At 41.1% G+C, this 115,343-nt stretch carries 121 protein-coding genes and 6 tRNA genes (1 of these 127 running past the window's edge); 111 read left to right on the forward strand and 16 right to left on the reverse strand.

Annotated elements, in window-relative coordinates; translation table 11 throughout:
• Positions 1 to 122 precede the first annotated feature (122 nt).
• The 46 genes from DUK53_RS08525 (at position 123) to DUK53_RS08740 (ending at position 31,868) form a co-directional block, all read left to right on the forward strand.
• Positions 123 to 521: a DNA translocase FtsK gene (locus tag DUK53_RS08525; RefSeq protein WP_036089939.1), complete on the forward strand. Its 399-nt coding sequence runs from the start codon at positions 123 to 125 to the stop codon at positions 519 to 521.
• A 234-nt stretch (positions 522 to 755) separates the two neighbouring features.
• Positions 756 to 929, forward strand: a complete 174-nt coding sequence (locus DUK53_RS17475) for a hypothetical protein (RefSeq protein ID WP_161564230.1) — start codon at positions 756 to 758, stop codon at positions 927 to 929.
• Positions 916 to 1,335 (forward strand): YopX family protein, encoded by a 420-nt coding sequence (locus DUK53_RS08530; RefSeq protein ID WP_059140825.1) that lies wholly within the window; start codon positions 916 to 918, stop codon positions 1,333 to 1,335. The genes DUK53_RS17475 and DUK53_RS08530 overlap by 14 nt, the downstream gene beginning before the upstream one ends.
• Positions 1,332 to 1,520: a hypothetical protein gene (locus DUK53_RS08535; protein ID WP_036089930.1), complete on the forward strand. Its 189-nt coding sequence runs from the start codon at positions 1,332 to 1,334 to the stop codon at positions 1,518 to 1,520. Before DUK53_RS08530 ends, DUK53_RS08535 begins: the two co-directional genes overlap by 4 nt.
• Entirely contained in the window at positions 1,517 to 1,714 is a 198-nt protein-coding gene (locus DUK53_RS08540; RefSeq protein WP_124892685.1) for a hypothetical protein, read from the forward strand. Before DUK53_RS08535 ends, DUK53_RS08540 begins: the two co-directional genes overlap by 4 nt.
• The gene (locus DUK53_RS08545; RefSeq protein WP_036130313.1) at positions 1,711 to 1,908 is read left to right on the forward strand and encodes a hypothetical protein; all 198 of its coding nucleotides are present in this window, start codon (positions 1,711 to 1,713) and stop codon (positions 1,906 to 1,908) included. The genes DUK53_RS08540 and DUK53_RS08545 overlap by 4 nt, the downstream gene beginning before the upstream one ends.
• Complete coding sequence (locus DUK53_RS08550; protein ID WP_036130314.1) at positions 1,905 to 2,138, forward strand: hypothetical protein; 234 nt, start codon at positions 1,905 to 1,907, stop codon at positions 2,136 to 2,138. Before DUK53_RS08545 ends, DUK53_RS08550 begins: the two co-directional genes overlap by 4 nt.
• 19 nt (positions 2,139 to 2,157) lie before the next feature.
• Complete coding sequence (locus DUK53_RS08555; protein WP_036130317.1) at positions 2,158 to 2,439, forward strand: hypothetical protein; 282 nt, start codon at positions 2,158 to 2,160, stop codon at positions 2,437 to 2,439.
• Complete coding sequence (locus DUK53_RS17480) at positions 2,440 to 2,592, forward strand: hypothetical protein (RefSeq protein ID WP_161564231.1); 153 nt, start codon at positions 2,440 to 2,442, stop codon at positions 2,590 to 2,592.
• Positions 2,537 to 3,097, forward strand: coding sequence for a Holliday junction resolvase RecU (locus DUK53_RS08560; protein ID WP_036130320.1), 561 nt, complete (start codon positions 2,537 to 2,539; stop codon positions 3,095 to 3,097). Before DUK53_RS17480 ends, DUK53_RS08560 begins: the two co-directional genes overlap by 56 nt.
• Positions 3,094 to 3,324 carry a hypothetical protein gene (locus DUK53_RS08565; protein ID WP_036130323.1) on the forward strand — a complete coding sequence of 77 codons (231 nt, stop codon included), beginning with the start codon at positions 3,094 to 3,096 and terminating at the stop codon, positions 3,322 to 3,324. The genes DUK53_RS08560 and DUK53_RS08565 overlap by 4 nt, the downstream gene beginning before the upstream one ends.
• Positions 3,325 to 3,385: 61 nt before the next feature.
• Positions 3,386 to 3,820 (forward strand): ArpU family phage packaging/lysis transcriptional regulator, encoded by a 435-nt coding sequence (locus tag DUK53_RS08570; protein ID WP_036130325.1) that lies wholly within the window; start codon positions 3,386 to 3,388, stop codon positions 3,818 to 3,820.
• 162 nt (positions 3,821 to 3,982) lie between these two features.
• Positions 3,983 to 4,879, forward strand: a complete 897-nt coding sequence (locus DUK53_RS08575; protein ID WP_036130329.1) for a hypothetical protein — start codon at positions 3,983 to 3,985, stop codon at positions 4,877 to 4,879.
• A 51-nt stretch (positions 4,880 to 4,930) separates the two neighbouring features.
• Positions 4,931 to 5,167 (forward strand): hypothetical protein, encoded by a 237-nt coding sequence (locus tag DUK53_RS08580; protein ID WP_036130331.1) that lies wholly within the window; start codon positions 4,931 to 4,933, stop codon positions 5,165 to 5,167.
• A gap of 222 nt (positions 5,168 to 5,389) precedes the next feature.
• The gene (locus DUK53_RS08585; RefSeq protein ID WP_052164808.1) at positions 5,390 to 5,719 is read left to right on the forward strand and encodes a hypothetical protein; all 330 of its coding nucleotides are present in this window, start codon (positions 5,390 to 5,392) and stop codon (positions 5,717 to 5,719) included.
• Position 5,720: 1 nt separating this feature from the next.
• Complete coding sequence (locus DUK53_RS08590; protein ID WP_036130335.1) at positions 5,721 to 6,179, forward strand: terminase small subunit; 459 nt, start codon at positions 5,721 to 5,723, stop codon at positions 6,177 to 6,179.
• Complete coding sequence (locus DUK53_RS08595) at positions 6,163 to 7,449, forward strand: PBSX family phage terminase large subunit (protein WP_052164809.1); 1,287 nt, start codon at positions 6,163 to 6,165, stop codon at positions 7,447 to 7,449. The genes DUK53_RS08590 and DUK53_RS08595 overlap by 17 nt, the downstream gene beginning before the upstream one ends.
• 8 nt (positions 7,450 to 7,457) lie before the next feature.
• Positions 7,458 to 8,915, forward strand: a complete 1,458-nt coding sequence (locus DUK53_RS08600) for a phage portal protein (RefSeq protein WP_052164810.1) — start codon at positions 7,458 to 7,460, stop codon at positions 8,913 to 8,915.
• Entirely contained in the window at positions 8,893 to 9,336 is a 444-nt protein-coding gene (locus DUK53_RS08605; protein ID WP_124892687.1) for a hypothetical protein, read from the forward strand. Before DUK53_RS08600 ends, DUK53_RS08605 begins: the two co-directional genes overlap by 23 nt.
• A complete protein-coding gene (locus DUK53_RS08610) occupies positions 9,333 to 9,911 on the forward strand; it encodes a minor capsid protein (RefSeq protein ID WP_036130340.1) in 579 nt (192 codons plus the stop codon). The genes DUK53_RS08605 and DUK53_RS08610 overlap by 4 nt, the downstream gene beginning before the upstream one ends.
• Before the next feature lie 179 nt (positions 9,912 to 10,090).
• Entirely contained in the window at positions 10,091 to 10,744 is a 654-nt protein-coding gene (locus DUK53_RS08615) for a DUF4355 domain-containing protein (RefSeq protein WP_052164811.1), read from the forward strand.
• A 15-nt stretch (positions 10,745 to 10,759) separates the two neighbouring features.
• Positions 10,760 to 11,074: a hypothetical protein gene (locus tag DUK53_RS08620; RefSeq protein WP_036130343.1), complete on the forward strand. Its 315-nt coding sequence runs from the start codon at positions 10,760 to 10,762 to the stop codon at positions 11,072 to 11,074.
• A gap of 27 nt (positions 11,075 to 11,101) precedes the next feature.
• Entirely contained in the window at positions 11,102 to 12,124 is a 1,023-nt protein-coding gene (locus DUK53_RS08625; protein ID WP_036130345.1) for a major capsid protein, read from the forward strand.
• A 25-nt stretch (positions 12,125 to 12,149) separates the two neighbouring features.
• The gene (locus DUK53_RS08630) at positions 12,150 to 12,413 is read left to right on the forward strand and encodes a hypothetical protein (RefSeq protein WP_036130347.1); all 264 of its coding nucleotides are present in this window, start codon (positions 12,150 to 12,152) and stop codon (positions 12,411 to 12,413) included.
• A gap of 1 nt (position 12,414) precedes the next feature.
• A complete protein-coding gene (locus tag DUK53_RS08635) occupies positions 12,415 to 12,756 on the forward strand; it encodes a phage head-tail connector protein (protein ID WP_036130349.1) in 342 nt (113 codons plus the stop codon).
• A complete protein-coding gene (locus DUK53_RS08640) occupies positions 12,753 to 13,037 on the forward strand; it encodes a hypothetical protein (RefSeq protein ID WP_036130352.1) in 285 nt (94 codons plus the stop codon). Before DUK53_RS08635 ends, DUK53_RS08640 begins: the two co-directional genes overlap by 4 nt.
• The gene (locus tag DUK53_RS08645; RefSeq protein ID WP_036130355.1) at positions 13,034 to 13,390 is read left to right on the forward strand and encodes an HK97-gp10 family putative phage morphogenesis protein; all 357 of its coding nucleotides are present in this window, start codon (positions 13,034 to 13,036) and stop codon (positions 13,388 to 13,390) included. The genes DUK53_RS08640 and DUK53_RS08645 overlap by 4 nt, the downstream gene beginning before the upstream one ends.
• Before the next feature lie 3 nt (positions 13,391 to 13,393).
• Positions 13,394 to 13,795, forward strand: coding sequence for a hypothetical protein (locus DUK53_RS08650; RefSeq protein ID WP_036130358.1), 402 nt, complete (start codon positions 13,394 to 13,396; stop codon positions 13,793 to 13,795).
• Complete coding sequence (locus DUK53_RS17800) at positions 13,796 to 14,560, forward strand: phage major tail protein, TP901-1 family (RefSeq protein WP_255410887.1); 765 nt, start codon at positions 13,796 to 13,798, stop codon at positions 14,558 to 14,560. It abuts the gene before it with no gap.
• A gap of 81 nt (positions 14,561 to 14,641) precedes the next feature.
• On the forward strand, positions 14,642 to 15,115 hold the full coding sequence (locus DUK53_RS08660; protein ID WP_103035062.1) for a tail assembly chaperone: 474 nt from the start codon (positions 14,642 to 14,644) through the stop codon (positions 15,113 to 15,115).
• Positions 15,116 to 15,162: 47 nt separating this feature from the next.
• Positions 15,163 to 15,384 carry a hypothetical protein gene (locus DUK53_RS08665; protein ID WP_103035063.1) on the forward strand — a complete coding sequence of 74 codons (222 nt, stop codon included), beginning with the start codon at positions 15,163 to 15,165 and terminating at the stop codon, positions 15,382 to 15,384.
• Between the two features lie 37 nt (positions 15,385 to 15,421).
• Positions 15,422 to 20,278 (forward strand): phage tail tape measure protein, encoded by a 4,857-nt coding sequence (locus DUK53_RS08670; protein WP_124892689.1) that lies wholly within the window; start codon positions 15,422 to 15,424, stop codon positions 20,276 to 20,278.
• Positions 20,275 to 21,174, forward strand: coding sequence for a phage distal tail protein (locus DUK53_RS08675; protein ID WP_124892691.1), 900 nt, complete (start codon positions 20,275 to 20,277; stop codon positions 21,172 to 21,174). The genes DUK53_RS08670 and DUK53_RS08675 overlap by 4 nt, the downstream gene beginning before the upstream one ends.
• An 11-nt stretch (positions 21,175 to 21,185) precedes the next feature.
• Positions 21,186 to 22,178 (forward strand): hypothetical protein, encoded by a 993-nt coding sequence (locus tag DUK53_RS08680; protein WP_052164814.1) that lies wholly within the window; start codon positions 21,186 to 21,188, stop codon positions 22,176 to 22,178.
• 1 nt (position 22,179) lies between these two features.
• Positions 22,180 to 23,358 carry a siphovirus ReqiPepy6 Gp37-like family protein gene (locus DUK53_RS08685; RefSeq protein WP_036130364.1) on the forward strand — a complete coding sequence of 393 codons (1,179 nt, stop codon included), beginning with the start codon at positions 22,180 to 22,182 and terminating at the stop codon, positions 23,356 to 23,358.
• Positions 23,355 to 24,962 (forward strand): hypothetical protein, encoded by a 1,608-nt coding sequence (locus tag DUK53_RS08690; protein WP_052164815.1) that lies wholly within the window; start codon positions 23,355 to 23,357, stop codon positions 24,960 to 24,962. Before DUK53_RS08685 ends, DUK53_RS08690 begins: the two co-directional genes overlap by 4 nt.
• A complete protein-coding gene (locus DUK53_RS08695; RefSeq protein ID WP_052164816.1) occupies positions 24,959 to 25,489 on the forward strand; it encodes a hypothetical protein in 531 nt (176 codons plus the stop codon). Before DUK53_RS08690 ends, DUK53_RS08695 begins: the two co-directional genes overlap by 4 nt.
• Positions 25,490 to 25,648: an XkdX family protein gene (locus tag DUK53_RS08700; protein WP_077947512.1), complete on the forward strand. Its 159-nt coding sequence runs from the start codon at positions 25,490 to 25,492 to the stop codon at positions 25,646 to 25,648. It begins immediately after the preceding gene.
• A 34-nt stretch (positions 25,649 to 25,682) separates the two neighbouring features.
• The gene (locus tag DUK53_RS08705; protein WP_036130365.1) at positions 25,683 to 25,904 is read left to right on the forward strand and encodes a hypothetical protein; all 222 of its coding nucleotides are present in this window, start codon (positions 25,683 to 25,685) and stop codon (positions 25,902 to 25,904) included.
• 2 nt (positions 25,905 to 25,906) lie between these two features.
• Positions 25,907 to 26,317 carry a hypothetical protein gene (locus DUK53_RS08710; RefSeq protein ID WP_036130368.1) on the forward strand — a complete coding sequence of 137 codons (411 nt, stop codon included), beginning with the start codon at positions 25,907 to 25,909 and terminating at the stop codon, positions 26,315 to 26,317.
• Positions 26,318 to 26,337: 20 nt separating this feature from the next.
• The gene (locus tag DUK53_RS08715; protein WP_124892694.1) at positions 26,338 to 26,634 is read left to right on the forward strand and encodes a hypothetical protein; all 297 of its coding nucleotides are present in this window, start codon (positions 26,338 to 26,340) and stop codon (positions 26,632 to 26,634) included.
• Positions 26,631 to 27,521, forward strand: a complete 891-nt coding sequence (locus tag DUK53_RS17485) for a M15 family metallopeptidase (RefSeq protein WP_052164817.1) — start codon at positions 26,631 to 26,633, stop codon at positions 27,519 to 27,521. Before DUK53_RS08715 ends, DUK53_RS17485 begins: the two co-directional genes overlap by 4 nt.
• A gap of 25 nt (positions 27,522 to 27,546) precedes the next feature.
• Entirely contained in the window at positions 27,547 to 28,059 is a 513-nt protein-coding gene (locus DUK53_RS08725; RefSeq protein WP_036130372.1) for an SH3 domain-containing protein, read from the forward strand.
• 338 nt (positions 28,060 to 28,397) lie between these two features.
• A complete protein-coding gene (locus tag DUK53_RS08730; protein ID WP_255410890.1) occupies positions 28,398 to 29,099 on the forward strand; it encodes an SDR family NAD(P)-dependent oxidoreductase in 702 nt (233 codons plus the stop codon).
• Between the two features lie 280 nt (positions 29,100 to 29,379).
• Positions 29,380 to 29,664 (forward strand): hypothetical protein, encoded by a 285-nt coding sequence (locus tag DUK53_RS08735; protein ID WP_036130377.1) that lies wholly within the window; start codon positions 29,380 to 29,382, stop codon positions 29,662 to 29,664.
• A 56-nt stretch (positions 29,665 to 29,720) separates the two neighbouring features.
• On the forward strand, positions 29,721 to 31,868 hold the full coding sequence (locus tag DUK53_RS08740) for an LPXTG cell wall anchor domain-containing protein (protein ID WP_161564232.1): 2,148 nt from the start codon (positions 29,721 to 29,723) through the stop codon (positions 31,866 to 31,868).
• 153 nt (positions 31,869 to 32,021) lie between these two features.
• Here DUK53_RS08740 and DUK53_RS08745 read toward each other — a convergent pair whose 3' ends face one another.
• Positions 32,022 to 33,044 carry a sensor histidine kinase gene (locus DUK53_RS08745; RefSeq protein WP_159106219.1) on the reverse strand — a complete coding sequence of 341 codons (1,023 nt, stop codon included), beginning with the start codon at positions 33,042 to 33,044 and terminating at the stop codon, positions 32,022 to 32,024.
• A gap of 272 nt (positions 33,045 to 33,316) precedes the next feature.
• Complete coding sequence (locus tag DUK53_RS08750; protein ID WP_036130384.1) at positions 33,317 to 34,084, reverse strand: LytR/AlgR family response regulator transcription factor; 768 nt, start codon at positions 34,082 to 34,084, stop codon at positions 33,317 to 33,319.
• A 370-nt stretch (positions 34,085 to 34,454) separates the two neighbouring features.
• Between DUK53_RS08750 and DUK53_RS08755 the strand changes: the two genes are divergently transcribed.
• The 14 genes from DUK53_RS08755 to DUK53_RS08820 all read left to right on the forward strand — a co-directional run bounded on the left by DUK53_RS08755 (position 34,455) and on the right by DUK53_RS08820 (position 51,209).
• Positions 34,455 to 34,967, forward strand: a complete 513-nt coding sequence (locus DUK53_RS08755; RefSeq protein WP_036130387.1) for a hypothetical protein — start codon at positions 34,455 to 34,457, stop codon at positions 34,965 to 34,967.
• Between the two features lie 133 nt (positions 34,968 to 35,100).
• Positions 35,101 to 37,260 carry a toxin Cry1Ac domain D-VI-related protein gene (locus DUK53_RS08760; protein ID WP_124892698.1) on the forward strand — a complete coding sequence of 720 codons (2,160 nt, stop codon included), beginning with the start codon at positions 35,101 to 35,103 and terminating at the stop codon, positions 37,258 to 37,260.
• A gap of 88 nt (positions 37,261 to 37,348) precedes the next feature.
• Entirely contained in the window at positions 37,349 to 37,825 is a 477-nt protein-coding gene (locus DUK53_RS08765) for a DUF4352 domain-containing protein (RefSeq protein WP_036092810.1), read from the forward strand.
• A complete protein-coding gene (locus DUK53_RS08770; RefSeq protein WP_052164819.1) occupies positions 37,826 to 38,542 on the forward strand; it encodes a YveK family protein in 717 nt (238 codons plus the stop codon).
• Positions 38,511 to 39,179, forward strand: a complete 669-nt coding sequence (locus tag DUK53_RS08775) for a CpsD/CapB family tyrosine-protein kinase (protein WP_036130392.1) — start codon at positions 38,511 to 38,513, stop codon at positions 39,177 to 39,179. The genes DUK53_RS08770 and DUK53_RS08775 overlap by 32 nt, the downstream gene beginning before the upstream one ends.
• A 22-nt stretch (positions 39,180 to 39,201) precedes the next feature.
• Positions 39,202 to 40,293 carry a UDP-N-acetylglucosamine 4,6-dehydratase family protein gene (locus DUK53_RS08780; protein ID WP_052164820.1) on the forward strand — a complete coding sequence of 364 codons (1,092 nt, stop codon included), beginning with the start codon at positions 39,202 to 39,204 and terminating at the stop codon, positions 40,291 to 40,293.
• Between the two features lie 2 nt (positions 40,294 to 40,295).
• The gene (locus tag DUK53_RS08785; RefSeq protein ID WP_036130396.1) at positions 40,296 to 41,633 is read left to right on the forward strand and encodes a nucleotide sugar dehydrogenase; all 1,338 of its coding nucleotides are present in this window, start codon (positions 40,296 to 40,298) and stop codon (positions 41,631 to 41,633) included.
• 3 nt (positions 41,634 to 41,636) lie between these two features.
• On the forward strand, positions 41,637 to 42,920 hold the full coding sequence (locus DUK53_RS08790) for a lipopolysaccharide biosynthesis protein (protein ID WP_036130399.1): 1,284 nt from the start codon (positions 41,637 to 41,639) through the stop codon (positions 42,918 to 42,920).
• On the forward strand, positions 42,901 to 44,226 hold the full coding sequence (locus DUK53_RS08795) for a hypothetical protein (protein WP_036130402.1): 1,326 nt from the start codon (positions 42,901 to 42,903) through the stop codon (positions 44,224 to 44,226). The genes DUK53_RS08790 and DUK53_RS08795 overlap by 20 nt, the downstream gene beginning before the upstream one ends.
• On the forward strand, positions 44,183 to 45,313 hold the full coding sequence (locus DUK53_RS08800) for a glycosyltransferase family 4 protein (RefSeq protein ID WP_036130404.1): 1,131 nt from the start codon (positions 44,183 to 44,185) through the stop codon (positions 45,311 to 45,313). Before DUK53_RS08795 ends, DUK53_RS08800 begins: the two co-directional genes overlap by 44 nt.
• Before the next feature lies 1 nt (position 45,314).
• The gene (locus tag DUK53_RS08805; protein ID WP_161564233.1) at positions 45,315 to 46,508 is read left to right on the forward strand and encodes a glycosyltransferase family 4 protein; all 1,194 of its coding nucleotides are present in this window, start codon (positions 45,315 to 45,317) and stop codon (positions 46,506 to 46,508) included.
• Positions 46,483 to 47,172, forward strand: a complete 690-nt coding sequence (locus tag DUK53_RS08810) for a sugar transferase (protein ID WP_081964406.1) — start codon at positions 46,483 to 46,485, stop codon at positions 47,170 to 47,172. Before DUK53_RS08805 ends, DUK53_RS08810 begins: the two co-directional genes overlap by 26 nt.
• The gene (locus tag DUK53_RS08815) at positions 47,102 to 48,226 is read left to right on the forward strand and encodes an aminotransferase class I/II-fold pyridoxal phosphate-dependent enzyme (protein ID WP_036130407.1); all 1,125 of its coding nucleotides are present in this window, start codon (positions 47,102 to 47,104) and stop codon (positions 48,224 to 48,226) included. The genes DUK53_RS08810 and DUK53_RS08815 overlap by 71 nt, the downstream gene beginning before the upstream one ends.
• Before the next feature lie 118 nt (positions 48,227 to 48,344).
• Complete coding sequence (locus tag DUK53_RS08820; protein ID WP_124892702.1) at positions 48,345 to 51,209, forward strand: LPXTG cell wall anchor domain-containing protein; 2,865 nt, start codon at positions 48,345 to 48,347, stop codon at positions 51,207 to 51,209.
• A 310-nt stretch (positions 51,210 to 51,519) separates the two neighbouring features.
• Here the strand turns inward: DUK53_RS08820 and DUK53_RS08825 are convergent, their stop codons facing one another.
• Entirely contained in the window at positions 51,520 to 52,086 is a 567-nt protein-coding gene (locus DUK53_RS08825) for an SGNH/GDSL hydrolase family protein (protein ID WP_236637291.1), read from the reverse strand.
• 374 nt (positions 52,087 to 52,460) lie between these two features.
• Positions 52,461 to 53,171, reverse strand: a complete 711-nt coding sequence (locus DUK53_RS08830) for an SGNH/GDSL hydrolase family protein (RefSeq protein ID WP_036088753.1) — start codon at positions 53,169 to 53,171, stop codon at positions 52,461 to 52,463.
• A gap of 208 nt (positions 53,172 to 53,379) precedes the next feature.
• On the opposite strand from DUK53_RS08830, the gene DUK53_RS17490 reads away from it, so the two are divergent.
• From DUK53_RS17490 to DUK53_RS08875, 10 genes are all read left to right on the forward strand, one after another.
• On the forward strand, positions 53,380 to 53,532 hold the full coding sequence (locus DUK53_RS17490) for a hypothetical protein (RefSeq protein WP_156110577.1): 153 nt from the start codon (positions 53,380 to 53,382) through the stop codon (positions 53,530 to 53,532).
• A gap of 32 nt (positions 53,533 to 53,564) precedes the next feature.
• Entirely contained in the window at positions 53,565 to 54,215 is a 651-nt protein-coding gene (locus DUK53_RS08835; RefSeq protein WP_036130412.1) for a uracil-DNA glycosylase, read from the forward strand.
• A 110-nt stretch (positions 54,216 to 54,325) separates the two neighbouring features.
• Positions 54,326 to 54,835: a GyrI-like domain-containing protein gene (locus DUK53_RS08840; protein ID WP_036130415.1), complete on the forward strand. Its 510-nt coding sequence runs from the start codon at positions 54,326 to 54,328 to the stop codon at positions 54,833 to 54,835.
• Positions 54,836 to 55,046: 211 nt separating this feature from the next.
• Positions 55,047 to 55,862, forward strand: coding sequence for a formate/nitrite transporter family protein (locus tag DUK53_RS08845; protein WP_036088759.1), 816 nt, complete (start codon positions 55,047 to 55,049; stop codon positions 55,860 to 55,862).
• A gap of 295 nt (positions 55,863 to 56,157) precedes the next feature.
• On the forward strand, positions 56,158 to 57,723 hold the full coding sequence (abc-f, locus tag DUK53_RS08850; protein WP_036088761.1) for a ribosomal protection-like ABC-F family protein: 1,566 nt from the start codon (positions 56,158 to 56,160) through the stop codon (positions 57,721 to 57,723).
• 69 nt (positions 57,724 to 57,792) lie between these two features.
• On the forward strand, positions 57,793 to 59,007 hold the full coding sequence (locus DUK53_RS08855; RefSeq protein ID WP_036130418.1) for a GNAT family N-acetyltransferase: 1,215 nt from the start codon (positions 57,793 to 57,795) through the stop codon (positions 59,005 to 59,007).
• A 234-nt stretch (positions 59,008 to 59,241) separates the two neighbouring features.
• Complete coding sequence (locus DUK53_RS08860; RefSeq protein WP_036088765.1) at positions 59,242 to 59,943, forward strand: carbonic anhydrase; 702 nt, start codon at positions 59,242 to 59,244, stop codon at positions 59,941 to 59,943.
• Between the two features lie 88 nt (positions 59,944 to 60,031).
• On the forward strand, positions 60,032 to 60,574 hold the full coding sequence (locus DUK53_RS08865) for an HD domain-containing protein (RefSeq protein WP_036130421.1): 543 nt from the start codon (positions 60,032 to 60,034) through the stop codon (positions 60,572 to 60,574).
• A 136-nt stretch (positions 60,575 to 60,710) separates the two neighbouring features.
• A complete protein-coding gene (locus DUK53_RS08870; protein WP_036130425.1) occupies positions 60,711 to 61,583 on the forward strand; it encodes an ROK family protein in 873 nt (290 codons plus the stop codon).
• Positions 61,584 to 61,696: 113 nt separating this feature from the next.
• Positions 61,697 to 62,626 (forward strand): nitronate monooxygenase, encoded by a 930-nt coding sequence (locus tag DUK53_RS08875; protein WP_124892704.1) that lies wholly within the window; start codon positions 61,697 to 61,699, stop codon positions 62,624 to 62,626.
• A 229-nt stretch (positions 62,627 to 62,855) separates the two neighbouring features.
• On the opposite strand, the gene DUK53_RS08880 is transcribed toward DUK53_RS08875, so the two are convergent.
• The 3 genes from DUK53_RS08880 to DUK53_RS08890 all read right to left on the reverse strand — a co-directional run bounded on the left by DUK53_RS08880 (position 62,856) and on the right by DUK53_RS08890 (position 65,978).
• Positions 62,856 to 63,263, reverse strand: coding sequence for a VOC family protein (locus DUK53_RS08880; RefSeq protein ID WP_036088774.1), 408 nt, complete (start codon positions 63,261 to 63,263; stop codon positions 62,856 to 62,858).
• 126 nt (positions 63,264 to 63,389) lie between these two features.
• Positions 63,390 to 64,760: an argininosuccinate lyase gene (gene argH, locus DUK53_RS08885; protein ID WP_036088776.1), complete on the reverse strand. Its 1,371-nt coding sequence runs from the start codon at positions 64,758 to 64,760 to the stop codon at positions 63,390 to 63,392.
• A gap of 3 nt (positions 64,761 to 64,763) precedes the next feature.
• Positions 64,764 to 65,978 (reverse strand): argininosuccinate synthase, encoded by a 1,215-nt coding sequence (locus DUK53_RS08890; protein ID WP_036088777.1) that lies wholly within the window; start codon positions 65,976 to 65,978, stop codon positions 64,764 to 64,766.
• Positions 65,979 to 66,219: 241 nt separating this feature from the next.
• Here DUK53_RS08890 and DUK53_RS08895 point away from each other — a divergent pair, with 241 nt between their 5' ends.
• The 5 genes from DUK53_RS08895 (at position 66,220) to DUK53_RS08915 (ending at position 71,226) form a co-directional block, all read left to right on the forward strand.
• A complete protein-coding gene (locus tag DUK53_RS08895) occupies positions 66,220 to 67,266 on the forward strand; it encodes an alpha/beta hydrolase (RefSeq protein WP_036088780.1) in 1,047 nt (348 codons plus the stop codon).
• Positions 67,267 to 67,350: 84 nt separating this feature from the next.
• Positions 67,351 to 68,040 carry a response regulator transcription factor gene (locus DUK53_RS08900; RefSeq protein WP_036129842.1) on the forward strand — a complete coding sequence of 230 codons (690 nt, stop codon included), beginning with the start codon at positions 67,351 to 67,353 and terminating at the stop codon, positions 68,038 to 68,040.
• A gap of 550 nt (positions 68,041 to 68,590) precedes the next feature.
• Complete coding sequence (locus DUK53_RS08905; RefSeq protein ID WP_036088785.1) at positions 68,591 to 69,511, forward strand: ABC transporter ATP-binding protein; 921 nt, start codon at positions 68,591 to 68,593, stop codon at positions 69,509 to 69,511.
• Positions 69,508 to 70,305, forward strand: coding sequence for an ABC transporter permease (locus DUK53_RS08910; RefSeq protein ID WP_036129845.1), 798 nt, complete (start codon positions 69,508 to 69,510; stop codon positions 70,303 to 70,305). Before DUK53_RS08905 ends, DUK53_RS08910 begins: the two co-directional genes overlap by 4 nt.
• Positions 70,306 to 70,341: 36 nt before the next feature.
• The gene (locus DUK53_RS08915) at positions 70,342 to 71,226 is read left to right on the forward strand and encodes a sensor histidine kinase (RefSeq protein WP_052164780.1); all 885 of its coding nucleotides are present in this window, start codon (positions 70,342 to 70,344) and stop codon (positions 71,224 to 71,226) included.
• A gap of 61 nt (positions 71,227 to 71,287) precedes the next feature.
• On the opposite strand, the gene DUK53_RS08920 is transcribed toward DUK53_RS08915, so the two are convergent.
• The gene (locus DUK53_RS08920; protein ID WP_036088790.1) at positions 71,288 to 72,412 is read right to left on the reverse strand and encodes an AI-2E family transporter; all 1,125 of its coding nucleotides are present in this window, start codon (positions 72,410 to 72,412) and stop codon (positions 71,288 to 71,290) included.
• A gap of 181 nt (positions 72,413 to 72,593) precedes the next feature.
• On the opposite strand from DUK53_RS08920, the gene DUK53_RS08925 reads away from it, so the two are divergent.
• Complete coding sequence (locus DUK53_RS08925; protein WP_036088793.1) at positions 72,594 to 72,986, forward strand: GntR family transcriptional regulator; 393 nt, start codon at positions 72,594 to 72,596, stop codon at positions 72,984 to 72,986.
• The gene (locus DUK53_RS08930; protein ID WP_036129847.1) at positions 72,986 to 74,089 is read left to right on the forward strand and encodes a DUF1648 domain-containing protein; all 1,104 of its coding nucleotides are present in this window, start codon (positions 72,986 to 72,988) and stop codon (positions 74,087 to 74,089) included. The genes DUK53_RS08925 and DUK53_RS08930 overlap by 1 nt, the downstream gene beginning before the upstream one ends.
• Positions 74,090 to 74,139: 50 nt before the next feature.
• Here the strand turns inward: DUK53_RS08930 and DUK53_RS08935 are convergent.
• The 6 genes from DUK53_RS08935 to DUK53_RS08960 all read right to left on the reverse strand — a co-directional run bounded on the left by DUK53_RS08935 (position 74,140) and on the right by DUK53_RS08960 (position 74,746).
• Positions 74,140 to 74,212: transfer RNA gene (locus DUK53_RS08935), tRNA-Lys, on the reverse strand.
• Positions 74,213 to 74,218: 6 nt separating this feature from the next.
• Positions 74,219 to 74,293 (reverse strand) — tRNA-Gln (locus DUK53_RS08940).
• 6 nt (positions 74,294 to 74,299) lie between these two features.
• Positions 74,300 to 74,383, reverse strand: a tRNA-Tyr gene (locus DUK53_RS08945).
• Positions 74,384 to 74,391: 8 nt separating this feature from the next.
• Positions 74,392 to 74,465, reverse strand: a tRNA-Thr gene (locus DUK53_RS08950).
• Positions 74,466 to 74,526: 61 nt separating this feature from the next.
• Positions 74,527 to 74,602 (reverse strand) — tRNA-Val (locus tag DUK53_RS08955).
• A gap of 72 nt (positions 74,603 to 74,674) precedes the next feature.
• Positions 74,675 to 74,746: transfer RNA gene (locus tag DUK53_RS08960), tRNA-Glu, on the reverse strand.
• Positions 74,747 to 75,068: 322 nt separating this feature from the next.
• Here DUK53_RS08960 and DUK53_RS08965 point away from each other — a divergent pair.
• From DUK53_RS08965 to DUK53_RS09070, 22 genes are all read left to right on the forward strand, one after another.
• On the forward strand, positions 75,069 to 76,892 hold the full coding sequence (locus DUK53_RS08965) for an APC family permease (protein WP_036088798.1): 1,824 nt from the start codon (positions 75,069 to 75,071) through the stop codon (positions 76,890 to 76,892).
• Between the two features lie 360 nt (positions 76,893 to 77,252).
• Positions 77,253 to 78,152, forward strand: a complete 900-nt coding sequence (locus DUK53_RS08970; RefSeq protein ID WP_036088800.1) for an arginase family protein — start codon at positions 77,253 to 77,255, stop codon at positions 78,150 to 78,152.
• A 233-nt stretch (positions 78,153 to 78,385) separates the two neighbouring features.
• Positions 78,386 to 78,628, forward strand: a complete 243-nt coding sequence (locus DUK53_RS08975) for a hypothetical protein (protein WP_052164781.1) — start codon at positions 78,386 to 78,388, stop codon at positions 78,626 to 78,628.
• A 156-nt stretch (positions 78,629 to 78,784) separates the two neighbouring features.
• Positions 78,785 to 79,750 carry a LacI family DNA-binding transcriptional regulator gene (locus tag DUK53_RS08980; RefSeq protein WP_036129849.1) on the forward strand — a complete coding sequence of 322 codons (966 nt, stop codon included), beginning with the start codon at positions 78,785 to 78,787 and terminating at the stop codon, positions 79,748 to 79,750.
• Positions 79,751 to 79,884: 134 nt separating this feature from the next.
• A complete protein-coding gene (locus DUK53_RS08985; RefSeq protein ID WP_036129852.1) occupies positions 79,885 to 81,636 on the forward strand; it encodes a glycoside hydrolase family 13 protein in 1,752 nt (583 codons plus the stop codon).
• 262 nt (positions 81,637 to 81,898) lie between these two features.
• Positions 81,899 to 83,161 carry an extracellular solute-binding protein gene (locus tag DUK53_RS08990; RefSeq protein ID WP_036088808.1) on the forward strand — a complete coding sequence of 421 codons (1,263 nt, stop codon included), beginning with the start codon at positions 81,899 to 81,901 and terminating at the stop codon, positions 83,159 to 83,161.
• A gap of 105 nt (positions 83,162 to 83,266) precedes the next feature.
• Positions 83,267 to 84,571: a carbohydrate ABC transporter permease gene (locus tag DUK53_RS08995; RefSeq protein ID WP_036088809.1), complete on the forward strand. Its 1,305-nt coding sequence runs from the start codon at positions 83,267 to 83,269 to the stop codon at positions 84,569 to 84,571.
• A gap of 1 nt (position 84,572) precedes the next feature.
• Positions 84,573 to 85,424 (forward strand): sugar ABC transporter permease, encoded by an 852-nt coding sequence (locus DUK53_RS09000; protein WP_036088811.1) that lies wholly within the window; start codon positions 84,573 to 84,575, stop codon positions 85,422 to 85,424.
• 239 nt (positions 85,425 to 85,663) lie between these two features.
• Positions 85,664 to 86,449 carry a DUF1189 family protein gene (locus tag DUK53_RS09005; protein ID WP_390176041.1) on the forward strand — a complete coding sequence of 262 codons (786 nt, stop codon included), beginning with the start codon at positions 85,664 to 85,666 and terminating at the stop codon, positions 86,447 to 86,449.
• On the forward strand, positions 86,446 to 88,728 hold the full coding sequence (locus DUK53_RS09010) for a glycoside hydrolase family 65 protein (RefSeq protein WP_036129854.1): 2,283 nt from the start codon (positions 86,446 to 86,448) through the stop codon (positions 88,726 to 88,728). Before DUK53_RS09005 ends, DUK53_RS09010 begins: the two co-directional genes overlap by 4 nt.
• A 189-nt stretch (positions 88,729 to 88,917) precedes the next feature.
• Positions 88,918 to 90,927, forward strand: coding sequence for a BglG family transcription antiterminator (locus DUK53_RS09015; RefSeq protein WP_036129856.1), 2,010 nt, complete (start codon positions 88,918 to 88,920; stop codon positions 90,925 to 90,927).
• Positions 90,928 to 90,932: 5 nt separating this feature from the next.
• Positions 90,933 to 91,412, forward strand: coding sequence for a PTS sugar transporter subunit IIA (locus DUK53_RS09020; protein WP_036129859.1), 480 nt, complete (start codon positions 90,933 to 90,935; stop codon positions 91,410 to 91,412).
• Positions 91,409 to 91,684: a PTS sugar transporter subunit IIB gene (locus DUK53_RS09025; protein WP_036129861.1), complete on the forward strand. Its 276-nt coding sequence runs from the start codon at positions 91,409 to 91,411 to the stop codon at positions 91,682 to 91,684. Before DUK53_RS09020 ends, DUK53_RS09025 begins: the two co-directional genes overlap by 4 nt.
• Positions 91,685 to 91,711: 27 nt before the next feature.
• Positions 91,712 to 93,058: a PTS galactitol transporter subunit IIC gene (locus DUK53_RS09030; protein ID WP_036088822.1), complete on the forward strand. Its 1,347-nt coding sequence runs from the start codon at positions 91,712 to 91,714 to the stop codon at positions 93,056 to 93,058.
• A complete protein-coding gene (locus tag DUK53_RS09035; protein ID WP_036088824.1) occupies positions 93,055 to 93,987 on the forward strand; it encodes a 1-phosphofructokinase family hexose kinase in 933 nt (310 codons plus the stop codon). Before DUK53_RS09030 ends, DUK53_RS09035 begins: the two co-directional genes overlap by 4 nt.
• Before the next feature lie 7 nt (positions 93,988 to 93,994).
• Positions 93,995 to 94,645 (forward strand): class II aldolase/adducin family protein, encoded by a 651-nt coding sequence (locus tag DUK53_RS09040; protein ID WP_036129863.1) that lies wholly within the window; start codon positions 93,995 to 93,997, stop codon positions 94,643 to 94,645.
• Between the two features lie 6 nt (positions 94,646 to 94,651).
• The gene (locus tag DUK53_RS09045) at positions 94,652 to 94,852 is read left to right on the forward strand and encodes a hypothetical protein (protein ID WP_036088827.1); all 201 of its coding nucleotides are present in this window, start codon (positions 94,652 to 94,654) and stop codon (positions 94,850 to 94,852) included.
• A gap of 275 nt (positions 94,853 to 95,127) precedes the next feature.
• Positions 95,128 to 95,613 (forward strand): SGNH/GDSL hydrolase family protein, encoded by a 486-nt coding sequence (locus DUK53_RS09050; protein ID WP_036129864.1) that lies wholly within the window; start codon positions 95,128 to 95,130, stop codon positions 95,611 to 95,613.
• A 335-nt stretch (positions 95,614 to 95,948) separates the two neighbouring features.
• Complete coding sequence (gene cdaA / locus DUK53_RS09055) at positions 95,949 to 96,770, forward strand: diadenylate cyclase CdaA (protein ID WP_036129867.1); 822 nt, start codon at positions 95,949 to 95,951, stop codon at positions 96,768 to 96,770.
• Positions 96,767 to 98,182 (forward strand): CdaR family protein, encoded by a 1,416-nt coding sequence (locus DUK53_RS09060; protein WP_036129869.1) that lies wholly within the window; start codon positions 96,767 to 96,769, stop codon positions 98,180 to 98,182. Before cdaA ends, DUK53_RS09060 begins: the two co-directional genes overlap by 4 nt.
• A 206-nt stretch (positions 98,183 to 98,388) precedes the next feature.
• The gene (gene glmM / locus DUK53_RS09065; RefSeq protein WP_036129872.1) at positions 98,389 to 99,744 is read left to right on the forward strand and encodes a phosphoglucosamine mutase; all 1,356 of its coding nucleotides are present in this window, start codon (positions 98,389 to 98,391) and stop codon (positions 99,742 to 99,744) included.
• Between the two features lie 214 nt (positions 99,745 to 99,958).
• Entirely contained in the window at positions 99,959 to 100,417 is a 459-nt protein-coding gene (locus tag DUK53_RS09070) for a thioredoxin family protein (RefSeq protein WP_052171319.1), read from the forward strand.
• 59 nt (positions 100,418 to 100,476) lie between these two features.
• Here the strand turns inward: DUK53_RS09070 and DUK53_RS09075 are convergent, their stop codons facing one another.
• Positions 100,477 to 101,175 (reverse strand): Crp/Fnr family transcriptional regulator, encoded by a 699-nt coding sequence (locus DUK53_RS09075; protein ID WP_036088837.1) that lies wholly within the window; start codon positions 101,173 to 101,175, stop codon positions 100,477 to 100,479.
• Between the two features lie 170 nt (positions 101,176 to 101,345).
• Entirely contained in the window at positions 101,346 to 101,804 is a 459-nt protein-coding gene (locus DUK53_RS09080) for a GNAT family N-acetyltransferase (RefSeq protein ID WP_036088839.1), read from the reverse strand.
• A 353-nt stretch (positions 101,805 to 102,157) separates the two neighbouring features.
• On the opposite strand from DUK53_RS09080, the gene DUK53_RS09085 reads away from it, so the two are divergent.
• The 12 genes from DUK53_RS09085 to DUK53_RS09140 form a co-directional block, all read left to right on the forward strand.
• Complete coding sequence (locus DUK53_RS09085) at positions 102,158 to 102,454, forward strand: WXG100 family type VII secretion target (protein ID WP_036073328.1); 297 nt, start codon at positions 102,158 to 102,160, stop codon at positions 102,452 to 102,454.
• A 124-nt stretch (positions 102,455 to 102,578) separates the two neighbouring features.
• The gene (locus DUK53_RS09090) at positions 102,579 to 102,875 is read left to right on the forward strand and encodes a WXG100 family type VII secretion target (RefSeq protein WP_036073328.1); all 297 of its coding nucleotides are present in this window, start codon (positions 102,579 to 102,581) and stop codon (positions 102,873 to 102,875) included.
• 105 nt (positions 102,876 to 102,980) lie between these two features.
• A complete protein-coding gene (gene esaA, locus DUK53_RS09095) occupies positions 102,981 to 106,346 on the forward strand; it encodes a type VII secretion protein EsaA (protein ID WP_161564234.1) in 3,366 nt (1,121 codons plus the stop codon).
• Entirely contained in the window at positions 106,336 to 106,842 is a 507-nt protein-coding gene (gene essA / locus DUK53_RS09100) for a type VII secretion protein EssA (protein WP_052164784.1), read from the forward strand. The genes esaA and essA overlap by 11 nt, the downstream gene beginning before the upstream one ends.
• 16 nt (positions 106,843 to 106,858) lie before the next feature.
• The gene (locus DUK53_RS09105) at positions 106,859 to 107,110 is read left to right on the forward strand and encodes an EsaB/YukD family protein (protein WP_036058791.1); all 252 of its coding nucleotides are present in this window, start codon (positions 106,859 to 106,861) and stop codon (positions 107,108 to 107,110) included.
• Positions 107,111 to 107,128: 18 nt separating this feature from the next.
• Positions 107,129 to 108,358, forward strand: coding sequence for a type VII secretion protein EssB (gene essB / locus DUK53_RS09110; protein ID WP_036129876.1), 1,230 nt, complete (start codon positions 107,129 to 107,131; stop codon positions 108,356 to 108,358).
• A 1-nt stretch (position 108,359) separates the two neighbouring features.
• Positions 108,360 to 112,874 (forward strand): type VII secretion protein EssC, encoded by a 4,515-nt coding sequence (essC, locus tag DUK53_RS09115; RefSeq protein ID WP_036129878.1) that lies wholly within the window; start codon positions 108,360 to 108,362, stop codon positions 112,872 to 112,874.
• A gap of 12 nt (positions 112,875 to 112,886) precedes the next feature.
• On the forward strand, positions 112,887 to 113,240 hold the full coding sequence (locus tag DUK53_RS09120) for a hypothetical protein (RefSeq protein ID WP_077917779.1): 354 nt from the start codon (positions 112,887 to 112,889) through the stop codon (positions 113,238 to 113,240).
• A 3-nt stretch (positions 113,241 to 113,243) separates the two neighbouring features.
• Entirely contained in the window at positions 113,244 to 113,546 is a 303-nt protein-coding gene (locus tag DUK53_RS09125) for a WXG100 family type VII secretion target (RefSeq protein WP_036088849.1), read from the forward strand.
• Positions 113,543 to 114,250: a DUF5081 family protein gene (locus DUK53_RS09130; protein WP_036088852.1), complete on the forward strand. Its 708-nt coding sequence runs from the start codon at positions 113,543 to 113,545 to the stop codon at positions 114,248 to 114,250. The genes DUK53_RS09125 and DUK53_RS09130 overlap by 4 nt, the downstream gene beginning before the upstream one ends.
• On the forward strand, positions 114,243 to 114,587 hold the full coding sequence (locus DUK53_RS09135; protein ID WP_036088855.1) for a hypothetical protein: 345 nt from the start codon (positions 114,243 to 114,245) through the stop codon (positions 114,585 to 114,587). The genes DUK53_RS09130 and DUK53_RS09135 overlap by 8 nt, the downstream gene beginning before the upstream one ends.
• 16 nt (positions 114,588 to 114,603) lie before the next feature.
• Positions 114,604 to 115,343: the 5' end (the start) of a hypothetical protein gene (locus tag DUK53_RS09140; RefSeq protein WP_052164785.1), read on the forward strand. The gene runs 853 nt beyond the window's last position; only the first 740 of its 1,593 coding nucleotides appear in the window; its start codon is at positions 114,604 to 114,606; its stop codon lies off the right edge, out of view.

The raw sequence follows: 115,343 nt of genomic DNA on the forward strand, positions 1-115,343 counted from the left end.
CGCTTAGATTTATGCTCAACATGCGCAACTAAGGCGCTTGATAGAGTCGTAAAATCAAAATCACAAATGTTCACGGCAAATGTGTATTACTCATTTCAAGATATAGGAGAGGGTGAGGCGTGATGACAAATATTGATGAATTATATGAAGAAGCCGTGCAATTAGTAAGGAAGCATGGAGAAGTATCACAACATTTAATTCGAGTAAAATTCCGACTAGGCGAGAACAGTAGTCAAAAACTGTTAGATAAATTAGAAAGTGGCGAGGTAATTAAAAAAACGGGCGACGGAACTTGGGACGTAGTGAACGTTTTTAAAATCGAAGAACAAACGCAGCAAGTCGCAGTAAGAGACGGTGACGGGCATATCATCACAATTATTCCGCGATGGTCAGAGTATTCCGCGTTTATCTCATTTTTCACTAAAGCGTATGAAGGCGATCATTGGTCGATGATGAATACAGAAATCAATGAGCGTGTAAATAGCGGTGAGTGGGCGCTATTAGGAGAGGGTGAGGCGTGATGGAGTGCAAGTATTGCAAGAGTAATAAAGGCTATTTCGAAAAAGTGAAATTAGAGGAGCCTATTCGACATTACTATCACTTTGACGGGGAGGACATGACCGAAGACGAGGCGGAATATGTAGAACCTGATAACATCGTTCTTAAGCCAGCAAGCAAATTTATTTACTGTGCAGAATGTGAGCGGAAAATAGGCGAGATAAAGGATGCGCCACATAGAGGAGAGGAGCGCGAACATGAGCATACAGCTAACGGAATGGAACGGAGAAGTTCTCAAGACTTATAAAAATCGCGAGGAAGCACGCAAAGACGTCGTATACAAAGACCCAGCAGCATTCCTGTTATTAGTCGATAATCAAGTCGTAACTATTACGGACTTTTTAAAGGAGGTGTCGAATGAGACCGATTGAGTTTAGAGGGAAACGGCTGGATAACGGAGAATGGGCGTATGGATCATACGTTGAAGCGTACGGATACTGGATAGAGGAGTTTACAACTTGGGCGCCAAAAATGTACGGGAATGAGATTGTCGAAGATGCTGGCGAACATTGGGCGAAATATGAAATCGATCCTGAAACACGCGGACAGTACACAGGCTTAAAAGACAAAAACGGCAACAAGATTTTTGAGGGGGATATTGTTTTAGCGGATATATGCGGTATTGCTAAATTCATTATCAAGTTTGTTAAAGGTCGCTTTACGATGTTAGATGTCGATGATCCCACTAGTGAGCACCTTTGGATAATAGGCGTAGTCGAAGTAATAGGAAATATTCACGAAAATAAAGACTTGCTGGAAGGGTGTGCGAAGGAATGACGGATTTAGAAGTGATGAAGAATTTCTATACCGACGACTACAATTTCGAATCAGAGCATCGACCTAAAATAGCAAGTAAGGAGCGGTCAGCAAAAAATACGATAGATTTTTACTTATATACAATTGATTTGCACTTGATTATTGCGTTCACAAACTGGGCGCTTGAACAGGAGGTGGCGGAATGAATTTCGACAAAAAGCTAGAAAAGGCGATATTGGAAGATTTGGAAGCGCGCAAAGCACGAGCGAGGTTTTACGAAATAGAACACGATAAATATGTTGCGGAGCTGGAAAAGGAAATCGAGTTTTATGAGTATATTTCAAAAGGCGAGGTACCGCCAACTTGGATTGCTCGGTATTGCGAGGAGGATGGGGAATGACGCCGAAATTTAAAGTAGGAGATAGAGTTGTGTACAACCAATCTTCCTTATCGATTTATGCGGGCAAAAAAGGGTCAGTAAAAAAAGTGGCAAAATCAGGAAGAAGTGCAGTTGTCGATTTCGATGACGAACCTAAGGGCGCTTTAGTACTAACTTATAATTTAGAATTAGAACAGGAGGCGCAAGAACAATGACACTAAAATTTTACGAGTTCACAGGTGAGTATTACGCATTGATTAAGGCATTTAGTAAAGAAGAGGCTATTGCGTTCTACAAGGAAAACGTGTGTGATGTTGATTCAAGAGTAGTTCAGGTATCAACGCCGTACGCATGGGAGAAATTTCAACCCCATCTCGGCGAATTAACGATTGTAGATTTTTTAGAAAAAAAGGTCGATATATTATTACAGGATACAGATTTGTAGATGAAGGAGGCGCAAGACGATGACGCAGAATGAGAAGGATAGAGAATTTTTAGATGAAGTATTTTATCAAATGCGAGACGGCGGAACGCAAATTATTAATGAAATAGGCACGGCTCAACTCGCAAAGCTATTTGACCTTGCACACAGACTCCTCACAGAGCGGGAGAATGCGGAGGTTATTTATAGAGATTCACGTGCTCATTCAGAATTTTGGACAGAAGATGAAATACGAGGTTATAAGAATCATATGAAATTTACTAAAGGCATCTGGATTCCTGATGTAGATGGGGAGGCGGAGTAGATGGAACATTATGTTGATCGTGAATATATGATAGCAGCCCTAAGCGAGGTAACTAACATGTCACCTATAATTTATGAAAACATGGAGGATGAAGAAATTGAGACAAAGTATGAAGCGATCGTCATCAACGAAGCGACCAGCTACGCAAAATAGACAGTATGCCAATAAAGGCAAGGAATTAGAGGGATTACTTGAAAATGTTTGCTTCGTGTACAAGATGAAAGGTGTAGGGCTGATTCACAAAATCCCTAATGAGTGGACGGTTAAGCGAGCTGGCGGACGAATAGTTGAAGCTTTCCCTAGTAAAAAATCAACAGTGGATTTCGAGGGGATACTTCAAGGCGGTATTTCTATCGCATTTGAGGCTAAGGAAACGACCAATAAGACGAGTTTTCCGCTAGACAATATAAAAGAACACCAGCTAGAGTTTTTACGATCACACGACCGATTAGGCGGTTGTTCGTTCCTCATTTTACGGTTCGTGAACTTAAACAAGATATTCAAAATAGAATACAAAGAATTGGAAAAAATGATCCAGGAATGCAAAGAACAGGGCAGAAAGAGCATTCCGGTTGGACGTTTTTCAGAAATAGGGGACGGCTGCAACCTTGTAACAATGAGACAAGGCTTGCCGGACTTCATGGAGGCGATGGAATGACAAGGAGATATAGAAAGTATAGAGCGTTAGTGAGATGCGAGGCCCGGATTAACGGTAAATATTATCCGATTTCAGGGAAGTTCAAATTTAATAAGCAGATACTTGGTGAGCAAGATTTAACACTAGTGCAACAAAAAATAGTTGATATGTCTAAGGAAATAACCACTTTGAATATTAAAGCCTCAGATATTATCATTACAAGTATTTCAAGCTTAAAGATCAAATAAAAAAACGAGGCTCGCGCCCCGCCAATTAATCTCCAAATTAATTATATCACAGGAGGCGCTTATATTGAGTTTATTTAACCTACCACAAGCGAACGACATTGATTATATCAGTACCGTTCGCGCTTTGAAAAAGTTTTTCGAGGATTATAAAATATTACGTGTACAGGCCGGAGAACGTAAATTACCTAGTTTAACTACTACTTACACAATAACGCCTCCCGTATTTTCAAATCAGTTTAGTAGTAAAGTAGAAGATGCTGCTATACACAACATTGATAATGTTCAAGTTGCTCAGAAGACCGTTAAAATGTATGATGTGATGATTAATCAATTAGAGCATTTACACAGAAAAATATTGCTAGAATGCTTTTTACATGGACAAAGAGACATCGATATTATGATTGATATCCCTTATGAGGAACGACAGTACAAGAGAGAAAAGAGGAAGGCCGTTATTGCATTAGCAACAACGCTTGATATTCAGGTCTTAAAATGAAAATGGCACTTTCTTGGCACTTTTAGACCAAAAAAACGTTGTATAATTGTAATATGAGAGAAGTGAATGATTCTTTGCTTCTCTGATAAACCCTTTTTTCCACCTATTTCTTGTGAATAGGTGGTTTTATTTGGTATAGTTAGTCTAAAAGGGTGAACGCTGATGGAAGAAGTCTTGACTGATCAAAAAGAGATTACTTTTAGAATCGCTGGAAATGAATTAGTAAGTGAAGAAGGTTATAATCTTTTTTACATGATTGAATCATTGGATTGTTTTCAAACGTTAGTAGAGAAATCTTATTTGTTAGCAGGTCGTAAGAGTCATATGACGGCTGGAGATAGAGAGCAACTCAAGGTGAAAGCATTCAATATTCGAGAGGGTTCTTTTGTTGTTGATTTGGTTATTTGTTTGCGAGATGTAACTGTGTCTATCACGCCATTGGTAACTGCGATGGATCCGGATGCTCTATGGGAGCTGTTAGTTAAATCTTATGAGTACCTCAAAGTAGTTCTTAGGGCTAGAGAGAAAGGAGAGTCTATTCATATGGAGATTGTAGATTCTACAAATGCTTTTAATATTGTCAATACACAAGGGGATGTAATAATAAACAATATATCTGCTGATGCAATTGATTTAGCGAAAATGACAGCTCCTATCTATGGTAAAATGGCTAATTTAATTTCAGATGATGGTAAAGTGGATGAAATTAGTGTTATGGAAAAATTATCTGACCATGATGTGGGTATTAAAATAAATAAAGAAGATAAATCTTTATATAAAAAAAGAACATTCACTGATGAAGATTCATGCACTTTTGTAGGAAAAATTACTACAGCAAATAGCTATAATTCAACGGGGAAAATAGAAGTTTTAGAAGAAACCGAGGAATTACCAAAAGGTGTTTATCCGTATGAATTTATTGATAAAGAATCGGATGGGCTGTTAAGAGAATCATTTACTGTTAAAAAGAAATTTGTTGCACTTAGGAAGATAACCTTTAACCCTGCCACTTTAGAGGAATCAGTAGTTTCTTTAAGAATTGTAAGTGTTAAAGATTAAATAAGCTTGGTGGTATAATAGTTATACTAAACTACGAAAGAAGGTATAGATTTGATTACTATTAATTTAGACAGATTCGAAACTACAGGGCAAGTAAAAGAGATAGGATTTAGGTACGAATATTCAGTGACTCAAATACATGTTGGTGCCGCTGTAGGCAACAAATATCAAGCTGATATACTGCTAATTGAAGATGATAAAACTTTCTACCAAAAGACTATTGCCTTTACTGATGTTGGAGAAGAATATATTTTGGCGGATAAATACAAGATAGTATTGAAAGGATAATAATAAAGTTTTAGGGACCACTTCTGGTCCTTTTTATTTTGCTAAAAGGGGTGATGAAATGTTCAGAATCATGAGTAAGGGCAATAAATTTATTGAGGGCATATATAATTCTGTTGTTGTAATAGTTACGAAGATATGGGAGCTCTCACTGATGCTATTCATACTGTTTCTGAATCGAGTGTTTGCAGTTATCAAGTTTATGAAAAAGAGTAGGTGAATTGTATGGCTGAAACATTGGCAAACTGCGATGGTTGTAGGAAAGATTTCAAGATAAAATACATCAAAACTACCAGAAAACCAGATATTCAAATCATGTATTTCAAATGCAAATATTGCAAAAAGATATATATTAGCTCGGCCACTGATGCAGATATGCGCAAAGAACAAGTAGAAATTAAAATGATGATGCGTGAAGCAAACCAGTTAGCAGCCAATACAGCCATTCCTGATTGGCAAATAAAAAATAAATGGGATCATATCGAAAGCAAAAAGCAAAGATTGACATTTAGAATTAAAACGCTTGGAAATAGGTACAAGGAGGAGTTGAGATGACTTGAGTAAGCTAACGATACAACAACAAAAATTTGCAGACGAATTTATTAAGAATGGAAATCAAACAGAGGCTTACAAAACAGCGGGTTATAAGGTTCAAAGTGATAATGCAGCTGCAACCTCTGCTAGTAGATTGTTAAGAAATGATAAGGTTAAAGAATATATAGACGAAAGAATGGCAGAAATCAAATCGGAAAAGATTGCGGATCAGCAGGAAGTAATGGAGTATCTTACCGCGGTTATGCGAGGAGAGCATAAAGAACAGACGTTGAGAGGTATGGGTGAAGGCTATCAAGAGATAGACGATATAGACGTTAGTGCTAGTCAGCGTATCAAAGCGGCGGAATTAATCGGTAAGAGGTACGGCGCATGGACCGACAAACAACAAATAGAAGGCGACTTATCTCTGTCATTTAATTACGATTACGGCGGCGGTGATACCAATGCAAAAAACGATTAATATTCAATTTAATTCTCATTTTAAAGAGTTCAATAGCTGTAGAAAACGTTATAGAATCGGCAGAGGTTCAGCGGGCTCTGGCAAGTCGGTAAATACCGCGCAAGACTATATAGCTAAACTTTCAGATATGCGTTATAAGGGCGCTAACTTGCTTTGTGTGCGAAAGATAGATGTTAGTAATCGGAACTCGACATTTGCGGAGTTGAAGAAAGCCATTAACGAAACGTTCGGACCATATGCAAAGAAATTTTGGTATATAAACGAATCAAATATGTTGTTAAGAAGCCTAGTTACTGGTAACGAGGTTATTTTTCGTGGGGTTAGACATGATGGGGACCGTGAAAAACTTAAATCAATAACATTTTCACACGGAAAACTGACGTGGGTCTGGATTGAAGAGGCTACAGAGTTATTAGAAAGCGATGTAGATATAATAGATGACCGTTTGCGTGGGATATTAGACAACCCTAACCTTTATTACCAAATAACAATGACGTTTAACCCAGTTTCATCTACTCATTTCATTAAACGAAAATACTTTGATATTACAGATCCTGACGTTTTTACACATCACTCGACATATAAGCAGAACCGCTTCATTGATGCGGCGTATGATCGTCGAATGGAAAGACGCAAACGTGATGATCCAGAGGGATATAAGGTATATGGGCTAGGTGAATGGGGAGAGCTTGAAGGTCTTGTGTTTAAGAATTTTGTTCTAGAAGAGTTCGATTATGAAAATATGAATTTTGATACTATTGGTCAGGGTCAAGATTTTGGCTTTAATCACGCTAATGCTATTCTAAAAGGTGGTATGCGTGATGGTGATATATACATTTTTAAAGAATTGTATGTGCATGAAATGGATACTGACGAAATAATTAAGCAAGCCAATGCAGAAAATTGGGATAAAAGGACAGAGATGGCTTGTGACTCAGCGGAGCCGGATAGAATAAAACAATGGCGCAAAGCGGGATACAATGTGTATGGTGTCCAGAAAGCAAACGGAAGTGTAAAGGGGCAAATTGACTGGTTGAAGCAAAGGCGTGTTTTCATTCATCCGGATTGCATTAAGTTATATACAGAAATGTCGCAATGGAAATGGAAAAAGGATAAGACGACAAATAAGTATATTGATGATCCAGTACCATTTTTTGATGATGCTATTGCGGCGTTAAGATATTTAACGAACAGGTGGCGGTTACTTGATATAACGGCATCAGAGCGCAACAACGACACTATCGAAGTATTGAAAAAAATAGGATTGTAGGTGAAAAGATGACGAGGGAAAAGTTCAACGAGTTAGCCAATGTAGTTTATAAGATACCCAGCGAGACGTTTAATCCTGATGATGTAGAAGTTATAAGCAGCTTCATTTCTGATCACTTGAAAAACCAGGTGCCAAGATTACAAACTTTAAAAAAGTATTATTTGAATGATAACCAAATAAACCGTGAAGATAATCGTGTGAGTAAGAAAGAGAAGGCTGACAATAGATTAAATCATAATATGGGTAAATACGTCAGTATCATAATGCAAGGTTACCTCTTCGGCGTGCCTGTGACTTATCAAAATAAAGATGATGAGATAGATGCCAAGATAAAGGAGTTCAATAACCTTAATGATGAGGAGTTTGTTAATAGTGACCTAGGCCTAGACTGTAGCCGTTATGGGAGAGCTTACGAGCTAGTCTATATCGATTCAATCCCGTTAGAAAGGTTTGTCAAATTAGATCCCTTACAAACTTTTGTGGTTTATGATACGTCTGTTGAGGCTAATCCTTTGTTTTCCGTTCGATATTATACGATAAGTACAGGTGATGAAGAGACTGGGTATGTGGAGGTTTGTACGAAAGATACCATTTATTTTTATAAAACAGATGCAGAGTTTGCGGAATTTGAAGCGCCTGACAAAAAGAGTAATCTTTTTGGTGCTGTACCAGTAATTGAATACATGAATAACGGCGAACGCACTGGGGATTACGAAGGTATTTTAGATTTGATTGATGCATATGATGCGAGCCAATCGAATATCGCAAACTATATGGATGATTTTGCAGATGCCTATTTGGTTATTCAAGGTGCAATCGTTGGGAAACCAGAAGATATCAATAAAACACGTATCATCAATCTAACAAATAGCAATCCAGAAAGCACAGTTTTACCAAAAGCAGAGTATATCTATAAAGAATACGATGCACCTGGTGTTGATTCTCATAATAATAGGCTTGTGACTGACATGCATAAATTTAGCTTTACACCTGACATGTCGGATGTGAATTTTTCAGGTAATGCAACAGGAGAGGCGATGAAGTGGAAAATATTCGCATTGAATCAGATCATTGTTAACAAGCAGCGTCTCTTTAAGAAAGGGATCATTCGGCGGTTAACATTAGCCTCAAGCGTTTGGAAAATCAAAAATCAAGTTTCCACAGAATTCGGTAATGAAGATTCAAAACAAGAAATACAGACGTCCCTCAGCTCGATTGCTCAAACAGAAGTTAAATTCGGATTTAATATCCCTAAAAACGATACCGAAATGATTGACAATGCTATTAAGTTGATTGGATTCATGCCTGATGAGTACGTGTACATGATGCTAGGCGTAGAGGACAAAAACGAAATAATCAAGATGCTGGAGGAACAAAAGGCACGGCTCGCATCCGAAGAGGTTAACGAATATGATGATCACTTTAATAAAAATGAGGTGAGTGATGATGGTGAGGAAGCTAAATAAGAATGCGCCTGGTGACGTAGTTCAATTTACGGATAATCTAGATGCTGTAGCTGAAAAGCGTTTAGGAGAATTTCAAAAGGTCATGCAACGCAACATCGAGCGAATTACAAATGATTTTAGAGCAAGATATCCCGAAGCCACTTATCCTGACACACTTAAAAAGGCAGGAGCGGACGATAGAGAGGCGTTTTTAATTGATGTAAAAACGTTCATGAAAGAAAAGTCTATTACCAGACGAGCGCGCGTGGAGTTGTCAGCGTTAAAATCTAAGCCACCTTCTACTATTCTAGATTTAGTAAAGGATGAAATTTCATTCGAGCTTATCAAATATACAACGATTCGCGAATTGATGTTCACTAATCACTTGAAAGCAATAGCGCTAGGCACCAATTATATTCTCGGTGGCGGTGAGGTTAAATGAGCTTAACCGCTAAGGAAGTATCAGAAATACTAGACACGCCATGGTCTGGTCAAACCTATTCTGATCGCATTTGGAATAATTATGATGAAATGCGCAAGGCTTTACATGAATCATTAACACAAGGCTTAGTGAATGGTACTGGTAATGCTAAAATGACGCGTGAATTCAAGAAAATATATGATAACAAGAAAGCTAATATTAGCCGTCTTATTCGTACTGAATCAACATATGTCATGAACCGGTCAGCTGTAATAAGTTATATCAAGGATGGTTATAAGCGTTATGAGTTCATGGCATATGTAGATGGTCGCACTAGTCGTATTTGCATCGAGCATGACGGCAAGACGTATTTTTTATCTGAGGCATTAGCTGGTATTAATTTACCGCCATTACACCCTCACTGCCGCTCAACTATTGCAGTTGAGGAATATTTGGAAGAGTTTGGAGATGTTTTGGATAGAGCTGGTGATAGTGGAGTAATCGAATTGCCACAGACGAAAGGAATGAGCTTGTCTCTTATTTTGAAGGCCATTGGATTATTCAGTGTAATTTCAGAAGAAGATACAGAAGAATAAACTAACGGACCTGTCAAACGTCTTAAAACTGGACAATCAAAGCGTATGCGGGCGTTTTAATTTAAATATGATAGTAACACTAGAAAAGCGTTTATGGGCTGTAATCAGCGTGTAGGGGCTTCGAAGGTGTATTTTTTATGTCTGAATTTAATGCGTGCATGGGTTAGGAGGAAAAATAAATGTACAACAGATATGTTAGAAGTATTTTAGGTGGAGTTAAATTTGACGCAGACACAGGTGGCGGAAGCGGTGGAGAAGGTCAAGATGGCGGGGGCGCCGGTGATGAGGGCGGCGAAGGTAGCCAAGACGACGATATCCCTAAATTCGCTAGCAAGAGTGAGCTAGATTCATTTCTAGATAAACATGCTGAGAAGGCTGTGAAAACAAGAGAAAAGAATCTTAGATTAGAAATCGAAACAGAATTCAAACAACAGCTTGAAAAAGAAAAAAATCTAGCTGCTCTGTCTGCGGAAGATCGCAAAGAAGCTGAATACCAAGCAAAGCTTGATGAACTCACGCAGAAGGAACAATTGTTAATTCGAAAAGAGTTGAAAAATGATGCAGTTGCGATGCTCGCTAACATTCACGCGGATTCGCGGAATCTTATTGCTGAATCGCTTTTAGGTGAGGATGCAGTAAAGACAAACGACAATATTAAATCTTTCCTAAAGGCTTATAACAAAGCTGTTGAGCAAGGAGTTAATAACGCTTTGAAGGATAATGCTAATCCGCAAACCGGAAATACTTCGCCAAACGCAAAGAGTGTTGGCGCGACGTTGGCCGCGGAAGCGAATGCAAGTAGAAATGCAAAAGTTAATGATCTATGGAAATAAGAGAGGAGAATAATTATGCATGTTAGTAAAAAAGAAGTCGTGAACCAAATTAATTTTCTGGCTAGCGCTAAAGTACAGGCATTCACTTATCAAGCTGACACAAACATGGTAACTGATGCTGATGATAAGGGCCGAAAAGTTTTAGTTGCGGGTAGTGTGTATCCCTCTAATGATGATAAAGCGGTCGGAATCGTCTATGACGATGTTGATGTAACAGACGGTTCTCAGCCTGTCAGTGTAATCGTTGAGGGCTATATTTTAGAAAAACGCCTTCCGGTAGCACCAGTCGCAGCTGCTAAAACTGCGATGAAAGAAATCAAATTTAGATAAAAACTATTTGAAAAGGAGTTAAAGAATATGCCGAATATTTTAGAGTTGTTCAATCAAAATGAAATTCTGGATTACCAACAGAGCCGTGAACTTCCTCCAATGTTGGGAGAAACATTATTTCCCGAAAAAAAAGTAAATAGCCTTAAATTAGACCAAATTTCTGGAGGGAGTCGTTTACCAGTTGCAGCTTCCATACATGCCTTTGATACAGAGGCTGAAATTGGCAGCCGTGAAGCAACAAAAAGCGATTTAAGTTTGACCCTAATTAAGCGAAAAATGCCGTTGAAAGAAGAAGACATCATTGCTTTAGAAAATCCAAGAACGCCACAAGAACAAAAATATCTGATGGAAAATGTTTTTAATGACATGACAACGCTAGTGAATGGCGTCAGAGCACGAGTTGAACAAATGCGTATGGATGTTCTTGCGAATGGTGTTTTAAAAATGAATGAAAATGGAGTTAATTTAAACATTGATTACCATGTTCCGGTAGAACATAAAGAGGCGCTTTCAGGCGTTAACTTGTGGTCAGATGCAAACGCTAATCCTTTGGCCGATATTGATAGATGGACCGAAAAAATGGATACTACTCCTACGCGTGTTCTTACATCGAAAGCCATCTTAAACCAACTGTTGCGCCATCCGAAGGTATTAATCGGCATTTTCGGGAAAGACTCAGGTAAGCTGTTGACTCGTGCCGAGTTAGACGCCTTTATGATTGCTAATCAAATGCCGCTTATCAGAACTTACGATGAAAAGTACAGAAAACAAAAAGACGATGGAACATATGAAGCTTTACGTTACTTCCCAAATAATAAGTTTGTAATGTTCAGCGACAATTTGTTAGGCGAGACTTTGTATGGACCAACGGCAGAAGAAATTCGGCTTGCTAGAAATCCAGCTGTGGACTTGAAAAAGGTTGGTAACATTCTTACAACCATGTATGAAGAGAACACTGATCCTGTCGCGACCTATACAAAAGCAGTTGCAACTGCTGTTCCATCGTTCCCGGCAGCGGATGAAGTATTCCAGGCACAGCCGATTCTATAATACTAATGATGCAGGAGGCAAAGACATGATTAAATTCAAGGTTAAAGTGGTTGATTTACCAGTACGTTATGGAGACAAGACTTTCAAGAAAGACGAAGGACTCGTAATCAATAAAGACGAGTTTCACGAATCACTCTTTGAGAAACTAGAAGAATTTGAACAGCAGGTTGCGAACGAGTTTGATGAGTTTTCAGTTGAAGGACTTATTGAGTATGCAAAGGAACATGAAATCGATGTAGGTAAGGCAACGACTCGCGACGGAATCCTTAAAAAGATTTTAGGTGAATAACGTGGATAAAGAAGAGATGCTAAGTCAAGTGAAGACGAGGAATGGCATTAATGATGCATTGCAAGATGCAGTAATTACTGACATCATTTCCGATGTTGAAGCTCAAGTTTTAGATTATATTGAGCAAGATGAAGTGCCGAATAAAGCGGTTTGGATAGTTAAAAATGCTGTTTTGGCCGCTTTTGTGCGCACTGGTGCCGAAGGTGTGAAAAGTGACTCAGAGGAAGGCAAAGCACAGGCATGGGATAGCAATGATCTTATCAAAGATTTTAAAAGTTATCTTGATAAATACAAGCCTTCAACTGAAATAAAGTCAGGTGGGGTAGTTGAGTTCTTGCCATGAACTATAGCAAAAGGGTAGGTCTAGTTACAGTCAAGCAAGTTAAAAAGCCACTAGGCTATGATGAAGTCGAAACTGTCGAAATTGTACCATGTGCTGCGCAAAACATTTCTACAGAAACGAAGGTGGCGGTTTTTGGGAAAGTTGTAAAGCACGCTAGTAAAATTCACATACAAGGCATCGCAAATCCAAATCGAATAAAAATCGAAGGAAAACCCTTTGAAATTCATGGATTGAGTCATCCTAAAAATAATACTGTCTTTTATATAGAGGCAAGTTTATGAGTAGGAAAAATGGAGTTATTGGTGTTGAGAACGTTCTAAAGATGATTAACAAAGGGCTAACAGAAATAACTGTAGAACACAGGAAAATTGTAAAGAAGCACGGTGCGATCATCCAAAAAGCGGCTAAGAATGGCGCTGTTGTTGACACGGGATTCATGAGAAACCAAATAACTTTAAAGAATCATGGAAACAAATTTGTTAGTACTACAACGATAACCTCCGAAGCTGATTATGGGATCTATGTTGAAAAAGGAACAATAAGAATGCCGGCACAACCATATATGAAACCCGCATATGATTCTAATATTGCGGCTTTTTTAGATGACATGAACCGGCTAGTAGGGAGAGGTTAATAAATGTCTCCAACAACAGAATTATTATTATTTATTGAAAAGGAACTGTCCGTTTTAGGCATCCCATTTTATTTTTCCCGACCAAATGAAGCTGAACAGATGGTACCTCTAATCATAGTAGACGAGACGTTTTCTTATGATTCGAGTATAAAAGACAGAAACATGTCAAGAAACACCATACCAATTCATATCTTTGAAAAGGTTGGCAATAGGCAGTTGGTCGAGGATTCTTTATACGAAATAAAGCGTTTATTTCAACGTCGTTCTTTCGTTTTTGAGAGTGGCACGACGGTTAACATGGCGCGAGTCAACACAAGCACGATTACAGATGATTCAACCACTATCACGTTATCACACGGGATAGCAGAAGTTGAATTTAATATCACGGAAAGGGTGAAACAATAGATGAATCCAATTGAAGGTAAAAAGATTATTTATTTAGTGCAACCGACCAGCTTAGCGGTGGGAAAACCGCCTCTATTGCCTGGTAACCAGACGGAGGGATCTTGGGCGCAAGAGCATGACATGATTGACGAAGTGACAAAATCAGGCCGGGTAGTTGGCTATGGAAATAAAAGTGAAAATTTTGAGTTGGCGTTATATGCGGAAGTAGGAGATCCAGGACAAGTTGCGTTGCAAGATGCATATGACAACGAACGTCAAGTGAAAGTATGGCGTGTAGTGACAACTCCTAATGCCGAAGGTAAATTTGATGCTCGGTTCGGTTATACCATTATTGAGAACTTAGAATATGCGGATGGAGAAGGATTTGTTGAGATTTCAACAACATTCCCAGTCATTGGAAAAACTAAACCAGGTGTACTGGATTCACTTCCTGCTGAGGTTATCGACTTATTGGATTACTCTTTCGAAAAACCTGGTCAAACTACAGGAGATATCGGAAAAACTACATTATCAGATCCAACGGCTGTTGCTGTTGATAGCGCTACTAAATCGGTCACTATTGGCGGTCTAGTGGATATTATTGCAACAACGTTACCAGAAGCGGCAAACAAAGAACTTACATTCACATCAGACACACCGGCAAAAGCAACAGTTAATGCTTACGGCCGTGTTATTGGTGTAACTGCTGGAACTGCAAAAATTACTGTCGCAAGCAAATCTAAGCCAACAATCAAGAAAGAGGTAACGGTAACAGTTACTGCCTAATAAACTTAAGAGCGGCTGAATGTCGCTCTTTCTTTTCGCGAAGAGAATATTAAAACTAATTAATGAAATGAGGAATTTTAAATGGGATTTACAGTAAATATTGGTGAAAAAGCGTATGAAGTAAAGGCTAACTTTCGTATGGTTCAAGATGTAGAAAACAATCTATCAACAATTAAAGATGGAGTTAATAATCTCGATGGTGCGCAACTCCTCTATATGAGTATTCAAAACAACTCAATCAATGCTCTTGTTAATATTATTCAATATGGTATTAACCGGAACCTACGCCCTAGTTTAAATGAAATTGAGGATTTTTTAGATCAAAAAATGCAAAGTGAAGAAGATATTGAAACAATGTTCTCGTTGGCGCTAGGTTGCCTAGAGGAATCAGGTTTTTTCAAACAAGCCCGGAAGCAAATGATTCAACAACTGGAAGGGGACGAGAAAACGAAGGAAATGGCAGAGGAATTCAAGAAACGCGGGGCGAAAGGGTTAGAAACCATTTCGAGGTTCTCCAAACCTGCGGTAGATACTGCATCGATTTTGACTCAGTAATGGAATTAAATTTACACGAGTATAGGGCGCTGTTAAAAGGGTTCACGATGCACGATGTAGATAAGTATCAACTTATGGCCAAACAAGCGATGGCGATTGGCTATACAGTGATGAATAAAAAGGCGAAAGAAAACAAGATATTTGATGCTAAAAAAGCATTGAAAAAATTAGAACAAAACAGGCCTACTCAATCTCGTGTAGGTCTAAGTAAGTTAAGAAAAGCGAAAGCCGCACTCGAAAATTTTGAAATGAAATTTACCCCCGAATAAATGAAAACCCTCAAATATCAAGAAAGGGGGTGCGGATTTGATTGAAAAGATGCAAGTCGTTATAGGCGCTGATATATCCGAATTGAATGCAAAGATGTCAGCGGCGCAACAAACAGTGCAGAGTAAAACAGGTGCGATAAGTAGTACAGTCAGCAGTGTTGGAATGAATATTGCCAAAGGATTTGGAGCTGTATCATTAGGTATAACAGCGGGGCTTGCGGCATCAGTAAAAGCCGGTTTAACTTTTGAAAATCAAATGGCACGCGTGAATGCTATATCTGGTGCCTCAGCCTCTGAATTTAAGAAGCTAAGAGATCAAGCAATAGATTTAGGTGCAAAAACAACTAAATCAGCTACCGACATCGCAGAGGCGCAGGAAACGATGGCGGCGGCTGGCTTAAACACAAACCAAATTCTAGCTGCAACACCTGGTGTTATTTCTGCGGTTGAAGCATCGGGCGAAGACATGGTAATGGTAACAGAGGCCATAACCTCAGCGCTGAACGGTTTTGGTTTAGAGGCTAAAGATTCCGCCCACGTTGCTGATGTCATGGCACAAGCGGCTAATGATTCAAATGCTAGCGTTAGTGATTTAGCTTATGCGTTCAAATATGCGGCGCCAGTTGCGCAGTCTCTCGGAGTTTCATTGGAAGAGACTGCCGCGGCAACTGAAATTATGACAAATGCAGGTATGAAAGGGGAACAAGCTGGTACTACGCTTCGTAGTGCGCTTTCTTCTCTCGTAAACCCATCTGATAAAGCTGCGAAAACTCTCAATTCGTTAGGGGTTAGTATCGCTGATTCGCAAGGAAATATGCGTCCTTTAGGTGATATTATAGATGACATCAGCGGTAAAACAAAGAATATGGGCGAAGTTCAGCGTGGTGCAACTTTTGAAACTATTTTTGGTAAAGAGGCCATGACTGGTATGCTATCGATAGCCAAGGCTGGCCCAGGCAAGTTAGACGCATTGGCAGAATCACTTCGGAACAGTGGCGGCGCGGCAAAAGACATGGCGAGTAAATCAATGTCAGTTCTTGGTCGAGCAATAGAAAACATGCAGGGGGCTTTCGAGTCCGCTGCTATTTTGATTTCCGAAGTGCTGGCGCCAGCCATTGCGAAAGCAGCAACTTGGATTGGTAATATCGTTGAAGGAATCAACAAAATGAGCCCAACAGCCCGTAAAATGGTTGTTTGGGGGGCAGTGATAACTGCGGCTGTAACTGGTGTGATAGCCATATTAGGTTTAGCTTTAGCGATGTTCGGACCGCTCATTATCAGCATTACAGCAGCAGGAGGAATTGCGGCCGCCGCGACACCAGTTATTGCGGCTTTAGGTGTTGTTTTTGGTGCATTAGTGAGTCCGGTTACTATAGCGGTTGCGGCAATTACTGCAATCGGCGCGGGCCTAATTATTGCTTACAAAAAAGTCGCGTGGTTTAGAGAGGCAATTAATAGCGCTTTTGCACCAACAGGCAAGCTTATTTCTAGCACTGTAAAGGTAATAGCTGCACAATTTAAAATTATGGGCGCGACTGTAAAGTTGATTGCTATCAAAATACAAAATTCATTCTTCATGATGACAGGATTTATGAAAGGCGATTTTATCAGCGCTGTGACGTCTGCTATTTCAAAATTTGGCTCGATTTTATATGACTTGATTAGGATCGTTGGAGACGTCTTTATTGGAATTAACAAAGTTATCATCGGCGGTTTGAATTTAGTTCTTAAATTTTGGGACAAGTATGGGCAGTCCATCGCAAATTTCGTAACATCATCTTACAACAAAGTATATTTTCTTATTTCTGGTGTAATGTCTCAAATATCTGGATTTGTTGGGAAAAGCTTGGATAAAATAAAACAATTCTGGAACGAGAATGGCGCTCAGATTATGAAAATAGTCAATGTTGTCTGGAAGACGATAGCCGCTATAATAGCTGCCGTTGTAATCCCTATTGTGAATTACATCAAGGATCATTGGGGGACAATCAAAGCTATCTTCACTGAGACGTGGAATGTTATTGCAACTATCACAAAATCGGTTTGGAATATTATTATCGCTATTTTAGAAGGTGCATTAGACGTAACTTTAGGAATAGCGAAAGTTTTTATTGGTCTATTCACAGGCGATTTCAGTAAGATGTGGGAAGGTATTAAACAAATCTTTACTGGCGCAGGTTCGGCCGTAAGAAAAATCTTTGAAACTACATGGAATGCACTAGATCAAATCGGTAAATCAATTTGGAATGTCATTAAGCAATATTTCATTGATTCGTGGAATTCGATGAAAAACGAAGCAATCAAAATTTGGACTTCGATTGTTAGTGGATTAGCTAGCATATGGGAATCTATTAAGCAAACAGCGTTGAATATTTGGAACCCTATCGCTTCTTTCTTCTCTAATTTGTGGGGAGGAATCCAATCTGACAGTTCTAGTATTTGGAGTTCGATTAGTTCATTCTTTACTAATTTATGGACTGGTATCGCTACATTTTTCGTGAGTTTGTGGACCGGAATACAAGTCGTTGCACAAACGCTATGGTCTGGAATTGTAAATGGTATCATGGCAATTGTTACACCGTTTGTTATTGTGTTTACCGCGATTTGGCAGAGCATGAGAGACGGTCTAACGATGATGTGGACTGGTATATCAACAATCGCAGCAGGAATATGGAATATTATTAAAAACGTTATTCTCGGTGTCGTTTTATTAATTGTTGATCTAGTAACAGGTGATTTAGAGGCTCTTAAAAATGATATGTCTGCAATTTGGAGCAATATTAAAGATGCTGCTAGCCAAATTTGGAATGGATTGAAAGGTTATATTTCGGGGGTTGTGACCGCTCTTGTAGGTGTAGTTACGATGGCTTGGAACACACTGAAATCAACAACAATAGCGGCGTTTAACGCAGTGAAGAGCTTTGCAATCAACACTTGGAATGCTCTTAAGGCATCTGTTATTGCGACGGTAGCATCATTAGCCGCAGGAGTTGCGACGGCATGGGCGAACTTAAAAACAAGCGTATCTAATACAATTTCCGCACTAGTTGCGGGGGCAGTCGCATCTTGGACCAGATTAAAAACTTCCATAGTAAATTTAGCTGTTGGATTGATTACTGGTGTTATCTCTAAATTCGTACAGCTGAAAAATTCAGTCGTCAACACTGGGAATAGCATTAAATCTGCTGTTACGAGTACTTGGAGTAATATTAAAAGCTCGGTAATACAGTTTGTTGCCAGTATGATAGCTCAAGCAATTGCTAAATGGGAAGAACTGAAAAGTAATACCAAGGCGGCTTTCGAAGCTATTAAAAACTTTATTAAGGATCCGTTGGCATCTATTGATCTTACGGAAATCGGTAAGAATATTATCCAGGGGCTATTAAATGGAATTAGCGATATGGCCGGTAAAGTTGTTGAAAAAGTCGCGAGCATTGGTGATTCAATCAAGAGTAAGATTCGCGGCGTTCTTGATATACATTCTCCATCGAGAGTTATGTATGATATCGGCCAATTCGTTGGGCAAGGCCTGATGAATGGTATTAAAGGGACCCAAAGCCAAGTTGCAAAAACTTCTGCTACATTGGCCAAGAAAGTTTCAGATGCTATTCAAACTGGATTAACCGCAAAAACATCTAAGAACAAGCAGTTAGATGCAACGATGAAAACTCTACAGAATCAACAAACTCAAATGAGCGCGTTAGTTTCGAAGCGCGCCCAAACCGTTAGTAAAATCGCTAGCCTTAACAAAGCTATGAACAAAGCACCTAAGAAAGAAAAGTCGAGTATTTCTAAGCAGATAGCGGCTGCTAACAAACAAATGACCGGTTATAATAACCAAATTAAGATGTTGAATAATCGGATCGCAACGACTAAGAATAAAGTTTCATCATTGGCCGTAGATAAGAAATCAGCGATGCAGGCTATTGGATTACAGAAAATACAGTCCTATCTAAAACAACAAACGGCCAAGTTGGATGTTATTGCTAAGCAACGTGATACAGTCGTAGCTAAGTTAAAGACGGCTAATACACAGCTTAGCGATCTTGTTGCTGAAAGTAAGAAATACGCTACTGATATATCTAACAAGATGATGGATTTTGCTTCGATTACCTCTATAGATAGTTCTAAGAGGAAGTTCAGTGCCACTACCATCAAGGATCAGTTGCAGGCTCGGTTAAAAGCGATACAAGACTTTTCTACAAATATCGCTAATTTGCGCAAGAAAGGTGTGGACAAGGGGATTATTGAAGACATCTTAAACTCAGGTGTCGACCAAGGTTCCGCATACGCAAAAGCTCTTGCCAATTCCGATTCAGCTACAATAAGCGCTATTAACAGCACCCAAAAACAAATCGCATCGGCAAGTAATGCCATGGGTAAAGCGGCCGCAGATTCGATGTATAGCGCAGGCATTAACGCAGCTAAAGGGATTATTAAAGGGTTACAAAGTCAACAGGTTGCTTTGGATAAGGCGGCTACACAGATCGGTAATAATATTGCCAAAGCTGTTAAAAAGAGTTTGCAGATACATTCACCATCGCGCGTTATGTCGAGTTTAGGAGCCTTTGTTTCGATGGGGCTTGCGGCAGGCATTCAAAAGAAAGCGGCAGTTGCGTATAAATCTGCTCAAACACTTGTATCAGGTGTAATAGATCAAGTAACAAGTTTCGATTTGAAAGCAGAATTGGAGCTGGTGCCGGTACTAAATGATTTGCCTAGCATCAAGGATGTAGGTAGCGACGTTGATACAAGCAAGTTTGTTAATGAAGATGGTGGAGGAGAAGTTAATAATGTAGATGTGACACAAAACTTCTACACAACAACGACTCGACCTGCCGAAGTGAAGAGAAAGACTAAACAAGCATTGCAGGAGGCGGGATTAGCGCTATGAAAATAATTATTTACAATCCTGTTCTAAAAAAAGAAATTGTATTTTGCGATTATGTGGAGCACGTATATGAAACGGAAGGGCGTCCTGACGCTCCTTTTTACGTGCTCTCGTTTGATGGGCTTGGTGAGGTAGAAGCAACGCGAAACACTTCGAAAAGCCCGAATCAAGCGGGCACTAATTATTTATCAAGTCAGTTAGAGGAACGAGAGTTAAGCATAAGAGGGTTCATGAAAACGTCAGAAAATACAGAAGAAATCGGGGAACTACGAAAGTTATTAGCTCAAGTTATCAATCCGGTTCATGGCAACTTGGAAGTTATTTATGAAGAGCAAGAGGTTAGGCATAAAATTCTAGCTTCTGCGGACCATGTACCAACTTATCAAGCATCGGATGCAAAAGAATATCATGGACAACTAACAAATATAACATTAATTGCTAATGATCCGTATTGGACTGACGAACAGGCCAAGGAAGTTATTCTAAAAGCTTTTGATGAGTCCTTTTCATTTTCTTTTGAGTTCCCGGTTGTCTTCGGAGAGCAAGGCGCACAAGAAACTATTGTTAATATGGGACATGCCGCAACGCCGATAACGGCGGAACTCCGAGGGCCGTCTACTGTGCCACGGATTGAGAACGCCACAACAGGGCAATATATGCAGTTAAATCATGTTTTGTTAGAAAGCGAGACATGGATTATATTCACAGAGCGTGGTCATAAACGTTCAATAATACAATCTGACGATGGAACAAGGCGCGATGTAATGTCCTGGCTCGATTTAGGTAGTGAGTTCTTTTCATTGCAACTGGGCGACAATATCATTAAATATAACGCAAGTAGTGGGACAGGCAAAGCCGTTGCGCTAGTTAAATGGAAACAAAAGTATATAGCGATTTGAGGGGTGATTTTATGGCTGAAAAATATTTTTTCTTTAATAGTCACGGTAACGATAAAAGAGAGTATCATGCAGAAGATTTCGCGGCTCTAATTCAAGAAGTGACTGGTTCAAATCTTGATGTTTTGAAAATTGGAACTGGAGTCGGCCGTTTTAGGGGCGGAGCTTTAACGGTAAGTGCAAATGGATCTAACATGATAACGACGGTCAGCGATGGCTCCGCGTTTATTGACGGCCGTCTTTACATTAATGATGCAGCTCTTCAACTGACACATGAGCCGGCACATCCAACCTTAGACCGAATAGATAGGGTTGTTATCAGATTGAATACGGACGTGGAAGAAAGGTCTATCAAAGCTTTTGTTAAACAAGGAACAGCGGCTACTGTTCCCGTAGCGCCAGCAATACAAGATGACACGAATATTCAAGAAATCAGTATTGCACAAGTGAAAATAGTTAAGGGTCGTAGTTATATCGCAGTTGCGGATGTCATCGATGAGCGGAGCAATCAGGAAGTTTGCGGTTATTTACCTATTCATAATATTTACCGCGGGATTAGCGTTACCGAAAACGGTATTTTCAGTGTAACGAACAGCCCTTATCTGGAATTTCGGAACACAACAGCATGGATATTAGATAAAACACGAGATAACTGGCAAGACGTGAAATTAGGAAGCCCAGTTATTAATCGAAACTCAATTTACAATAATGGCTATATAGAAGTACAGGAAGCCGGCCTATATCTTTTTAACTTCTATATCGTCTTAAAATACACAGACCTAGCACCTCCACACATAGTATATCTGAAAATCTATGTAAATGATGTGGCGCCTCCAGATACAGATTATAAAATTGGGATAGCTGATATTAATGTTAATCACATGCAAGGAAGTAACTTTATTATGCTGAACAAGGGTGATAGGGTGAAATTGAAGATGATGGGCTACGACTTCACTAAAAATGTGTCTGTTGACCAGACTAGACTAAAATTTACTAAGGTACAGTAACATGGATGTTAGAGCGGAAATAAAGCTTTATAGTCCGGATTTAACGTGGTTAGCCGAAATAGATGCCTACGAATCCCTTGAATTTGAAGATTGTTTTTCAGAAATAGGGAGATTTGAACTACACATAAAAATAGATTCTCCAGGAACTGAGTTTCTAATTGAAGATAATCTGATTATTATTGCTGGAGATAACAAAAAGTGCGGCGAAATAAACACTAGAATTGTTTCTCATGATGATGACGGTGTGGAAAAATGGGTAATATCTGGACGTACGTTGAATGGCCGAACAGATTCAAGGGTGACTTACCCACCGCTAACCGGCGAAGAGGATGAAGAAGGGCTGCTTTACGATGAAATAACAGATACAGCCTCTAATGTAATGCATCATCTTATCGATAAAAATATGATTAATGCTGATGATAAAAACAGAAACATTAATCAGTTTATTTTGCCGGATAAAAAAAGCTTAGGACCTGTCATCTTTAAGAAAACAAGATACAAAAAGCTAGATGAAGAGTTGCTTTCTATTGCGGAAACAAACGGAGTTGGGTGGCGCTGTTTTATTGATTTTAAATCAGGAAAGCGGCTATTTGATTTTTATGTAGGAACAGATAGATCGATTGCCCAAAATGCAAATAAACCAATTGTTTTTTCTGATGAACGTGATAATATAAGCAGTTTTGACTATACGTCAAGTAACGCTGAGTATAAAAACTATGCGATTGTTGCCGGTGAAGGTGAGGCCGAGGAAAGAGAGTTTATTTTCACATCAAATACAAGCGACATAACAGGGCTTTCTCGCCGCGAAATATTTATTGATGCACGAGATGTACAAACGGATGAGGATGCAGAAGAAGATGAAGAGGCGACAGGAGCGAATGGCGAAACACTCGAACAACGTGGACAACGTAAACTTTCCGAGAACTCAAAAATAAACAAGTTAGTCGCGGAAGTCTTTGATGTCGAAGGTTATCGTTATAATATCGATTATTTTTTAGGTGATATTGTAACAGTTCAGAAAAAAAGCTGGGGTGTGACAATGAACACTCCTATTACAAAAGTTACAGAGGTTTGGGACCATACCGGTTATACAGTGACTCCGCTTTTTGGCAAAGATCAAGCTACACTTACTGAAAAAATCAAAGCAAAATTCAATGAAAGAGATGAGGTGATTAGATGAAAATCGAAATAATTGATGGGCAATCAAATATTAAACAACAAGATACAGGGACGGTTATAGGCTTACGATTAATTGAATCAAACGGTAAAGCACTTGTTTGGAAAGGGCAAGACGTGACAATAATTTTTGGAAATAAAACGGGTAGATTAATAGACAAGTACAATAGTGAAATAGAAAAAGGAACTCGTGATGGCGAGCTATTCTTTTCAATCGACGCTAATGAAGTCGATTTGATTGGAGTTGGAACTATATATATTGAGGTCCATATCGTAGAGGAAGGGAATCTACGAATATTTCCGGATAGCGGGTATACACGAATCAAATTCAATCAGAATCTAAATGCTGTCGTGGGTGATGTCGTGAACACTGTCACTTTAGAATACTTTGAAGAAGTATTCGCTGGTCTTCAATCGGATGTAAATAAGGTGAAAAATGAGGCTGATACGCTCGTTAATAATGTAAATGAACTAATCAACAAACAGAACGGTATAAATGAGCAAGTGGCAGCCTCTACGGCATTAGCTAATGCTAATAAGGTTCTCATTGAATCTAATCTTGCATTGAAAAAGACTGGCGATACAGCGACTGGCACGCTTAATAATACGGCTGAATCGGCGTACACTATCTCATATGGGTATTTAAGGCATTACATCGGAGCGCAAGTAGCTGGTACGGTGGTGAGGATGTATATCGGGTATACGGGACATTGGGGGAGTTACGTTGATATTGTCGTAGGAGAAACCGCGATAGTAAGTAATGGCGATTTCTTTATGAATCCAATTACACCGAGTACAACATATGCGACTGGTGTTGCGCCATTGGATGTTAACCGCTCTAAATCTGTAATAAACGGAATAGAAAAAACAGCATCTAATACAACTAATTTGAAAAGTGCATTAGAATTTGGTAGAAGTGGGGAGAAAGCGTGGATTAAGGGTGATCCTGAAATTAATGGAACATTGTCTTTTGATATAGGAAAAATAAATCCAGCTATTTTTTATGATGCTAGCAATATTACTGATACACAGTCATGGGCAAGAGGAATCGGAGCGCGGTCTGGTGATAGATTATCTGAATTTGGGATTTCAGGTGTTGGTAAAACAGTTAATTCTATGTATATGGGATTTGGAGCTTCGCCTTGGTTAAAGGCAAACGGTCTTTTTATAGATAACAGATCAAAAATCATGTCACTATTCGGCAATGATATTGAAACCGTTTTAAGCTCGCAAGCGAAGATAGATGCATTTAAAGCTAGTTTTAATAGTCCGACTATACCGCTGACTTTGAAAAATGGCTTTACAGCGCAAAACGGTAGTGTAGTGGGCTATGTGGCTATAAAACTAGGTAATCGTTATCTGGTTTGGCTCAAAGGATGGGTAACCGCTGCTACTGGCGTTGTAGCGACCATGCCAACAACTTTCTTGCCAGATGAGGTCTATCAAACAGCCTTCCCAGGGGCGCAGCAATCTAGTGTGGCGGCGAATCAAAGTAATCTGTATGTAAATCCGGTTAACGGGAACATTGAGGCGGTTGCAATCGGAAGTACAACAGCGGCCGTATCACTCGCTAGCATAATTTATCTTACGAAAGAGGTGGCAGCATGAGCTTTAAGATTGCTTATGAATATGATGAAAAAAAGGTATTTGTTAGAGATAATATAGTGTTTCCAACTTTCATATACGTCACAGATGACGGCAAAGAGTTTGATGATAGTTTTAAAGCTAGCATTCATCAAAAAGAATTATTCCCGCTTCAAGAAGTTGAGATTGAACATGAGAATCTTTCTGAAAACCTCGATGAAGGTGTAGAAAAAGGCACTGTGAAAGAGATGGTTTTGATGGAACCGACTAATATACCCGATGTGCAAACAAAAGAGATTTTCACATTGCCATCAAGTTGTACATGGGAACCAGCTCCTAGCCCCTCTAACGAAGCGATTTGGGATAATAAAAAGAATAAATGGGTAAATGGCGAAACGCCTGAAATGGTTCCACCTACACCGAGTGAAACGGAGTTGTTATCGCAAGACAACGCAGATCAGCTGATGCATATCGCGGAACTAGATTTCAAATTTGAACAATCCATGCAGGATAATGCAGATATGCTTTTATTGATTGCGGAGGTGATGTAAATGGACTGGAAAGCGAAAGTACAGGGGTTCTTCTTAAACGGGAATTATAACGAAATAGACGTACAAAAATTTGTAACACTGAAAAAAATTACACAACAAGAAGCCGATGAAATTATTGCTTCCAAGCAATCGTTGGAATCAGAAGAAAGCGCCGAATAGGCGTATTTTTTATGGAAAGAAAGAAGGTGACGGGATGCCTAAAGACATGACAGAGCCAGTACCACGATGGGAACATGAAAGCTTAAAAAAAGAAGTAGAAGATTTGAAGCTTGAGTTGCAAAAATCAGAACAAAAAGTCGAGGATTTTGTCAAGGAGCGCGATAAAGACAGGAAAATGAGTTTAAACGTTATCATAGGCGCCCTAGCGTCTCTTGTAGTAGGAATCCTTACTTTCTTGATTACAAGGGGGTTTTGAAAATGCCATTTAAAAAGACAGTCGAATTTAAAGGAATTGCCGTAATCGAAAGTGGGGTTACGGTTTTTGGCGCTTATGAAACAGTCGCATTACTTTACAATCCGTATTTGTTTGACGATAAGGCATCGAGCGCATACGGAATATTAGCGGATTTCATACCTGAATACGCCTGGGCATTTATTTTTCTTATTATGACAGTGCTTGTTGGTGTAGGTACGCTTATTCAAGCCAAATGGCAAATTAGGCTTGGTCTGTTTATGCGGATGTTAGGACTACTAATGGCTGCCGTTATCTCAGCGTTTTTTGCGGCGATATTTCTGGTTGATTTCCCTAGCGTTTTACCCGGTATCATCATTGGATTTGCAACAATTGTCATCATGGGTTTGATACAAACGATTATTAAGAGATTCTAAGATTGAAAGGCGGTGATGAAATGAATAAATCGAAGCAATGGGCTGTACAGTTAACCGGTGTACTAATGGGGTTGTATAGCTTTTTCTTGACGCTGAATATTTCTTTTGATTGGCTTACGGTGGATAGTATTAGCGCTTTTGTTCCACTAGTTGTTGCTATCGTCGCATTTGGAGGTACCGTATATCCGACATTTAAAAATACCTTCCTATTTAAAAACGGGAAGAGGCAAGCGGAACTAATCGAAAAAGGCAAACTTTATGAGATTGAAAAGGAAGATGAGCAAGAAAATAAAATTGAAAAGGATGATGAAAAATGACATTAACATTAAACTGGCTTATCGAAAAAGCAAACTCACGTTTAAATGTATCGGGTGTTGAAAAAGATTTAGCGGAACGCACGAGGTACGTAATTCAAAAAGCGCATGAGGAGGGTATCTATATTTGCGTCGTTAATCCGTGTTTCCGCTCAAAAGCGGAGCAAGATGCACTTTATGCGCAAGGTAGAACTAAACCGGGTCAGATTGTTACAAATGCTAGAGGTGGCCAATCAAACCACAATTACGGTGTAGCGGTTGACCTCTGTTTGTACACGGCTGACGGTAAAAATGTTGTATGGGAAACTACTTCTAAGCGCTGGTTACGTGTCGTAGCAATTGCGAAAACAGTTGGGTTCAAATGGGGCGGTGATTGGACAAGTTTTAAGGATTATCCACATTTCGAGTTATACGATAAAGCAGGAGGGGCTAAAAAGCCGACTTTGCCAGCTATTCCAAATAGCTCCGCTGGTAAGAAAAAAGGCACAAAACGCGTGTGGGTGAAGGAGCCTAAAGGCTTGAATATCAGAACGGGCGGCGACTGGAATTCAAAAGTCGCTTTTAATTTGCCTTACACATATACCGCGGTTATCGATTACGACCAAACCAAAAATGGATTCGTTAAAATTATTTGGGGTGAAAAAGAAGGCTGGTTCTCTGCCGCGTTTGATGCGTATTGGTTTGATAAAGATCCGTGCTTTGAATACGTGTGTCAGACGGGGCTAAATTTTAGAGCCGGGCAAGATTGGAATACGAAAGTTGTGCAATCACGTAAAAAAGGTGATGTGGTTCGTGTTATTGGACAGGTGAACAAATGGTACAAAGTTGTGTTATCTGGCGGTGTGGTTGGCTATATTCCGGTTAACAATCTATATCTAAAGAAAAAATAAAATGGAGAAAAGGGAGTTTTATAAAATGAAAAAAATCATGTTAGTTCTATTAGCAAGTCTACTATTTTTCGCGGTTCCGGCAACAACGCAGGCAGCAATTATGAAAGAGGTTGTGATACAAAAACAGAATGTATATAGTAAGCATAATGCGCGCGGTACGATTGTAGGGTATATTTATAGAGGTTCGGTCGTTAAGTATGATACAGTAACACAACAAGTAGTATATCGGAATGTAAAAGGATATCTAAATACTACCTACTACCTTGCGCCAGCTAAAATAAATACATGGTGTGCCGCCGTAGTAACATCAGGGGCGCTAAACTTACGAGCTCAACCGAATACAAGCGGGAAAGTCATTACAACGCTAGCTAATAACGAAGTGATCCGCGTAAACACCGGTGCGATGAAAAACGGCTGGTACCCGATTGCTTATAACCGCGCAGGATATTGGAATTGGGAAGGCTATGTTAATTCCAAATACGTTATTCGAGTTGACGGTTTTGGTTACGATTCGCTTGCGCAGTTTTCAACGCTATAAACCAACTAGGCCTTCGATTAATTTCGAGGGCTTTTTTATTTTTTACATTTCTGATATAATACGTTTGTTCTCATCCCGAAGCATTTGCTGACAATGAGACAAAAACACCGGTCGTGTGCTGATCGGTGTTATACATAACATGCCCACATTTCGCCCACATTTGAAAAATAAATTAAAATAGGTACGAATAGACAATATTATAGAAAGAACTAGAAAATCAGGATATTTATTTTTGTGAAGTAGCTTGATATATAGCGGTGTAGAAGGTTGTTAAATGGGCGGCATGATGTAGTCGTTCGCGCAATATTAATAGTAGGAAGCTCTCGATTGGATTTTTTATCACAGGTGCAAACAAAGGAATTGGTAAAGAAATCGCGTATCAGATGGGGGAAAACGGCTGGACGATTTTGCTAGGTGCGCGTGACGCGAGCCGTGGACTTGCAGCGACTGATGAGCTCAAAACGAAAGGCATTGACGCAACATACGTAAACATTGATTTACAGAATCACGAAACGATTTCGGCGGCGGTAAACACGATTAAATCAGAACATCCAGACCTCGCGATGCTCATTAATAACGCCGCAATTCCCGGTGACATGAGAAAGCCAGGTTCCGAATTCACGGTAAACGAGCTAAGAGAAGTCATGGAAACCAATGTTTTCGGTACGTTCGACTTAACGCAACAACTCCTACCAACGCTTGAAGCAAACAACGGACGAATTTTAAACATCACGATACCGATTGGCATGTCCGACTTCTTCAACCCGTTCGCATACAAGACAAGTAAAGCGGCACTGAATGCCATGATGCAAAGCTTTGCACAGAATTTTATAACCGCAGAAAAATCACTCGAAATCTTTGGAATCATGCCCGGTGGAGTAACGACAGACCTGAACGGCAACATGACAGGCGATTTCATGAAGACAGTTCCGGAAGCTGGGAAACTAATTACCGATATCATTTTCGATGGTAAAAATCATAATAGCGAGATTATTAATTTCAATGGTAAAACTGCTGATTATAATGGTGGCTTGTTCTAAATTTAACTACAGTAAGAAAAATATTATATTAAGAACCTGTTTTTAATTGCCAAAGTGGGCATTATCAATGGGTTCTTTTTTGGTTGTACTGCTAAAACATTGGTAAGAATAACAGAAAAGCTACATATAGAAATGACATCAAAGGAACAATTAACACCAGGAAAGGACAAATTTGAAAGAAGGAATATACTATAATTATTTATGTAATAGCGATTCAGAAAACAGCTAAGGCAAATAACAAATCCTTATTTTAAAATAAATGAAGTAGGAGATGGTTTTTTTGATAAAAGATAGTTTAAAGAAATTTGGGAAGTTAACGGCAATCGCGGTAGTGACTTTGACAGCAATTATTACACCAGTACAAGTTTTTGCAAGCCCTAATATTGTGCAACCCGCTGAAAATCGAGCAGATGACAAGTTAGATTTAAATACTACATCCCCAGTTGGAGAACTAGTCAATATAATTATTTTGGATATCAATAGTAAATTATTGGTCAGCAAGTTAGAGGATAGCTTAGATCCTTATAAGTATCCACGTGATACAACTAATATAAATATAAAATGAGTGAACATATAGTCTAATTTTAAGCAATGTATGGAATACGAATGGAGGAATTTTATATGGGTGAAAAAAATTTAGTTAAGAAATTTCTGGTAGGTGCTACACTAGTAACTGGAATTGTCTCATCTTCTAATACAATAGTACAAACTCCTTTGAATTTTACAAATAAATTTGCGGAAGCAGCAGAAATCACAGATGAATTTAAAATATCAACTATTGTCCAAGGTGATAAAATTATTAAAGGGCAAGGGCCTGTTGGTAGTGAAGTAACCATCTTCTTGCTTGTATTAGGAAGTGAGTACAGACTTGCTAATAAACCTATTGTAAATGAACATGGTCTTTGGGAAAGTCAAGATATGGCGTCATGGCTGTCAGAGGCTGGAATCCCAATCAGGGTTGAAGTGAATGTCGATGGAACGTTGTATGAGGATAGAACGATTGTACTTGATAATGGTGAAGATGCAGTAGCGAGGCTGTTTGTAGACATAACAGACACAGAATTGAACGAAGGAATAGAGCAAGTAGATATCGATGAAGCAAGGGAATTAGTAGAGGCACTACCTGATAGAGAGATAAAAACAACATTATTGAATCGTATTGCAACAGCGCAGGATTTATTTGAAATAAAATTAGTAGAGCTACAAGCAGAAGCGAAAGAAGCAGTGGATAACCTGTTTAGCGATGAAACAGAAACAAGTTTGAAACCAGGCGTAAATCAGGTAGCAATTGAAGAAGCGAAGAGGCTAGTAGAAAAGTTACCGGAAGGTGAAGCAAAAATAGCGCTGGAAGAGCGAATTGAAAAAGCCCAAAATCTGCTAACAAGACAAACCGAAGATGAAACAAAGAAAGCAGAAGCGAAAGAAACGGTGGACAACCTGTTTAGCGATGAAACAGAAACAAGTTTGAAACCAGGCGTAAACCAGGCAGCAATTGAAGAAGCGAAAAAGCTAGTAGAAAAGTTACCAGAAGGTGAAGCAAAAATAGCGCTGGAAGAGCGAATTGAAAAAGCCCAAAACCTGTTAACAGCACAAACCGAAGATGAAACAAAGAAAGCAGAAGCGAAAGAAACGGTGGATAACCTATTTAGCGATGAAACAGAAACAAGTTTGAAACCAGGCGTAAACCAGGCAGCAATTGAAGAAGCGAAAGAACTAGTAGAAAAGTTACCAGAAGGTGAAGTCAAAACAGCACTCAAAGAGCGAATTGAAAAAGCTCAAAATCTGCTAACAAGACAAACCGAAGATGAAACAAAGAAAGCAGAAGCGAAAGAAACGGTGGACAACCTGTTTAGCGATGAAACAGAAACAAGTTTGAAACCAGGCGTAAACCAGGCAGCAATTGAAGAAGCGAAGAGGCTAGTAGAAAAGTTACCGGAAGGTGAAGCAAAAATAGCGCTTGAAGAGCGAATTGAAAAAGCCCAAAATCTGCTAACAAGACAAACCGAAGATGAAACAAAGAAAGCAGAAGCGAAAGAAACGGCGGACAACTTGTTTAGCGATGAAACAGAAACAAGTTTGAAAACAGGCATAAACCAGGCAGCAATTGAAGAAGCGAAAGAACTAGTAGAAAAGTTACCAGAAGGTGAAGTCAAAACAGCACTCAAAGAGCGAATTGAAAAAGCCCAAAACCTGTTAACAGCACAAACCGAAGATGAAACAAAGAAAGCAGAAGCGAAAGAAACGGTGGACAACCTGTTTAGCGATGAAACAGAAACAAGTTTGAAACCAGGCGTAAACCAGGCAGCAATTGAAGAAGCGAAGAAGCTAGTAGAAAAGTTACCAGAAGGTGAGGCAAAAACAGCGCTCAAAGAGCGAATTGAAAAAGCCCAAAACCTGCTAACAGCACAAACAGAAGATGAAACAAAGAAAGCAGAAGCGAAAGAAACGGTGGATAACCTATTTAGCGATGGAGCAGAAACAAGCTTGAAAACAGTCGTAAATCAAGCAGCAATTGATCCCTCAAAAAAAATAGTTAATAGCTATCCAGATGAAGTAAAAATAGATGGAAAACAGGGAGATATAAAGCCTGCTCTTAAACCCAATAGCCCCTCATCCAGTATGCAAAAAGAGACAATTGGGAAGGAAAAGTTGCCAGCTACAGGGGATTCAGCCTCAGTCATTACTAGTATCTTAGCCGGGATTATGACCGTGCTTTCCGCAATTTATATAAGAAGACATAAGCGCGTGGAGAAAGGTAGTTTAAAGTAAGCAAAGAATCTCTTGACGGAGTGTAAAATAAACTGTGTAGATAATGAATCCTAGGTTCATTATCTACACAGTTTTTCTTCTTTGATACAAGAACGAAAAAGTGTGATCCCGAAACCGTTGCTCCTGCGAAAGCCATTGTAGAAGAATACTAATTTATTTTGTATGAGTGATTAGTCTAGCCTGAAACCAACCATCATTAACGCTAATACTGTAATCTACATGTTTGTATTTTTGGGATAATTCACTAACGATATACAACCCGCGTCCTAAATGCTCTTTCTTTGTAGTAAAACCCTTTGTTAAAATTTGTGAAATGTTGATGCTAGACTGGCTAGCTATCGGATTTTCGATTATAATGATTAGCCCATTTTGTTCTTGTGTAAAAGATACGACCAGGTTTTTATCATCTATATTTGCTGCATACTCGATAGCATTATCTAAGTAGATACCAATAATTCGAACCATGTCTAACAGCTTCATATCAATTTTGAAAACCGGTTGATTGACAATTAATTGGGTACTAATATCATGGAGATGAGCAGATTTCAGTTTATTCAATAGTAACTCTCGGATAGGAAGTATTTTTATTTTCATTAACTCCTTTTCCTCAAAAGCGATGGTATTATGTTGGGTATACGTATAGATTTCTGCTATATAAGATAGGGCCTCCTCCGTTTTATCTTCTTTAAGAAAAGCGGTGATAGTGAATAGTAAATTCTTTATATCATGCTGTATATTCAAAGACTTCTCTACATTTTGGTCTGCTATATTGATGTAAGAAGCGTTTAACTCACGCTCCACAGCATAGCGATTTTTTTGCGACGTGCCGAGTGTTTGAAGTAACCATATAACTGAAATTAGCAGAAAGCAGAAGTAGGCAATAAAAAAAGGAAGTGAGAAAAGATCTAATACATAGTACTGAATATACATGTATGCAACAACTGAAAAAGTAATGCTGAAGTTTATAGAACGACTACTTTGTGGAAAATATGCAACGAGCGATTCTATGCTTTCTTTATATTTAGCATCTTTAAAGAACAAGTAAACAAAAATATAGATAATGTTCTCTATTATCAACACCGTTAGGATGAATAAAGTTGTGTTACTCAAAATAGCATAGCTACTTTTTTCAGCTTGAAAATACAAAAAGAAGCCTATAGGTATACGAATACTCATAATTAAAATATACTGTGTGAAAGAAACAAAGATAGCAAAAAAGTAATTTCGAAAATTATAGAAGATAAAGATTGCCAGTAAGCAGTTTATAGTAAATTGGCAGAAGAATAACATCCTATAATTAGTAAAATCATATAGCATGATGACACCTGATATAAGCAAACAAGTTAGTAATGTATAATACTGTTGAGAATTTACAATACGATATTGATAGATAAATTTTATCCAGTAGATCTTATTAGCTAAATAAAGTAATACGATAAAAAAGAAAATCATAACGTTTCTCCGTAATCCTGTATATATTTTTTTAGTTTCAATAAAGGTTTTCGCCCGATGTGCAATGTATGATCATTTATAAAAGTGATTTCATTGTCTGAGAGTGAGAGCTTTTTTATGTTCTTGATGTTGATAACAAAAGACTTAAAAATAGTGCAGAAATCTGTATTATCTGCAAAATGATCTTTGAATTTGCTTATACTACCAGTCAACAAATCCTGTCCTTCTATAGTCCAAAGCATAGTACTGTATCTGTTATTTGGAATGGTTTCAAAATAAAGAATACTAGAGAACATAAAGCTCCTAACTTCCGGGCCATTTTGGATAAAAAGCGTATCATCAAATTGAGCTTGGATTGTTGTATTTGCTTTCCTAATAATATCTCCGACTTGCATGTTTATGTTTTTGGCTTGAAATTCATCTTTCGTTATATAACCAAAAGGAATACAACCCCGATGTATCGCCTCTAGAGCTTTTTCTTTATGGCTAGTAATAAAAACAATGAAACACCTAGTATTGTACTCCCGAAGTTGAACTGCAATATCAATCCCTGAAAAATACGTATTTAAATCAATATCTAAAAAAAAGATGTCAGTATCTGTAATAGAGTCGGATGAAATATTTTGGAAAAAAGGGACTATGTTATCGATTTCTTCTATTTCAGTTGTCAGGCTAATGTCACCTAGCACTTGGATAACAGCTTTTTTAATCGAATCTCTATGAATAAAGTTATCATCAATAATAAATATTTTATTAATCGACATAGTAAACTCCCCCTTTTCTTTGATTATAGCACAAAAGGTATTTTATTAAACATCAAGGGCACGCACGATGTGAGAAAAAATCTTATAATAATAGTATATTATGAAAGAGCATCAGATGCAGATAGACGTTGGTTTTTCGCTAAAGATTAGATCGAAATATTACGAAAAAAAGAACGTAAAAAAACAGATTTGCATATATGTATCAGATTGACAACAATTAATGATATTTGTTCACTTTTTTATTGGATATAATTATTGTAGCGAGTGTAATAAGGCTAGATTGACGAGTATACAATATGTGACACCCCACGGAAAAATATCAAGAAAGGAGAGTGCATATTACAAGTCATACATTTAATATGCCACGTGAATGATGAATTTTTTCGAATTTCATGAAAATATATTAAGAGACGATTTCTTTGAAAAGTATTTAGATGATAAATTATCAAAAAAAAGTAAAAAAATAATCACTAAAGTATACTATACAGATAAAAATAAAGTAGCGATCATAAAAAGCGGATTATTTATCTGTGAAAGACAGTCGATTATCCTGAAAAAAGGTGATTATATCTACAACCAAGACACAGAATTAGTGGCTATTGAAACAGGAGAAATTCAAGAGTTTAATGTGACGGAGCTTGTATCACTTTTAGAAAAAGAAGAATTACTATCCAATTTTTATCTTGTCTTAGTAAATCAGTACTACAAGCGAATCCACTTCCTAAAATCGATGGTATCTTTTTCATCACGCGATAGAGTGAAATTTTTGTTGGAACGCATCAATGTTTATGCGACGAATGAGTTAGATGTTTATGATATAGGAATCCGCCAAGTTGCTAGATTTTGTAATTGCTCTTTAAACACCGTAAAAAAAGCGATGTAATAAATAAAAGTCGTGGTGACCAAGAAGCTTGGGTTATGAGTTTCCCATTATCAAAAAACTTTCACCTTGATAGAAGGAGGACCGTATTTTGTTTAGAAATACAAATAAAAAAGTTATAAAGAAGGAGACTATTATGTTAAGAAAAGAATTAGGAAAAAAAGTGGTATCATCAACTGCGATTGCAGCACTACTACTTTCATCTGTAAGTGCACCAGTGAGCGTGTTAGCTGCAGTTGAAAATACAAATGAGGTCGATACAACAGCGAGTACAGTCGTATCAACAGACTACAATGTTATTAAGAACAGCACCTTTAGACTGAGTGGATATGAGGTTCCGAGTTGGAAAATTAGTGCTGGTAATAGAAGTCAAGCAGCCGAAGCGAATAGTTTGACTGCAACAAAATTTGAAGACGGCTGGAATGTAACCGAAAAAAGTTACGACATTGTTAAAGGATACAGAGAGCTTAATGAAGATGGGAATAAAGGTATTACCATAAGGGACATGGCACCTAATGGCCAATCAGCAAAATATATCGCTATAAAACAAGAACTTACAAATCTCATTCCTAACAAGGAGTATGTTCTTGCATTTAAGAGTCGATTGGAATCCACTAACGGAAGCACCGGTCAGATAGAGGTCCAGAAAAGTGATGATTGGTGGTGGACTTCATATACTTCTGAACCGTCTACATCCACAGATTTTATAGAACATACTGTGAAACTCACTTTCACTAGTAATACAGACACCGTTAGAATTAGTGGGAGTAATGGTGGTGCAGGAAACTTGCAGTATAGTTTTGCAGATGTTCAATTAATACCTGCTGATAAGTATGAAGAATTCAAAGCAGAAAAAGAAAAAGAAGAAGCTGCACAAAAAGCGATTGATGAGCTATTTGTAGATAACAACCCAGAAAATAATGTGAAAGATACTGTAACGCAAGCTGATATCGACAATGCACAAGCGAAAATTGATGAAATCCAAGACGAGACGAAAAAAGCAGAATTACAAGAACAATTAGATAAAGCGCAAGCAGAGCTGGATGCTAAAAATGAAGCAGCGGAGAAAGAAGAAGCTGCACAAACAGCAATCGATGAGCTATTCATAAATAACAACCCAGCGAATAACATTAAAGATACTGTAACACAAGCTGACATTGATGATGCCCAAGCAAAAGTCAATGCTGTAACTGATCCATCGAAAAAGGCAGAATTGCAAACACAGCTAGATAAAGCACAGAACGATTTAAATGCGAAGAAAGACGCAGAAGCGAAAGAAGCGGCAACAGCGGCAGTGAAAGACTTGTTCGTTGGTAATAATCCAGCAAACAACATCAAAGACACAACAAATCAAAAGGCAATTGATGAAGCACAAAAATTAGTAGATGCAATAAAAGATCCAAGCACAAAGGCAGAGCTACAAAAGGATATTAATAACGCTCAAGAAAAACTAGATACTAGGAATGCAATTGTAGTTGCGCCAACAGTTAGCGCTGTAACTAACAAAGATACAGAAGTCAAAGGTAAAGGGACACCAGGATATCAAGTAGTAGTTAAAATTGGATCAGAAACGTATACAGGTGTAGTTGGCATAAATGGTGATTTTTCTGTCAACATTCCAGTACAGAAAGCAGATACACTCATTACTGTCGCACAACAGAACCCAGAAAAAACGGGGCCTTCTGTCACTGTGAAAGTTGGAAACTATATTCCTGCAGCAGCACCAATCATAGATAGCGTAGGTCCTTTCCAACAAGCGATTACAGGTAAAGTGCCAGCAGGTACAGTGTCCGTGCGCCTACTAGTAAACGGTGTACCACAACGTTTAGTCACTCCTGATGCTAACGGTAACTTCTCGTTCTATAGTCGTTTTGTTTCAGATGGTACTGTATCCAACCTGCGTTTACAAAAAGGAGACATTATCACAGTCGATTATGGTATTAGAACACCAGCAAACCTATCTACTACTGTAGTGGTAAATAATGCGGTGAAACCAATTGTTGATACAGTGCAAGCAGAGTCAGACTATATCACTGGTTTAGTACCAACAGGAACACAAGTATTGCGTCTATCTATCAATGGCGTTGCACAGCGTACTGTAACACCACAAGAAGATATTGAGGCAGTTACTGCCGGTGGGATTGGTCCGAATGGCAAATTTAAAATTTACAGCCGCTTCTTCAAAGATGAAACAGGCGTATCACGTAAATTGAAAGCTGGCGATAAAATCACTGTCGATCTTGGCGCACAAATTCCAGGAGACACAGGCACAACCGTAACAGTTGTCGCTAAATAATTGCATGCTCGAACTCTTGACTGGCGCGAGCCAGTCAAGAGTTTCCCTTTTTAAGAAATACGATACTTACATGGAGGTTACAAAACGAATGAAAAAAGCAACGATTATTGCCATGCTTGCCGCGATGTCCTTCACATTAGGCGCTTGCGGCAATACAGCAACCGACACGAAAGATAACACACCCAAGTCCGAAACCGTAGCTGAAAAACCAGACATGACGAAAAAAGTGGACGGCGTCGCAATCGACATGACAGAAGCAACGAAACTCGACAAAGCTAATAAAACAGACGACACCATCATCAAAATTCACTTCAAAGGCAAAAATAACAGCCCTGATCCACAACCGCTAGACGCTATGCTGCTGACTGTCAAAAACAGCGAAGGAAAAACACTCGACATATACCCATCAACAAGCTTAGGCAAAACATTAGCGCCAGGTGAAAAAGCAGAAGGTGACGCATTCTTTGTCCTAAAAGGCGAGGCACCACTCACCGTTACCTATGAAAACCCCGAAACAAAATCAAAAGCAACATGGACGATAAAAACGATCAAGGATGCGAGTTAAATGGAAAAAACACTCGATATCAAACATATCGGCCACTTCTTTAAAAAATATTGGTACATCGTTGTCGCGGCTTGCATGGCAGGTATGATAGCGATGACCCTCTATACCTCTTACTTTATTACACCGACGTACCAAGTATCTACAGATGTCCTCGTCAATCAACAAAAAGAAGAACAAGTGACTGCCTCCGATGTGCAATCGAATCAGCAGTTCGTGAACACCTATTCCGTTATCTTAACGAGCAATCGCATTTTAGATCAGGTGAAAGATAATTTAGATTTACCTCAATCAGTCAAGCAACTCAAACAACAAATCGCTGTTGAAAATGTAAACAGCTCGCAAGTCATTAGCATCCAAGTAACCGATGATAATCCGGAAGACGCCGCCCTTATCGCGAATGAAGTGACGACCGTATTCCAAAAAGACATCAAGCACATCGTGGATCAACAAAATGTCACCATCCTTTCAGACGCCAAAGCCGAGGACAATAAGACGCCAATCGCGCCAAACAAGAAATCTGCTGCAGCAATAGGTGCCTTTGTCGGGTTCGTATTGGGAATTTTATTATCGTTCTTGCTTCAACTGCTCAATACCACCATCAAATCTGAAAAGGACATCGAAGCCATAACAGACATTCCAATTATGGGCTCCATTCAAAACGAACGGAAGAAGAAGGTGAAGAAACGTGCAAAAAGAGCGCTCAAAACTACTAATTAAGCACCAAAAAGGCTCGAAAATCGCCGAACAATTCCGGATGATTCGAACCAATATTGAATTTATCAGTAAAAAAAGATCCCTAAAAACAATCATGATTACGTCGACAAAACCACAAGAAGGCAAGTCCACCATCATCGCGAATCTGGCAGACGTGATGGGACGTCAAGATCTCCATGTATTAATTATTGATGCTGATTTACGTTTACCATCGCAACACTACATTTTAGGCGCTGATAATTCAGTCGGACTAACGGATATTTTAGAAGAAACGGTTGATCTCGAAGCCGTTATCCAAAACACAGTGCTAGTTAATGTCGATATCATTCCGGCTGGTCAGAGTCCAAATAACCCTTCTGAATTACTATCTAAAGCGGCTTTACCTGCATTACTCGAAACCGTCAAAAAACAGTATGACTTCATTTTAGTAGATGCACCGCCAGTCATCGTCGCGGATACAACGATTATCGCTCAAGAAATCGACGGCATCATCATGGTTGCCGAAGAAAATAAAACACCGAAACAAAAATTCCAAAAAGCATTGACCACCTTAAAAAGCACCCACACCCCGATTTTAGGCATCATCTTAAACAAAACGAAACAAGATAAAAGTAGCAAATATTACTATTACAATAAATAAGTTGGCAAAGGAGACCTTTCAATTGAAGAAACAAACGAACGTACCGCAGAGTGATGTTTTTGCGGAAGCACTATTACAACGCACCATAAAAACAACACTTTCCGAAGATATCCAACCAAAAATATATCAGAAAAAAGTGCTTATCACGGGAGCTGGGGGTTCTATTGGTTCAGAAATTTGTCGTCAGGTCTATGCGTTACAACCAGCTGAAATCATTTTAGTCGGTCATGGCGAGAATAGCATCTATCTGATTCAACATGAACTGATGAACTGGACGAATCAAACAATCAAGATCACAGCTGCAATCCAAGAAATCCAAGACAAAAAAGGAATTCGCCGATTGATGGAAAAAGTCCAACCTGATTTTGTGTTCCACGCAGCCGCTCACAAACACGTACCACTCATGCAAAACAATCCACATTCCGCCGTTGCGAACAATATTATCGGGACAAAAAATGTTGCTGAGGCGGCCGGTGAAGTTGGCGTTGAAACCTTCGTCCTTGTTTCGACGGATAAAGCGGTGGAACCACAAAATGTCATGGGGGCAAGCAAGCGTATTGCAGAAATGATTGTCGCGCATTTAAACAATAAATATGTCACAAATTATACAACCGTACGATTCGGCAATGTACTCGCAAGTCGCGGCAGTGTCGTCCCGCTTTTCCTGAAACAAATTGAAAAAGGCGGACCGCTCACATTAACCGACCCTGAAATGACGCGTTACTTTATGACGATTGAAGAAGCGGCGAGTTTGGTCGTGAAGGCGGGAACGATGACGAACGGTGGCGATATTTTTGTCCTCAACATGGGTGATGCGGTGAAAATAAAAGATATTGCCGAGCGATTAATCACGATGTCTGACAAGCAAAATATAGCGATTCAATATACGGGTATCCGAGATGGTGAAAAGCTTCATGAAGGCTTGCTCGAGATGGAGGAACGTGTACAAATGGAAGAAACCGAAGAGATGTTCATCGGTAAAGCCGTTATCACAGCAGAATATTTGATTGATGATCTACTCCTGAATTATGAAAATTTAGCTAAAGAAGCCTTAACTATAGCACTTTTAAAAATAGCCAATCGACATAAAGCTCACATCCCAATGGAGGTCTAATTATGTATTACGAAATGATGCAAGAGAAAATAAATAGGAAAAACGCCACGGTCGGTATCATTGGACTCGGTTACGTCGGATTACCTTTGGCGATTGAATTCGCTGAAGCTGGATATCATGTCATCGGTTTTGATATCCATGCGGGTAAGGTCAACCAACTCGCACACAGCGATTCATACATCATTGACATCACGAATCAAAAACTAGCAACCGTCGTGCAAAATGGTCATTTCACACCAACAACCGATTTTTCGAAGTTAGGAGAGGTAGACGCGGTTTGTATCTGTGTTCCGACACCGCTCACGAAATCGCAAGAACCGGACATGTCTTACATCATGGCGGCCGTAGCAGAAATTAAGCGTTACATGAAACCGGGGATGCTGATTACGCTGGAAAGCACGACGTATCCAGGCACGACAGAAGAACTCATCCAAACAGAAATCGAAGCGCTAGGTTATCGCGTTGGAGAAGACTTTTTCCTTTGCTTCTCGCCAGAACGCGTCGATCCAGGGAACAAAACATTCCAAACGAAAAACACGCCGAAAGTGCTCGGTGGGACGACGCCAAATTGTTGTCAGCTAGGTGAGGCGCTGTATTCGAAAGTGATTGATCATGTGTATCTCGTGAGTTCGACGAAGGTCGCGGAAATGACCAAGTTACTCGAAAATACGTTTCGCAGTATTAACATCGCGTTTATTAATGAGATGGCGATGTTATGTGAAGCGTTGGACATGAATATTTGGGAAGTCGTGGACGCCGCGGCAACGAAACCGTTTGGCTTTATGAAGTTTACACCAGGACCAGGCATAGGTGGACATTGTATTCCGCTTGATCCGATGTATCTTTCCTGGAAGGCAAAAGGAGCCAACTTTTTCAGTCGGTTTATTGAACTGGCGCAAGAGACGAACAAAAAAATGCCAGAACAAGTGATTCATAAAGTGAGTCAGGCGTTGAACTCGGCTTATAAATCGATGCGTGGTTCGAAGGTGTTGGTGTTAGGGATGGCGTATAAGCCGGATATTGATGATGTTCGGGAATCGCCGGCGCTAGAAGTATACGAGTTGTTGCATAAAAATGGGGCGGATGTTGCGTACTATGATCCACATGTGAGCTCTTTCCGAAATGAAGAAGGAACGCCGGTTTATAGCGAAGAGGAAGCACGTTATGGCGAGTATGATGCGGTTGTTATTTTGACTAATCACAGTGTTTTCAATACCGAAGAAATTATCACGAATGCCAATCTCATTGTGGATACGCGAAATATGTTTCAAGGGGAAAATAGCGAGAAAGTCTTTCGTATCGGTTCTGGGTTGCCAGAGCGTACTGCGATGATGCAATAGGGAATGAAGAAAGCTTTTCAATCTTCCTTTTTGAAGAATTTGACGAAAGTGTTTTCTGGAAATGTCGTGGCGCAACTTATTTTAGTCGGGTTATCGCCCATTTTGACACGGATTTTTACGCCGGCGGATTTCGGGATATTCGGAACGTATACGAGTTTGCTAGGGATATTCTTGGTGATTTCGGCGTTTGCGTATGAGAAGGCGATTCCGATGGAGGAAGATCGGGATCATGTTCGCCATATTGTGTGGCTGTGTATCGGGATTTCGCTTGTCTGGTTTTTAAGTGGCTTGATGCTGTATGTGGCAACAGGATGGTCGGTGTTTAGCTTGATGGGCGTACCGGTTGCGTATGTTGTGCCGATTTTATTCGGGATTGGTGTTTTTGCCGCAAGTATCCAGCAGATTTTGACGTATTGGGCGATTCGACAGGACCGATATGGACCGATTTCATTCGCCAAAATATCGCAAAGTGGTGTGAATGGAGTGGCGCAAATTGGCTTGGCGGGCGTGATAACGAAGACGGGTGTCGGACTTGTTACGGGTGATGTGCTGGGTCGGATCGCGGGCTCGATGAATTTATTGGTTCGATTTGTGAGGCAGGAAGGGGTCTCGTGGCAACGCGGGAAGTGGCGATTATTGGTCAAGAAATACCGCAAGTTCCCGCTGTTAGGCATGCCATCCCTCGTGTTGAACAATGTGGCGATACAGTTACCGACCTTATTGTTTGTTGTTTTCTTCGGTGTTGCGGCGAGCGGGCAGTTTTCGTTAACGCAGCGGATGGTTGGGATTCCGATCGCGATGATTACGACGGCGGTTGGGCAAGTGTTTTACGGCAAGGCGAGTGAATTACTACGAGAAAATCCAGATGCATTGCAAAAAGTGTACTGGAAACTAACGAGTCGCTTGTTTCTGATTTTTCTATTGCCGATGGGATTGTTTGCCGCAGTGGCCCCGATGCTCTTTGCTTGGTTGTTTGGACCGAGTTGGGAAATGGCGGGTGTATATGCGCAACTATTGACGCCGATGTTTTTTGTGCAGCTGGTTGTACTTCCGGTGTCGCAGATTTTATATATTACGGGGAATCAAGGGTGGCAGCTCGTTTGGGATAGTTCGCGGTTTGTGTTATTACTCGCCGGTTTCTTCTTGATTTATCAGTTGGAATTGGGCATGACGGCCGCGGTTTTATTTTTCAGCATCACGATGACGTTGAGTTATGTGTTCCTATTTTTACTTGGCAATTGGGGGATAAAACGAAAGGATACGGTATATGCAGATCAAATGGAATAAAATTGTACTGATTATCGGTATATCGCTTTATGTGTATGGCTTGAAATTAGCGTATACCGACTTTATCTCCCCAGCCTTTTCTTATTTTGGATTTATTAATCTTCATCCGAGCGCGATGGAGCAGTTCGTGTCGATTGTATTCGTGTTTATCCCGATTTTGTGGTCGAATACGCATGCTTATCGACCGTCGCGAATCGTGTATTGGATTTTGTATATGATGGTGTATGTCCCGGCGATGATTGTTCCGGATTATGTGCGAATGAACAACTTTGATGCGATTATCGCGCTAAAATGTGTTCTGCTGTTCTGTATGGCGCTGATTTACATGACCGGAAATTTCAGGCTGATTCCTGTTTATTATACAAAAGTGAAGACGAATGTCATGCTGTTTGTGATTGCTTTGTTTTCCCTTTCTTTGTGGGGCATCATCATTCAGACGTTTGGGATTCATTTCAACTTTTCGCAAGTCGATGATGTGTATGACTTGCGGGAAGCGTATCGGGATCAGGTAAACCGATTGTCAGGATATGCAATGAACTGGCAGTCGAAAATTATCAACGCGTTACTTCTGGCGCTTGGATTTGTGAATAAGAACAAGTTACTCATTTGTATCGGGGTATTGGGACAACTCTTCATCTTCTCTATCACGGGGCAAAAGAGCGTCGCGTTATCGAGTGTTTTTATTCTTGTGATTATCTTCTGCTTACGAAAAAGTGGCCGTGATTTTGTCTTGTATTTTGTGTATGGAATCACAGCATTAGTATTTTTGACGATGGCACTAGACTTAGTGACGAATAGTTCAGAGTATACTTCGTTGTTTATTCGCCGGATGTTGATTACGCCAGGACTTTTGCTTAGTTATTATTTTGATTTCTTTTCGGTCAATCCGCAAGTACACCTTTCGCACAGTATTTTAGATCCATTTTTAACGTATCCGTACGATAAATTGCCACCGTTTTTGATTGGGGAGCATTATTTCGGGCGTGTTGGTTTGGCAGCAAATGCGAATCTTTGGGCAGACGGTTTTGCGAATTTTGGATATGCAGGGATTATCGGTTTTACAGTATTGCTTGTTGGCATCTTGTATCTGTACGATAGTATTTCGGCGAATCGGAACTTTATTGTGAGTGCGGCATTGATTGCGATGCCAGCTTGGAGTCTGGTCGATACGTCGTTGATTACCAGCTTACTGACTCACGGTATAGTCATTGCTTTCATCATTAATTATTTTTTGAAAACAGAAAGGAAGGTCGATCCGCTTTATGAAAAAAATCATCGTCTTAAGCTCCGTTCATCCTTGGAATGATTCGCGAATTTACCATAAAGAAGTGCTGACATTGCTTCGTGCTGGTTATCAAGTCGATTATTACGCAGTAGAGGGTACGAATGCTACTATGCCAAAGGATCCTCGTTTGACGGTAACGCTTTTGCCAAGAAGGAGTTTAGCGAAACGGTTCCTGACGTGGTGGTATTTCTTGCGGGAAATAAAGCGGAAACGGCCAGCCGCGGTACATTTACATGATCCAGAGTTGTTGTTTTTAGTGCCCCGAATCAAAAAAGTAACGCGAGCTAAGATTGTGTTCGATATGCATGAGGATTTTCCTTCCGCGCTGAAGAGTAAGCGGATAAAAGGGATTTCGGTGCCTGATTGGTGCATCAAACGCATTGCGAGGTATGAAAAAAAGCGATTGGCGCAGGTAGACACGATTTTGTTTGCGGAGAAATATTATAAAGCAAATTACTTGGACATCGTAGTACCTAAAGAAGACGTTTTGAATTATCCCTTTTTGAAAGAAGAAGTAGATGCCACTGATAAATTTGAGGTAATGACATTGGTCTATGCTGGGGCGATACATGAAATTCGTGGTTTTAAAGAGATGTTGGAAGTTGCAAGCATGTTGAAGCAACGAGGCCACGATTTTCAATTGTTGATTATCGGGCAGGTTCCAGAAAGGTTGCAGGAATGGGCCGCAAGCTATTTGGAGGCGAATGGATTAGAAAAAGTCGTGTATTTGAAAGGACGGCTAGATTTAGAAAGGCTCAATCACTACTACGAAAAGTCGGATATTGGGCTTGCTCTTTTGCATCCAGAACCGAATTACTTGAAATCATTGCCGACGAAGCTTTTTGAGTACATGTCGTTTGGCTTACCTTACGTGGCTTCTGATTTCCCACTGTGGCGCAAGTTAATGGAGGATAGTGGAAGCGGGACTCCGGTTAATGTCAAGGATATAGCTGAAATTGTGGGGGCTATTGAGGAGCTTTTGAGTCAATCAGAAACGTACATGAATTATGTGGAAAACGGTCGATATGAGCATGTTTCGCGATTTAATTGGCAACACGAGGAAAAAAAATTGTTGAATGCTTATGAACTACTTTTTGAAAGGATATGACATGAAATTACTTTATATTCATCAACACTATGAAGAGACTCAAGGTGCCACTAGATCTTATGAGCTGTCTAAGCGTTTTTTAGAGAATGGGGCTGAGGTCGTCATGGTAAGTGGTCAGGGTGATTCGCACGTAACAAAGGAAGGTATTATTGTGAAGTCTACGCATACGGCATACAATCAAAAAATGTCGAAACTAAGACGGATATTAGCGTTTATTCATTTTTTCCTAAAGAGCATCCTGATAGGCATACGAGAAAAAAACATCGATAAAATATATGTCACATCGACGCCGCTGACAGTTGGGTTGGTGGGTCTGATTTTAAGTAAATGGAAGCGAAAACCGTTTATTTTTGAAGTGCGGGATGTATGGCCAGATGTGCCAATTGCGTTAGGGTTCATCCGAAATAGAGTTGTGATTCGATTACTGAAATGGTTAGAGATTCAGATTTATAAAAGTGCTACGCATATCGTTGTTTTGTCGGAAGGAATGAGGCAGAATTTGTTACAAAAAAATATTCCAGTGAGCAAAGTGACCATCGCAGAGAATTTTGCAAATCAAAGACTTGTGAAAGAAAGTAAGGAGATGCCTTTAAAAGACGTATTGTTAGCGAATTGGATGAAAGGTAAATTCGTTGTTGTACACCCTGGCACAATGGGGCTTGTGAATGGTGTACATTATGTCATCGCTTGTGCAGAGAAGCTGAGGCACAATGACTCGATTCATTTTCTACTCATCGGTGAAGGTTCTGAGAAACAAAAAATGCAAGCTGAGATTAAAAAGAGGCAGCTTACTAATATTCGTATTTTAGATGCGAAGCCAAAGAAAGAGACGTTGCAAATCGCTTCTCGGTGCCAAATGGGAACGATGCTCATCAAAAATGAGCGAATTTTATGGGATAACAGTGCGAATAAGTTTTTCGATTTTCTGGCGTGTGGATTGCCAGTTGTGCTGAATTATCAAGGTTGGCAGAAGCGAGCATTAGAAGAGAGCGGTGCTGGGAAAGGCTTTGCGCATGCAGATGTGGACGCGTATTGTTCGTATGTACAACATCTAGCTGCAAATCAGCAAAGTTGGGAGCAGGCGCACCAAGCGTCGAAGCAGTTAGCTGAAAATTATGATGTAGACAAAATAGCCAATCGAGTTTGGCGTGTTATTACAAATAGGAGGAATGTTCCTGGTGAAACGCTGTATTGATTTTTGTTTTGCGATGCTGTTACTCGTTCTTGCAAGTCCGATTATTTTGATGTGTGGCGGTATTTTTTACGCCTTATATCGCGAGAAACCATTTTATATTAGTCAACGTGCGGGTAAGGATGGGCTGCCTTTTACGATTTATAAATTGAAGTCCATGCGTACGCAATATGATATGGATGGGCAGTTGCTTCCTGATGCGGAGCGCTTAACGAAGTACGGTCACTTGATTCGTAAATTGAGTCTCGATGAATTGCCGCAACTTCTCAATATATTAAAAGGCGAGATGAGTTTTATCGGGCCGCGGCCACTGCTTTTAGAATACAACGCGCTTTATACGGAGGAGCAGAAGGTGCGACTGACTGTGTTGCCGGGAATCACTGGTTTGGCGCAGGTGAAGGGAAGAAATAGCCTGAGCTGGGAAGAAAAATTCGCTTTTGATTGCGAGTATGTATATCATCAATCCCTCTTACTAGACATGAAAATAGCCGTATTAACGATTTACAAAGTAGTACAACGAGATGGTATTTCACAAGACAACCAAGCAACGATGACCAAATTTACCGGAGTAACTCCGAAACGAGAGGAAAGTATATATGAATCAGATTCCATTAGCCGTCCCTCACATGAGCGGGAACGAACAGAAATATATCCAGCAAGCTTTTGATACGAATTGGATTGCGCCACTTGGACCAAATGTGGATCAGTTTGAAGCTAATTTAGCGACGTATACTGGTGCCAATGGTGTGTTAGCTACTAGTTCTGGAACAGCTGCGATTCATTTGGCGCTGACACTTTTGAACCTACAGCGCGGTGATACAGTATTTTGTTCCACATTTACATTCATCGCAAGCATTAATCCAGCGCTCTATCTTGGAGCGACACCAGTTTTCATCGATTCTGAAAGCGACACGTGGGGAATGAGTCCAGTCGCACTCGCGAAAGCACTGGAGGATGCAGCGGCTAAAAATAAACTACCAAAAGCGATCATCATTGTACATCTCTATGGTCAAAGCTGCAAAATGGACGAAATCATGGAACTTGCGAATCGTTACGACATCCCGGTTATTGAAGATGCGGCGGAATCGTTAGGCTCTACTTATAAAGGGCGCAAACTAGGAACAATTGGCACGTTTGGCATCTATTCTTTCAACGGCAATAAAATTATTACAACATCTGGCGGCGGAGCTCTCGTATCCAATGACGCCAAGCAAATCGAAAAAGCGCGTTATCTTGCGGCTCAAGCAAAAGAAGATGCGCCGTATTATTCTCATAGCGAAGTCGGCTTCAATTATCGACTCAGCAATGTGTTAGCGGGAATCGGCATCGCGCAACTAGAAGTTTTAGACGAGCGGATTGCGAAGAAGCGGGAAATATTTGAGGCGTATAAAGCTACATTTGAAAACAACGCAACGCTCACTTTTTTACCAGAATGGCAGGAGACATTCAATAATCGCTGGCTATCGACGGTTTTATTAGAGGGTATCGCACCAGAAAAAGTAATGGAACAATTAGCGAAAAAAGGGATTGAAAGCAGACTCCTATGGAAACCGATGCACACGCAGGAGCTATTTCAAGATGCCGCATATTATAGTGAAAAGATAGAGGGAAGTAATGCAGATATGTTATTTCAGAAAGGGCTATGTTTGCCATCTGGCACGCAGCTTACAACGAATCAAATTGACTATATTTGTGAAATGCTCAGGGAAATAATTGCATAATTTTGTGTAAGAGGCGTCATCTATGCAGATGAAGTCTTATATGCCAGGAAAGCTGAACCTGTGGCTTTTGGAAGGTCATCAGGTTTTTATATAGATAGTCAATAAGAGGAGGGGGAAAATGATGAAAACAGTCTTTAGAATACTTATCATCTTAGTTTTACTTTTAAGTAGCATCCCAAATGTGGCCAATGCTGCAACATCCACACATGAGGTGGTGAAAATAAGCATTACGGGAGATACATCCAGGAACACAATTAGTATACCAGTAGAAAAAGCACCCCGAGAAAAGAAATTAGATTTAGTTATTGTGCAAGATTTATCGGGGAGTTTTCGTGATACGTATTCTAATGTAGCGAATGAGCTGAAACAAGCCATCGATTTAATGAGCCCAGTGATTGACCGTTCGCAGTTCATTGGTTACACTTCCATAAAAGCTAGTGATACAGACTTGCCGATATACAACGACCCAAAAACAACGCTAGAAGCTCAGAATGAAGGGCAGTATAATGAATTTTTCAATGTGCTTTATAAAAATGAGATGACGCATTCGCTCACGGATACAAAAGCAACGATTGATAATGTGACAACAAAGCAATTGTATGGTAATGGGACACCAACAGCCTACGGAATTCAAGAAGCATTAGAGGATTATCAAGCGAATAATCCAATCAAAGAATCGAACCGAGAGACACTTTTTCTTGTTGTAACAGATGGTTTTCCGAATGGTGATATAGATGGCAAAGCCTTGACACCAAGTACCTCGATGGTTCAATTGCTCGGTCCAACCACAGGTATTAATGCAGCATTAAGTCATGTTACATCTGCAGGCTACTTAACTTCTTTTGGCTTATGGCAGAATAAAGTTTCACTAGAAGCAGAATGGGGGGCTAGCCTATACAATAACTACAACAATTATATTAATACGAATGTACCCAATTTCGTTTCTCGTAGCGAATTTTTCTTCAATATGAATAACAACGATAATTCAATTGGAGAGTTTGCATCTGAAGTGAAGGATATTATTCAAACAAACCTAAACGATCAATTGAGTATATCAGAAAAAGTAAGCGCTGGACAAACCTATGTTGCAGGTAGTGCGAAAGTGGAGAACAGCGCTGGTCAAACAATCGCTATCCCCGCACCATATCAAGAACCAACTTTCGTGAATCAAACGCTAACATGGAACTTAGATGCTTTACCAGAAGGCGAGTACACTGTCACATTTGACGTTACCGGAAAAGTGCCAGTTAGCAGTACCCCAAGTATTACAGCAGAAGATATAACGCTATCAGAAGGAGCCATGTTTGATCCCATTCAAACAGTGAATCCAACAGCAACAGATACAGCATCGAACAATTTAACGTCCAAGATTAGGGTAAAAGCAAACGATGTAGACACGAGTAAACCTGGAGTGTATCACGTTACGTATGAAGTTATGGGAGAATTTCCTGCCAACGCCAATCAAGCTATTTCACTCATAGACTCAGGCGAAATTACGTACCGGGACGCCTTGCTAAAAACTTTAGAAAAACTAGATTTTGTACCAAGTGTTACTAGGAAAGTGGCTACAAAGACAATTAAAGTCACGGTAACAGGCAAACCAATCATTGAAGCAAAAGATCATACCATCTATTTAGGCGACAATTTTGATCCGTTGGCAGAAGTCAGCGCGAAAGATGCGAAGGATGGAGACCTGACAGGGAAATTAGAGCTAATCAAAAATGACGTAGATAACATGACCCCCGGCGTATATGATGTTACGTACCAAGTAACGAATAGTGTAGGGGAAAGCACAACCAAGACCGTCCAAGTAACCGTTTTAAGCAAGCCAATCATTGAAGCAAAAGATCATACCATCTATGTAGGCGACAATTTTGATCCGTTGGCAGAAGTCAGCGCGAAAGATGCGAAGGACGGAGACCTGACAGGTAAACTAGAGCTAATCAAAAATGACGTAGATAACATGACCCCCGGCGTATATGACGTTACGTACCAAGTAACGAATAGTGTAGGGGAAAGCACAACCAAGACCATCCAAGTAACCGTTTTAAGCAAGCCAATCATTGAAGCAAAAGATCATACCATCTATGTAGGCGATAATTTTGATCCGTTGGCAGAAGTCAGCGCGAAAGATGCGAAGGACGGAGACCTAACAGGAAAACTAGAGCTAATCAAAAATGACGTAGACAACATGACTCCAGGCATATATGAGGTTACGTACCAAGTAACGAATAGTGTAGGGGAAAGCACAACCAAGACCATCCAAGTAACCGTTTTAAGCAAACCAATCATTGAAGCAAAAAATCATACCATCTATGTAGGCGACAATTTTGATTCGTTGGCAGAAGTCAGCGCGAAAGATGCGAAGGACGGAGACCTAACAGGAAAACTAGAGCTAATCAAAAATGACGTAGATAACATGACCCCCGGCGTATATGACGTTACGTATCAAGTAACGAATAGTGTAGGGGAAAGCACAACCAAGACCATCCAAGTAACCGTTTTAAGCAAACCAATCATTGAAGCAAAAAATCATACCATCTATGTAGGCGACAATTTTGATCCGTTGGCAGAAGTCAGCGCGAAAGATGCGAAGGACGGAGACCTGACAGGGAAACTAGAGTTAATCAAAAATGACGTAGACAACATGACTCCAGGCATATATGAGGTTACGTACCAAGTAACAAATAGTGTAGGGGAAAGTGCTGTTATTACAGTTAAAGTAACCGTGCTTGAAAGGGCAATAATACCTGAGAAAGTAAATCCAGAGAAACCAGAGAAACCAGTAAATCCAGAGAAACCAACAAAACCCGTTCTTGGAGTAGCAGAGACGCCAATTGAAAAAGTTCCATCGGTAGAGAGTAATACCATAGAATCGGAGAGAAGATTACCGAAAACAGGTGACAGCAATGGTCCATCAACATTAATTGGTTTAGGAATTATTGTTTGCACAGCATTGTTTGTACGTAGAAGAATTAAGTAAGTACACGATGCCAATAGAAAGCACTGGTTTTAATATTCGGTCTATCGGTTTTGGGTATCGCTTTTGAATTCAAGTGACATAAATGTTATGAGCTAAAATATAATAATATTAGTAGGTAAGGCTAGGAGTATGGTCTTGCCTACTATTTTTATGTGTCTAGCATGTGATGAAAGGTTACGACAAACTTGGTGGGAAAAACTGAACTGACGGATAGAAAACGCATAAAAGGCTGTAGATAGATGGAATTGATAAATAAAGATAAAAAAACCCAGAACAAAGGCATCAAACCTTGTCCTGCGTTTATTATCTATTATAACCCCTTAATAAAAACTTCCATCGTATCAGCGAGGTGACGATGGCCTTTATTGTTCAAATGAATCCCATCCCCAACGCTATAACCGTTTACATCCGGCTTTGATAAGTCAAAGGAGTCTAGATTATATAAATTCAAATGTTTAATATTATAACGATGACAAACTTCGATGGAAGCGTTGATGTATGCGTAATCTGGAATACCTAATTTGTTCGTTGGCGGGAAGAATGATTGCTTATACATAGAAATAAAGCCAATTTTTTGACCGGGATATTTTTTAATCAGACCTTTTATAAGGACATCGAGTGCACCGTAATATGTTTTATTTGTCGTGTCACTTGGCATGCCGAGCGCTTGGCCTTTGCCGTAGTCATTTATACCTGCAAAAACGGTAATCAGGTTAGCACTATTGTCCATTGTTGTATAACGCTCGCTTATCGGCGCGAAAAGGTTGCCAACTGTGGAGCCATTCATACCATAGTTGTTGACTTGCTTGATGTGTAGATCCTCTTGAATGTAATTAAAATACCGTTTCGTTGCCAGTGTATTGTTCTCTGTTGTCAAACTGTCCCCCATGACAGTCCGTCCAAGTGACCTTTGTCCAATCTGTTGTTTCTGCAGCGCTTACTTTACTCGTGCTCATAGATAAGGCCAATAAGAGTAAAAGAAGGCCTAGCGCTATTTTCCCCCATGTTTTGTTTTGTTGCATCTGAATCTCTCCTTCATAGTTAGTTTGTTCTAGCCGCCGAAATGACGTTTAAAACTATTTTAATTTACCACGAAAAAAGATTTTTAGTAATATTGAATTTATAATGAGTAAAAAGGTATAAATATTTGCAATTCTTCTGTTAATTTATAGGGAATTTCGATTGCTAGTGCGAGGTTAAAATAAAGAAATCCCTCTAAACTAGATAAATTAGTTTGAAGGGATTTCGATGCTATGGTAATTCTTTAATAAATTTCTCCATTATTTTGGCTAGGTGTTGATGCCCAGCATTATTCAAGTGAACGCCATCGAGAGCTCTAAATCCCTGTGCTCCTGATAGAGAAATATTAATTGAATCCATTTCATATAAATTCAAATGTGGGATGTGATATCGCTCGCAAATCTCGATTTCAGCATTAACATAGGCATAATCAGGAATCCCTAATTTATTCACTGGTGGAATAAAGTTTCGAGCGTACATTGAAATATAAGCTATTTTTTTATTAGGGTATTTTTTAGTTAAGCCTTTCATGAGAACATCAAGGGCTCCGTAGTATGTGCGGTTTGTCGAATCACTTGGCATACCAAGGTCTTCATTTTTACCATAATCATTCAAACCTGCGAAAACAGTAATCAAATCAGCATCATTCTCCATGGATGCGTAGCGCACACTGATTGGCGAAGAAACGCTACCAACTGTGGAAGCACTTATACCGTAGTTATTGATTTTTTTTATGTGTAAATTTTCTTGAATAAAATCAAAATATCGCTTTGTTGCATAAGTATTGTCTTTGGCAGTTAAACTATCTCCTATGACATTCCAAGTGACATTCGACCAATCTGTTGTTTCTGCCGCGTGCACATTATTTGTACTTGCAGTTAAAGCGGCTAGTAACAAAATAAGGGCTAGTAACACTTTTCCCCATGTTTTCTTGTGTTGCATCTGTATCTCTCCCTAATCAGTTAGTTGTTTTAAAGCCCGAATGACGATGAAAACTATACCAGTCTATCATGAAAAAATTCAAATAGCAAATTAGAACTATAAATAGGTAATAAATCTTATTTATTTCTATTTATTATGTAAATTAATATACTTTGTGTTTTTCTTAAAAAGAAGCTATACTTGTGATGAAAAGAAGGGAGCTGTCATTATGTGGTTTATTATTGTACTCCTTATTATAATAGTAGCTATTTTGTTTTTCCTACCAAGTTTGTCAGATAGAAAAAAATCAGATAATCAGGAACGAGCAATGGCTGATGTTCGAGAAAAAATGAAACAAAATGATCAAGGACCGCATCTATAAAGCGGGTATACATAAAGAAATGAGGAATTTTCATGCAAAATGATTGGCAGGAGCTATTAAGAGAAGAGCGAGAGAAAGCGTATTTTCAGGATTTACAGCAGTTTGTGGAAGAGGAGTATGCAACAACGACGATTTATCCGCCACGTGAGGCGATTTATCATGCCTTGGATTTGACGAGTTATGCGGATACAAAAGTGGTGATTCTGGGGCAGGACCCGTATCACGGCCCGAATCAAGCGCATGGCCTGAGTTTTTCCGTGGCGTCTAGTGAGGCGAAATTTCCGCCGTCTGTTCGAAATATGTTTAAGGAACTCGATGCGGATTTGGGCGTGTCGCGGACGGATATCAACTTGACGGATTGGGCGGAACAAGGCGTGTTGCTTCTGAACACGGTGCTAACGGTACAAGCTGGAAAAGCGGCATCTCACCGCAAAAAAGGTTGGGAGCAGTTCACCGATGCGATTATCCGAACGTTGAATGAAAAAGAAGAGCAAGTGATTTTCGTGCTTTGGGGTGCAGACGCGAAGAAAAAACAGGCTTTGATTACGAATCCGCAGCATAAAGTGATTACGGCAGTCCATCCGAGTCCTTTATCCGCTTACAATGGTTTTTTTGGAAGTAAACCGTATAGTCAAATTAATGCTTACTTGGAGTCCGCCGGAAAAGCTCCGATTTCTTGGTAGAAACTAAATTGTCATTTTATTCATACTTATTATGAGATTATTTTTACGTTTTGTGGTATGATTTACGTGATTAGAAGAAGCAATGAAATCCCATGAAGGAGTTGATTAAAATGGCTTTATCAGCTGCACGTTTTGAAGAACATGAAGGATTTACTGCGCTTGCTTTTGTTTGGAAGGGCACTTTTGAGGAAGCGTTTCACGGTGAGGTGCACAAAACAATCAAGAGAATACAAAATTGGGCAGAGTCCGAAGATAGTCTGAAGCACGATAAGACGCTACTCGGGATGTCTGTGCATAATTTAGAAGATGGTTTCACGTATTATTCTGCTGTGAAGGCCAACTGGAAACCAGAGAATATCCCGGATGACATGGAGTGGATCGAAATTCCAGCACATACGTATTTTGTGTGCGACCATATCGCGGGTACGGATATTAATGAAACGTACAAAGAAGTCGCGGAACGCATTGCAGCACGCGATTATCGACCATATATTACGGTGGAATATCCCGTTTTTGACGAATTACCGTTCAAAATTGAGGTGTATAATAGCGCAATAGATGTGCCAAGAGCGGAACAGGAATTTCATATTATGATTCCTATCGTGAAGCATCTAGGTTAGAATGCAGAACCGAATAAGCAGCTTTTCGCAGAGTTGTTTATTTGGTTTTACATAGTATAAAAGTAACCGGTTACAACTACTTGGTTTACCACAAATCAAGAAATGCAAGGCTCTTTCGGCGTGTTATTGTGATATACCGAACATATTCTAAGTGTGGGGACTCCAAGATCAATATAAATAAAACATACATGAGCAGAAAGAGGGGATTTTTGTGGCTGCATATTTCACACCACAAGAGGTAGTAGACGAAACAATAAAGAAAGGGGTAGCAAAAGCTAGTTCTTCCACGCTGGCACTCATTATTTTGGGCTTTCTAGGTGGCGCTTTCATTTCACTGGGTTTTTTACTTTATATTCGCGCAGTTGGAACGATGCCGCATGAATGGGGAAGTTTTGCGACGTTTATTGGGGCGAGTTTGTTCCCAGTTGGGCTAGTCTGTATTTTACTTGGCGGGGGCGAGTTGATTACAGGAAACATGATGGTTGTAGCGCTTGCATGGTTCGATCGCAAAATTTCTGTTAAGCAGCTACTGCGGAATTGGGCGATTGTAACCGTTATGAATTTTGTCGGCGCGATTGCGGTTGCGTTTTTCTTCGGACATTTTGTAGGTCTCACAGAAGGCGATTTTCTTGCAAAAACAGTTGCCACGGCAGGCGCGAAAATTAAAGATCCGTTCTGGGTCGCATTCGTATCGGGAATTGGCTGTAACTGGTTCGTGAGCATCGCTGTTTGGCTTTGCTACGCCGCGAAAGATTTCACCGGCAAAATTTTAGGCATTTGGTTTCCCGTTATGGCATTCGTTGCGATAGGTTTTCAACACGTTGTCGCCAACATGTTCATCATTCCAGCCGCGATTTTTGCAGGAAGCTACTCATGGGGACAGTTCATCAATAATGTTATTCCAGTTTACCTAGGTAATGTTGTCGGCGGAGCGGTATTTGTTTCACTATTCTACTATTTGGCCTACAAAAAGAAAACCGCACCAAAAGAAAAAGAATTTGAAGCAAAGATTCCACTAGAAGATTGATGGTTGTAGTTTCATGAAGGTTGATTTTTTTTGAGAAATGCGTTATGATGAACCCAACAAATGCAAAGGGGTGTCTTTTGAGCCGATGAAAATGTAATCCTATTTTTTTAAGAGAATTCGAATAAGCGTGAAATGAACTGGACTGAGGTCGGTTTATTCGCGAACGAAATTTTCTAGAATGGGATTGCTGTGCTCAAAATGACGCAGAGCGAATAAAGACGGGTTTGTGTGTTGGCAAAATGGCTAACAGGCTTGTTTTCTGACTTCCTATTCTAGAGAAATAGGAGGTTTTTTTATGCTGATTTTAGAGATTAATGATGTGAAAAAAGAGATAGCGGACCGGGTTTTGTTTGAAATTCCGCATGTGATGGCGAATCGTGGGGAACGGATTGGGATTGTTGGCCGAAATGGGCTGGGCAAGACGACGTTGCTTGAGATGATGGCTGGGGTCACGACGCCGGATCAAGGGATTGTGACGCGAAACGGAACGACGGGTTATTTGCCGCAAATTTTGCCGGAGGATGCAAAACTTTCTGGTGGCGAAAAAACGCGGAAGGCTGTGCAGAGGATTTTGGCGGAGCAGCCGAACTTACTTTTTGCTGATGAGCCGACGTCTAACTTGGATGTGGATAGCGTGAAACATTTGGAGCGCCAATGGAAGCGGTATGCTGGGACGTTGTTTGTTATTTCGCATGATCGGATGTTTTTGGATGCGATTTGTACGACGATTTGGGAGCTGGATCAGGCGCGAATCACGGTTTATCCAGGGAATTACAGCGCGTATGAGGCGGCGAAACAGGCGGAGCGAGATAAGGCTGAGGCTGGATATGAGCAGTATCAGGCGAAGAAACGGAAACTGGAGGAATCGCAACAACATCATGAGAAGACTGCACAAGGTCTGCGGAAGCCGAACAAGCGATTTTCGTCAAGACAGATTCGGGCAGCGAAACCGGGCAAAGGTGTGCAGGAGAAGAAACAGCACAAAACCATTAAGGCGCTGGAGCAACGCATTGATCGTTTGGAGAGAGTGGACAAGCCGTTTCACCAAAAAGCGATTAAGATTATGCTTCCTGAACAGAACCAAATCAAGCAGGGAAATACCGTGATTCGTGTTAATCAACTTAGCACAAGGGTTGGCAAACGGGTCTTGTTTTCGGATGCGACGTTTAGTTTGAAGAGCGGTGAAAAAGTGGCACTTATCGGGAAAAATGCGAGCGGGAAAACGACTTTTTTACGTCAAATTATGCAATCAAATGAGGCGATTAAGCGTGGCGATAAAGTGAAGATTGCTTATTTTGATCAGCAGTTAAAGCAGGTAGATTTGACGAAGACGTTGTGGGAGAATATTCAAGCAGTGAGTATTCATGATGATCAGATGAACCGGGATTGTCTTGGTAGTTTGCAGTTTGTCGCGGCTGATTTGGCGAAAGATACGACGGTTTTATCTGGCGGAGAACGGGTGAAGTTGGCGCTCGCGATGCTACTTTTGAGTGATGCTAATGTGCTTATTTTGGATGAACCGACGAATTATTTGGATATTAATGCAATGAAGGCGTTGGAAAGCTTGATTAGCGGCTATTCTGGGACGGTACTTTTTGTATCGCATGATCGGACTTTTGTTAGGAAGGTCGCGACTTCGCTTTTAGTTTTGGAAGAGGAGAAGTTGACGTTGTTTGACGGGACGTATGCGGATTGGGAAAATGCGAAAAAGACAGTGGAGACGCGGGTTGAGGAGGATAAATTATTGCTGGAGATGGAGATGTCAGCGATTGCGGCCAAATTAATGGAACCAAGGTTAACGGCTACCGAAAAAGCGGAACTTGAGAAACGTTACCAAGAAGTTGTCGCGAAACGGAAGTAAAGGAATTGCGAAAGGGTGTGACTTCAATGTACAATAGAGAGGTAGATTTTGAGGAGAGAGGTAGAAAATATGGGGCAGCAGAATGTCCAAGATAGGTTGAAAATGAAAACATTGGAGATGGAGCATTTAACGCAATTCAATGATTTGCTACGGTACGTGTTCCAGGTAACGAATCAGGAGCTGCATGAAGTTGGCTGGGCGGAGGACGAAATTGAGCAAGCCAAACGCCCAGTCTTGCGAAAAGCGGATGTTATTGGCTGGTTTGATGGGGATAAATTGATTTCGCAAATGGCCGTGTACCCGATGAATGTGAATATTTTTGGTGAGATATATAAAATGGGCGGTGTGACAGGGGTTGGGACGTATCCTGAGTATGCGAACTTTGGCTTGATGCACCGTCTGATGCGACAAAGCTTGAAGGAAATGCGTGACCGGGAGCAGACGATTTCTTATTTGTATCCGTATTCTATTCCGTATTATCGCCGGAAAGGTTGGGAGATTATAACGGACGTGATGACGTTTACGATTAAGGATACGCAGCTTCCGGAGAATGTTCCTGTGAAGGGGATGGTGGAGCGCCTCGATATTGAGCATGAAGATGTGTTGAAAACGTATGACCGTTTTGCAAGGAATCAGCACGTGGCGATGATTCGTGATTCGCTGGCCTGGGAAGAATACTGGCGCTGGGAACGCGAAGAGATGATTGCGGCTGTGTATTATGACGAGGCGAACGAACCCCAAGGATTTATGTATTATTGGATTGCTGATGATATTTTTCATATGAAGGAAATGGTGTATTTAACGCAAGAGGCGCGGCATGGTTTGTGGAACTTTATTAGTGCGCATTTTTCGATGGTGACGCATGTGAAAGGGAAAATGTACACGAATGCACCGATTGCTTTTTTGATGGAGGATAGTGATATCACAGAGACGATTCATCCGTATTATATGGCGCGAATTGTGGATGTGGAAGGCTTTTTTAAGAAGTATCCTTTTGCGGAGAAGCAGGCGGATTTTCATTTCAGGGTGACGGATGATTTGCTGGATTGGAATCAGGGTATTTTCGCTTTTACGTGGGATGAGAACGGTGATTTTGAGATGGTCAAAGAGGCGCGAGGGGAAGCGGTTGAGATTGATATTCAGACGCTGACGACGATGTTTTTTGGCTACAAACGCCCGAAATATTTGCGCAAAATTGGGCGGTTAATGGCGAGTGATATGGTCGTGAAGCAGCTGGAGAAAATGATTCCTAACGAGACGCCGTATTTTTCAGATTATTTTTGAGTGTGGAGGAGACTACTGAGTTTAGTGGTCTTCTTTTTTTGCGTGACGATTGGCTATTTAGCGGGATTTTGAAATTATTTTTTCCACTTTCGAGAAAACATACTGGCAATTTGACGGATTTTCAGTATAATAAAAAGAACACAAAAAAATAACTTGAAGAACTATTCACGAAATATTCGCATAATAAGGATTACAAAATAGAGCGCAATTTTTTTATGAAAAGAGGAATGATGCATGACAGAGCCGCTTGTGAAATGGTCCTATAAAGGGGAAAAGGGACCGCATTATTGGGGACATATTTGTGATGAGTATGAAATCGCGCACACAGGAAAGAATCAGTCACCAGTTGATATTCATATGGAGAAAGTGATGGAAGTACAGGGGGCTCCGCCGCTCGAACTGGATTACAAGGAAACGAAATATACGGTGAGACGTGTGGAGAATTCGGTACATCTTTTTCCGCAGAGTAAGGAACAGGGCTTGACTTATGGTGGGCAGCGGTATAATTTGATTGCTTTTCATGGTCATGTTCCGAGTGAGCACACGCTAAACGAGCATTATTTTGCGATGGAATGGCATTTGGTGCACATGAATGAAGCGGGTGAACGACTTGTTTTGGGCATTTGGATGGAGCAGGAATTGGAAGGTAGCGATTTTGGTGAGTTAGCTTCGATTTTTCCAGAGGTATTTGCTGATTTTGGCATTGAAAAAGAACTTCCGCTAGATGTTAGTGGATTTTTACCTGAAAATAGGGCATACTTTACGTATCAGGGATCACTCACGACGCCACCAACTTTTGAAGGTGTGACGTGGATTGTGCTGAGAGATGCGACAAGCGTTGCTGAAGAAGATTTTGAAGCTTTCCAAGATATTATCGAGGATACGAATCGGCCGCTTCAAGCGCTTGGTGATAGGCAAATTCATCACAGCGCGTGACGACAAACGTTGTATTTTTAAAGAAATGCACTCAAACTGGGGCTTTGGTGATTTCCAAAGCCCTTTTAAAAAATAGGAGGGAATTGGGATGTATCGGCGAGCGAGTGATTTTGCAGAACAGGCGCATCGGATGCAGCGTCGTAAGATAACGGGAGAGCCTTATTTTTCGCATCCGCGGAATGTGGCTCATATATTACGTGATGCGGGTTTTCGTGAGGAAGTTGTCGCAGCTGGATTTTTGCATGATGTGGTGGAGGACACGCCGGTAACGCTGGATGAGATTCGAGCGGCTTTTGGTGATGATGTGGCAGAGCTTGTGGCTTCTCATACGGAGGATAAATCGCAGTCATGGGAGGAGCGCAAAAGTCATACGATCGATATTGTTCGCACGGGAACATTAGAGCAAAAAGCGATTATTGTGGCGGATAAATTGGATAATTTACAGTCGATTAAATATGCGCTCAGCTCTGAAGGAAACAAGGTTTGGGGCTATTTTAAGCGCGGATATGATTTGCAGAAATGGTATAATGAGAGCATTGTGGCGAATATGTACGTGGGACTTGAAAAAGAGGAGATTCCGAGTTATTTTAAGCAATTTGAGCAGTTGTGCCAGTGGATTTTTAGGAAGTAATTTTCCTTGATTTTAATTATCTGTTAAATTAGGTATATATAATCTTATTTGATAATTGTTAGACAATAAGCTTCTCAAGTTGCGATTTTTGATGTAGAATGAAAACGAATACATAATGAAAGAGGAGTGGATTGGAATGGTTTTTGGAGCGATTGAAGCTGGCGGTACGAAGTTTGTTGTGGCGGTTGGCGATGCGTCGGGTAAGGTTTTGAAACGGGAGACGTATCCTACGACAGAGCCGGCTGAGACGATGAAGTCTGTGGAACGGTTTTTCAAGCAGTATGAGGGGGATTTGGAGGCGATTGGTGTTGGTTCGTTTGGTCCGATTGATGTGCGGAGATCGAGTCCTACGTATGGCTATATCACGTCGACGCCAAAATTGGCATGGCGGAACTATGATATTGTCGGCGCGCTGAAAAAAGCATTTGATGTACCGATTGGCTTTACGACGGATGTGAACGCGGCGGCGCTTGGCGAGGTGACGCTTGGCGCGGCAGAAGGGCTTTCGAGTTGCATGTATATCACGATTGGAACAGGTATCGGTGCTGGAGCTGTGGTAAATGGCAAAATGTTAGAGGGTTATTCGCATCCAGAAATGGGGCATATCATGGTTCGCCGGCATAAGCATGATCGCTATCAAGGCAATTGTCCGTATCATGATGATTGTTTGGAAGGGCTTGCAGCTGGTGGCGCTATCGAAAAACGCTGGGGTAAAAAAGGCGTGGAACTAGCGGGAAATGAGGAAGTTTGGAATCTGGAAGCGCATTATATCGCACAGGCTTTGATGAATTATAGTTTGATTTTGTCGCCGGAGCGGATCGTTATGGGGGGCGGGGTTATGAAGCAACGCCAAGTTTTTCCGCTCGTTCGCCAGAAATTAAAAACGTTGATTGCGGGCTATATTCAGTTGCCGGATTTGGAGGAATATATTGTGCCGCCGAAATTGGAGGATGATGCGGGGATTACTGGATGTATTTTATTAGCCGTGCAGACGAAGAATGAAGCTTAAATTTTGCGGAAGGACAGCCATTTTTAGGAGAAGTGGTTGTTTTTTAGGTGTCTTTGTGAGAAAATATACATGAGATAAGGAACGTATGGAAAATTGTATCGGAGGAAAAAATCATGTTAATAACAGAATTGCTACACATTAAATATCCAATTATGCAAGGCGCGATGGCGCAAATCGCGAAGGCACCGCTTGTTGCTGCTGTGTCGAATGCTGGCGGACTAGGAATTATCGCGTCGGGAGGTATGAGCGGGGAGGAACTGCGCGCGGAGATTCAGAAAACGAAGGCGTTGACGGATGAACCGTTTGGCGTCAATTTAATGCTGATGATGACAAATATTGAGGAATTGACGGCGGTTATTATAGAAGAAGGTGTGAAAGTTGTGACGACTGGGGCTGGGACGCCGAAAACGTATATGCCGATTTGGAAGGAAGCTGGGATTACGGTGATTCCGGTTGTGCCGTCTGTGATGATTGCGCGCAAGATGGAGCAGCTTGGCGCAGACGCGGTTGTGGCGGAGGGCACGGAAGCGGGTGGACATGTTGGCGAAACGACGACGATGGCGCTTTTACCGCAAGTAGTTGATGCTGTTTCGATTCCGGTCATTGCGGCTGGTGGAATTGGCGATGGGCGCGGGATTGCGGCTGCTTTTGCATTGGGAGCTCAAGGTGTACAAATTGGCACGCGCTTCCTAGCAACCGATGAATGTCCGGTTCACGAGAACTTTAAATTGGCGTGTTTGAAGGCGAAAGATCGCGATACGGTTGTGACAGGTCGCCGAAATGGTGCGCCGGTTCGTAGTATTAAAAATAAGATGATTAAAGAATACCAGCGCTTGGAGGATGAGAACGTGGATCGCGATGTGTTGGAAGAATTGACACTCGGTTCATTGCGTAAAGCGGTGCAGGAGGGCGACACGGAAAATGGATCGGTGATGGCTGGGCAAATTACGGGCATGATCACTGAAATAAAACCCGTAGATGCGTTGATTCAAGAAATGATGACGCAAGCAACAGAAACGGCAAGTGCATTGACTGTAAAATAAGTTTTGTAAAAAAATGGGGACAAGAATCTAAACAAGATGAATACGCCTTACCATTATCTTGGGTAAGACGAAGACTAAGCTTTATGCAAATCGAGCGAAAGCGTTTGTATTCAGGGAGTTTGATGGAAGCCGGAAGCGGAGCATACTGGTGTATGTGAGAACCGGAAGTCCGCCAAACTCCCTGAATGCGAGCGCTTGTCGCCGATTTATTTGGGTTATGTTCTAGTATTTATTGTACGAAGTTGGGATCCATGTACATGACTTCCCACAAGTGTCCGTCGATATCTTGGAAACTTCCGCTATACATGAAGCCGTGATCTACTTTTTCGTTGGATGGAGAACCACCAGCAGCGAGCGCTTTCTCAACAAATGTGTCAACACCTTCGCGGCTATCGGCAGAAAAACCTAAAATAGCTTCAGTTGATGTTGTAGCATCCGAAATATTTTTCTTTGTGAATGTTTTGAAGTAGTTTTCTACGACCAACATAACAAACGTCGTATCATTTAAAATCAGACATGTCGCATTTTCATCCGTGAATTGCGGGTTGAATTCAAAGCCAAGTGCTGTGAAAAAGTCCACCGATGCGTTTAAATTTTTTACAGGTAACGTTAGAAAAACCATTTTTGCTTGTACCATTTTTTCACTCCTTAATAGTTGTAATCCTCATTATTATACTTTATTTTTATCGAAATTTGTATTTTCAGAACTCGCGCCTAAGAAATAAGCTAGGACTGCTCGGAATATTGGCAGGCCTAGCTTATTTTATAGTGTTTGTTTTGCTTTTTCAATCATGGCTCTAATTTGGTCAAAGCCAGTGCCGCCGTAAGAGTTACGTTTTGCGACTGCGGTATAAGAGGCGAGCGCGTCATAGATATCTTCCTCAATAACGGGCTGAATCGCCTGATAATCTTTGAGCGCTACATCTTGCAAATAGATCCCTTTTTGCGTGCAATCAAGAACGAGTTTCCCAACAATTTCGTGGGCTTCGCGGAAGGGCACGCCTTTTTTAGCGAGGTAATCAGCCAGTTCGGTCGCATTTGAGAAATCTTTTTGCGTCGACTGTTCCATCACGGACGTGTTGACTTTCATTGTTTCAATCATCCCAGCGAAGATATCAAGACTTGTTTTTACCGTATGAACCGTGTCAAACATGCCTTCCTTGTCTTCCTGAAGATCCTTGTTATACGCGAGCGGCAAGCCTTTTAGCACCGTCAGCAAGCCGAAGAGGTTACCGTAAACACGACCGGTTTTCCCGCGAATTAGCTCGGCCATATCTGGGTTTTTTTTCTGAGGCATAATGCTACTTCCCGTCGCGAACGCGTCAATCAACTCGACAAACTGAAATTCATGACTCGTCCATAAAATCAATTCCTCACAAAAACGCGATAAATGCGTCATCAAAAGGGCGCTATTACTCAAAAACTCAATAATAAAATCGCGATCACTAACGCCGTCTAAACTGTTATCGTACATCGCGCTAAAACCGAGCTGTTCGGCACTATACGCCCGATCAATCGGAAAAGTCGTCCCAGCAAGCGCCGCGCAACCGAGCGGAGAAATATCAATCCGCTTCACGCTCTCCGTCAAACGCTCCAAATCACGACTAAACATACCGTAATAAGCCAATAAATGATGCGCAAAAGAAATCGGTTGCGCGTGCTGCAAATGCGTATAACCAGGCATAATCGTCTCGACATGGTCCTCCGCTTTCGTCACAAGCACCGTCCGCAAATGCGCCAACGAAGCGATAATCTCCGTCACGGCATCCTTCAAATACAAATGCATATCCGTCGCGACCTGATCATTCCGACTCCGCGCCGTATGTAACTTCCCAGCAACAGGTCCAATCTCTTCGTGCAGCAATTTCTCAATATTAAGATGAATATCCTCATTCACAACGCTAAATTCGAGCTCACCAGCCGCCAATTTTCCAGCAAGAACCTCAAGTCCCACCTTGATTTGCGCCGCTTCATCTACCGAAATAATGCCACATTTCCCGAGCATCGCGACATGCGCCAAGCTTCCCGTAATATCCTGTTTTGCCAGTTTTGCATCAAAGGAAATCGAGGCGCCGAATTCATCGATCCACGCCTCACTTTTACCTTGAAAACGACCGCCCCATAATTTTTCCATGGTTTACACCTCTGTTTTCGCGTTTAATTTTGCATTGACCTCAGCGCTAACTTTCGTTGGTAGGCCCCAAAGTTTGATGAATCCAACCGCAGCATCTTGATCGAATGTATCCGCCGAAGTATACGTCGCCAAGTTCTCATCATACAGCGAATTCGGTGATTTCCGACCTTCCACAATCGCGTGTCCTTTGAAAAGTTTCATCCGAATCGTGCCGTTCACATATTTTTGCGTATCTTTCAAGAAGGCCACGAGAGAACTTGTAAGCGGTGAAAACCAAAGCGCGTTGTAGATCACTTCACTGATTTTCTGCTCAATCACCGGTTTGAAATGCGCGACTTCACGAACAAACGTCAAATCTTCCAGTTCTTTATGCGCCGTAATTAACGCAACCGCGGCAGGGCACTCGTAAACTTCCCGTGATTTAATACCGACAAGACGGTTTTCAATATGATCAATCCGACCAACACCGTGCGCGCCGGCGATCTTATTTAATTTTTGAATCAAAACGGCTAAACTTAGCGTTTCACCGTTCAAAGCAACAGGAACACCTGCTAAAAACTCGATTTCGATGATTTCGGGTGTGTTTGGCGTATCTTCAAGGGCAACCGTCAAATCATACGCCGCTTCTGGCGGAGCAATCCACGGATTCTCTAAAACGCCACACTCATTCGAACGTCCCCACAAGTTTTGGTCGATAGAAAACGGATTATCGAGGTCAATCGGAACTGGGATATTATGTTTTTGTGCGTATTCGATTTCTTCTTCCCTCGACCATTTCCAGTCACGAACGGGCGCAACAACCTTCAAATCTGGTGCTAATGCGTGAATCGCGACTTCGAAACGAACTTGATCGTTCCCTTTTCCAGTACAACCATGAGCGATAGCGGCAGCGCCTTCTTGTCTAGCAACCTCCACGAGTTTCTTCGCAATCAATGGACGAGAAAGCGCTGAAATCAGTGGATATTTTCCTTCATAATAAGCATGGGCTTGCAAAGCGATTAGAGCAAATTCTTCCGCAAATTCTTCCCGCGCGTCAATCGTGTACGACGCAGATGCACCGACAGTCAGGGCTTTTTCTTTAATGAATTCCAAGTCTTTTCCTTCGCCAACATCTAAACAACAAGCAATCACATCATAATTTTCCTCGGTTAACCATTGAATCGCAACGGAGGTATCTAAACCACCAGAATAAGCAAGAACGATTTTTTCTTTTGTCATCTCTACATCCCCTTTTATTAATAAATATACATTTCGATAAAACTAATAATACCATCATACGAATGTTATTTCAACTATTTTATTTATTATTATTCATAAAAATGATTAAATATCCATAAAAATAAAAGCGAAATCGCATCAACTTGCGCGTTTTCCTAGCCTACAAATTGGTTAAAATTTTTCAAAACTGCTATACTTATAAGGTGAATGACCTGAGATTATTTTGGAGGAGTGAGCGTAATTGAAACAGACATTGAAATGGATTGGTATTGTTTTAGTCAGTATCGTATTGTTACCGCTAGTTGCTATTTTCTTCATCTACAAGAAGGCAACCGGTAAACGGGAGTACGATCCAAAGGTTCTTGACAATCTAGAAGAAGCAGCACAAGATTATGTGAAAAAGACAGCACCATTATCGGATGTAGATTCGCGTTATAAGTACATCCGCCTAGCTGAAAAAGCACTTCCAGCAGCAAAAAATATCGAAGTTGGCGAAATTGAAAATAAGAAAATTGATGGCCCAGGTGGCAAAATTAGTCTTCGTATTTATTCACCAGAAGCAGACGGTCCGTATCCTTTAATGGTATATTTCCACGGTGGCGGCTTTGTAACAGGTAGCGTGCAGTCAACAGATGGCATTGCCCGTAAATTAGTCCAAACAACAGGATATCGCGTGATTTCGGTTGATTACCGCTTAGCACCAGAAAATCCATTCCCAGCAGCGATTGAAGACGCGTATGCGACGGTCGCTTGGGTTTCGAAGCATTTAACAAGTTTGCGTGCGAAGTCGAAGGATATCGTTGTAGCAGGGGACAGCGCTGGCGGGAACATCGCGGCAGTTGTTGCCCAATTAGCGAAGTCAAAAGGAACACCAAACATTTCCAAACAAATCTTGCTTTATCCGCCTGTTGACATTTTTTCAAGAGATGCTTCGGTGCTTTATCCGTCGATGGATGAGTTCGCGGAAGGCTATGTCCTAACGAAAGAGTCCTTGGATAAATACTTCAAACTTTACTTATCTGGTGCGGGCGATCGTAAATATGATCCACTTGTTGCGCCGATTCGTCATAAAGACGTTTCTGATTTACCAGCAGCATTTGTAGCGACGGCTGAATATGACCCATTGCGCGATCAAGGTGAGGCGTATGCGGAGAAATTAAAAGATGCCGGTGTGCCAGTTTACGCGAAACGTTTGGAGAAGGTACCACATGGCTTCATGAGTACACCTTCTGCCGCAACGGATGAGACGTACGAATTGATCAGCGAATTTTTACAAGAGAAATTATAAGCGACGAAAAAGGTAGCGATCTTGGATTGCTATCTTTTTTTGCGATTTTGAGCTAATATGGATAAAAAGAAGGAGCGTGAGATTATGAGCTTAGGAAAAATTTTGATTGCAGAGGACGATAATGATATTAACCATCTGATTTCAGACGTGTTGACGCGCGAAGGCTATACCGTGACGCAAGCATTTTCAGGGACAGAGGCAAAATTGTATTGGAACAGTGAAACGTTTGACTTGTTGCTGTGCGACTTGATGTTGCCAGGGCTAACTGGTGAGGAATTGGTGGCGGAAATTACAGCGAAGCAAAACGCGGCGATTATCGTGATTTCGGCTAAAAATACGGTGATGGATAAAGTGGATTTGTTGAAATTAGGAGCTAGCGATTACATGACAAAGCCGTTTGATATTGAAGAATTAGTGGCGCGCGTAGAGGTTCAGTTGCGAAAAGCGAATGTTGCGTCGCTGGGTGACGTGGACGATGCGCTGGTTTGGAATGGTTTATCGTTGTCGGAAGATCGTTATAGCGCCCAGGTTGATGGTGTGGATATTCGTTTGACTGCTCGCGAGTTTGGAATTTTGCAATTGTTACTTAGTAATCCGAGCAAGGTTTTCACGAAGGAGAACATTTTTGCGTCTGTGTGGGGTGAGACGGAGTTTATTGATGAGAATACGGTGAATGTACATATGAGTAATATTCGTGGGAAATTGGGAAAAGTAGCGCCGGATCGCGAGTTTGTGGAGACAGTTTGGGGGATTGGGTTTAAAATGAAAAATTGAAAGAGCTAAAGGAAGGCAGTTTCATTCCACTGCATATGGCGGTTCTAAAAAGGCAAACGACGCTTTTTAGGACCACAACAAAGCAGGATCCGAAGGCGGGGAACGTGATGTAACGCATGGAGATGTATACTCACTGACGTTCCTATACATCTGATTATATAAGAGAAGACTGAGCGGGGGACACCGTTCGGTTTTTTCGTTTGGTTTGGAGGAACATACGATTTTAGAGATTGGTGGGGCGTCATACTCGGCGCCTCCGGATCCAGCTTCAACGGCCAGACCCTCGAAATTTTCGTGACCTCCGCAAAAACCAAGTGCGGGTTTTTACTGCGCCCCCTATGTTGTGGCTCTTATAAGGCATCACTTGCCGATTTAGAGCCTCAATACGAGTGCGAACAGAGTGAGCATTCGTTCCTTGCATTCTGTCGAGGCTAAACGGGCCGTTTCAGCATTTCGGTTTTCTTAATACTTTCTTAAGCTCCCCTTCACACATCCTTGAGACATCCTTGTTATAGTTAACCTATCGAAAAGAAAGAAGGGATTGAGCGATATGAGAGAAACGATTTTGGAGACCGCTGCGCTTTCGAAAAAATTTGGGGACAATTATGCGGTGGATCATGTGAATATGACGGTTCAAAAGGGGGATATTTATGGCTTTATTGGTAAAAATGGTGCTGGGAAAACGACTTTTATTCGTCTGGTAACGGATCTAATGCATACGAACGGCGGCGATGTTACGCTGTTTGGCTCGAGTCACCCGAAAGATATTCGCCAGGCTCGGACGCGAATCGGCGCAGTTATTGAAGGCCCGTCTTTATATCCAAACTTAACAGCTTATCAAAACTTAAATTACTATATCCTCCAAAAAGGGATTCCGGATAAAAAACGTATCGATGAAGTGTTAGAATTTGTAGGCTTGGAGAACACCGGACGCAAAAAGTATCGCAATTTTTCCATGGGGATGAAACAACGGCTTGGCATTGCGCTTGCCATCTTACATCATCCGGACTTCTTGATTCTAGACGAACCGATTAACGGACTTGATCCGATGGGCATTATCGAAATTCGAAATATCATTCTAAAATTAAACGAAACGTATGGCACAACAGTCTTCATTTCGAGTCATATTTTGACAGAATTGGCGCTCGTCGCAAACCGTTACGGTATTATCAACAACGGCCGTCTCGTGAAGGAGCTCTCAAAAGAAGATTTAGAATCCGAAAGCAGGCGCTACCTCGTGCTGAAAACAGTGAACAAAGAGGCCGCCGTCATGCACCTAGAAAGCTTCCTAGAATTGCATCAATACGAAGTCCACAGCGACGGCAGCATCCGGATTTTTGATTACATTGATCAACCAGAAAAAGTCAGTCAAGTCATGTTTGACGCAGGAATTATCATTACCGAACTTCGTGTTGTCGAGGCGAATTTGGAAGAATACTTTATTGATTTAATTGGAGGGGAAGACAAATGATAGGATTGATTCGAGCAGATAGTTATCGGTTAACAAAGGGAAAAATGTGGATGCCTTTCGTCACGTTGATGGTGATTGCAGTCGCGGTCGCAGGTTTAATTTACTTAGCCTTAAATGTAGATTGGATTTCCTTAACACAAGACGGAGAAACACTCACAGCGCAAGACAAAGCACTACTTAGCCAAACCTTAACAGGAACTCAAATGACGCAATTGATGCTATCTTTTAGTATCGTCCTAGCCATGGCGTTCATCTCGATTTTCTCCAACCTCTGGAGCATCGAATTCTCAGCTGGCGTTGCGAAAAATGTCCTCGTATCAGGCGTTTCACGTACCACTTTCTACTTCTCAAAATTATTAACAGGCTGGGCGGTCGGCGCCTTGATGCTACTCGTGTATACAGCATCCATCGCGATCTCCTCACAGCTTTTTGTAGGGCATGTCGATTTTGTAGCGATATTGCTCGGGATGTTAGCGCAACTCCCACTATACCTAGCGCTAATTACGATTGGATTTTTCATTTTTATCATCATTCCAAAAGAAAGCATCGCAATCGTGACATACATCTTAGCATTTTTATTTATCGAACCGATTATCAGGAACCTAGTCAACGTTTTCCTACCGAAATGGACAATCATCAAAGACATGTTCCTATTCAGCAAAATCAGCACGATGTCCGACCTCTCCGCACTCAGTCAGCACGCGATTACGACCAATATTTTAACCGGTTTAGCATACATGGCAGTTTTCACAATCCTCGGTTGGATGGTGTTCCGATTTAAAGAAATCAAGTAATATGATAGAATAAAGACGAAGGAAGGAGCGGATAGCATGGTTTACCTCTTAGGCGCCGTAATCGTAGTCTTACTCGGCTGGATATTTCTAATCAAAAAACAACTACGAGCCACATCAGCAAAAATAAAAGATATCGCGACAAGACGAGGTTCCAACGAGCGGCTAACCATGGACATCGCCTCACCAGAAATCAGGCAACTGCTCCTTCACGTCAACGAATTATTAGAAGCCAAGGCAAAAACAGAACGGCAATTCCAGACGCTAAACAAGGAGTTACGCGAGACAATCGAAAACGTCTCCCATGATTTAAGAACGCCGCTAACCTCCTTGTCTGGCTATTTACAACTCATGGACCGCGACACACTCACACCAGAAGAACGCGAGAAATACAGCCTTGTCATCAAAAATAAAATCCAAACCCTAACCGAACTCGTCGAAAATTTCTTCGTGTTATCGAAGTTATCGAGTGACGAAGGGAAGTTGCAACTAGAACCAGTGAATCTATCCGATTTCATGACAGAAGCCGTGGCCTCGTATTATGAAGACTTCTCAAAAAAAGGCGTCACCCCAGAACTGTCAATTGCCTCTGATATACGCGTAAATGCAGATCGAAAAGCATTACAACGCATGGTGGATAATTTTGTTTCGAATATGTTGAAGCACGGCGAAGGCCCTATGCAAATAACGCTGGCGAAGCAAAATGGTAAGGCGGTTCTGTCATTTTCCAATCAAGCGAGCCAACTCACAGAGGCAGACGTTCCACGCTTGATTGAGCGATTCTACACAGCTGACCGCGTCCGTAGCGGCAATAACACGGGGTTGGGTCTAGCGATTATCGATTTACTGGCGAAAAAGCTAGGAGCGAGCTTCACAGTCGAATGGAAAGAAGAAGTATTGACGTTTATCGTGATTTTTAAATAAGAAAAGCGCTGAAATCAAGAGTTATCAAAACTCAGATTTCAGCGCTTTTTTAAGATTCCATTTAAACGACAGGTTTCTCACTATTTTCAGCTTCGATTCCTTCGCGCCGCAGTTTTATCAGTCGTGCTAGGTTAACAATTAACGTTTTTGCAAGAGCGTACGTTGGCACACCTAAAATCATGCCGAGAATTCCTGCCAAGTTACCAGCCACAATCAAGATGATAATGATCGTTAGCGGGTGGATGGCGAGCGATTTACCCATGATGTAAGGCGACAACAAGTTCGAGTCGATTTGCTGCACGATTGTCACGACAACAATAACGAGAACTGCTTGTAACGGGGAATCAAACAGGGCAACGATAACAGCCGGAGCCGCCCCGATAAATGGCCCTAAATAAGGAATAATATTCGTCACACCAGCGATTAAACCGAACAACAAAGCATACGGTTCGCCGATAATGAAATACCCAATCATCGTAAAAATACCAACAAACATACAGTCGATTGCTTGGCTTGAAATATACGTGGAGATGGTTTTGTTCATGGCCTTGATAATTTCACGAGCCTCCGTACGAATACCTTGCGGGAAAAATTTCTCGGTCGAATCAAGGAATTTATGCCCATCCTTGAACATGTAGAACAAGATAAATGGCACCGTCACGAGAATCATCACGAAACTGGAGATAAAACCAAAAATTAGGCCCAAGCTCCCAGTTAAACTACCAACAACGGTATTTAAAATTTTCGGAATCGAGATGTTCAGTTTTTCCATCTCCGCTTTAATATCGATGTTTTTAATGTTACTATTCTTCACTAAATTGTCCCACCAATGCTGGAACTGCTCCCAATATTGAGGTGCGGCTTTCACGAGAGAAGCCACTTGATCCGCTAAGATAGGTCCGAGTTGTACGACCGCTAATACTAAAAGCACAATAAAAACAACAAAAATACTCAAGACACTAAGTAAGCGCGGAACCTTCCTTTTTTCCAAAAACAAAACGATTGGGTTGAATAAGTAGAATAAAAAACCAGCAATCATAATTGGCAGGAATAGCGTAGAAACAACCGTTCCGATGGGGGCGAAGATAAAGCTCATCTTATTAAGTACAAATAAAATCGCCACTAACGCCAGAATTTCTAACGTCCAAAAAAATAATTTGGACTCTTTGAAGCGTGATATTTTCATGATAGGTCCCCTCTCTATACTGGATTTGTAAGTAATATTACTGAGCCCAGCGTTTTCCATATGTAGACTATCATTAATAGTACCATTTTCGAACGGAAAAAACCACTCCCATCTGTAACTTGACTTATTTTGTATAGTTGTTATACTATATATATAACAGTTGTAGAAAGAAGGTGCGTAGATGCTACTCCAAATAGATTTGCAGGCCGAAGAACCAATATATACACAAATTATGCATCAAATTATTGAAGGCATCGCCAAGAGAGAACTCAAGCCAGGCGATGATTTGCCGTCCGTGCGCAGTTTGGCGAGCGATATCGGTATAAATTTTCATACGGTAAATAAAGCCTATCAGTTATTGAAGCAAGAAGGCTACATCCTGATTCATCGCCAAAAAGGAGTCGTGATTCATCCTGATGGAGTGGAGAAAGCAACAGAAGCCTTTTATGAAGAATTAAGACGAAAAGTAAGACCGCTCATTGCAGAGTCTATTTCCCGATCTGTCTCCAAAACAGAGTGGGAGGCAATCTGCGCGACTATCTATGAAGAAATTGAACCCGAGGAGGAGCAATAATGGAACTATTAATTTTTATCGCGATGATGCTCTTAGTAACTGTATTACAAGCTGTGACACCCTACGTCATCCGTCGCGGCGAGAGCTTTGGCGTCATGGTAGGTGAGAAAGCAGCCAATAATCCGACATTACGCCAAATGAAGCGGGAATTCTTACAGTGGAATATCGTGGTTGGCGTCATCATAACGATAATCGCGACTGTGCTTTTAGCTATGACATCCAGTGAAAGTGGACAAGCAACCATTTTTATCCTTGCGATTTTTGCTACGCTCATTATTTCGTTTCTGATTTACATGCGTTTTTATAAAGCTTCTCTGATGTGGAAAAGCGAGAATCTGCAAACGAACGAAAGTAAGGCGGACATCGTGATGGTAGATACAACATTCCATCGTCAAAAGCTAACGATTTCTTACGCTTGGTATCTAATTCCGCTCGTTCTGATCTTTATCACAGTAGGTTTGACCATTATTTATTATCAGCAAATTCCAAACCAGATTCCAATGCAATACAATTTTGATAATGAAGTAACGAGAACAGCTGCTAAGAGTTTGCGTACGGCGATGATGATGCCGACGATGCAATTAGTTATGCTAGGGTTATTTATATTTATCAACTATATGATGTCGCGCAGCAAACAAGTCATCGATAACGATAACCCGACAGATTCTATGCGAAGAAGTGTATTATTCAGGCTCATCTACAGTAAATACAATTTCGTCATGTGCCTCTTGCTCATCCTATTATTTATGTTCATCCAATTATCATTTATCTTCGCGATTTCACAAACAGTCATCATGCTTGCGTTAGTCGTGATACTCATCATTATTTTTGGCGGTCTGCTATTCCTAATGGTACGTGTAGGACAAGGCGGCAGTAGATTAAAACTAACAGAAAATGAGCAAAAAGATAAACCAAGACCAGTTCGCGATGACGACGCTAATTGGAAGTTGGGCGTGTTCTACTTCAATCCTAAAGATCCCGCTCTCTTTGTTGAAAAACGTTTTGGTGTTGGTTGGACAATTAACATGGCAAGACCAACTGCTTGGCTTTCCATAGTTGCTATTGTGGGTATTATCATCGTTATCACTATCCTATTTAGCTAAATACAAAAAAGGTAGCAGAAAGTTAAATTCTGCTACCTTTTTTTACTTGATGAGCCGTGATGGGCTCGAACCATCGACCCTCTGATTAAAAGTCAGATGCTCTACCAACTGAGCTAACGGCTCTAAAAATGGCTGGGCTAGCTGGATTCGAACCAACGCGTGACGGAATCAAAATCCGTTGCCTTACCGCTTGGCTATAGCCCAATAAAATGGTGGAGGGGGGCAGATTCGAACTGCCGAACCCGAAGGAGCGGATTTACAGTCCGCCGCGTTTAGCCACTTCGCTACCCCTCCATATAAAATGTCAACTGCAGGAATTGAACCCGCAACCTACTGATTACGATTCAGTTGCTCTCCCAGATTGAGCTAAGTTGGCAAAACAGAAAAACTGCTTGACCGCCCAAGAGAGCTGTTTCCTAGTAACAATTACAGATGAATGGTGGGGGCTAACGGGATCGAACCGCTGACCCTCTGCTTGTAAGGCAGATGCTCTCCCAGCTGAGCTAAGCCCCCATAAATGATACTATTTCATAATATAACATAATTTCTATTTTGACCAGTGTTTTGCTATAAAAATTTAAAAAATGACCCGTACGGGATTCGAACCCGTGTTACCGCCGTGAAAGGGCGGTGTCTTAACCGCTTGACCAACGGGCCATGTGGCTAGCAAATTTACCAGCCGAAAACTATTATATAAAGAGAATGGGTGGTTTGTAAATACTTAAATTAAAGTCTTTTTATTCTGAAAAATAAAAAATAGGTTTCAAGCTTAGAACAAGAAGGGAATAGGGAGATACATTACTTTTTAAATTTTATTTAGATACGCAATTTTTATAGGAGAAATGTAGCTAAATTTAAACGCATTCACTCAGATATACGGATTAAAATAAAAACCTATTTCATTTTAAAATAGCTGTGTTATAATGTGACGTATGGAATTTTTAGAAGAAAAATCTAGTTAAAAAAGGCAGGGAGTAAAATGGGATCTCCATTAAAAAGAATGCTGATTGGAAGGCCGCTTAAGTCATCAGAGGCCGGAGATCAAAAATTAGGTAAACTCAAGGCTTTAGCTGTACTATCATCGGATGCTTTATCTTCGGTAGCCTACGGGACAGAACAAATATTGCTTGTCTTGATAACGGTTGGAGCTACTGCGATGTGGTACTCTTTGCCAATTGCATTATGCGTGTTAGTGCTCTTGTTTGCATTAAGTTTATCGTACCGCCAAATTATATATGCTTATCCACAAGGTGGGGGGGCCTATGTTGTCTCACGCGAAAACATTGGGAAGAATGCTGGCTTGATCGCAGGCGGTTCGTTGTTAGTCGATTATATGTTAACCGTCGCGGTAAGTGTATCTTCTGGAACGGATGCTATTGTTGCGGCTATCCCATCTTTATATCAATTTACTGTACCGTTAGCAATTATACTTGTTATTGTCGTGACCATTATCAATTTACGTGGTGTAACAGAATCTGCTACTATTTTAGCGGTTCCGGTTTACCTGTTCGTATTTTCTATGATTGTTATGATAGTAACAGGACTAGTAAAGCTAGCGTTAGGTCAGGATGTTTCGCATGAGACGGCATCTGTAGGAACCCATGTTTCGGGTGTAACACTTATTTTATTACTTAGAGCTTTTGCTTCTGGATCAGCATCATTGACTGGTATTGAAGCGATTTCGAATGCGGTTCCTCTATTTAAAGATCCAAAGGCGAAAAATGCATCTAGGACTTTAATTATGATGGCATCTATTCTTGGCTTCTTCTTTGTTGGCGTGACATTGTTAGCTTATTTCTATGGTGTAGTGCCTGAACTAAAATCGACGGTGTTATCCCAAATTGCTGAAAATATATTTGGTCGGAATTTCTTTTATTATTTTATTCAAGCAACAACGGCACTTATTTTAGTATTAGCTGCGAACACAGGATTTTCAGCTTTTCCAATGCTTGCTTTTAACCTGTCTAAGGATAAATATATGCCCCGTATGTATCTGGATAAAGGGGATCGACTAGGCTATTCGAATGGTATCATCACCTTAGCATTGGGTTCAATCCTGCTTATCATTCTATTCCAAGGAAAGACAGAATCACTTATACCGCTCTACTCAGTCGGTGTTTTCATTCCTTTCACTTTATCTCAAACAGGTATGATTATTAAATGGGTGAAAGAGAAGCCAGAAGGTTACATGAAAAAACTATCTGCTAACCTCTTAGGCGCACTCATTTCCTTTACGGTACTCATGGTTCTTTTTATCACGAGAATAACGGAAGTGTGGCCGGTGTTTATCTTTATGCCAGCGATGATTTATGTTTTCCACAGAACGCGTAGCCATTATGCAAAATTAGCGCCACAACTACGGATTGATGAGCAAATGGATCTGCCTGCTTTTGAAGGAAATGCCGTTATTATTTGTGTGTCCGATACCACAAAAGTAGTCGAAGGAGCACTTCGCTATGCCAAATCAATTGGAGATACGGTTATCGCTGTTCACGTTTCTCTCGATAAACAAGAAGGAAAAGAATTTGTGGAGAGGTGGAACAGGATACATCCAGAAGTCCGGATTGCAGATTTATATTCGACCTATCGTTCTATCACAGAGCCTTTGATGAAATTTATTGATACAGCACAGCAAAAAGCGAATCAAGATAATTATTCATTAACGGTACTAATACCACAGTTTATTCCTAAAAAAGGATGGCAAAATATATTACACAATCAGACAAGTTTATTGATTCGAACGAAACTGCTATTTAAAAAGGATGTTGTCGTAGCGACGTATCCATATCATTTAAAAGAATAGAAATGGCAAAGAGATGCCACGGTTAAACCTATAAAATTCTGGGGGAACTCCTAGGGATAAAAGGGGGGAGCGTGTCATCTCTTCACCTATTCTAACAACTCACAACTATACAGAAAGTTTGTACAGGAGGATTAACCCCATCCTAACAAATAAAGCAACAACTGTAAAAACAGTAAAAAATGAATTTGAAACCATTTTTGATCGCAAATTCGGATTTTGTCCTAAGAAGAAAAACGTCTTTTCGTGGCACAAAATGTTGCTAAAATACAAATTTAGCTAGAAACAAAAAGTTTTATATTTTTGAAAAGGCAGTTACTTGTGATAAAATGTAAGATAATATAGATAGAGTAGGTGAATGGGATGAAGAAAATTGGAATCCTCGGTGTGCCTTGGATGTTTCATGAGGATCGCCAAGGAGTAGCTTTAGCACCATATGCAATTAGGTATACAGGTGTTGTGAGTATGTTAGAAAAGTTAATAGACGAGGTTGTAGACTATCATAATATGGCTTTCTTCACCGACATGGAACAAGAAGCCATTTTAAAATCAAAGGATTTGAAAGCGATTACATACAAAGTGAAAGAACTACGGGAAATTGTCGCAGATATGAAAGTGGAGGTAGAGATGCCGATTGTATTCGGTGGGGATCAATTAATATCGCTGAGTTCCATTGCTGGTATGGGAGAAGAAGGCGTGGAGCAAACGGTTATTTGGGTGAATGCGCACGCAGATATGGGACAGGAGTTAAAGCAAGATAATTTGTGTCATAATGTGATGGCGACCGTTGTTGGGAGAGGACCGAAAGAACTTGCGACTATTATGGATCAGCGTTTTGTATCTGGGAATAACGTTTGCATGGTTGGAACAAGGCGAATTGATTACGAGGAATTGCGGGTGATTGAAGAGGAAGGGATTTTTCATTATGAAATGACGATGCTAGATCGAAAGGGATTTGGGATGGTGACAGATGAAATTATGCAGTGGCTGGCTAAGAAAAGCGGAAATGTTCATCTGGTTTTGGATGTGGATGCCATTGATCCAGAGTTCACGCCTGGAACGGATTTTATTTCACAAGGGGGGATTTATTGGCGAGAAATTCGTTACTTTATGAAAAATTTGGCGCTTAGTGATAAAATTAACGCGATGACTTTCGTTGGAATAAACCCATTAAATGATGATAAAAATAAAACATCGCAGTTCGTCGTATCACTGTTAGAGGAATTTTTCCAAGTAAAAAATATGCAAATCGACTATTTTTGAGAGCAAAATAAGTATTACAATTTGTAGACAAATATTTCTTTTATGTAAAGTGCTAAATCAAGCGCAATGAAGATGAGTGATAGCAACGAGTGAGCGAGAAAAGCCATTTTTTATGATGCTGTTAATGTAAGCGTTGTACATGTTGAAAAAAGAGGTTTTTGGGAGTATACTGGAACTAAGATTTAGGTATAAAAGTCTAGTTATAGTATTATGTTTGCAAAGGAGCGCTTGGTGTGGGGGATCATGAGATACGGTATTTTGTTATTCCGATGATTGTTGTTTTTATTCTTGGTATTGCTGCTATTAGTGACCCTGTTTTCCCTGTTGTAGGTTTTCTGGTTGTGGGGCTAATTGCGATTCTAACTGGTACTGTGTGTGGCTGGCTTGTAGTTGGAATTAAATGGTGTGTTCGCTTCTTTCACAATTGGAAAGAACATCGCACTGTAAAAAAAGTTATAACGGTACCAAAAAGGTAAATTACATACATTTGAAGCATTTTTCCTACAGAGAGATGCTTTTTTTGTGGGCAGAATTGCTTTTTGAGCGGAATTACGGGAAATTAAATCACTACCTTTTTGCAAAAAACCTGCTACAATTGAGTTGAGAAGAAGTAGTAGTGAGGGAGGATATGGATGGCTACATTAGCTGATGTTGCGAAAAAAGCAAATGTTTCTAAGATGACTGTATCGCGTGTGATTAATCATCCAGACCAAGTTTCTGATGAGCTGAAACAATTGGTATACAAGTCGATGGAAGAATTGGAGTACGTTCCAAATTATGCAGCTAGAGCACTTGTACAAAATCGAACACAAGTTGTTAAATTTCTAATTTTAGAGGAAATTGATACGGTGGAGCCTTACTACATGAATTTACTAACAGGAATAAGCCGGGAGTTGGATAAGCATTCTTATTCGCTACAATTAGTGACGCAGAAATCTAAGAATATTGGGCCTTATGATGGGTTAATAGTTACAGGAATGCGTGATCGTGAAATTGAAAAAGTGATGGCTGGGCTAGAAAAACCAGTGATTGCTTATGGAGAAAATCGGCGTGACGTAGATGCGATTGATGTGGATAATCGGTTGGGTGCAGAGCTTGCCACGAAGCATGTGTATGAAATCGGGTTTCGTCATATTATTTTTTTTGGCATCAATTTGTTAGAGGAAGAGTTCATGCGCTCTAGGCTTACAGGGTACTCGGAAGTGATGAAGGAGCATGATTTGATAGAAGAGAGTTATTTTATGAAGAATAGTTCGCGCATAGCCGAGAAGAAGGCGCTCGATATTTTGAGTAAGGTAAAGGAGCCGATTGCAGTTATTTGTGCGTCTGATCGTATGGCTGTAGGTGTTGTGCGGGCTGCGATGTCTCTTCATAAGCGTTTTGGGGAGGATGTTGCAGTGACAGGGTTTGATGGTGTTTTCTTAGACCGGATTTCCTCACCAAAAATAACGACGGTTCGCTCGCCGGTGATTGAGATGGGAGAAACGTGCGCCCAGTTGTTGTTGAAAAAAATCAATGAGGGCGGCGCGAAACAAGGATCCATCTTGTTCCCACCAGAATTGATTATTAGAGGGTCGACGGTGATTGGGAGAGAGTAGTTTGGGAACTTTAAAAAATAGGAGCACCCTTTTTTAGAGTTTCATCCTGTTATCGATAACATGCAAAAATTGATTGTAAGTGTTTTCAAAGCGTGCTAACTTGGAGGGAGATATTAAAAGGAGGTTTTTTTGTTATGGAAAAAGCAGCAATTTATCATCAGCCTTTCAGTTCCTATGCGTATGGCTATGATTCACAAACGTTACATATCAAGATTCGCAGCAAGCGAGATGATATCCAAGAGGTGGTGTTAATCGCCGCAGATCCTTATTTGCAAACAGAGGCTGGGTGGGCGTCAGAGGAAACCGCGCTTCGAAAAGTAGCTACAACAGAAGAGCATGATTACTGGTTTGTTGCGATAAAACCAGAGCAACGTAGATTGCAATACGGATTTGTTTTGACGGATACGACTGGAGAAGATACGTTCTATGGTGGTCGCGGTTTCTATGAGAATACGCCTGAAAACCGTGCGATTATGGATTATTATTTCAAATTTCCTTTTCTGCATGAGACGGAGGTTTTCAAGGCCCCTGAGTGGGTGAAAGAGACGATTTGGTATCAGATTTTCCCAGAACGATTTGATAATGGAAATCCAGAACTTTCGCCGGCGAACGTGTTACCTTGGGGAAGTAAGGATCCTGGGCGTGATGACTTTTTTGGTGGGGATATTGCTGGGATTATCAATCATTTAGATTATTTGGCGGAGCTTGGAATTAATGGAATCTATTTAACACCAGTGTTTGAGGCGTCGACGAACCATAAGTATGATACGCTGAATTATTTTGAAATTGATCCGCATTTTGGGGATAAGGAGACGTTCCGCAAGTTGGTGCAAGAAGCGCATAAGCGTGGCATTAAGATCATGTTGGATGCGGTTTTCAATCATATTGGGGACAAGTCTCCGGAATGGCAAGATGTGTTGAAAAACGGTGAGAAATCGAAATTTGTTGACTGGTTCCACATTCATTCGTTCCCAGTGACGCCAGGCGAGAATGGGAATATCGAAGGGAAGAATACGCTGTCGTTTGATACATTCGCGTACACGATGAACATGCCAAAATTGAATACAGCGAATCCAGAAGTTCAGAAATATTTATTGGATATCGCGACTTATTGGGTTCGAGAATTTGATATTGATGGTTGGCGTTTGGATGTTGCGAATGAAGTCGATCATGCGTTTTGGAAGCAGTTCAATCAAGCGGTACGTGCAGAAAAAGAGGATATTTACATTCTCGGTGAAATTTGGCATGACTCGTGGTTGTGGCTACTTGGAGATGAGTTCGATTCTGTGATGAACTATCCATTTACGCAGACGATTATTGAAAATTTTGTTGAGGAGCGGATTAAGCCGACGAAAATGGTTTCAGGAATTAGTGAGCAGTTGATGCGCTACCAAGAACAGGTGAATCATGTCATGTTTAATATGCTTGATTCCCATGATACGGCACGCTTGTTGACGCGTTGTGAAGGGGATAAAGATAAGGCAAAAATGGCGCTTGCTTTCATGTTTGCTCACACAGGTTCGCCGTGTATTTATTATGGTACGGAGATTGGGATGGATGGCGCTGATGACCCGCTGTGCCGTAAATGTATGGAATGGGATGAAACGAAGCAAGACCAAGAGATGCTCGCCTTCATGAAAAAATTAATAGCGTTCCGTAAAACGAATCAGAAAACGTTGACTTACGGCGATTTAGTTTGGCATATTGTTGATGATGAAAATCGAATAGTTGCTTTTTCAAGAACGCTAGATGACAAGCGGTTGACGTTTATTTTTAATCAAGGTAGTGAGGCTAAAACGATTCAAAAAGCGGATGTGGGAATCACGAAAGAAGCTACTCAAGGCATAGAAGTTGCAGCGAATTCATTTGCTATTTTAGAAGACTAAGAAGAATATGGCTATATGTGTGGGATGTGCGTTGAAACCATGCATATAGCCCCTGTTTTAGGCGTAACAATAATCTTGTTATCGGTAACACGAAAATATACCTTGAAAACGTTTTCGTTATCAGCCTATAATAGCGTCAGAGGTTAACCTGTTTCACAATGCTTTACCAAGAATAAAAATTAGGGTGTGGAAAAGGAGAGCGCAAAACACAATCCAGTAAGGGGATGCGCAGGAATTTTTCAAAAGAGGAGGAAAAAAGGTAATGAGTTCATTCAAAAAGTTTAGCTTATTAGCAATGGTTTTGGTAATCGTAGCAAGCTTAGCAGCATGTGGTAGCGGAAGTTCGTCTAAAGATAGCAGTTCAAGCGACGGTAAAAAAACGTTGACGGTTTCCGTGGATGAAGGCTATGCAAAATATATTGACAAAGTTAAATCTAAATTCGAAAAAGATAACGATGTGACTATCAAAGTAGTTAAAAAAGATATGTTTGAAACACTAGAAGCACTGCCATTAGACGGTCCAGCGGGTACAGCGCCAGACGTGATGATGTCGGCGTATGACAGAATTGGCAGCCTTGGACAACAGGGACATTTAGCCGAGGTGAAATTAGGAAATAAAGATCAACTTGACGATAATGACGTGAAACAAGTGACGATTGACGGTAAAATTTACGGCGCGCCAGCAATTATTGAAACGCTTGTGTTGTACTATAATAAAGATTTGCTAGACAAAGCACCAAAAACTTTCAAAGAATTAGAAGCTTTAACAAAAGATCCACGTTTTAACTTTGCAACTGAAAAAGGAAAATCAACAGCTTTCCTTGCTAAATGGACAGATTTCTACTTCTCTTACGGTCTATTAGCTGGTTATGGTGGTTACGTATTTGGCGATAATGGTACAAATCCAAAAGACATCGGACTAAACAATGAAGGCTCTATTGAAGGTATCACTTACGCTACGAAATGGTTCCAAACATATTGGCCAAAAGGAATGCAAGATAATAAGAGTGCCGATGACTTTATCCAAGATCAATTTGTAAAAGGAAAAGCAGGCGCAATCATCGGTGGACCTTGGTCAGCAGCAAGCTATAAAGATGCAAAATTAAACTATGGTGTAGCAGAAATTCCAACGCTTGATAATGGCAAACCTTACTCTCCATTCGCTGGTGGTAAAGGTTGGGTTATCTCAAACTACTCTAAAAACAAAGATATCGCTCAAAAATGGGTGGATTATTTAACAAATACGGAAAACCAAAACACGTTATATGAAATGACGAATGAAGTGCCAGCAAACCATGAATCTCGTGATGCTGCAGCAGCTAAGAAAGATGAATTAACAACAGCTGTTATTGCGCAATATGCAAACGCGCAACCAATGCCAAACATTCCAGAAATGGCTGAAGTTTGGACAGGTGCGGAGAACTTAATGTTTGATGCTGCTTCTGGTAATAAAACGCCAAAACAATCGGCAAATGATGCAGTGAAAGTAATCTCTGATAACATCGATCAAAAATATCAAAAATAAATAAACGAGTTTGGGAGCTTCAGAGTGCCAGCCATCAAGTTGTGTTGACACTCTGAAAGTCTTCCTAAACTACATAAAATAAGAGGTAGAAATGGGGATAACACGATGGATAAAGAACAACCAATAAAAAATGTTCGTAAGGCGACGCTGTTATCGATCATTCCAGGACTGGGTCAATTTTATAATGGGCAAATTTTTAAAGGTGTCGTGTTTATCGCCGTATTTATTGCTTTTGTTATCGAATTTATCGCAGTCGGTATTAACGCATTTATTGGTTTGATTACACTTGGCTCGGTGCCTGGCGTAGATCACTCGCTATTCCTGATGATTGAGGGAACGCTCCAATTAATTGTTACAGTTCTGTTTATCGGTTTTTATATTATTAATATATTCGATGCAAGACGTGTAGCGATAACATGGAATTTAGGCGAAACAGTTAATACGAAAACGATCGATATATTAAAAAATATGGTAGAGAAAGGGTTTCCGTATCTTTTCACGCTACCAGCATATCTCGTGATGACATTTGTTATTATTTTTCCAGTACTAGTTACGTTGTTCATGGCGTTTACAAACTACGATTTTTATCATATTCCACCAGCAAATTTGATTGACTGGGTGGGCTTTAAAAACTTCTTCAGTATCTTCTTCCTAAGCTCCTATCGTGATACATTCTTGAGCGTATTTTCTTGGACGCTCGTGTGGACGATTTGTGCGACGACATTGCAAATTGTGATCGGTGTTTTTACAGCGGTTGTTGCGAACCAGAGCTTTATCAAAGGAAAACGTCTTTTTGGAGTTATTTTCTTACTTCCATGGGCAGTACCAGCTTTCATTACCATCATGAGTTTTTCGAACATGTTCAATGACAGTATTGGTGCCATTAATATGCAAGTTATCCCGCTTTTAAACCATTTACCGTTTGTCGATATCCCGTCGCTCGCTTGGAAAACAGATCCGTTCTGGACCAAGATCGCATTGATATCGATTCAAGGTTGGTTGGGATTCCCATACATTTACGTCATGGTAACTGGGGTGTTGCAAGCTATTCCAGGTGAATTATACGAAGCAGCGAAGATTGATGGTGCAAGTGCCATTTCTCGTTTCCGCAAAATCACAATGCCGATGATTTTATTCGTTACAGCTCCAGTATTTATCACACAATATACGTTTAATTTCAACAACTTCTCCATCATTTATCTATTCAATGAAGGTGGGCCAGGAAGTGTTGGTGCGGGTGCTGGCTCGACGGATATTCTTATTTCATGGATTTATAAATTAACGACTGGGACATCGCCACAATACGCGGTCGCTGCTGCAGTCACGCTACTCATATCAATCGTTGTTATTTCTGTATCGATGATTGCGTTTAAGAAAACTAATGCCTTTGGTAATGAAGGGATGATGTAGGATGAAATCATTTTTGAAAGATCAACGAACAACTAATTTCTTGACAAAATTCTTCACGTATTTATTCTTGTTAGCCTTATCGATTGTGATTTTATATCCGATTCTAATTACGGCGTCATCGGCCTTTAAGCCAGGGAATATTGCGGCATTTACGTTGGAGTGGAGTGATAATTGGACGCTCAGTAACTTCTCGAGACTATTTAATGATACTCTGTATTTAGATTGGTATCGTAATACGTTGATTATTGCCGTAACAACGATGTTTTTCCAAGTGGCAATCGTTACCATTGCGGGTTATACGTACAGCCGTTATCGCTTTAAAGGGCGCAAAAATAGTCTGATTTTCTTCTTGATTATTCAGATGGTACCGACGATGGCAGCTTTGACAGCATTTTACGTATTGGCGATGCTCTTAGGCGCATTGGATCAGTTCTGGTTCTTAACGCTAATCTATATCGGCGGTGGAATTCCGATGAATATTTGGCTAATGAAAGGTTACTTTGATACAGTACCAAGAGATTTGGATGAGTCGGCGAAACTTGATGGCGCAGGACATTTCCGGATTTTTGGTCAGATTATTTTACCGCTAGTGCGACCAATGATAGCGGTTCAAGCTCTGTGGGCGTTTATGGGACCATTTGGTGACTTCTTGCTTGCTAAATTCTTATTGCGTACACCAGAGAATTTGACGATTGCCGTTGGTTTGCAAAGTTTCATTGCGAATCCTCAGCAACAAAAAGTAGCATTGTTCGCAGCTGGAGCTATTTTAGCAGCTCTACCGATTTGTTTATTGTTCTTCTTCTTACAAAAGAACTTCGTATCGGGACTTACTGCTGGCGGAACAAAAGGTTGATCGTCCGAGAAGCTACAAACGCTCATTTCCGTCGTTAAAGCCTGTGCTCCGGTGCTCATGTACACGAGTACATTCCGCTCCGGTGCGCGGCTTTGCCTAGGAACTAAGCATTTGTAGCCCCTCGGAAGTTTGGTGGGGAATTCTGGTATAGAAAATTAAGATTTATGGATTGTGATGTGATTAGAATGAAGCGTGGGTTTCCAATGAGTTATTTTTGGGGGATGTGCTCGCCGAAACGAATGTTTGCTAGTCGAACTATGTTTGGGTGGGGGAAGTTGGTGTTTATCTTTGTATTTTTGACGGCTTGTTTATTAATTCCGGTTTCGTTGCATTTTGTGAAGCAGGAATCGTTTGATTTGGAGTCGTTGATGCCGAATATGATGAAACAAGTGGATGATACTTTTGTTAGCAAGGTTACGGCGAGTTATCAACTGCAAAATGGGGTGTTAGCTGGTCAGCCGAGTGAGACATTGCAGGAATCGAATAATGGTGTGGCAATGGTGAAGCTGGGTGATACGAATGAGCCTGATGCTAAGAATATGCTTGTTCTAGGCAAGACGAGTATGGAACTTCGGGATGGTTCGGGATACACTTTTACAGTGCAATATACCAATGATACAAGCCTCGCGGATGTGACGAATGCGGAGGATATGCAGGCTTGGATTAGTTCGCAATGGTTTCTGCAGAACAAGGCATTTGTATTTTTGACGATGTCTGCGATGCTTGGCTCTGTGCTTTTTGCGAGTAGTTTGATGCTGGCGTTGTTTGCGGCCTTGTTTATCTGGTTTACGAAGCGAAATCAGATGTCGGAGATTCGGTCTTATAAAGAGGCGCTATCATTGACTTTGCTGGCATTGGGATTACCAACTTTATTTGCTACGGTGATTGGAATTATTTATTTTGATATCACTGTGATGATGGCCATTCAATCGCTTGGGATGGTACTCATGATTGCCTTTACCTTCATTAAAACACGCTTTAGACAGACGGATGATATTTTGGAATTGGGGGGACGAACAGGATGACTCAACGCTTATTTGAAATTGATGAATGGAAATTGAAATCTAGAAATGTTGAAAAAGATGCCAAACGATTACAGGAGAGCCTTACATCGCTTGGAAATGGCTATATGGGAATGCGTGGAAATTTTGAAGAACGCTATTCTGGAGATACGCATCAAGGTACGTATATTGCTGGCGTTTGGTATCCGGATAAGACGCGTGTCGGTTGGTGGAAGAATGGTTATCCTGATTATTTTGGGAAAGTGATCAATGCGCTGAATTTTATCGGTATTGATGTGGAAATAGATGGAGAAACGTTGGATTTATTCCAGGATACGGCGACGGATTTTAACTTGGAACTTGATATGGAGACTGGTATATTGCGCCGGTCTTTTAAAGTGACAAAGAATGGGAAGGCATTTTTGATTGAGGCTGAGCGTTTCCTTAGTATCGTGAAGCAGGAACTGTGTTTGATTCGCTATCACGTTACGGCGTTAGATGCGGATGCGGATATCGTGTTGACACCCTATATTGATGGTAACGTAACAAATGAGGATGCGAATTACGATGAGGTTTTTTGGTTGGAAGTAGCGCAAGAGGTGGATGAACATCGAGCAACAATTGTGACCAAAACGATTGAAAATAACTTTGATATTCCGCGGTTCACGATTGCGGCTTCAATGGAGTCTCGTGCGGCAAATCCAAATGACGTATCTGCTGAAGCAAAGAAACTATATGTTGAAAATAAATATCGCTTTCATGTGACAAAAGGTGAGGCGGCGAAATTGGAGAAACGTGTGGCGGTTGTGACGTCTCGTGATTATGAAGAGCACGAGTTGGCGCCCAAATCACAGCAGGTTTTAGCGGAGTTAGAAGATTCTAGTTATGAAATATTGTGTCAAGAGCATGCAGGTGCTTGGCGGGAACGTTGGCAGAAAGCAGATGTTTTGATTTCGGGTGATGATGTGGCACAGCAAGGGATTCGCTTCAATATTTTCCAATTATTCGCAACGTATTATGGGGAGGATGCTCGACTCAATATTGGTCCAAAAGGTTTTACTGGCGAGAAATATGGAGGTGCGACATATTGGGATACGGAGGCGTTTGCGCTACCACTTTATCTATCGCTTGCTGATAAGAAAGTATCTCGTAATTTGTTGCAATACCGTCATGATCAGCTGGATGGGGCTAAGGTGAATGCTCAGAAAATCGGCTTGAATGGAGCGCTTTATCCGATGGTCACATTTACAGGGATTGAGTGTCATAATGAGTGGGAGATTACATTTGAAGAGATTCACCGTAATGGCGCGATTGCACATGCTATTTATAATTATACGAATTATACGGGTGATCGTTCTTACTTGGAAAATGAAGGTATGGATGTGTTGACTGAAATTAGCCGTTTTTGGGCAGATAGAGTGCACATGTCGGAGCGTTTGGATAAGTATATGATTCATGGTGTTACTGGGCCAAATGAGTACGATAATAATGTTAGCAATAACTGGTATACTAACTATATTGCGACTTGGACACTACGTTATACGATAGAATCGCTTTCCAAAATCACATCTACAAAGAAAGCAGCCTTACAAATTACGGATGCTGAGATTGATCATTGGCAGGATATTATTGATAACATGTACTTCCCATATGATGAGAAATGGCAAATATTTGTGCAACATGACACATTTCTGGATAAAGAATTGCGTTCTACAGATACACTTACAGCTGCCGATAAGCCTATTAATCAAAATTGGTCATGGGATAAAATTTTGCGGTCGTGTTTTATCAAGCAAGCGGATGTTTTACAAGGTATTTATACATTTGGAGATGAGTTTGATTTCGAGACGAAACAGCGCAATTTTGAATTTTATGAGCCACTGACTGTGCATGAATCAAGTTTGTCACCAGCTGTTCATACGGTTTTGGCTGCTGAGATTGGTCGGGAAGATAAGGCAGTCGAACTTTATAATCGGACGGCGCGTCTTGATTTGGACAACTATAATAATGATACGGAAGATGGGCTGCATATTACTTCGATGGCTGGAAGTTGGATTGCTATTGTGCAAGGCTTTGCAGGTATGCGAACCTTTAATGAACGCCTATCTTTTGCACCGTTTCTGCCAAAAACGTGGAACAAGTATGCTTTCAAGATTAACTATCGGGATCGTTTGATTGAGATTACGGTCGATGCTAAAACAGTTAGTATCGAGTTACTGGAAGGTCAGACGCTAGAATTAGACTTGTTTGGTGAGGCTGTTCAATTAGTCGATAAATTAGAAAAACATGATTACCACAAATAAATATAATGGGGGAGCTCCTTTTTTAGGGGGCTTCTCTTTTTGTTTGCCATTTTTTAATGATAACATCTCGTAGCGTATCAAAACTGTCGGTTCATCACAATTTGATTTTTATGATATTTACAAATTGTGATGAACCGATGAAATAATGGGTGGATTATCGTATAAGATAGAACTAAAGGAGGGATTCAAATGAGACGCGGCACAAAGGAGCTCTTGACCTATTTATTGTTGAACCATCATGTAGATGTCGCCCAGGTTTCTGAGAATTTAGATCAAACACGAGAAGAAATTAAGAGCTATATTGAGGAAATAAATCAATCTTTAAAATCAGAGTCCATTTGGATGGATCAACAGATGATTTCGATGACAGAGCGTTGCCGAGAGTGTTGTTATCGACTTTTAACGGAGAAGGAACAGCAACTATTTTCTTATTATGAGGCGAACTTGCGGCGGCAACTTATTATGATTCAGCTACTCATGGATGGGCGTTATTTGTCACTACAAGCGTTAGCCGATTATGTTTATGTCAGCAAAAATACGATGCTTAGCGATTTCAAACACATTAAGTCAGAACTACACCAGCTACAAATACAGCTTGACTATTCGAGGAAAGCTGGTTACGCGATCTCTGGTTCTGAATTCCTTATTCGTAACTTACTTGGAAAGCTCATTCGTGATGTCATTAAAACGCCTTATGGCAAGTTCATTCTTGATGAAAAGAAGTTGATTATGGTCAGTGAGGTATTTTTATTAAAAAAGCGACTGGAGAAAATCGAGACGGACCTCCAAATAACGTTTACAGATGAGCAACTAGAGGAGTTACCATACATTCTTTTCGGTATTGTTAAGCGTGCAGAAATTACGAATATCACATGGTCTTTTAAAATTGAGAAATATGATATCAAAAATACACGCGAATATCCGATTATCAAAGAAATGTTTTGGGGATATGACTTCTTGAACGAGACGGATTTGCTTTACTTATCGTTACAGGTCTTGGCGTCAAATCTTGTTGAATCGGCGCTACTTTTTTCAGATAGCGAGGAAATTGCTTTTGCAGTGGATGATTTTACGGCGCGACTGGAGAACCATTTTGCAACGGAAATCATTCGTAAAGGAGAATTCAAAGAGAAGGTGATGTTGCATATTAGACCCGCAATTTATCGTAATTTACTAGGATTCCAAATAAATAATACATTAACGGAACAATTTATTGCGGAGTATACGACAACGTTCCGAATTGTCGAAAAAGCCTCAGCGCCGTTTGTGGCATTGGTTGGACATAAGTGGTCTAAAGAGGAAATGGTCTACTTATCTATGATTGTGCTTGGCTGGATGTATCAAACGGAAGAAACCGAGCAGAAAGTTTTCAAAGCCGCGATATTATGCCAAAGCGGCACGTCCATTTCGAAATTATTATTGGAGAATTTGAAAGGGATGTTCCCTACGATTGATTTTCAAGGCGCATTTGCGGTACGTCAGTTGGCCCAGGTGGAGCAAGATGTGGACTTTCTTTTCACAACAGTACCAATTCAGACAGATGTTACGGTATTTGTGGTACCTTCCATATTGGACAAAGCGAGTCGTAAGCTATTGCGATGCCAAGTCGAAAAAACGATTGATTTGGATATTGAAAAGAAGACAAGAGTGCTTATGGCGATGCTCCGTGATTCGATTCCATCGGAGAATATTCCTAGGGTGACAGAGCAGTTAGAGCGCTTCTTTGGACAAAAAGAGTTTGAGGAACAGTCCGTGGATATGCTTGATACGTTGCGGTTAGAAGCTCAGAATATCTGCATTTGGGAAGAGGCTATGCGCTGGAGTGAGCTAGTTATTAGTGCTTTTATGCCGTTATATCGACGTGGAAGTGTGACACAGAATTATATCACGACCTGCGAAATGATTTTTTATGAGAATTATCAGCATATGGTGATTGGACCAGGAATCTACTTGCCTCACGCCAAGCCGCAAGCGGGTGTACAGAGGGCGGATATTCAGCTGCATATTGTCAAACGCGGCATCCTTAATCCAAGCGGAGAAAAGGTACAAATGATGGTTGCCTTAGCGCCATCGAGACGGAATCGGCATATTCCATTGCTTTTAAAAATGAATGAGGTCTTCCTAGAACCGGAGAAGTTACAGTTTATTTTAACATCAGAAAATAGGACAGAGATTGCAGAAATGATTGAGAGGGGTTGATTTCGTTGGATTTTGATGATTTATTCCAGGAGGATTTCACATTAATGGGCGGCGAGTTCGAAAGTCGAGAAGAACTTTTTACGGAGGTAGCCACGATTTTAGAGCAGAAGGATTACGTGACGCCGTCTTTTTGTGAAGCGATTATAGAGAGAGAGAAAGTTTTTCCGACTGGACTTGAAATGAACGGGATAGTTATTGCCATTCCGCATACAGATACGGTGCACGTGAAACGACCATTTGTATTTGTGAGTCAACTTCGCAAACCGCTAGATTTTATTCAAATGGGCACGACGGATAAAGGGATTGCTGTAGAGATGGTTTTTGTGTTGGGGATTTGTGATCCTGCGTCTCAAGTGCCTTTATTAGCAAGCATTATGGAACGCTTTACGCAAGCTCAATTTATAGCGGGGTTAAGAGAGAAGCAGAGTAAAGAAGCATTGATAGATTTTCTGAAATTACAATTTGGAAGGATGATGAAAGGATGAAAAAAGTAATCGTAGCTTGTGGTTCAGGCGTTGCAACGAGTCAAACAGTGGCGTCAAAAGTAGAACGTATTTTGAAAGAACGCGGTGTACGAGCGAATGTCGAGGCGGTAGATATCAAGTCGCTTGATCAGCATATTCGTACGAGTGATGCGTACGTGGCCATTACGAAAGCAAATAAGGAGTACAATATTCCAACGCTTAATGGTATTGCTTTTTTAACAGGAATGGGCATGGAAGAGGAAGTAGAGAAGTTGATTGATGCGTTAAAATAATACATTGAAAACAGGGAGAGTGGCAAAATGGGATCATTACAATCTGTTGTAGAATTTATTTTGAATTTAGGGGCAGCTGTTTTTGTACCGGCTTTGATGATTATTATCGGTTTGATTGTGCGGATGAAGGTTAAGGATGCGGTCAGTGCTGGGATAATTTTAGGTGTTGCATTTCTTGGTATGAACATCGTGATTGGTTTCATGATTGAGGCTCTGACGCCGGCAGCGCAAGGTTTAGCGGAGCGGACAGGGATAGAGTTGACAATTTTAGATGGTGGCTGGACGTCAATGGCGACGCTTGCTTGGGCTTGGCCGCTCGCATTTTTGATGTTTCCTCTGCAGTTGGGGATTAATGCGATTATGCTTGTTTTTAACGCGACGAAAACGCTGAATGTAGATTTATGGAATGTATGGGGTAAAATTTTGACAGCCGTTTTGATTGTTGGAGTGACGCATAATGTGTATCTGGCGTTTGCTGTTGCCGCAGTTCAAGTTGTTGTCGAGTTGATTTTGTGTGATGCGAACCAAAGACAAATTCAGGAACTCAATGGGATTCCAGGGGTTACGGTTTCGCATAGTATGATGATTTTCTGCGTGGTGCTGATGCCGATTGATTGGTTACTTAAGAAAATTCCTGCTTTGCGCAAAGATATGGATGCGAATGCGCTTAAAGATAAGATTGGAATTTTTGCAGAAAACCATGTGATGGGATTCATTGTTGGGGCCTTGCTAGGGATTGCTGCGGGTTATGATGTGGCGAAAACATTGATGCTAGCGATGCAAGCTGCTGCGGCCTTAACGCTATTTCCGATGGTTGCTAAACTATTTATGCAAGCCTTATCACCGTTATCTGATGGCATTTCGGACTATATGAAGAAACGTTTTAAAGATCGCGAGCTTTTTATTGGTCTGGATTGGCCAATTCTAGCTGGATGTAGTGAGGTTTGGGTGGCGATTGTTATTATGGTGCCGGTAACGCTAATTTTTGCGTTGATTTTACCTGGAAACGGCGTATTACCTTTTGCAGGTATTCTGAATATCTCACTTTGCGCACCAGCCCTTGTTGTGACGGGTGGAAACTTGTTACGCATGATTATTCTCGGCGTTATTACCACACCCGTTTTTCTGTATGTGGCTACGTTTTTCGCTGGAACAATCACGGATTTAGCAAATTCAACAAAAGCGATTTCCTTGAAAACGGGGCAAGAAATCACGTGGAGCACGATTGAATATCCTGTTTTCCGCTTTATCATGGCGGAGGCTAGTAAATTCTCGATTATCGGGTTGTTGCTATTAGCAGGATGGATTGTACTACTCATTTTCTATGTAAAAGTAATGCGCAAACGAACAGCAGAATTGGAGCAATTAGGATGATCTATACGATAACACTAAATCCTGCAATTGATCAGCTATTATTTGTAAAACGAGACGTCAAAAAACGGCAAGCAAACCGGATTATTCGAAGTGAATGGGATTGTGGTGGTAAAGGGTTGCATGTTTCAGGCGTTCTTAGTAAATTTTCAATAAAAAATGAAGCACTTGGTATTGTAGGATCGCAAAACAGAGCTCAGTTATACGGAATCTTATCTGAAAAGCAAATTGCACATGATTTTTTAGTGCAACAGGGCGAGCAGACAAGAACGAGTTTTGTCATTATTAGTGAGGAATCAAGTGGCAGTATTATGATGCCAGAAGCTGGATTTGCTATTAGCGATGCGAACAAGATAGCGCTTCTAGAACAAATCCGACAAAAAGTGACGCAAGAAGATATTGTTGTTATTGCAGGCTCGCCACCGCCAGAATTCACGTTAGCAGACTTTGAGACGCTTTTGCAAACGGTGAAGGCGACAGGCTGTTTCTTAGCTTGTGATGTATCAGGAGAATATTTGCGATTGGCAGCGATGCTTGGTGTTGACTTCCTTAAACCAAATGAGCATGAAATTCAAGCTATTCTTGTGGATGAGGCGGCAGCATTAACAGAAAATATGCGTGAACTGGCGAAAAATATTCGATATCTTGTTGTTTCGTTAGGACAGCATGGCTCCTATTGTGCGCATGATGAAAAGGTATATCGCGTGATTGCTCCACCAGTCACCGAAAAAAGTGATACAGGAGCTGGCGACTGTTTTGTGGGGGCGTTCATTGCAGGGATTTCCGAGCATTTACCGCTACCAGAAATTTTAAAGCGCGCAACAGGTTGTTCGGCAAGCAAGGTGATGCACGCGGATAGTTCGACATTTAGTCTGGTTGAAGCAGAAATTTTGAAAGAGCAAGTGACCATAATCGAAGTTGAGGAGATGTGAGGAGAATATGTTATACCAAAAAGAACGCGAAGATTTAGCAAAAGTAGTGAAGGTCATGTTTGATCGGTTTGAAACGAATGCAGCGGGTGGGAATGTCTCGGTACGAATGAATGAGCAACATATTATTATGACACCGACATTGATGAGCCAGGCGAAGTTATGCGACTTATCGGCCTATGAAATTCTCGTGGTGAACAATAATAATGAAGTAGTAGAGGGTGACGGGAGGGTGACACGCGAAATCAATTTACACCGGGCCTGTTATACGGAAAATCCTGAAGTTGGCTGTGTTTTGCATGCGCATCCAAAAGAATCGATGTTATTCGCGACGCTTGGCATGGAGCTGCCGAATTTAACAGAAGCAACACAAAAATTAGGCACGATTCCAACGCTCGATTTCGCGCCAGCAACAAGTCCAGAGCTGGCAGAGATTGTACGCACCCATGTGATTGAATTAGGTGAAGCAGCTGTTCCGAGTGCTAGTTTACTTAACAAACACGGTATCGTTGTGCTGGATACTAGTCTGCATAAGGCCTTTGATTTGCTGGAACGCATCGAGTATAATGCTTACATCGCAGCAAAGGCACTCGTTTTCGATGCGCTTAATATTAAGAAACTGGAACACGATTTGGCTTTAAACTACAATTTAGAGGAGTAGGTAGCTATGGATAAAGTTTTTTTCAATGGCAGTCTATTTATTGGAGCACTCATGCTACTCATTGGTATTTTCAAAGATTCGCTTCTTTTGACAGCAACAGCTCTGATCTTCGCTATTATCGCGCAACATTTTTATCGTAAAAAATATCCAAAACGAAATCGGAGCTTCAAAGAATTATTGGTGAATCAGAGAGATATCAGAAAGTAGTGAAAAGAGCTAGAAAAATCGAGCGTGTACTTGATTTTTCTAGCTCTATTTTTGTATTTCTTTGCCATAGAATAACTACTATTTGGATGTAAATAGTTACCAAAACGAACTTGACAAAAACACAAAAATACAGTACGACTATATTCGCTTAAAATCATTGTTTCTGAACGGATTTGTAAGGTTATTTTTGATCAAAATATCAAAATCTGCAACTGTGCAAAACGATGATGGATGGCTTAATTAATGGAAGAATTTATCTAAGGAAGGTATGGGCAATGACGATTAAATTAAATAGACCAACGAATGCACTCCAAGGTGGCTCTTACCGCAATGCACTCAATCAAAATTGGGATATGCTTGAAAAATGGATGGCTGAAAATGGGATCAAGGAGTTAAGTGATTTTCTAGCGAATACTTCAACGATTGGCGGTGGGCGTCATGACACTACTTTTGACACGAATACAAGCTTAGGTGCTTTAAGAGCGATTATCGAGTACATTCGCATGAACTATCCTGGAACGGAAATATATTTGTTTACGCCACTGCAAAATGCAACGCGTGACATGGACAAACACGAGGTAATCACCAATGGAATCATAGCTATTGCTGACATATATAGTTTGCCTCGCCTAGATTTATTTAGAATGTCAGGACTCGGAAAATATACGTATGAATTATATACGCACGATGGTTTACACCCGAATAATGAAGGATTCCATATGATTGGGAAGCGGATTGTTCGAATGATGGAATCCAGTTAATAGATTTTAGCAAAACATAAATTGTACAAATTTTTACTAAATTATCGAAAAACATCGAATGGATTACAATCGATGTTTTTTTGCTTTATGCGGATTATTGGATGAAGTATTCAGGCAGTAGCTTCGGAGTTGTTAAACACTTCTCATTCGGATAGATTGCTAGCAGGACTCTTTATCAATTCTTAAACAAATCTTTCTTATTTTCCGTATCTCAAATCTTTTTCCGCCTCCCATTCTGTGCTATAATGGCAAGTATAAGCATTTTGAAAGGCTTATACTATTACAGAAGCAACAAAATGAAAGACGACTGCTTTTTTGAAAATGGAGGCGAATTTATGACCATTCCAGACGGATCGATTTTGCATTATTTAGCAAATGTGATTGATATTTTAGTAGTATGGTTCGTTATTTATAAATTGATTATGTTGATCCGTGGAACAAAGGCGGTACAGCTTTTAAAAGGTATTTTTATCATTGTGGTCGTAAAAATTGTTAGTAGTTTTTTAGGGCTCCAAACAGTGGAATGGATTACGGATCAGGTGTTGACTTGGGGATTTTTAGCTATTATTATTATATTCCAGCCCGAGTTACGCCGAGCGCTTGAAACGCTTGGGCGCGGTAGCTTTATTTCAAAAGCAGGGTCGAAACGTGAGAAGGAGCAGCAATATCTCATTGACTCCATCGAGAAATCCGTTAGTTATATGGGAAAACGTCGAATTGGTGCTCTGATTTCCATTGAGCGCGGAACAGGTCTTGATGATTATATCGAGACGGGGATTTCGCTGGATGCAGACATTTCTTCCCAGTTATTAATCAATATTTTTATTCCAAATACACCGCTTCACGATGGTGCGGTAATCATCAAAAATAATAAAATCGCAGCCGCCGCCGGATATTTGCCACTTTCTGATAGTCCATTTCTTTCAAAAGAACTTGGAACACGGCATCGGGCAGCGCTTGGAATCAGTGAAGTCACGGATAGCATAACTGTTGTTGTATCTGAGGAAACAGGCGGTATTTCGATCACTAAAGGTGGCGAGCTTTTCCGTGAAGTAACGCCAGAGCGATTGCATGAAATTTTAGAACATGAATTAGTTGTGCCAATGCAAAAGAAACCGTCCATTTTCAGTAAGTGGAAAGGAGGCGGTGAGAAATGATGGATCGCATTTTAACAAATAAGTGGTCGGTTCGGATTATTTCGCTCATTTTTGCGGCGATTCTATTCACGTCTGTTACCGCCACAAGCACCAGTGTAACGAATGTCACGGACGGCGTTTATGTCGATGTCATCAACAATGTGCCGGTCGAGGTATATTACGATAAGGACAATATGAATGTCACGGGCGTTCCTGATACGGTAGATGTGACTGTCAGCGGTCCCAAAGGCCTCGTGCAGCTAGCCAAGACACAGCCTAATATCATCGCTTACATTGACCTTACCAACGCAAAAGCAGGGACTCAAAGCGTCAAAATCAAGGTAAAAAACTTATCTGATCGTTTGAAAGCGACTGTCAACCCACCAACCGCCAAAGTGACGCTAGCAGAGAAAATGACGAAGAAATATTCCGTCGATGTCGAATTAAATAAATCAGTAATTGCAGATGGTTATCAAGCAGGAAACGTCAAAACAGATCCAAAAAGAGTCTCGATTACAGCTTCCAAAGAAATTTTAGATCAGATTGCGTATGTGAAAGCGACTGTTTCCGATGAAAAAGACCAAAAAAGTGACTTCACAACGAAGGCTACCATCAGCGCTTTTGACGCGAATCTAAATAAACTAGACGTCGAAATCGATCCAGGTGAAGTAGAAGTAGACGTGCCAGTTTCCAAAATAGGCAAGACGGTTCCGCTACGGTTTCAGCAAAGCGGTAATCCGGCAGATAAAACGGTGACTATTACAAGCATCACTTCCGATGACGAGAAAGTAACGGTCATTGCACCGGAATCAGTTACAGACAAGATTGAGCAAATTACGATTCCGATTGATGTGACGCAAACGACAGCCGATAAAACAATTGAAGTCTCCGTACCTGTTCCAACTGGCGCAACATCTGTCACGCCGGCCACTGTGAAAGTGAAAATAACGACTGGAAAAAAGCAGAGTGACCAGAGTTCTAATGGAGCAAGTGAGGGCAATGGTCAGACTTCAGAGGAAAGTCCGGATGTAACCACGCCGGATACTGGAACAGATAACGAAACAGACAAGGACAAAGAAGAGGACAAGACAGATACAGAGGATACGACGAAGCAAAGCTCAACAGAATTTACGGATATCCCGATTAGCATCATTGGTCTCGTTAATTCAGAAAGTTTCAATACAGCATTTATCGATCCGGCAAGTGGAAAAGTTAATATAACGATAAGCGGTCAAAAAAAAGAAGTAGACGCGCTTGGACGAAATGATTTCAATGTCGTAGCAGTTATGTCAAATCTACAAGATGGCACGCATACGATTCCACTAGCTGTCCACGGATTAGCATCTAATTTTACATTCACACTGTCGCAATCGAAAGCTGAAATACAGGTTACCAAAAAGGTTGCAGATGCATCAGCCCCAGTTTTAAACTAATTATTAGCCCGATGAAAACCGCATTAAAAGCCAATTCATCGGGCATTTACATACGATTAGGTGTAAAAAAGATTAAAAAAAGGTATAATAAAAAGATACACGAATCAAACGTTGGTCTACATGGCGTTACAGTAGGGGTTAAATGGAAAAACATATAGGGAAATAAGCATGGCCAACCTCTTAATGAAGAAGGAGCGAATTATAAAATGGGTAAATATTTTGGTACTGACGGTGTTAGAGGAATTGCAAATAAAGAGTTATCTCCAGAATTAGCGTTTAGACTAGGGCGATTTGGAGGATATATACTAACGAAGCATGTTGGGGAACACCCGAAAGTTTTAGTAGCGAGAGATACAAGAATATCTGGGGAAATGCTAGAATCGGCTTTAATCGCAGGTCTTGTTTCAGTAGGCATTGAAGTAATGCGTCTAGGCGTTATCTCGACGCCAGGTGTGGCTTATTTAACGAAGGCACAAGGAGCTGCAGCGAGTGTTATGATCTCGGCTTCGCATAATCCGGTAGAAGATAATGGCATCAAGTTCTTCGGTTCGGATGGTTTTAAATTGTCGGATGATCAAGAACTAGAAATAGAAGCCTTACTTGATGGAGCGAGTGATGAATTACCACGCCCAAGTGACGCAGGTCTAGGTACAGTGAGTGATTATTTCGAAGGCAAACAAAAATACTTACAATATCTAAAACAATCAGTAGACGGAGATTTTTCCGGCTTGCATGTCGCTTTAGATTGTGCGCATGGCGCGACGTCATCGCTTGCAACACACTTATTTGCTGATTTAGATGCAGATACAAGTTCCATGGGGGCGTCTCCAAATGGACTGAATATCAATGCTGATGTCGGTTCTACACACCCCGAGAAATTATCGGAATTTGTGAAAGAAAAAGAAGCACACGTCGGTCTAGCTTTTGATGGCGATGGTGACCGTGTTATTGCAGTAGATGAGAATGGCGAAATTGTTGATGGTGACAAAATCATGTTCATCTGTGCGAAACATCTGAAAGCGCAAGGTCGTTTGACAAATAATACAATCGTATCTACGGTTATGAGTAACTTAGGATTTTATAAAGGCTTAGAAGAGCTTGAAATCAAAGCGATTCAAACAGCAGTTGGCGATCGTTATGTGGTAGAAGCGATGCGTGAGGGTAGCTACAGTCTAGGTGGCGAGCAATCTGGACATATCGTATTCTTAGATTACATCACAACGGGTGACGGCCTATTAACAGGTATCCAATTAGTAAATGTGATGAAAGAAACTGGGAAGAAATTATCCGAATTAGCAGCTGAAATGCAAACCTTCCCGCAAAAATTAGTCAATATCCGTGTGACTGATAAAAATGGTGTTACTGAAAATGCTAAAGTTCATGCAGCGATTTCCGCGGTAGAAGCAGAAATGAATGGAAATGGTCGTGTGTTGGTACGCCCTTCAGGGACAGAGCCACTTGTTCGCGTTATGGTAGAAGCGGCTTCTGCTGAGGATACAGAGCGCTTTTGTGATAGTATAGCGAATGTTGTCATCTCCGAAATGGGGCTCTCGGCGGAGTGATAAGCGCTCATCTCCGTCGTTAAAGCCTGTGCGCCGATGCTCACGTACAGTCGTACGTTCCGCTTCGGTGCTGGGCTTTGCCTAGGGGCTAAGCACTTCTCACTCCGCCGAGGTTTCGCGGGGATTCTGATGAGTAGGTGGTTCTGGGTGACTAGAAATGGGATAGAGACGGGCATTTTTTTGCTCGTTTTTCTGTTTTATTAGGGGGGATTTTTTGAAAAGGTATATGGTTATTTTGCTTACGGTTGTGACTTTGGCGCTTTTTGTTGTTGGGGTGCAGTTGATTGTGGATACGCATGCGAAAAATTTGGCGGATACGAAGGCGGAGGCGAATGAGCAGCCGATGCGCAATATTACGAATAGCCAGATGAAGGGGATTTTGGCGGAGAAGAAGACGGGGTATGTCTATGTTGGTCGGCCGACTTGTCCTGATTGTGAGCCTTTTCGGAAGAGGCTTGTGAGTGCGCTTGAAGCAACTGATAGGCAGGCTTTCTATTATAATACGGATAAGGCGAGGGAGGCTGACAAGAACTATACGGCGATTATTAAGCAAATGGGTGTGAAGGTGGTTCCAACGCTTATTTATTATACACGCGGCCTGGAAACGGATCGTTATCGTGGCGATTTGGATGATGAGACGCAAATCAAAGAATGGCTTGCGAATCAAAAATAGAGTATCAAACTAGAACTGAAAAACTCAGTCATAGTTTGACACTCTATTTTTGTGTTTTATCAGTCGTTCGTACGTGGTGTACGGTGTATTTCTAATTGTTCGCGCAGTTTTAGAATATCTAAAATAACAGTTGGTTTTGGCTTCAATCGGATAATGCCTTGTTCTCGGAGCTTTTGTAGTTCCACGTTGGCGCGGGTTCTTGGTACTTGCGAAACGAGCGCTAAATGGTTTTGCGTAATGCCGCGTGGGAAACTGATGCCGTCATCGGTCTTAATACCAACTGTGTTTGCGATGTAAAGTAGGGCCGAAATCAGTCTGCGGCGCGGGTCGTGATGGGCGATTTCGATTAAAGCATTGCGTTCATGCACTTGATTATAACCATCAAAATACAGGAACCAGAAGCCATCTGAATCTGTTTGGAACAGGCGAAGAATATCATTGCGGTTATAAATCCGGATTTTGGTGTCACGTAAGGCAGTTACATTAAATTGAAAAGGCGAGTCCAGCAAGAAGTTTGCGCTTCCGAACCACGTATTACTATTCAGAAAACGAGTGATGACTGGCAACTTGTCTGAATTCGTCATACTAAATGAAATAAGTCCAGAATCTACTATGTAGAAATGGGAATCTATTTTTCCTTCCTCTACAATCAGCTCGTTCTTTTTAAAACTCGCCGTTTTGTGTGGAATGTTCATCTCGGTAATCTTTTCAATTAATTTCTCTCCATTAAAATTCTTTACTAAGTCAGCAACATACATAATTTAAATTCCCCTTCTCTTTAACGATTGGTCTTACTTCCTATTATAAAGATTTTTCAAAATAAAAAAAGTCATAAATTATACTTTCAAGCATAAAACTTAGTATAATATGTTACAGTTTTATGAATTTGTTAAAAAAATTCGCGTAAACTAGGGAATATAAGGAAAAATCAATTTTCATTTATAAGAAATTTTAGCACAATTTGGTCTTGTGCAAGAATACCGTTTTCAAAAATAGGTTCTGAATAATGTTGTGTAAAATAATTTGGAATAATCTCAACCATCCGAAAACCAGCTTTTTGATAGAATGCTAGTGCTTGAATACTTGAATTGGCCGTTTTGACAAGGAGAGTGGATTGATTCAGTTCACTAGCGTATGTAATAGCATACTGTAAAAGCTTTTTACCATAATTTTTGTTTTGATAGGCGGGCAACACAGCAATATTGATAATTTCTGAGCAATCTTCCTTGTTTTGTATACAAACAACGCCGCATATGCACTCGCTCTCTATAAGTAGAAACACGTCAGATTGAAAAAAATAGCGGTTGACTTCCTCTTGATCTGGATCAGCCAAAAGTAAGACTTCATAAGGTATTATATCACACTCTGTCCATTTTTTAATTTTCATCAGAGCACCTCCAATATTATAGTAGCAAGGAATGTAAGAAAAGACAATAGAAATGGGAATTGTATAGTATAAAAGTTTCGGGTTAATACTATCTTAATCTGGTTGATATTGTTTTGGTGCTTATAGGGTTATTTGCTCTGAAAATGGATATATAGCTTTTTATACATAAAATAATTTTGAAAATACCTGAAACGAGTCTATATTAACCTTTTGTAGGGAAATAAAAGAAAATGTTCACAAAAAGTTCACAGATAGAATCGACAAACATTGGTTCTTTTTTGCTATAATGGCAATATAGCCCATACGGCTATGCTATACCACAAGACCTAAAAAATAAAAAGGAGTTGAATGACATGTCAGGACAAATTAGAATGAGCCCTGCTGAACTTCGTGACCGTTCAAAAACATACGGTCGCAAAGGACAAGACATCGAACAAATTTTAAGAGAATTAGAGCAATTGCAAGAACAATTGCGTAGTGAATGGGAAGGGGAAGCGTTCCGTAAATTTGATGATCAATTCTCGCAATTGAAACCAAAAGTAACGGATTTCTCTAACTTAATGCACCAAATCGAGCAACAACTAGCGAAAACAGCAAACGCAGTCGAAGAAAACGATGCCAACCTATCACGCAATTTCGGCTTGAATTAAAGCTTTACCATTTGGGAATTGCATGAAGCATACATATTACATCTTTGTGCAGTTGCTATTTTAGGCCGTACAGCGTGATGTACGGCCTTTTTAATTTTTAGATTGAAAAGGAGATGGAAGAACCATGTCAGGACAAATTAGAATGAGCCCAGCAGAATTACGTGATCGTTCGAAAACATACGGTCGCAAAGGGCAAGACATCGAACAAATCTTAAGAGAATTAGAGCAGTTGCAAGAGCAATTGCGCAGTGAATGGGAAGGGGAAGCATTCCGTAAATTTGATGATCAATTCTCACAATTGAAACCAAAAGTAACGGATTTCTCTAACTTGATGCACCAAATCGAGCAACAATTGGCGAAAACAGCCAACGCAGTGGAAGAAAACGATGCGAACCTATCGCGTAATTTTGGCTTGAACTAAGGAAAACAAGATGCTGGGGCTTTTTTCGGGCCTCAGTGTTTATTAATTTGGAAATTCGAAGTTGGGAGACTTCTTACATATAAAAAACAACGGGAGTGGATACAAGTGAAAAAAATAAAGTGGAGCGTGTTGGCTTTTTTAGTGCTGGCTTTGCTTCTTTCGGCTGGGACGTCGTATTTGGCGTTGGAACAAAATGCAGCGAAAAAAGAAGATAGCGCCGAAACAAAGAAAATGTCTATTGCTCTTGTCAATGACGATATTGGATACAGAACTACTGATGGGGAACGAATTGATTTTGGTGATAAATTTACGGCTAAGGTTTTGAAGCAAACGGATCATAAATGGGCGACAACTTCTAGTGGATTTGCAGAGAATGGCTTGAAAAATCGGGTATACGATATGATTATCTTTATTCCAACCAATTTTTCGGAAGCGGCGATGTCTATGACGTCAGCAAACCCAGAAAAAGTGAAGATTACGTATCGTATTAGTGAGACGGGAAATAAAGATGTAACGGCTGAGGCTGAACGCGCGGCTGCGAAAGTTTTAGAAGATTTTAATAAAGAAATTATCGATGTTTATTTTGCGAGCATTCTTACAAATCTTCATGGTGCGCAAGATAGTATTAAGAAACTGGTGGACAAAGAGGAGACGTATGGTTCGGTGTATAATACGAACGTGAATTCACCGTTGTCTAACTATACGCAACAGTTTAAAACGGTGCAGGATTATACAGGCATGTCTAAAGATAGTTTTAAAGGTTTGCAGGATATTTTAAAAGGGTTTGGAACGAAATTGATGGAAGGCACGAAGGTGAACGAGACTTATTTTCAGTCTTTAGAAAAGCTTGCGAAGAATCAGGAAGCGAATGCACTTGTTTCGAAATCGTTTGCTGAACAAATGTCGAATAATGATACGGCGATGTCAACGGCGGATGTATCGGAACAACTCTCTAATCTGAAAAGTTCTAATGATGCGATTTTTAAGCAGTTTCAGAAGATGGAAGAGGAGCGGACATTATCGGTGCAGGTGGATAGTGTGCAGCGGTATTTGGATGCGGTGAACGAGCAGGTTGCCATGATAAACACGGAAGTTACCACAAAAATGGGTGAGAGCTTGCGTGGCAGTGTGGAAGGGGATTTGCAGCAATATATCTCGAACGAGGGGAACCGGACGATCACGCTGGATGAATTGACGGACAAGACGCTGAATGATCGATTTAACAAAGAGATGCAGAACCTCATGCAAGAGATTCCGAATTATGATGCCTATTTGTTAAAAGATGACGCGAGTGCCGAAGAAAGAGCGGTTTACAAGGAATTGCGCAATGTCATTGAGATAGCGAGAAGGTACATTAGCTCTAATTCAGGCGATTGGTCTGAAGGTTTGCTAAACAAGTCGAAGGAATTTCCAAAGTATGAGACCGTTGAAAATGCGCTTGATAAATTAAAACAGAAGAAGATTGATGAACTTAGAACATATGAAGATTACTATATTTATAAATTTAGTCAAGATTTTCAAATGGAAAAGTCACAAGAAGTAGGCAATGAACAAAGCTTAGTTTTTAAACTGCCCGATGGATTTGCGATGCCTAATGGTGAGGCGGATTTTGCGGCTAAGCTTACCAGAGCTGATGGGAGTTATATTTCCAATACAGTTACCTACAGTGAAAACGACGGAACGTGGACGATAAAAATAGACCCCGATGAAACGAATCCGGATGTATTGATTCCAAATGAGCCACCACTGGATTTGCATTTGTCAATGGACCTTTTTATTAAAGCAGATGCGCTTACAAACCCGGAAGGTGCAACGTTTGATTTGTTTGCTCCGATTGGTCTGGAAATGACTAATATTGAGATGGGAGAAGAAATGACAGATCCAGGAAGCGAAGGCGATCCAAATGATCCGTCTAACCCACCTGTCCCGCCTACTTTTGAACCGAAAGTTGTTAAAGAGAATAAAATCGAGCTGGGACCGGAGTATATTATTACAGCCACAGAACGTGATGAGGCAATTAAGTCTGTACAAGTAACGATCGGTGCCATCGAGAAAGATACGACGATTCTTGCGGATGATGTGGCTGCCTATGTCAAACCTTATTATAAATTATCGGAGCTTTTCAAGACGTATTATGGTATTGATGCTCGGGTAACGCCCTTAGATTTGGAAGGGAAATCGTTGACGGAATATGCGGCTGGGAAGAAGAATTCGTATTACTATCAGTTTAATATAGAAGACCGGATTGCGATGATGGTAGCTTTGATTACGGATAATGTGACGAGTTTTATTCATCGAGATTTGGAGACTTTCCAACAACAAGTTGCGGAGTCGCAAACGCGTACAGCGATTACGAAAGAAAATGCGAATGTACTGACGGAGCGCTTGAATGAAACGACGACGCAAGCAGCGACAATGAATGCAAGCGTTGCGGAAACGCTCAAAAACGTGGAGGCATGGCGCAAAGCGAGCTTGGAGTTGCTGGATAAGGGCGGGATTGTCATCACAAATAGTGGCGATGAGAAGTCCGCGACAATGTCTTTAGGAAGTGAATTTAGTGGATTGCTTTCGCAGAGTAAGTCGCTAGCTGATTCTTCTAAAACAAATCTGAACTCGGCTGATAATGTCTACAAAACGTTTGATGCGATCGATAAGCAAGCGAAAAATATTCAAAATAGCGGGCTAGGAATTGTGACGCAAGCTCAAAAACTGTCAGCAAACATGGCCAATAAATTAGTAACGGATCAGGATTTTGCTTCTAATTTTGCGACGATGATGGAGAATAGTCGTGTTGGTGGCAACCGCACAAATGAGAAGTTGCTCAATTTCTTGAGTAGTCCAGTGGAGAAGGAAAAAGGCTTAACGATTGCGGCTGGGGATACTTTTACACCGTATTTGATTGTGTTGGTCTGCTTTATCGTGGCTTTATTTACGGGTTATGTGATTGCGGCGCAGGAGCGAAAACGCAAACAAGAGGATGATTTTGCGGAAGAGATGGCGCTGGCGTATCAGAATACACCGATCACGTTAATGACGGTTGGCATTGGGTTGATTGAGGGTGCGATTATTGGTGCGATTTCAGCTTACTTCTTGGAGATGAAGGGCGTTATTTTCGTATCTTGGATGGGAATTATTATTCTGATTGTGTTGGTTTTCGTGTTGATCGCAACGTACTTGTTACGCCAATTACGCATGATGGGGATGTTTTTACTGCTCATTATTTTAGCGATGTACTTGTTCTTGACGGAAGCAGTCGGACTTAAAATCGACCAAGATTCCATGTTAGCGACGATTCGTTCGTTCTCACCATTGCAATACATCGAAAATTTATTAAACGGATTTGTCAGTCGAACGGATGACTGGCTTGTGATTATGTATAGTTTGATTGGTGTTGCGGTTCTTGGCATCGTTGTGAACTTGTTCGTTTGGCACCGTAGTAAACAAGATGGGGGAAATGATGATGAAGCGTAAAAAAAGCGTTATTTCCGTGCTTTTGATGGGAACGTTATTATGGATTCCAGTTGGTGTTTTGGCAGCGGAAAATGACGATTCGTACCTAGGTAATGATGGGAAAATGGAAATGCAACTGGACCGGGCGACAAAAACGGCGGATGAGAAAAACGCGGAAATGGACACGGAGCAAACCGAACTTGAAAAATTGGGAATCACGTTGTTCACGCCTGATGCGGAGAGAAATGCTGCGGCGATAAAGGCGCAAGAAAAGAAAGAAATGGACGATGTGAAGAATTCGCTTTTTACTGGTGAGTCAACAAAGGATAACTCTGTGCAAGTGATGAAAGCGTCTTTGTTTACGGAGAAAGAGGACGCGGCGGCATCGAGTGAAACCGCGGCGCTAGGCCAGAATGAACCTGAAAAAGAGAGCAAGACGATTTGGTGGGTTTTATCGGGGGTTGTTTTGGCGGTTGCTGCGCTGCTTTATACGGTTGTTCGAAAAGTATGGGAATAAAGAGAGGAAGATAGGAATGGCGCAAGATACGCATATTAATGTCACGATAAATTTTACGAAGTGGGGCGGACGGATTCATGATTTGCGAATCCCGAAGCACCAACCGGTTAAGGCGTTGTTGCTGAATTTGGTGGAGACGCTGAAATTGGCGCAGCCGAACATGTCGCATTGTGCGATTAAGGTGGCGAATAAGGAATTGTTGTTGACGGATGATGATAAGTTGACGGATTTTCAGATTACAGACGGGGACATCATTGAAATTTTATAAAAGGGAGAATGGGTAGACATGATAACGAGAAAGATAATGGTAGATGCGATGGAATATAATTTTCAGATAGATGGGACGGCGTGGCAGGTTGATTTTTCGAAGTCGCAAACGAGGGTGAAGGATGTTCGCCAATTGGCTTTGTTGAAGGAGAATTCGACGTTTTTTGTGGCGGCTGATTTCGAGGATAAGGGCGATGCGTTGTCGTTTACATTCGATACGGCTGGCAAAACGACATGGGATGATTTGCGCGGATTGGAACGGAATGATAAATTGCGGGCAATTGGTAATGTGGCGCGGTTTTCAGAGTTATTGAAGACGCGATTCACGTTTTTCTTACATCCGGAGAATATGGTTTTTGATGTGAATCAGATGCCGTTTTTAGTGTACCGCGGGATTCGTGATGTGTTGCCGCCGTATACGATGACGGAAGAGAAGTTTTTGAAGCAGTATAAATGTTTGATCGTGGCGCTGTTTTCGAAAAAGTATTCGTTTGATGAGCTGATTTCGGGATCGCTGGATAATGCGAAGGGGACGAGTTTTGAGCGGAGTATTATTGAGGCCAAGGATTTAGCGACGATCGAGGAGATTTTGGCGGAGAGTTATACGAAGGAAACGGCGGCTGTGAATCGGAAAATGACGCTGGTGCAACGGAAGAATTATCGTTTGTTTAAAGGGCTGACGATTGGATTTATTATCGCGACGCTTGTTTTGGCGGTTCCGGTTGCTTATTTTGCTTTTGTAAAAGTGCCGTTCCAAGAGACGTTGCTGAGCGCGAATGAGGCGTTTATTGCGGATGATTATGGAAAAGTGACGGAAACGTTGCGCGATGTGGACCCGACGAAATTACCGCAAGCGAGCAAGTTTGAATTGGCGAAATCGTACGTGGAAAGCGCGAAATTGAGCGATGTTCAGAAGAAGACGGTCTTGCAAAAAACGACGCTGAAATCGCCGGAAGAGTATTTGTTGTACTGGATTTATGATGGTCAAGGGGAACTGACGAAGGCGAACGATATTGCGCTAACGAGGAAAGAGAATGATTTGCAAATATACAATTTAGCGAGACAGATTGAGCAATTGGACGCGGATACGGACATGAAGGCTTCTACTCGAAACGAGAAGCAAGAGGCGCTCAACGACAAAATTAAGAAGATAAAAGAGAATGAAGCGAAGACAAAAGAGGATATCGCGAAAGAGGAAGCGAATCAAAAAGAACAAGACAAAGCGCAAGCAACATCGGAGGTAGAGTAGGATGGAGAAGCAGCTACTGACGATTAGTTATGGCAATCAGTTACATAAATGCCAGCTAGATTCGAAAAAAGAGGTAACGATTGGCGGGGATCTGAATCATACGGTGACTTATGAAAATTTGGCGGATTCGTTGCAAGTGCTGTGGAATGAGGACGCTGGGCAATGGTTCTTGGGTGACTTGCCGCTTGCTTTGAATGAGCGTCTGAATTTGGAGACGTCTGATGGGGAGAAAATCCAGTTTTATTTGACGGAGGATGTGGCGTCGCAGGTTTTTGATACGACGACGAAATATTCGATTACGTTTGGTGAGCGGGATTTTAATGATGTTGTGATTGCGGGCACGACGGCGGATTTGCTGTTTATTCGTGAGGAGCTTGGCGCGACGTTTAAATTGAATGTGTACGGCGGAATTGTTTACCACAACTATTATCGTGTGGAGTCGGAATGCGTGTTAGCGGCTGGGGATCAGCTTTATTTTGACGGTGTGACGATTCGGGTCGGTAAGGAGGACATTGAGGTTATCGCGGGAGATGGTCGGGTTCACGCGACGCTTGCGCAGTTGGTGGCGCCGGACAACGCTTTTAGTGCGGATTATCCGGATTATCACCGGTCGCCGCGGATTATTTATCGTGCGCCGGAGACGAATTTGACGATTGCGAAGCCGCCGGGTAAGCCTTCGAAACCGAGCGAGGAATTGATGAAAATTCTGATTCCGCCGCTGATTATGATTGTGATGTCGATTGTGATGATGTTTTTACGTCCAAATCCGATTTTTGTGTTGATGACGCTTGGGATGACGGGCGCGACGGTGATTTTCTCGGTGATTACGTACGTGAAAAATCGCAAAAAATATAAAGTGGATATGAAGGAACGTGACGCGAGCTATCGGCGTTATTTGAAGGACAAGACGTCGGAACTTCACGCAGCAGCGGAGGAACAGGCGCATGCGCTACATTATCATTTTCCAACGGTGACGGAAATTCGCGATATGGCGCTTTCTGTTGATTCGCGGATTTATGAGAAGACGATGTTTCACCATGACTTTTTGCAGTATCGGGTTGGTACTGGGGAGGAGAATACGTCGTTTAATGTGGAATTCCAAGAGGAGGAGTTCACGCAGGACAAGGATGAATTGATTGAGAGCGCGAAGGATTTGAAGTCGCAGTATTATTCGGTGAAGGATGTGCCGATGGGGACGGATTTGATGAATGGGCCGGTTGGTTATATTGGCCACCGCGCGCTTGTGATTGAGCAGTTGCAGTTGATGGTGATGCAGACGTCGCTTTTCCATAGTTATTATGATTTGCAGTTTATTACGATTTTCCCAGAAGAGGAAAAGGAGCAGTGGGACTGGATGCGTTGGTTGCCACATGCGAGTTTGCGCGATATTAACGTGCGCGGTTTTGTGTATCATGAGCGTTCGCGGGACCAGGTTTTGAACTCGTTGTACCAAATTTTGAAGGAGCGCAAGATGGCTTTGGAGGAAAAGGGCAACAAGTCGGAGCAGATGTACTTTTCGCCGCATTATGTGGTGCTTGTGACGGACGAAAAACTGATGATGGATCACACGGTCATGGAGTTTTTCAATGAGGATCCGAGTGAGTACGGGGTTTCGCTTGTGTTCGTGCAGGACGTGATGCAGAGTTTGCCGGAACATGTGAAAACGGTAATCGATATTCGGGATGCGAAGAACGGGAATGTGATTTTGGAGCAAGGCGAGCTTGTGAATCGTGGCTTTACGCTGGATCATTTCCCTGCTGATTTTGATAAAGAGAGTGTAAGTCGTGCGTTGGCGCCACTTAATCACTTGCAGAATCTGAAAAATTCGATTCCGGAATCGGTGACATTTTTGGAGATGTATGGTGTGGATCGCGTGGAAGAGCTTGGAATTAGCGCGCGTTGGGAGAAAAATGAGACGTATAAGAGCTTGGCAGTTCCGCTTGGCTTGCGTGGGAAAGACGATATTGTCAACCTGAACTTGCATGAAAAAGCGCATGGTCCGCATGGTTTGGTCGCGGGTACGACGGGCTCTGGTAAGTCCGAGATTATTCAATCGTACATTATCTCGCTTGCCGTGAATTTCCATCCGTATGAAGTCGCGTTCCTCTTGATTGATTACAAGGGTGGCGGAATGGCGAATCTGTTTAAAAACCTGCCACATTTGCTCGGTACAATCACGAACTTGGACGGCGCGCAAAGTATGCGTGCGCTAGCTTCAATCAAAGCCGAATTGCAAAAGCGTCAACGTCTGTTTGGCGAACACGATGTCAACCATATTAACCAATATCAAAAATTATACAAATTAGGCGAAGCATCAGAAGCGATGCCGCATCTATTCCTGATTTCCGATGAGTTCGCCGAGCTAAAAAGTGAGCAGCCGGAATTCATGAAAGAGTTAGTTTCAACGGCGCGTATCGGGCGTTCGCTCGGTATCCATTTGATTCTGGCAACACAAAAACCGAGTGGTGTCGTGGATGACCAAATCTGGTCCAACTCGAAATTCAAACTGGCGCTGAAAGTACAAAACGCGTCGGATTCCAATGAAATTTTGAAAACACCAGATGCAGCGGAAATCACGCTACCCGGCCGTTCGTATTTGCAAGTCGGGAATAACGAGATTTATGAATTGTTCCAAAGTGCTTGGAGTGGTGCGGATTACGTGCCGGATAAAGACGATCAGGAGCAAGTGGACACGACGATTTACGCGATTAACGATCTAGGTCAGTATGAAATTTTGACGGAAGATTTGAGCGGTTTGGGCGATAAAGAGGATATTTCAAAAGTACCGTCCGAGCTCGATGCGGTGATTGATTATATTCACGAGTACACCGAGGAAGCGAACATTGCGATGTTACCGCGTCCATGGTTGCCGCCTCTGGAAGACATGATTTTCTTGCCAGAGCTACATCCAATTGATTACAAAGAAGCATGGCAAAAAGAGAAATCCGAACTCGCGCCGATTATCGGTTTCATGGATATTCCAGAAATGCAAGATCAGCGTGCTGTTGAGGTAAACCTTTCAAAAGACGGTCACATCGCGGTTTATTCGAGCCCTGGTTACGGGAAATCAACCTTCCTGCAAACCGTCGTGATGGACTTGGCACGCGCGCATAATCCCGAACACCTGCACATTTACCTGCTCGATTTCGGAACCAATGGTCTTTTGCCGTTGCGCGAATTGCCACACGTTGCTGACACGATTATGCTGGATGAGGAAGAAAAAGTCAGAAAATTCGTCCGTCGTTTTGACCGTGAGTTGAAACGACGCAAACGTAAACTAAGCCAGTTCGGCGTCGCGAATCTCGACATGTACGAAAAAGCGAGCGGAGAAATTTTGCCAAATGTCGTGATTATTATTGATAATTTCGATCCAGTCAAAGAATCGCCGTTCCAAGAAGGATTTGAGAAGATTATGACGCAAATTGCGCGTGAAGGTGCCGGCGTTGGGATCAATCTCGTCATCAGTGCTGGACAGCAAAATGCGATGCGTACGCCGTTACTTTCCAATATTAAAACGCAAATCCCGCTTTACTTAATCGAGGCATCCGACGCGAGAAGCATCATCGGGCGCACCGACTTAACGAGCGAGGAATTACCAGGTCGCGGCTTGGTGAAACATGACGATATCGCCGTGTTCCAAACAGCGCTTCCAAATAAAGGTGAAGATACGCTACAAATTATTAGCGCGATCCAGCAAGAAGCGAAAGAAATGTCTGACGCATGGACAGGCGAGCGCCCACTTCCGATTCCAATGGTTCCAGAAGTGCTCCCATTCCAAGATTTCGTATCATGGAAGTCGACGCAAAACATGCTCGCAGCAGGCCAATTACCGTTTGCCGTTGATTTTGAAAATGTCGAACCAATCCCGTTACACTACAAAGAAAATCAAAATACACTTGTGATGAGCGATCGCGTCGAATTGATTGAATCCACGATGGTGACACTGCTTGACGTCATGGTCGTGAACCCACAAATAGACATTATTCTAACCGACAACCCGATGCTTCGTTTTGCGGCATACAAACCAAACGTCAACGCGTACGGCAATGACACCGAAAGCATCACGATGATTTTCAAAGAACTTCACGGTTTGCTAGAAAGTCGTCAAGACGGTTTTGCAGCGGCCCAAAAAGAAAGCGGTGGGCTAACGACGACAGCAGATTTCCTAAAAGACGCTCGTCCAGTTCTTGTCGCGATTGCCGACCTCGATTCGATCGTAAGTGGCATCAGCAGCGACCTCGAAACCGATTTTACGAATCTGCTTGAAAATGGCGCACGGTTCGGCATCTACTTCATCATTGCGGGCAATACAAGCACGATGGGACGAGGCTACGACAAAGTTAGTGGCGCGATTAAGAAACAGAAAAACGGCATTGCCCTTTGCAAAATCGGCGACCAAAACGTTATCGACGTCAGCAACAAAAACTACAAAGAACCGAACTTACTACCATTTGAAGCATATTACATCCAAAACGGCATAGCAGAGAAAATCAAGGTTGTGAAACCAGCGAAATAAGGAGGGATTTGATTGGCTAGATTTGGATTTGGAGATTTAACAATAGACATTGGCTCATCAGAATTGGAGAAGAAACGCGATGATTATGACCGGCTCCACGATCGGCTAAAAGATGCGATTAGCGAACACGACAAATTAATAGGGGAAGCGAGAAGTTCGCTTTCCTCCTACAAAAGCGCGCATCCAGGTTTTGATGGTACCACCATTCCATCTAAGCATTTTGACACCAAGCGAGGGGAACTGACAACAATGCTAGAAGGCTATATTAATGACGCGAGCGACGAGCGTTCTAGTTTAACAGCAGCGCGCGATAAGGCGTACGAACGATACGTGCATTACCGAGATGCAGCAGCAAAGGAGGTATGACCAATGGCCGATAAAGTCACGATACACGGCGATAATGTTGGAGAAGCTAAGAAGATAGCAAATGATATCGACAAAGCCTTAAAAACTAGTTATGATGATGCCACGAAATTAAAGGATTACGTCAATAGCGTCACGTGGAAAGGCAAGTCCAAGAAAGCATTCGTCGCCTACTTGGATATCATCGTTCAATACCATAAAGATGTGAAATCCGCCATGAAAGAACAGACAAAGGCGCTGGAAAACCTGGAAAACTACATCGAAGCCTACGACAGCGAATCCAAAGTGCGGGAGGTCAAGAATTTATGATAAATCCCAATGACTATTTTAGCCTCGAAGAAATGTATCTCCTTCTTGCCGCAACGGATGGCAAAGTTTTATTCGGCTTTCCCGGCAAAGAAGTATTCCTTTTGCGCGACGACGACCCAATGGCATACGCCCAGCAACAACTCATCGCAAAAGAAATCCTAACCCCAGAAGGCGCTGTCACAAAAAGTGGCGCCTTCGTTATCAACAAACTATCCGCGTACCACCGAAGCAAGAAATACGTACGCTGCAACAACATTATGTTCTCGTTCCAAGAAGACAACACCGAAGAAGTCGTCCTCATCATCGAAGCCGAGAAAAACAAATACTACCGCTTACTCGTTCTATCTAAAGCACACGCATTAAAAGTACTATACGACGGTTTCCCGCTAATCGCACGCGAACCAGGCGCCGACGAGAAAACCTTTCTTACTACCGAACTCACCAACCAAGAAAAAAACGAGATCAAGGCGATGGAACTAAGCGAACCCGTTTTCAATTTCGAAGTTTTTTATTTAGACAAATATCCAGCCGAAATGACCGAACCAAGCTTCTATCAAAACTGGCTATTTTTCTTATACGGCGACAAACTGATTTCACTAGATGTCGCACGCCAGCAATACCAGCAAGCGAGCCAATACTGGTTGATGAAACTCGTATTTGACGAAATGGAATTCCCTTACAAGGAGGTGGCGCAACATGGCTAATGTAGCAACGGATGGGGCAGGTGCTGGTGGCGGTGCCGCGGATATATCGATTAGTGTGGATGAGATTTCAGCGATTCATAACAAGATTCAAAAAATTAGTGTTGAGCTTGAGAAACTGGAAGAATCAACAAAGTCCATTGCTTCCATCAAGTTTTATGAAGAGGGCAAGGCTAAGAAAGCGCTGGAAGTTTACGATAAAGCGAACAAAAAAGCGATGGATTTGTATGATAATTATGCGCAAATTGCGGGTTTGGTCGCGTATACCATCAATGCGATGGTGGAGCAAGACGAGTCGCTGGGCCAAGAATTCTATACGAAACTAGACTTGCCAGAGTAGGGAGGAGGCGCGGAAGATGGATGTGAAATATAAAGAAAGTGAATGGGATAAATCCAAAAATGCCTTGGGAACACTTGTCGGTCTGGGTGTTTGGGGAAAAGGTGTCATCGATCAATTGAAGAAAATCAATACTAATTTCGAAGATGCGCAAAATGATATTCGAAAAGACGATCGCGACGGCGTGATTTCGTTTTCTTTCACGGATATGGAGAGTAAATATCAAACCTTATTCGAGAAAATAGAAGTACTCCATGATTATGCAGGCGATGCCGGAAATATGGTGGAACGCGTGATTGACGAGCCATTTTATAAGGACATTGATAAGTTCGTCGAAAAGATGGAAAATTTGTCGATTGACGATTACGAGACGAAGAATACGATTGGCGCGACGACGATTATAACAACAGGCGGATACGATTATGGCAGTTACGGTGCGACGACAACTACTGTGCCAAAAGATAAGATTAAGCTAAGCGACATCATGGCAGGCGACAACTTTTTTGCAGACAATTTAAAAGCCCAATTTGCGGAGTATAGTAAACAGAATCCGGATCAGGAGTTTACATACGAGCAATATCAGTCGGCGGTATCGAGTTCGCACGCGTTTGAGTATGATTCGATTCGGGACGGCCAACAGAATCTTGAATTATGGCGCGATATTGGAGCAGCGATTGTGATTATCGGCGTGAGCATTGTGTGTCCACCCGCAGGTTTGGCACTCGGCATAGCATATGGTACACTAGAATTGAGCAGCGC

Origin of the sequence: Listeria sp. SHR_NRA_18 (assembly GCF_003856515.1) — a bacterium.
In the GTDB taxonomy this organism is placed as follows: domain Bacteria; phylum Bacillota; class Bacilli; order Lactobacillales; family Listeriaceae; genus Listeria_A; species Listeria_A newyorkensis.

Excerpts from the sequence above, each read along its gene's own strand:
- DUK53_RS08525 (WP_036089939.1), top strand. The coding sequence starts at position 123 with ATGACAAATATTGATGAATTATATGAAGAAGCCGTGCAATTAGTAAGG.
- DUK53_RS17475 (WP_161564230.1), top strand. The coding sequence starts at position 756 with ATGAGCATACAGCTAACGGAATGGAACGGAGAAGTTCTCAAGACTTAT.
- DUK53_RS08530 (WP_059140825.1), top strand. The coding sequence starts at position 916 with ATGAGACCGATTGAGTTTAGAGGGAAACGGCTGGATAACGGAGAATGG.
- DUK53_RS08535 (WP_036089930.1), top strand. The coding sequence starts at position 1,332 with ATGACGGATTTAGAAGTGATGAAGAATTTCTATACCGACGACTACAAT.
- DUK53_RS08540 (WP_124892685.1), top strand. The coding sequence starts at position 1,517 with ATGAATTTCGACAAAAAGCTAGAAAAGGCGATATTGGAAGATTTGGAA.
- DUK53_RS08545 (WP_036130313.1), top strand. The coding sequence starts at position 1,711 with ATGACGCCGAAATTTAAAGTAGGAGATAGAGTTGTGTACAACCAATCT.
- DUK53_RS08550 (WP_036130314.1), top strand. The coding sequence starts at position 1,905 with ATGACACTAAAATTTTACGAGTTCACAGGTGAGTATTACGCATTGATT.
- DUK53_RS08555 (WP_036130317.1), top strand. The coding sequence starts at position 2,158 with ATGACGCAGAATGAGAAGGATAGAGAATTTTTAGATGAAGTATTTTAT.
- DUK53_RS17480 (WP_161564231.1), top strand. The coding sequence starts at position 2,440 with ATGGAACATTATGTTGATCGTGAATATATGATAGCAGCCCTAAGCGAG.
- DUK53_RS08565 (WP_036130323.1), top strand. The coding sequence starts at position 3,094 with ATGACAAGGAGATATAGAAAGTATAGAGCGTTAGTGAGATGCGAGGCC.
- DUK53_RS08575 (WP_036130329.1), top strand. The coding sequence starts at position 3,983 with ATGGAAGAAGTCTTGACTGATCAAAAAGAGATTACTTTTAGAATCGCT.
- DUK53_RS08585 (WP_052164808.1), top strand. The coding sequence starts at position 5,390 with ATGGCTGAAACATTGGCAAACTGCGATGGTTGTAGGAAAGATTTCAAG.
- DUK53_RS08595 (WP_052164809.1), top strand. The coding sequence starts at position 6,163 with ATGCAAAAAACGATTAATATTCAATTTAATTCTCATTTTAAAGAGTTC.
- DUK53_RS08600 (WP_052164810.1), top strand. The coding sequence starts at position 7,458 with ATGACGAGGGAAAAGTTCAACGAGTTAGCCAATGTAGTTTATAAGATA.
- DUK53_RS08605 (WP_124892687.1), top strand. The coding sequence starts at position 8,893 with ATGATGGTGAGGAAGCTAAATAAGAATGCGCCTGGTGACGTAGTTCAA.
- DUK53_RS08610 (WP_036130340.1), top strand. The coding sequence starts at position 9,333 with ATGAGCTTAACCGCTAAGGAAGTATCAGAAATACTAGACACGCCATGG.
- DUK53_RS08615 (WP_052164811.1), top strand. The coding sequence starts at position 10,091 with ATGTACAACAGATATGTTAGAAGTATTTTAGGTGGAGTTAAATTTGAC.
- DUK53_RS08620 (WP_036130343.1), top strand. The coding sequence starts at position 10,760 with ATGCATGTTAGTAAAAAAGAAGTCGTGAACCAAATTAATTTTCTGGCT.
- DUK53_RS08625 (WP_036130345.1), top strand. The coding sequence starts at position 11,102 with ATGCCGAATATTTTAGAGTTGTTCAATCAAAATGAAATTCTGGATTAC.
- DUK53_RS08630 (WP_036130347.1), top strand. The coding sequence starts at position 12,150 with ATGATTAAATTCAAGGTTAAAGTGGTTGATTTACCAGTACGTTATGGA.
- DUK53_RS08640 (WP_036130352.1), top strand. The coding sequence starts at position 12,753 with ATGAACTATAGCAAAAGGGTAGGTCTAGTTACAGTCAAGCAAGTTAAA.
- DUK53_RS08645 (WP_036130355.1), top strand. The coding sequence starts at position 13,034 with ATGAGTAGGAAAAATGGAGTTATTGGTGTTGAGAACGTTCTAAAGATG.
- DUK53_RS08650 (WP_036130358.1), top strand. The coding sequence starts at position 13,394 with ATGTCTCCAACAACAGAATTATTATTATTTATTGAAAAGGAACTGTCC.
- DUK53_RS17800 (WP_255410887.1), top strand. The coding sequence starts at position 13,796 with ATGAATCCAATTGAAGGTAAAAAGATTATTTATTTAGTGCAACCGACC.
- DUK53_RS08660 (WP_103035062.1), top strand. The coding sequence starts at position 14,642 with ATGGGATTTACAGTAAATATTGGTGAAAAAGCGTATGAAGTAAAGGCT.
- DUK53_RS08665 (WP_103035063.1), top strand. The coding sequence starts at position 15,163 with ATGCACGATGTAGATAAGTATCAACTTATGGCCAAACAAGCGATGGCG.
- DUK53_RS08675 (WP_124892691.1), top strand. The coding sequence starts at position 20,275 with ATGAAAATAATTATTTACAATCCTGTTCTAAAAAAAGAAATTGTATTT.
- DUK53_RS08680 (WP_052164814.1), top strand. The coding sequence starts at position 21,186 with ATGGCTGAAAAATATTTTTTCTTTAATAGTCACGGTAACGATAAAAGA.
- DUK53_RS08685 (WP_036130364.1), top strand. The coding sequence starts at position 22,180 with ATGGATGTTAGAGCGGAAATAAAGCTTTATAGTCCGGATTTAACGTGG.
- DUK53_RS08690 (WP_052164815.1), top strand. The coding sequence starts at position 23,355 with ATGAAAATCGAAATAATTGATGGGCAATCAAATATTAAACAACAAGAT.
- DUK53_RS08695 (WP_052164816.1), top strand. The coding sequence starts at position 24,959 with ATGAGCTTTAAGATTGCTTATGAATATGATGAAAAAAAGGTATTTGTT.
- DUK53_RS08700 (WP_077947512.1), top strand. The coding sequence starts at position 25,490 with ATGGACTGGAAAGCGAAAGTACAGGGGTTCTTCTTAAACGGGAATTAT.
- DUK53_RS08705 (WP_036130365.1), top strand. The coding sequence starts at position 25,683 with ATGCCTAAAGACATGACAGAGCCAGTACCACGATGGGAACATGAAAGC.
- DUK53_RS08710 (WP_036130368.1), top strand. The coding sequence starts at position 25,907 with ATGCCATTTAAAAAGACAGTCGAATTTAAAGGAATTGCCGTAATCGAA.
- DUK53_RS08715 (WP_124892694.1), top strand. The coding sequence starts at position 26,338 with ATGAATAAATCGAAGCAATGGGCTGTACAGTTAACCGGTGTACTAATG.
- DUK53_RS17485 (WP_052164817.1), top strand. The coding sequence starts at position 26,631 with ATGACATTAACATTAAACTGGCTTATCGAAAAAGCAAACTCACGTTTA.
- DUK53_RS08725 (WP_036130372.1), top strand. The coding sequence starts at position 27,547 with ATGAAAAAAATCATGTTAGTTCTATTAGCAAGTCTACTATTTTTCGCG.
- DUK53_RS08740 (WP_161564232.1), top strand. The coding sequence starts at position 29,721 with ATGGGTGAAAAAAATTTAGTTAAGAAATTTCTGGTAGGTGCTACACTA.
- DUK53_RS08745 (WP_159106219.1), bottom strand. The coding sequence starts at position 33,044 with ATGAGTATTCGTATACCTATAGGCTTCTTTTTGTATTTTCAAGCTGAA.
- DUK53_RS08750 (WP_036130384.1), bottom strand. The coding sequence starts at position 34,084 with ATGTCGATTAATAAAATATTTATTATTGATGATAACTTTATTCATAGA.
- DUK53_RS08755 (WP_036130387.1), top strand. The coding sequence starts at position 34,455 with ATGATGAATTTTTTCGAATTTCATGAAAATATATTAAGAGACGATTTC.
- DUK53_RS08760 (WP_124892698.1), top strand. The coding sequence starts at position 35,101 with ATGTTAAGAAAAGAATTAGGAAAAAAAGTGGTATCATCAACTGCGATT.
- DUK53_RS08765 (WP_036092810.1), top strand. The coding sequence starts at position 37,349 with ATGAAAAAAGCAACGATTATTGCCATGCTTGCCGCGATGTCCTTCACA.
- DUK53_RS08770 (WP_052164819.1), top strand. The coding sequence starts at position 37,826 with ATGGAAAAAACACTCGATATCAAACATATCGGCCACTTCTTTAAAAAA.
- DUK53_RS08785 (WP_036130396.1), top strand. The coding sequence starts at position 40,296 with ATGTATTACGAAATGATGCAAGAGAAAATAAATAGGAAAAACGCCACG.
- DUK53_RS08790 (WP_036130399.1), top strand. The coding sequence starts at position 41,637 with ATGAAGAAAGCTTTTCAATCTTCCTTTTTGAAGAATTTGACGAAAGTG.
- DUK53_RS08795 (WP_036130402.1), top strand. The coding sequence starts at position 42,901 with ATGCAGATCAAATGGAATAAAATTGTACTGATTATCGGTATATCGCTT.
- DUK53_RS08800 (WP_036130404.1), top strand. The coding sequence starts at position 44,183 with ATGAAAAAAATCATCGTCTTAAGCTCCGTTCATCCTTGGAATGATTCG.
- DUK53_RS08805 (WP_161564233.1), top strand. The coding sequence starts at position 45,315 with ATGAAATTACTTTATATTCATCAACACTATGAAGAGACTCAAGGTGCC.
- DUK53_RS08810 (WP_081964406.1), top strand. The coding sequence starts at position 46,483 with ATGTTCCTGGTGAAACGCTGTATTGATTTTTGTTTTGCGATGCTGTTA.
- DUK53_RS08815 (WP_036130407.1), top strand. The coding sequence starts at position 47,102 with ATGAATCAGATTCCATTAGCCGTCCCTCACATGAGCGGGAACGAACAG.
- DUK53_RS08820 (WP_124892702.1), top strand. The coding sequence starts at position 48,345 with ATGATGAAAACAGTCTTTAGAATACTTATCATCTTAGTTTTACTTTTA.
- DUK53_RS08830 (WP_036088753.1), bottom strand. The coding sequence starts at position 53,171 with ATGCAACACAAGAAAACATGGGGAAAAGTGTTACTAGCCCTTATTTTG.
- DUK53_RS17490 (WP_156110577.1), top strand. The coding sequence starts at position 53,380 with ATGTGGTTTATTATTGTACTCCTTATTATAATAGTAGCTATTTTGTTT.
- DUK53_RS08835 (WP_036130412.1), top strand. The coding sequence starts at position 53,565 with ATGCAAAATGATTGGCAGGAGCTATTAAGAGAAGAGCGAGAGAAAGCG.
- DUK53_RS08840 (WP_036130415.1), top strand. The coding sequence starts at position 54,326 with ATGGCTTTATCAGCTGCACGTTTTGAAGAACATGAAGGATTTACTGCG.
- abc-f (WP_036088761.1), top strand. The coding sequence starts at position 56,158 with ATGCTGATTTTAGAGATTAATGATGTGAAAAAAGAGATAGCGGACCGG.
- DUK53_RS08855 (WP_036130418.1), top strand. The coding sequence starts at position 57,793 with ATGGGGCAGCAGAATGTCCAAGATAGGTTGAAAATGAAAACATTGGAG.
- DUK53_RS08860 (WP_036088765.1), top strand. The coding sequence starts at position 59,242 with ATGACAGAGCCGCTTGTGAAATGGTCCTATAAAGGGGAAAAGGGACCG.
- DUK53_RS08865 (WP_036130421.1), top strand. The coding sequence starts at position 60,032 with ATGTATCGGCGAGCGAGTGATTTTGCAGAACAGGCGCATCGGATGCAG.
- DUK53_RS08870 (WP_036130425.1), top strand. The coding sequence starts at position 60,711 with ATGGTTTTTGGAGCGATTGAAGCTGGCGGTACGAAGTTTGTTGTGGCG.
- DUK53_RS08875 (WP_124892704.1), top strand. The coding sequence starts at position 61,697 with ATGTTAATAACAGAATTGCTACACATTAAATATCCAATTATGCAAGGC.
- DUK53_RS08880 (WP_036088774.1), bottom strand. The coding sequence starts at position 63,263 with ATGGTACAAGCAAAAATGGTTTTTCTAACGTTACCTGTAAAAAATTTA.
- argH (WP_036088776.1), bottom strand. The coding sequence starts at position 64,760 with ATGGAAAAATTATGGGGCGGTCGTTTTCAAGGTAAAAGTGAGGCGTGG.
- DUK53_RS08890 (WP_036088777.1), bottom strand. The coding sequence starts at position 65,978 with ATGACAAAAGAAAAAATCGTTCTTGCTTATTCTGGTGGTTTAGATACC.
- DUK53_RS08900 (WP_036129842.1), top strand. The coding sequence starts at position 67,351 with ATGAGCTTAGGAAAAATTTTGATTGCAGAGGACGATAATGATATTAAC.
- DUK53_RS08905 (WP_036088785.1), top strand. The coding sequence starts at position 68,591 with ATGAGAGAAACGATTTTGGAGACCGCTGCGCTTTCGAAAAAATTTGGG.
- DUK53_RS08910 (WP_036129845.1), top strand. The coding sequence starts at position 69,508 with ATGATAGGATTGATTCGAGCAGATAGTTATCGGTTAACAAAGGGAAAA.
- DUK53_RS08915 (WP_052164780.1), top strand. The coding sequence starts at position 70,342 with ATGGTTTACCTCTTAGGCGCCGTAATCGTAGTCTTACTCGGCTGGATA.
- DUK53_RS08920 (WP_036088790.1), bottom strand. The coding sequence starts at position 72,412 with ATGAAAATATCACGCTTCAAAGAGTCCAAATTATTTTTTTGGACGTTA.
- DUK53_RS08925 (WP_036088793.1), top strand. The coding sequence starts at position 72,594 with ATGCTACTCCAAATAGATTTGCAGGCCGAAGAACCAATATATACACAA.
- DUK53_RS08930 (WP_036129847.1), top strand. The coding sequence starts at position 72,986 with ATGGAACTATTAATTTTTATCGCGATGATGCTCTTAGTAACTGTATTA.
- DUK53_RS08965 (WP_036088798.1), top strand. The coding sequence starts at position 75,069 with ATGGGATCTCCATTAAAAAGAATGCTGATTGGAAGGCCGCTTAAGTCA.
- DUK53_RS08970 (WP_036088800.1), top strand. The coding sequence starts at position 77,253 with ATGAAGAAAATTGGAATCCTCGGTGTGCCTTGGATGTTTCATGAGGAT.
- DUK53_RS08980 (WP_036129849.1), top strand. The coding sequence starts at position 78,785 with ATGGCTACATTAGCTGATGTTGCGAAAAAAGCAAATGTTTCTAAGATG.
- DUK53_RS08985 (WP_036129852.1), top strand. The coding sequence starts at position 79,885 with ATGGAAAAAGCAGCAATTTATCATCAGCCTTTCAGTTCCTATGCGTAT.
- DUK53_RS08990 (WP_036088808.1), top strand. The coding sequence starts at position 81,899 with ATGAGTTCATTCAAAAAGTTTAGCTTATTAGCAATGGTTTTGGTAATC.
- DUK53_RS08995 (WP_036088809.1), top strand. The coding sequence starts at position 83,267 with ATGGATAAAGAACAACCAATAAAAAATGTTCGTAAGGCGACGCTGTTA.
- DUK53_RS09000 (WP_036088811.1), top strand. The coding sequence starts at position 84,573 with ATGAAATCATTTTTGAAAGATCAACGAACAACTAATTTCTTGACAAAA.
- DUK53_RS09005 (WP_390176041.1), top strand. The coding sequence starts at position 85,664 with ATGTTTGCTAGTCGAACTATGTTTGGGTGGGGGAAGTTGGTGTTTATC.
- DUK53_RS09010 (WP_036129854.1), top strand. The coding sequence starts at position 86,446 with ATGACTCAACGCTTATTTGAAATTGATGAATGGAAATTGAAATCTAGA.
- DUK53_RS09015 (WP_036129856.1), top strand. The coding sequence starts at position 88,918 with ATGAGACGCGGCACAAAGGAGCTCTTGACCTATTTATTGTTGAACCAT.
- DUK53_RS09025 (WP_036129861.1), top strand. The coding sequence starts at position 91,409 with ATGAAAAAAGTAATCGTAGCTTGTGGTTCAGGCGTTGCAACGAGTCAA.
- DUK53_RS09030 (WP_036088822.1), top strand. The coding sequence starts at position 91,712 with ATGGGATCATTACAATCTGTTGTAGAATTTATTTTGAATTTAGGGGCA.
- DUK53_RS09035 (WP_036088824.1), top strand. The coding sequence starts at position 93,055 with ATGATCTATACGATAACACTAAATCCTGCAATTGATCAGCTATTATTT.
- DUK53_RS09040 (WP_036129863.1), top strand. The coding sequence starts at position 93,995 with ATGTTATACCAAAAAGAACGCGAAGATTTAGCAAAAGTAGTGAAGGTC.
- DUK53_RS09045 (WP_036088827.1), top strand. The coding sequence starts at position 94,652 with ATGGATAAAGTTTTTTTCAATGGCAGTCTATTTATTGGAGCACTCATG.
- DUK53_RS09050 (WP_036129864.1), top strand. The coding sequence starts at position 95,128 with ATGACGATTAAATTAAATAGACCAACGAATGCACTCCAAGGTGGCTCT.
- cdaA (WP_036129867.1), top strand. The coding sequence starts at position 95,949 with ATGACCATTCCAGACGGATCGATTTTGCATTATTTAGCAAATGTGATT.
- DUK53_RS09060 (WP_036129869.1), top strand. The coding sequence starts at position 96,767 with ATGATGGATCGCATTTTAACAAATAAGTGGTCGGTTCGGATTATTTCG.
- glmM (WP_036129872.1), top strand. The coding sequence starts at position 98,389 with ATGGGTAAATATTTTGGTACTGACGGTGTTAGAGGAATTGCAAATAAA.
- DUK53_RS09075 (WP_036088837.1), bottom strand. The coding sequence starts at position 101,175 with ATGTATGTTGCTGACTTAGTAAAGAATTTTAATGGAGAGAAATTAATT.
- DUK53_RS09080 (WP_036088839.1), bottom strand. The coding sequence starts at position 101,804 with ATGAAAATTAAAAAATGGACAGAGTGTGATATAATACCTTATGAAGTC.
- DUK53_RS09085 (WP_036073328.1), top strand. The coding sequence starts at position 102,158 with ATGTCAGGACAAATTAGAATGAGCCCTGCTGAACTTCGTGACCGTTCA.
- DUK53_RS09090 (WP_036073328.1), top strand. The coding sequence starts at position 102,579 with ATGTCAGGACAAATTAGAATGAGCCCAGCAGAATTACGTGATCGTTCG.
- essA (WP_052164784.1), top strand. The coding sequence starts at position 106,336 with ATGAAGCGTAAAAAAAGCGTTATTTCCGTGCTTTTGATGGGAACGTTA.
- DUK53_RS09105 (WP_036058791.1), top strand. The coding sequence starts at position 106,859 with ATGGCGCAAGATACGCATATTAATGTCACGATAAATTTTACGAAGTGG.
- essB (WP_036129876.1), top strand. The coding sequence starts at position 107,129 with ATGATAACGAGAAAGATAATGGTAGATGCGATGGAATATAATTTTCAG.
- essC (WP_036129878.1), top strand. The coding sequence starts at position 108,360 with ATGGAGAAGCAGCTACTGACGATTAGTTATGGCAATCAGTTACATAAA.
- DUK53_RS09125 (WP_036088849.1), top strand. The coding sequence starts at position 113,244 with ATGGCCGATAAAGTCACGATACACGGCGATAATGTTGGAGAAGCTAAG.
- DUK53_RS09130 (WP_036088852.1), top strand. The coding sequence starts at position 113,543 with ATGATAAATCCCAATGACTATTTTAGCCTCGAAGAAATGTATCTCCTT.
- DUK53_RS09135 (WP_036088855.1), top strand. The coding sequence starts at position 114,243 with ATGGCTAATGTAGCAACGGATGGGGCAGGTGCTGGTGGCGGTGCCGCG.